At 58.6% G+C, this 115,343-nt stretch carries 100 protein-coding genes, 2 tRNA genes and 4 pseudogenes (1 of these 106 running past the window's edge); 36 read left to right on the top strand and 70 right to left on the bottom strand.

The window, feature by feature from the left end:
- The 16 genes and pseudogenes from JCM17207_RS08440 to JCM17207_RS13735 all read right to left on the bottom strand — a co-directional run.
- Positions 1-107, bottom strand: a pseudogene (locus JCM17207_RS08440) (glycoside hydrolase family 13 protein); it reaches 1,570 nt to the left of the window's first position.
- A gap of 83 nt (positions 108-190) precedes the next feature.
- The gene (locus JCM17207_RS08435) at positions 191-1,021 is read right to left on the bottom strand and encodes a carbohydrate ABC transporter permease (protein ID WP_238317182.1); all 831 of its coding nucleotides are present in this window, start codon (positions 1,019-1,021) and stop codon (positions 191-193) included.
- 12 nt (positions 1,022-1,033) lie between these two features.
- Positions 1,034-1,831, bottom strand: coding sequence for a carbohydrate ABC transporter permease (locus JCM17207_RS08430; protein ID WP_238317180.1), 798 nt, complete (start codon positions 1,829-1,831; stop codon positions 1,034-1,036).
- A complete protein-coding gene (locus JCM17207_RS08425; protein ID WP_238317178.1) occupies positions 1,804-3,108 on the bottom strand; it encodes an MATE family efflux transporter in 1,305 nt (434 codons plus the stop codon). The genes JCM17207_RS08430 and JCM17207_RS08425 overlap by 28 nt, the downstream gene beginning before the upstream one ends.
- Entirely contained in the window at positions 3,101-3,550 is a 450-nt protein-coding gene (locus JCM17207_RS08420; protein WP_238317176.1) for a MarR family winged helix-turn-helix transcriptional regulator, read from the bottom strand. The genes JCM17207_RS08425 and JCM17207_RS08420 overlap by 8 nt, the downstream gene beginning before the upstream one ends.
- A 186-nt stretch (positions 3,551-3,736) precedes the next feature.
- Positions 3,737-5,209, bottom strand: a complete 1,473-nt coding sequence (abc-f, locus tag JCM17207_RS08415; RefSeq protein WP_238317174.1) for a ribosomal protection-like ABC-F family protein — start codon at positions 5,207-5,209, stop codon at positions 3,737-3,739.
- Between the two features lie 490 nt (positions 5,210-5,699).
- Positions 5,700-7,247, bottom strand: coding sequence for a glutamine-hydrolyzing GMP synthase (gene guaA / locus JCM17207_RS08410; protein WP_238317172.1), 1,548 nt, complete (start codon positions 7,245-7,247; stop codon positions 5,700-5,702).
- 193 nt (positions 7,248-7,440) lie between these two features.
- Positions 7,441-8,508: a dTDP-glucose 4,6-dehydratase gene (rfbB, locus tag JCM17207_RS08405; RefSeq protein WP_238317171.1), complete on the bottom strand. Its 1,068-nt coding sequence runs from the start codon at positions 8,506-8,508 to the stop codon at positions 7,441-7,443.
- 21 nt (positions 8,509-8,529) lie between these two features.
- Entirely contained in the window at positions 8,530-9,447 is a 918-nt protein-coding gene (gene rfbD, locus JCM17207_RS08400) for a dTDP-4-dehydrorhamnose reductase (RefSeq protein WP_238317170.1), read from the bottom strand.
- Between the two features lie 13 nt (positions 9,448-9,460).
- Positions 9,461-10,348, bottom strand: a complete 888-nt coding sequence (gene rfbA / locus JCM17207_RS08395; protein ID WP_238317168.1) for a glucose-1-phosphate thymidylyltransferase RfbA — start codon at positions 10,346-10,348, stop codon at positions 9,461-9,463.
- 223 nt (positions 10,349-10,571) lie between these two features.
- Complete coding sequence (locus JCM17207_RS08390) at positions 10,572-11,372, bottom strand: glycosyltransferase family 2 protein (protein ID WP_238317167.1); 801 nt, start codon at positions 11,370-11,372, stop codon at positions 10,572-10,574.
- Between the two features lie 15 nt (positions 11,373-11,387).
- Positions 11,388-13,877, bottom strand: coding sequence for a glycosyltransferase family 2 protein (locus tag JCM17207_RS08385; protein ID WP_282449884.1), 2,490 nt, complete (start codon positions 13,875-13,877; stop codon positions 11,388-11,390).
- 229 nt (positions 13,878-14,106) lie between these two features.
- Entirely contained in the window at positions 14,107-15,249 is a 1,143-nt protein-coding gene (locus JCM17207_RS08380; protein WP_238317166.1) for a sporulation protein SpoIID, read from the bottom strand.
- Positions 15,250-15,457: 208 nt separating this feature from the next.
- Positions 15,458-17,152 (bottom strand): PASTA domain-containing protein, encoded by a 1,695-nt coding sequence (locus JCM17207_RS08375; RefSeq protein WP_238317164.1) that lies wholly within the window; start codon positions 17,150-17,152, stop codon positions 15,458-15,460.
- A gap of 100 nt (positions 17,153-17,252) precedes the next feature.
- A complete protein-coding gene (locus tag JCM17207_RS08370; protein WP_238317163.1) occupies positions 17,253-17,990 on the bottom strand; it encodes a YebC/PmpR family DNA-binding transcriptional regulator in 738 nt (245 codons plus the stop codon).
- A gap of 138 nt (positions 17,991-18,128) precedes the next feature.
- A complete protein-coding gene (locus JCM17207_RS13735) occupies positions 18,129-19,667 on the bottom strand; it encodes an RsmB/NOP family class I SAM-dependent RNA methyltransferase (protein WP_282449883.1) in 1,539 nt (512 codons plus the stop codon).
- A gap of 142 nt (positions 19,668-19,809) precedes the next feature.
- On the opposite strand from JCM17207_RS13735, the gene JCM17207_RS08350 reads away from it, so the two are divergent.
- Entirely contained in the window at positions 19,810-19,995 is a 186-nt protein-coding gene (locus tag JCM17207_RS08350; protein WP_238317162.1) for a hypothetical protein, read from the top strand.
- A gap of 138 nt (positions 19,996-20,133) precedes the next feature.
- Here JCM17207_RS08350 and JCM17207_RS08345 read toward each other — a convergent pair whose 3' ends face one another.
- The 13 genes from JCM17207_RS08345 to JCM17207_RS08285 all read right to left on the bottom strand — a co-directional run bounded on the left by JCM17207_RS08345 (position 20,134) and on the right by JCM17207_RS08285 (position 34,044).
- Positions 20,134-20,544, bottom strand: coding sequence for a Mini-ribonuclease 3 (locus JCM17207_RS08345; RefSeq protein WP_238317161.1), 411 nt, complete (start codon positions 20,542-20,544; stop codon positions 20,134-20,136).
- Positions 20,545-20,559: 15 nt separating this feature from the next.
- On the bottom strand, positions 20,560-21,843 hold the full coding sequence (gene obgE, locus JCM17207_RS08340) for a GTPase ObgE (RefSeq protein WP_238317159.1): 1,284 nt from the start codon (positions 21,841-21,843) through the stop codon (positions 20,560-20,562).
- Between the two features lie 132 nt (positions 21,844-21,975).
- Positions 21,976-22,227, bottom strand: coding sequence for a 50S ribosomal protein L27 (gene rpmA / locus JCM17207_RS08335; RefSeq protein WP_238317157.1), 252 nt, complete (start codon positions 22,225-22,227; stop codon positions 21,976-21,978).
- A 14-nt stretch (positions 22,228-22,241) separates the two neighbouring features.
- The gene (gene rplU / locus JCM17207_RS08330) at positions 22,242-22,553 is read right to left on the bottom strand and encodes a 50S ribosomal protein L21 (RefSeq protein ID WP_238317156.1); all 312 of its coding nucleotides are present in this window, start codon (positions 22,551-22,553) and stop codon (positions 22,242-22,244) included.
- Between the two features lie 207 nt (positions 22,554-22,760).
- Complete coding sequence (gene lgt / locus JCM17207_RS08325; RefSeq protein WP_238317154.1) at positions 22,761-23,813, bottom strand: prolipoprotein diacylglyceryl transferase; 1,053 nt, start codon at positions 23,811-23,813, stop codon at positions 22,761-22,763.
- Entirely contained in the window at positions 23,810-25,123 is a 1,314-nt protein-coding gene (gene yfmH / locus JCM17207_RS08320) for an EF-P 5-aminopentanol modification-associated protein YfmH (protein ID WP_238317152.1), read from the bottom strand. Before yfmH ends, lgt begins: the two co-directional genes overlap by 4 nt.
- Complete coding sequence (locus JCM17207_RS08315) at positions 25,116-26,396, bottom strand: M16 family metallopeptidase (RefSeq protein ID WP_238317150.1); 1,281 nt, start codon at positions 26,394-26,396, stop codon at positions 25,116-25,118. The genes yfmH and JCM17207_RS08315 overlap by 8 nt, the downstream gene beginning before the upstream one ends.
- A 51-nt stretch (positions 26,397-26,447) precedes the next feature.
- Entirely contained in the window at positions 26,448-27,284 is an 837-nt protein-coding gene (locus tag JCM17207_RS08310) for a M15 family metallopeptidase (RefSeq protein ID WP_238317148.1), read from the bottom strand.
- Between the two features lie 196 nt (positions 27,285-27,480).
- Complete coding sequence (locus JCM17207_RS08305) at positions 27,481-28,680, bottom strand: aspartate kinase (RefSeq protein WP_238317147.1); 1,200 nt, start codon at positions 28,678-28,680, stop codon at positions 27,481-27,483.
- A 91-nt stretch (positions 28,681-28,771) separates the two neighbouring features.
- On the bottom strand, positions 28,772-29,677 hold the full coding sequence (gene thrB / locus JCM17207_RS08300) for a homoserine kinase (RefSeq protein WP_238317146.1): 906 nt from the start codon (positions 29,675-29,677) through the stop codon (positions 28,772-28,774).
- 19 nt (positions 29,678-29,696) lie between these two features.
- Positions 29,697-30,932, bottom strand: a complete 1,236-nt coding sequence (locus JCM17207_RS08295) for a homoserine dehydrogenase (RefSeq protein WP_238317145.1) — start codon at positions 30,930-30,932, stop codon at positions 29,697-29,699.
- Between the two features lie 67 nt (positions 30,933-30,999).
- A complete protein-coding gene (locus tag JCM17207_RS08290) occupies positions 31,000-31,440 on the bottom strand; it encodes an ACT domain-containing protein (protein ID WP_238317144.1) in 441 nt (146 codons plus the stop codon).
- A 177-nt stretch (positions 31,441-31,617) separates the two neighbouring features.
- Positions 31,618-34,044 (bottom strand): transglycosylase domain-containing protein, encoded by a 2,427-nt coding sequence (locus JCM17207_RS08285; RefSeq protein ID WP_238317143.1) that lies wholly within the window; start codon positions 34,042-34,044, stop codon positions 31,618-31,620.
- 421 nt (positions 34,045-34,465) lie between these two features.
- On the opposite strand from JCM17207_RS08285, the gene JCM17207_RS08280 reads away from it, so the two are divergent.
- A complete protein-coding gene (locus JCM17207_RS08280; protein ID WP_238317142.1) occupies positions 34,466-34,846 on the top strand; it encodes a hypothetical protein in 381 nt (126 codons plus the stop codon).
- Between the two features lie 76 nt (positions 34,847-34,922).
- On the opposite strand, the gene JCM17207_RS08275 is transcribed toward JCM17207_RS08280, so the two are convergent.
- Both JCM17207_RS08275 and JCM17207_RS08270 read right to left on the bottom strand, forming a co-directional pair.
- Positions 34,923-36,701, bottom strand: coding sequence for a Na/Pi cotransporter family protein (locus JCM17207_RS08275; protein WP_238317141.1), 1,779 nt, complete (start codon positions 36,699-36,701; stop codon positions 34,923-34,925).
- A gap of 250 nt (positions 36,702-36,951) precedes the next feature.
- A complete protein-coding gene (locus JCM17207_RS08270; protein ID WP_238317140.1) occupies positions 36,952-37,425 on the bottom strand; it encodes a CBS domain-containing protein in 474 nt (157 codons plus the stop codon).
- 329 nt (positions 37,426-37,754) lie between these two features.
- On the opposite strand from JCM17207_RS08270, the gene JCM17207_RS08265 reads away from it, so the two are divergent.
- From JCM17207_RS08265 to fakA, 3 genes are read left to right on the top strand one after another with little or no spacing between them, the layout of a single operon-like run.
- Positions 37,755-39,266, top strand: a complete 1,512-nt coding sequence (locus tag JCM17207_RS08265; protein WP_238317139.1) for an ABC transporter substrate-binding protein — start codon at positions 37,755-37,757, stop codon at positions 39,264-39,266.
- Positions 39,267-39,294: 28 nt separating this feature from the next.
- A complete protein-coding gene (locus JCM17207_RS08260; RefSeq protein ID WP_238317138.1) occupies positions 39,295-39,645 on the top strand; it encodes an Asp23/Gls24 family envelope stress response protein in 351 nt (116 codons plus the stop codon).
- A gap of 51 nt (positions 39,646-39,696) precedes the next feature.
- The gene (fakA, locus tag JCM17207_RS08255) at positions 39,697-41,397 is read left to right on the top strand and encodes a DAK2 domain-containing protein (protein WP_238317136.1); all 1,701 of its coding nucleotides are present in this window, start codon (positions 39,697-39,699) and stop codon (positions 41,395-41,397) included.
- 153 nt (positions 41,398-41,550) lie between these two features.
- Here fakA and JCM17207_RS08250 read toward each other — a convergent pair whose 3' ends face one another.
- The 11 genes from JCM17207_RS08250 to JCM17207_RS08200 all read right to left on the bottom strand — a co-directional run bounded on the left by JCM17207_RS08250 (position 41,551) and on the right by JCM17207_RS08200 (position 55,537).
- Entirely contained in the window at positions 41,551-42,231 is a 681-nt protein-coding gene (locus JCM17207_RS08250; protein WP_238317134.1) for a potassium channel family protein, read from the bottom strand.
- An 18-nt stretch (positions 42,232-42,249) separates the two neighbouring features.
- Entirely contained in the window at positions 42,250-43,548 is a 1,299-nt protein-coding gene (locus JCM17207_RS08245; protein ID WP_373871939.1) for a TrkH family potassium uptake protein, read from the bottom strand.
- A gap of 177 nt (positions 43,549-43,725) precedes the next feature.
- Complete coding sequence (locus JCM17207_RS08240) at positions 43,726-47,979, bottom strand: PolC-type DNA polymerase III (RefSeq protein ID WP_373871941.1); 4,254 nt, start codon at positions 47,977-47,979, stop codon at positions 43,726-43,728.
- 148 nt (positions 47,980-48,127) lie between these two features.
- Positions 48,128-49,174 (bottom strand): flavodoxin-dependent (E)-4-hydroxy-3-methylbut-2-enyl-diphosphate synthase, encoded by a 1,047-nt coding sequence (gene ispG / locus JCM17207_RS08235; RefSeq protein ID WP_238317131.1) that lies wholly within the window; start codon positions 49,172-49,174, stop codon positions 48,128-48,130.
- Between the two features lie 23 nt (positions 49,175-49,197).
- Positions 49,198-50,310, bottom strand: a complete 1,113-nt coding sequence (locus JCM17207_RS08230) for a M50 family metallopeptidase (protein ID WP_238317129.1) — start codon at positions 50,308-50,310, stop codon at positions 49,198-49,200.
- A gap of 39 nt (positions 50,311-50,349) precedes the next feature.
- Positions 50,350-51,501 (bottom strand): 1-deoxy-D-xylulose-5-phosphate reductoisomerase, encoded by a 1,152-nt coding sequence (dxr, locus tag JCM17207_RS08225; protein WP_238317127.1) that lies wholly within the window; start codon positions 51,499-51,501, stop codon positions 50,350-50,352.
- Between the two features lie 25 nt (positions 51,502-51,526).
- Positions 51,527-52,387, bottom strand: coding sequence for a phosphatidate cytidylyltransferase (locus JCM17207_RS08220; protein WP_238317125.1), 861 nt, complete (start codon positions 52,385-52,387; stop codon positions 51,527-51,529).
- Positions 52,388-52,469: 82 nt separating this feature from the next.
- Positions 52,470-53,183 (bottom strand): polyprenyl diphosphate synthase, encoded by a 714-nt coding sequence (gene uppS / locus JCM17207_RS08215; RefSeq protein ID WP_238317123.1) that lies wholly within the window; start codon positions 53,181-53,183, stop codon positions 52,470-52,472.
- 100 nt (positions 53,184-53,283) lie between these two features.
- Positions 53,284-53,838: a ribosome recycling factor gene (gene frr, locus JCM17207_RS08210; protein ID WP_238317121.1), complete on the bottom strand. Its 555-nt coding sequence runs from the start codon at positions 53,836-53,838 to the stop codon at positions 53,284-53,286.
- A 116-nt stretch (positions 53,839-53,954) separates the two neighbouring features.
- Complete coding sequence (gene pyrH / locus JCM17207_RS08205) at positions 53,955-54,665, bottom strand: UMP kinase (protein ID WP_238317120.1); 711 nt, start codon at positions 54,663-54,665, stop codon at positions 53,955-53,957.
- A gap of 158 nt (positions 54,666-54,823) precedes the next feature.
- Complete coding sequence (locus tag JCM17207_RS08200) at positions 54,824-55,537, bottom strand: DNA alkylation repair protein (RefSeq protein ID WP_238317118.1); 714 nt, start codon at positions 55,535-55,537, stop codon at positions 54,824-54,826.
- Positions 55,538-55,650: 113 nt separating this feature from the next.
- Here JCM17207_RS08200 and JCM17207_RS08195 point away from each other — a divergent pair.
- Together JCM17207_RS08195 and JCM17207_RS08190 are read left to right on the top strand one after the other, a co-directional pair.
- Positions 55,651-55,725 (top strand) — tRNA-Gly (locus tag JCM17207_RS08195).
- Between the two features lie 237 nt (positions 55,726-55,962).
- Positions 55,963-56,952: a C-GCAxxG-C-C family (seleno)protein gene (locus JCM17207_RS08190; RefSeq protein ID WP_238317117.1), complete on the top strand. Its 990-nt coding sequence runs from the start codon at positions 55,963-55,965 to the stop codon at positions 56,950-56,952.
- A 142-nt stretch (positions 56,953-57,094) separates the two neighbouring features.
- Here the strand turns inward: JCM17207_RS08190 and JCM17207_RS08185 are convergent, their stop codons facing one another.
- A complete protein-coding gene (locus JCM17207_RS08185) occupies positions 57,095-58,705 on the bottom strand; it encodes an MBL fold metallo-hydrolase RNA specificity domain-containing protein (protein WP_238317116.1) in 1,611 nt (536 codons plus the stop codon).
- Between the two features lie 223 nt (positions 58,706-58,928).
- Here JCM17207_RS08185 and typA point away from each other — a divergent pair, with 223 nt between their 5' ends.
- Positions 58,929-60,752 carry a translational GTPase TypA gene (typA, locus tag JCM17207_RS08180; protein WP_238317114.1) on the top strand — a complete coding sequence of 608 codons (1,824 nt, stop codon included), beginning with the start codon at positions 58,929-58,931 and terminating at the stop codon, positions 60,750-60,752.
- Between the two features lie 210 nt (positions 60,753-60,962).
- On the opposite strand, the gene JCM17207_RS08175 is transcribed toward typA, so the two are convergent.
- Positions 60,963-61,940, bottom strand: a complete 978-nt coding sequence (locus tag JCM17207_RS08175; RefSeq protein ID WP_282449882.1) for a GDSL-type esterase/lipase family protein — start codon at positions 61,938-61,940, stop codon at positions 60,963-60,965.
- Between the two features lie 250 nt (positions 61,941-62,190).
- Here JCM17207_RS08175 and JCM17207_RS08170 point away from each other — a divergent pair, with 250 nt between their 5' ends.
- Positions 62,191-63,414: a 6-phosphofructokinase gene (locus tag JCM17207_RS08170; protein WP_238317112.1), complete on the top strand. Its 1,224-nt coding sequence runs from the start codon at positions 62,191-62,193 to the stop codon at positions 63,412-63,414.
- Between the two features lie 126 nt (positions 63,415-63,540).
- Here JCM17207_RS08170 and JCM17207_RS13730 read toward each other — a convergent pair whose 3' ends face one another.
- Positions 63,541-64,878 carry a 2-hydroxyacyl-CoA dehydratase gene (locus JCM17207_RS13730; RefSeq protein ID WP_282449881.1) on the bottom strand — a complete coding sequence of 446 codons (1,338 nt, stop codon included), beginning with the start codon at positions 64,876-64,878 and terminating at the stop codon, positions 63,541-63,543.
- Positions 64,879-64,897: 19 nt separating this feature from the next.
- Entirely contained in the window at positions 64,898-67,849 is a 2,952-nt protein-coding gene (locus JCM17207_RS08165) for an acyl-CoA dehydratase activase (RefSeq protein WP_282449880.1), read from the bottom strand.
- Positions 67,850-68,279: 430 nt separating this feature from the next.
- Here JCM17207_RS08165 and JCM17207_RS08160 point away from each other — a divergent pair, with 430 nt between their 5' ends.
- The 4 genes from JCM17207_RS08160 to JCM17207_RS08145 all read left to right on the top strand — a co-directional run bounded on the left by JCM17207_RS08160 (position 68,280) and on the right by JCM17207_RS08145 (position 70,473).
- Positions 68,280-68,582 carry a hypothetical protein gene (locus JCM17207_RS08160; RefSeq protein ID WP_238317110.1) on the top strand — a complete coding sequence of 101 codons (303 nt, stop codon included), beginning with the start codon at positions 68,280-68,282 and terminating at the stop codon, positions 68,580-68,582.
- Complete coding sequence (locus tag JCM17207_RS08155) at positions 68,572-69,378, top strand: response regulator (RefSeq protein WP_238317108.1); 807 nt, start codon at positions 68,572-68,574, stop codon at positions 69,376-69,378. Before JCM17207_RS08160 ends, JCM17207_RS08155 begins: the two co-directional genes overlap by 11 nt.
- Positions 69,341-70,192: a sensor histidine kinase gene (locus JCM17207_RS08150; protein WP_238317106.1), complete on the top strand. Its 852-nt coding sequence runs from the start codon at positions 69,341-69,343 to the stop codon at positions 70,190-70,192. Before JCM17207_RS08155 ends, JCM17207_RS08150 begins: the two co-directional genes overlap by 38 nt.
- A gap of 205 nt (positions 70,193-70,397) precedes the next feature.
- Positions 70,398-70,473 (top strand) — tRNA-Ala (locus JCM17207_RS08145).
- A 58-nt stretch (positions 70,474-70,531) separates the two neighbouring features.
- On the opposite strand, the gene JCM17207_RS08140 is transcribed toward JCM17207_RS08145, so the two are convergent.
- Positions 70,532-71,560 carry a recombinase zinc ribbon domain-containing protein gene (locus JCM17207_RS08140; RefSeq protein WP_238317104.1) on the bottom strand — a complete coding sequence of 343 codons (1,029 nt, stop codon included), beginning with the start codon at positions 71,558-71,560 and terminating at the stop codon, positions 70,532-70,534.
- 440 nt (positions 71,561-72,000) lie between these two features.
- Here JCM17207_RS08140 and JCM17207_RS08135 point away from each other — a divergent pair, with 440 nt between their 5' ends.
- Complete coding sequence (locus JCM17207_RS08135; RefSeq protein ID WP_238317103.1) at positions 72,001-72,357, top strand: helix-turn-helix domain-containing protein; 357 nt, start codon at positions 72,001-72,003, stop codon at positions 72,355-72,357.
- A gap of 88 nt (positions 72,358-72,445) precedes the next feature.
- Here JCM17207_RS08135 and JCM17207_RS08130 read toward each other — a convergent pair whose 3' ends face one another.
- The 4 genes and pseudogenes from JCM17207_RS08130 to JCM17207_RS08115 form a co-directional block, all read right to left on the bottom strand.
- On the bottom strand, positions 72,446-72,664 hold the full coding sequence (locus tag JCM17207_RS08130; protein WP_238317101.1) for a hypothetical protein: 219 nt from the start codon (positions 72,662-72,664) through the stop codon (positions 72,446-72,448).
- 158 nt (positions 72,665-72,822) lie between these two features.
- Positions 72,823-73,143, bottom strand: a complete 321-nt coding sequence (locus JCM17207_RS08125) for a winged helix-turn-helix domain-containing protein (RefSeq protein WP_373871938.1) — start codon at positions 73,141-73,143, stop codon at positions 72,823-72,825.
- Between the two features lie 35 nt (positions 73,144-73,178).
- Positions 73,179-74,927: an ABC transporter ATP-binding protein gene (locus JCM17207_RS08120; RefSeq protein WP_087368960.1), complete on the bottom strand. Its 1,749-nt coding sequence runs from the start codon at positions 74,925-74,927 to the stop codon at positions 73,179-73,181.
- Positions 74,927-75,196: pseudogene (locus JCM17207_RS08115) on the bottom strand (ABC transporter ATP-binding protein); the annotation flags it as partial. The gene JCM17207_RS08120 and the pseudogene JCM17207_RS08115, both read right to left, overlap by 1 nt.
- Before the next feature lie 201 nt (positions 75,197-75,397).
- On the opposite strand from JCM17207_RS08115, the gene JCM17207_RS08110 reads away from it, so the two are divergent.
- The 11 genes from JCM17207_RS08110 to JCM17207_RS08060 all read left to right on the top strand — a co-directional run bounded on the left by JCM17207_RS08110 (position 75,398) and on the right by JCM17207_RS08060 (position 85,707).
- The gene (locus tag JCM17207_RS08110; protein ID WP_238317213.1) at positions 75,398-76,546 is read left to right on the top strand and encodes a DUF6017 domain-containing protein; all 1,149 of its coding nucleotides are present in this window, start codon (positions 75,398-75,400) and stop codon (positions 76,544-76,546) included.
- Between the two features lie 15 nt (positions 76,547-76,561).
- The gene (locus JCM17207_RS08105; protein WP_196931875.1) at positions 76,562-76,774 is read left to right on the top strand and encodes a DUF5348 domain-containing protein; all 213 of its coding nucleotides are present in this window, start codon (positions 76,562-76,564) and stop codon (positions 76,772-76,774) included.
- A 45-nt stretch (positions 76,775-76,819) separates the two neighbouring features.
- Positions 76,820-77,296, top strand: a complete 477-nt coding sequence (locus tag JCM17207_RS08100; protein ID WP_238317097.1) for a PcfB family protein — start codon at positions 76,820-76,822, stop codon at positions 77,294-77,296.
- Positions 77,293-79,098: a VirD4-like conjugal transfer protein, CD1115 family gene (locus JCM17207_RS08095; RefSeq protein WP_238317095.1), complete on the top strand. Its 1,806-nt coding sequence runs from the start codon at positions 77,293-77,295 to the stop codon at positions 79,096-79,098. Before JCM17207_RS08100 ends, JCM17207_RS08095 begins: the two co-directional genes overlap by 4 nt.
- A gap of 30 nt (positions 79,099-79,128) precedes the next feature.
- Entirely contained in the window at positions 79,129-79,359 is a 231-nt protein-coding gene (locus JCM17207_RS08090) for an antitoxin (protein ID WP_238317093.1), read from the top strand.
- 100 nt (positions 79,360-79,459) lie between these two features.
- Positions 79,460-79,675: a Maff2 family mobile element protein gene (locus JCM17207_RS08085; RefSeq protein ID WP_076778855.1), complete on the top strand. Its 216-nt coding sequence runs from the start codon at positions 79,460-79,462 to the stop codon at positions 79,673-79,675.
- Between the two features lie 109 nt (positions 79,676-79,784).
- Entirely contained in the window at positions 79,785-80,648 is an 864-nt protein-coding gene (locus tag JCM17207_RS08080; protein ID WP_238317092.1) for a VirB6/TrbL-like conjugal transfer protein, CD1112 family, read from the top strand.
- Positions 80,649-80,681: 33 nt separating this feature from the next.
- Positions 80,682-81,224, top strand: a complete 543-nt coding sequence (locus tag JCM17207_RS08075; RefSeq protein WP_238317212.1) for an MT-A70 family methyltransferase — start codon at positions 80,682-80,684, stop codon at positions 81,222-81,224.
- Positions 81,225-81,250: 26 nt separating this feature from the next.
- Positions 81,251-81,700, top strand: a complete 450-nt coding sequence (locus JCM17207_RS08070; RefSeq protein WP_238317090.1) for a PrgI family protein — start codon at positions 81,251-81,253, stop codon at positions 81,698-81,700.
- Positions 81,597-84,008, top strand: coding sequence for a VirB4-like conjugal transfer ATPase, CD1110 family (locus JCM17207_RS08065; RefSeq protein WP_238317089.1), 2,412 nt, complete (start codon positions 81,597-81,599; stop codon positions 84,006-84,008). Before JCM17207_RS08070 ends, JCM17207_RS08065 begins: the two co-directional genes overlap by 104 nt.
- A 31-nt stretch (positions 84,009-84,039) precedes the next feature.
- Positions 84,040-85,707: a CD1108 family mobile element protein gene (locus JCM17207_RS08060; RefSeq protein WP_444979637.1), complete on the top strand. Its 1,668-nt coding sequence runs from the start codon at positions 84,040-84,042 to the stop codon at positions 85,705-85,707.
- 43 nt (positions 85,708-85,750) lie between these two features.
- Here the strand turns inward: JCM17207_RS08060 and JCM17207_RS08055 are convergent, their stop codons facing one another.
- From JCM17207_RS08055 to JCM17207_RS07990, 14 genes are all read right to left on the bottom strand, one after another.
- Positions 85,751-87,337, bottom strand: coding sequence for a recombinase family protein (locus tag JCM17207_RS08055; protein ID WP_238317088.1), 1,587 nt, complete (start codon positions 87,335-87,337; stop codon positions 85,751-85,753).
- A gap of 547 nt (positions 87,338-87,884) precedes the next feature.
- Positions 87,885-88,205 (bottom strand): hypothetical protein, encoded by a 321-nt coding sequence (locus tag JCM17207_RS08050; protein ID WP_238317087.1) that lies wholly within the window; start codon positions 88,203-88,205, stop codon positions 87,885-87,887.
- 43 nt (positions 88,206-88,248) lie between these two features.
- The gene (locus JCM17207_RS08045; protein WP_238317086.1) at positions 88,249-88,521 is read right to left on the bottom strand and encodes a type II toxin-antitoxin system YafQ family toxin; all 273 of its coding nucleotides are present in this window, start codon (positions 88,519-88,521) and stop codon (positions 88,249-88,251) included.
- 2 nt (positions 88,522-88,523) lie between these two features.
- Complete coding sequence (locus JCM17207_RS08040) at positions 88,524-88,733, bottom strand: hypothetical protein (RefSeq protein WP_238317085.1); 210 nt, start codon at positions 88,731-88,733, stop codon at positions 88,524-88,526.
- Between the two features lie 58 nt (positions 88,734-88,791).
- Positions 88,792-89,049 (bottom strand): hypothetical protein, encoded by a 258-nt coding sequence (locus JCM17207_RS08035; RefSeq protein WP_238317084.1) that lies wholly within the window; start codon positions 89,047-89,049, stop codon positions 88,792-88,794.
- Between the two features lie 19 nt (positions 89,050-89,068).
- Positions 89,069-89,275 carry a hypothetical protein gene (locus JCM17207_RS08030; RefSeq protein WP_238317083.1) on the bottom strand — a complete coding sequence of 69 codons (207 nt, stop codon included), beginning with the start codon at positions 89,273-89,275 and terminating at the stop codon, positions 89,069-89,071.
- A 158-nt stretch (positions 89,276-89,433) separates the two neighbouring features.
- Positions 89,434-89,673, bottom strand: a complete 240-nt coding sequence (locus tag JCM17207_RS08025) for a hypothetical protein (protein ID WP_238317082.1) — start codon at positions 89,671-89,673, stop codon at positions 89,434-89,436.
- A gap of 4 nt (positions 89,674-89,677) precedes the next feature.
- The gene (locus JCM17207_RS08020) at positions 89,678-89,980 is read right to left on the bottom strand and encodes a hypothetical protein (protein ID WP_238317081.1); all 303 of its coding nucleotides are present in this window, start codon (positions 89,978-89,980) and stop codon (positions 89,678-89,680) included.
- A 313-nt stretch (positions 89,981-90,293) separates the two neighbouring features.
- Positions 90,294-90,560 carry a hypothetical protein gene (locus JCM17207_RS08015; protein WP_238317080.1) on the bottom strand — a complete coding sequence of 89 codons (267 nt, stop codon included), beginning with the start codon at positions 90,558-90,560 and terminating at the stop codon, positions 90,294-90,296.
- Positions 90,561-91,342: 782 nt separating this feature from the next.
- Positions 91,343-91,672, bottom strand: coding sequence for a hypothetical protein (locus JCM17207_RS08010; protein WP_238317079.1), 330 nt, complete (start codon positions 91,670-91,672; stop codon positions 91,343-91,345).
- On the bottom strand, positions 91,669-92,592 hold the full coding sequence (locus JCM17207_RS08005) for a sigma-70 family RNA polymerase sigma factor (RefSeq protein WP_238317078.1): 924 nt from the start codon (positions 92,590-92,592) through the stop codon (positions 91,669-91,671). Before JCM17207_RS08005 ends, JCM17207_RS08010 begins: the two co-directional genes overlap by 4 nt.
- 158 nt (positions 92,593-92,750) lie before the next feature.
- Positions 92,751-96,626, bottom strand: a complete 3,876-nt coding sequence (locus JCM17207_RS08000; RefSeq protein WP_238317077.1) for a phage tail tape measure protein — start codon at positions 96,624-96,626, stop codon at positions 92,751-92,753.
- A gap of 91 nt (positions 96,627-96,717) precedes the next feature.
- Complete coding sequence (locus JCM17207_RS07995) at positions 96,718-97,086, bottom strand: DUF3599 family protein (RefSeq protein ID WP_238317076.1); 369 nt, start codon at positions 97,084-97,086, stop codon at positions 96,718-96,720.
- A gap of 254 nt (positions 97,087-97,340) precedes the next feature.
- Entirely contained in the window at positions 97,341-98,114 is a 774-nt protein-coding gene (locus JCM17207_RS07990; RefSeq protein WP_238317075.1) for a hypothetical protein, read from the bottom strand.
- A gap of 230 nt (positions 98,115-98,344) precedes the next feature.
- Between JCM17207_RS07990 and JCM17207_RS07985 the strand changes: the two are divergent.
- The 8 genes and pseudogenes from JCM17207_RS07985 to JCM17207_RS07945 all read left to right on the top strand — a co-directional run.
- Positions 98,345-98,665 (top strand): annotated as a pseudogene (locus tag JCM17207_RS07985) (C40 family peptidase); the annotation flags it as partial.
- Between the two features lie 22 nt (positions 98,666-98,687).
- Positions 98,688-98,951, top strand: coding sequence for a DUF4315 family protein (locus tag JCM17207_RS07980; RefSeq protein ID WP_196931885.1), 264 nt, complete (start codon positions 98,688-98,690; stop codon positions 98,949-98,951).
- The gene (locus JCM17207_RS13790; RefSeq protein WP_309295408.1) at positions 98,941-100,212 is read left to right on the top strand and encodes a CD1107 family mobile element protein; all 1,272 of its coding nucleotides are present in this window, start codon (positions 98,941-98,943) and stop codon (positions 100,210-100,212) included. Before JCM17207_RS07980 ends, JCM17207_RS13790 begins: the two co-directional genes overlap by 11 nt.
- Complete coding sequence (locus JCM17207_RS07965; protein ID WP_238317074.1) at positions 100,209-102,299, top strand: DNA topoisomerase 3; 2,091 nt, start codon at positions 100,209-100,211, stop codon at positions 102,297-102,299. Before JCM17207_RS13790 ends, JCM17207_RS07965 begins: the two co-directional genes overlap by 4 nt.
- 200 nt (positions 102,300-102,499) lie before the next feature.
- The gene (locus JCM17207_RS07960) at positions 102,500-102,928 is read left to right on the top strand and encodes a regulatory YrvL family protein (RefSeq protein WP_238317073.1); all 429 of its coding nucleotides are present in this window, start codon (positions 102,500-102,502) and stop codon (positions 102,926-102,928) included.
- Positions 102,929-103,078: 150 nt separating this feature from the next.
- A pseudogene (locus JCM17207_RS07955) lies at positions 103,079-109,117 on the top strand (LPD25 domain-containing protein); the annotation flags it as partial.
- 3 nt (positions 109,118-109,120) lie between these two features.
- Positions 109,121-110,065 carry a hypothetical protein gene (locus JCM17207_RS07950; protein WP_219082596.1) on the top strand — a complete coding sequence of 315 codons (945 nt, stop codon included), beginning with the start codon at positions 109,121-109,123 and terminating at the stop codon, positions 110,063-110,065.
- Positions 110,066-110,067: 2 nt separating this feature from the next.
- Positions 110,068-110,268, top strand: coding sequence for a transposon-transfer assisting family protein (locus JCM17207_RS07945; RefSeq protein ID WP_238317210.1), 201 nt, complete (start codon positions 110,068-110,070; stop codon positions 110,266-110,268).
- A gap of 67 nt (positions 110,269-110,335) precedes the next feature.
- Here the strand turns inward: JCM17207_RS07945 and JCM17207_RS07940 are convergent, their stop codons facing one another.
- On the bottom strand, positions 110,336-110,530 hold the full coding sequence (locus JCM17207_RS07940; protein WP_219082590.1) for a helix-turn-helix domain-containing protein: 195 nt from the start codon (positions 110,528-110,530) through the stop codon (positions 110,336-110,338).
- Positions 110,531-110,840: 310 nt separating this feature from the next.
- On the opposite strand from JCM17207_RS07940, the gene JCM17207_RS07935 reads away from it, so the two are divergent.
- The 3 genes from JCM17207_RS07935 to JCM17207_RS07925 are packed head-to-tail and all read left to right on the top strand — an operon-like array spanning position 110,841 to position 112,698.
- Positions 110,841-111,215 (top strand): GntR family transcriptional regulator, encoded by a 375-nt coding sequence (locus JCM17207_RS07935; RefSeq protein WP_219082647.1) that lies wholly within the window; start codon positions 110,841-110,843, stop codon positions 111,213-111,215.
- Positions 111,216-111,217: 2 nt separating this feature from the next.
- Complete coding sequence (locus JCM17207_RS07930) at positions 111,218-112,069, top strand: ABC transporter ATP-binding protein (protein ID WP_238317071.1); 852 nt, start codon at positions 111,218-111,220, stop codon at positions 112,067-112,069.
- Entirely contained in the window at positions 112,066-112,698 is a 633-nt protein-coding gene (locus JCM17207_RS07925) for an ABC-2 transporter permease (RefSeq protein ID WP_238317070.1), read from the top strand. Before JCM17207_RS07930 ends, JCM17207_RS07925 begins: the two co-directional genes overlap by 4 nt.
- 100 nt (positions 112,699-112,798) lie before the next feature.
- On the opposite strand, the gene JCM17207_RS07920 is transcribed toward JCM17207_RS07925, so the two are convergent.
- The 4 genes from JCM17207_RS07920 to JCM17207_RS07905 form a co-directional block, all read right to left on the bottom strand.
- Positions 112,799-113,167 carry a cysteine-rich VLP domain-containing protein gene (locus JCM17207_RS07920; RefSeq protein WP_238317069.1) on the bottom strand — a complete coding sequence of 123 codons (369 nt, stop codon included), beginning with the start codon at positions 113,165-113,167 and terminating at the stop codon, positions 112,799-112,801.
- Positions 113,164-114,498, bottom strand: coding sequence for a relaxase/mobilization nuclease domain-containing protein (locus tag JCM17207_RS07915; RefSeq protein WP_238317068.1), 1,335 nt, complete (start codon positions 114,496-114,498; stop codon positions 113,164-113,166). The genes JCM17207_RS07920 and JCM17207_RS07915 overlap by 4 nt, the downstream gene beginning before the upstream one ends.
- Positions 114,465-114,788 carry a plasmid mobilization protein gene (locus JCM17207_RS07910; RefSeq protein WP_238317067.1) on the bottom strand — a complete coding sequence of 108 codons (324 nt, stop codon included), beginning with the start codon at positions 114,786-114,788 and terminating at the stop codon, positions 114,465-114,467. The genes JCM17207_RS07915 and JCM17207_RS07910 overlap by 34 nt, the downstream gene beginning before the upstream one ends.
- A 259-nt stretch (positions 114,789-115,047) precedes the next feature.
- Positions 115,048-115,343, bottom strand: a 296-nt coding sequence (locus JCM17207_RS07905) for a helix-turn-helix domain-containing protein (protein WP_238317066.1), incomplete at its 5' end; no start/stop codon positions are given.

Genomic DNA, 115,343 nt, shown 5'->3' with positions numbered 1-115,343 from the left:
CGGCTGAGGATGCCGGGCAGATCGCCCATGCCGTCCCCGTTCGAGTCCTGGAAGCTGCGGGGGTAGATCTGGTAGACAACGCTCTCTTTCCACCATGCCTTTTTCATTTGCGGTCTCCTTTTCCAAAACACACATAAAAAAGGGATCGGCGTCTGGTGGCTGCGCCGCACATACGACCGATCCCTCAGGGTTACTTTTCGCCGTCCATACGGAGGCCAACCATAAAGAATTTGTTAAAGATCAGATAGAGCAGGATGATGGGCAGCACCGAGATGCAGGCTGCGGCCATCACCTGGTTCCACATGGTACCAGCGTTCTGGGACTGGAAGCTCTGGAGGCCCAGAGTCAGGGTGTACTTCGACGCGGTCTTGATGTACAGCATCGGGGCCGTGAAGGCGTTCCAGAAGCCCATAAAGCCGAAGATTGCGGTGGTGGCGATGGTGGGCCGGGCCAGAGGCATGGCGATCCGGAAGAAAACGCCGTACCGGCTCAGGCCGTCGATCTCCGCCGCCTCACAGACGTCCTTCGGGAAGTTGATGAAGAACTGCCGCATGAGGAAGATGTTGCCGATGTTGGCCGCCGAGGGCAGGATCAGCGCGGTGAAGGAGTCCAGCATCCCGAAATCCTTCAGCAGCAGGTAGTTGGGGATCAGCAGCACCTGACCGGGGATCATCATCAAAAGCAGCAGGGCGTGGTAGATCTTGTCCCGGCCGGGGAAAGACAGCCGGCTCAGGGAGTAACCCGCCATGGAGTTGATGAAGACGTTGATCACGGTGCCCACCAGGGCGACAAACAGAGAGTTGAGGAACCACCGGGGAAACAGCGAGCTGTGGCCGAAGATGGTGGTGTAGTTCTCCAGGGTCATATTCTCCGAAATAAGACCCATGTTGCCGCCCACGATCTCCCGCAGAGGCTTAAAGGATGCGGCCACCATCCACAGGAAGGGGTAAAGGGTGACGAACACATACACAAGCAGGACGGCGTACAGCAGCGCGCGGCCGACTGACATTTTAGGTTTCATGATTCCGCCTCCTTAATACCATCTCTCAGAGCTGTTGAGCTTCTCGGCGATCATCGACACGGCCATAATGACCAGCGCCAGGATGATGGCGATGCAGGCCGCATAGCCCATGGCGTTGTTGGTGCCGAAGGCGTAGCGATAGACCATCAGAGAAACGGTCAGGGTGCTGTTGGCCGGGCCGCCCGAGCCGTTGGAGAAGATATACGCCTGGTCGAACATCTGCAAAGTGCCGATGATGCCGGTCAGCAGAACATAGGTGGTGATGGGCTTCAGGTAGGGGATGGTGATGTTGGTGAATTTCTGGAGGGTGTTGGCGCCGTCGATCTCCGCCGCCTCATAGAGGGAGACGGGCAGGTCCTGCAAACTGGCCAGGTACATGGTGGTGTACTGGGGCACGGTGGACCAGATATTCATCACCATAATGACCTTGAGGGCGAAATCCGGATTCTCGAGGAAGTTGATTCCGCCGCCCACCGGCAGAATCCCCGCCCGGATCAGCATCATATTGATCGGGCCGGTGACGCTGAACATGAACATGAAGATGATGGTCAGCGCCGAGCTGGAGGTCAGGGTCGGCAGGAAGTAAACCGCCCGGAAGAAGTATTTGCCCCGGATCTTGCTGTTCAAAACGCTGGCGATGATCAGCGCAATAACGGTCTGGCAGGGCACCACCACCACCGAGAAGGACAGGGTGTTGGTCAGGGCCTTGCGGGCGGTCTCGTCGGTGAACAGCCGCAGATAGTTGTCCAGGCCAACGAAGGTAAAGCTGTTGGTGAAGAGGTTCACCTTGTGGAAGGACAGGTAGACCACATACACTGCGGCGATCCCGATGAAGATGCCCAGGATAATGATGGCGGGCAGCAGGAAGAGATCAGGAAAAAGACCTGCCGGGTCAAAGAGAGCAGAAGCCCCTTCAGCGCCTTGCCGATGGCGGTAAAGAAATTGGAGGAAAGGAGCTGGACGCCGTTGACCAGCACCATAAAGAGGAAGGTCCGCATAAACAGAATGGAGAACTCGAAATACAGCTCATCGCCGCTGCCGAAGATGGAGATGATGGGCCCCGGCAGGAACTGGAACAGAACAAACCCCACCGCAGAGACCGCAAAATTCCATTGAATGGCCAGCAGATAGGCCCGGCGGACCCGATCGTATTTTTTGGCGCCGTAGTTGAACCCGATGCTGGGCTGCACCCCCTGGGAGATCCCCACGATGATGGAGAGGAGGATTGCGTTGGTCTTCATCACAATGCCGCAGGCGGCCAGCGGGATGTCCGTGCCGTAAATGGACGCTGCGCCGTAGTAGGTCAGGGAGTTGTTCAGGACAATCTGAACCAGGGTAATGGCCACCTGGTTGATGCAGCTGCTGATTCCCATATAGAAGGTGCGCAGACTGTCCCGCAGATCCAGAACAAAGCATTGCCGGGTTATGCGAATGGTCTTGAAATGCCACAGATACCGCATCGCCATAAAAAAGGAGAGGAACTGCCCCAGGATGGTGGCCAGTGCGGCGCCGAACACCCCCCATTTCATCCCGAAGATGAACACCGGGTCCAGGATGGTGTTGACGATGGCGCCCGCCAGCATGCAGAGCATGGAATACCGGGGGCTTCCGTCCGCCCGAATCAGGTTGCTGATGCCGTTGGTCAGGATAAGAAAGGGCATGCCCAGCAGCACAATCCCCGCGTATTGCTGGGCGTAGGGCAGAACCTCCTCGGTGGCGCCGAACACCCGCAGAAGGGGCGTGAGGAAGGCCTCCCCGATCACAAGGTAGAGCACGCCCGCCCCGGCCATCAGCAAAACGCCGTTGCCCGCCAGCCGGGCGGCCTTGTCCGGTTCCCCTTTGCCCAGGTAAAGGGAGAACCGCGCGGCGCTGCCGATGCCCAGCAGCAGCGAAATGGCCAGGCAGATGGTGGAGAGCGGATAGGACACATTGGTGGCCGCATTGCCCAGATACCCTACCCCCTGGCCAATAAAAATCTGGTCCACAATATTATAGAGAGAGCTGACCAGCGTCGCCGTGATGCTGGGGATGGCAAAGCCCTTCAGCAATTTGGAAATATCTTCATACGCCAGTGGATTTTCACTCATCAAATTCATCCTCCAATCGTGCAACCCCTTGTTTTGCCGCAATGCTCTTTCCGACCCGGGTCAGCATGCCCTGAAACACCGCCCGCTCCTCTTCGGTGAGCCCCTCCAGAAGAACCGCCTCTGTCTCGGCGCAGATGGCCCGGATTTGTTCCGCGATGGCCAGGGCGCGTTCGGTGGGATAAAGCTGCCAGGTGCGCTTGTCCTGCTGGCAGGGCGTGCGGGTCAAAAAGCCCTTCTTTTCCAGCGCCGCCACCATCCGCACCACATTGCTGGGGTGGACATAGACGGTGTTCAACAGCGAATCCTGGGAAATTCCCGGGTGATCGCACACCTTGAGAAGATACATATGCTGGCTGCTGTTGATCCCCAAAGGAGCCAGCCGCTCGTCCATATAGGATTTTGTAAACCGGTCCGCAACGGACAACCATTTCAACGATTTCAATCTCTTTCGCCTCCTGTCGGCGTCTATTATACATCTTATTGCGTGCGCAATAAGATTTGAGGATTTTTCTTCAAAAAATAAAAGAACTGCCCGGCCCTTTTCAGGCCAGGCAGCTCCTGCAACAATCAATTCAAAGAATGCAAAGCGGCTTTGTATGATACTTCAGCGATTTTTCTTTCTAAGGAATCATTTCTTGATTTCTACTGTCTTTGTTGCAATCGCGTTTCTGAAAGCCAGGTCGTGCTCCACAAAAATCATAGTGGGAGAAAACGTCTGAATCAGCTTTTCTATCTGCATGCGGGAATAAAGATCTATATAGTTGAGCGGCTCATCCCACACATATAAATGCGCCTGCTCACACAGGCTCTTTGCAAGGAGCACTTTTTTCTTTTGTCCGGCCGAGAAATCCTCTATCCTTTTTTCAAACTGGATTCGGGAAAAGTCCATTTTGCGCAGAATCGCTTTGAATAAGCTTTCGTCGATCCGATTGTTTTCTGCGAATTCGGACAACGTACCGTTCAGCTGTGAGGTGTCCTGTGCCACATAAGACAAGACAAGCCCTGAACCCATTGTAATCGTGCCGCAGGATTCCGACCGCTGCCCTGTCAGCAGTTTCAGCAGGCTCGTTTTGCCGGCCCCATTTTTCCCGTCCAGGGCAATGCGATCACCTTGTTTTATTTCAAACGAAAGAGGCTGGCAAATTCTCTTTCCATCAATCACCGGCGCAGCTTCCTTAAATGTGACCAGCGTGTCCGCAAAATAAGGCAGCGGAGAGAGTTTCAGCTCTTCGACGGTTTCCAGATTCTTTAAAAGCCCTGTTTTTTCCTCAATGGCCCGCTGCTGCCGCAGTTCAATGGATTTTGCCCGCTTCATCATTTTAGCTGCTTTGTGCCCGAGATAGCCCCGGTCCACCGGGCCGTTCCCGTATTTGGAGGCTTCTACCCGATTGGACCAGACCGCTGTTCTTTGGGCCGCTTTCTCCATGGACTCAATATCTTTTTTCAGTTTCCTGTTTTGTGCAAGCTCCAATTCCTGCTGACGCCGGAAATTTTCAAACCAGCTGGAAAAATTACCGCTCTGCACTTCGATACTGGCCCGGTTGAGGGACAGGATATGATCCACACAGTCATCCAAAAAGCACCGGTCGTGTGAAACCAGAATAAAACCTTTTTTCTTTTTCAGATAAGCCGAAACCGTCTCTCGGGCTTTGGTGTCCAGGTGGTTGGTGGGCTCGTCAATCAGCAAAAAGTGTCCCTCATTTAAGAACAGCGCCGCCAGCAAAACCTTTGTCTGTTCCCCGTTGGAGAGCGTCGAAAAAGGCCGCCAGAGCGCGTCCTCCCGGACGTCCAGGTACGAAAGCTCTCTTAAAAGTTCCCACTGTTCTGCCAACGGGCAGACCTGGCGGAGGACTTCTTCCGTCCACTGCTCCTTCTGGCCCACATTATAGGGGAAATAATCAAATTGAACCGAGGACAGTATTTTCCCCTCATATTCATATTTGCCCAGCAGGAGATTCAAAAATGTAGTTTTTCCCTTGCCGTTTCTTCCGATAAAGCCCAGTTTCCAATCGGTATCAATCTGGAAATTGACATTTTCAAAAATATTGTCATAGCTGGATGGATAGGCAAAGGTAAGGTTCTCGACCCGAATCATCGACATATCTTTATTCCCCCTTTGTTCTGGAACTAAAGAACAAAAATAAGAGCTGCAAGAAAGCAAATCCTTGCAGCTCGTCAAAACAGAGCGGTATTATCCCAGTAAGAGGACACTCCAACCCTGACTCGAGTGAATAGACTTTTAACTCTCTTGCAACAGGCGCAATAACCCCATGGAACCATAGTGTCACTGCATCATCCAATTTACTTGCAAGAGAAGCTATACATCTTTTCACCTCACCTTATTAATTCGCACATAAGTATAGCATAAGCAGCTCCCGGATGCAAGGCCGGGCAAGAATTCTGCCCCTGAAGATCATTCCAAGGGGAGCACCCTCGTCAGCGACAAGCAAAAGAACTGCCCGGCCCTTTTCAGGCCAGACAGCTCTTTTTTGAATCAAATGTGTATCAAAGTTGTGTTGCCAAATTAGCGCCACAGCGGAGATCACACCGCAAATTCAGACGTTTTTGCGTTTGAATTCAGCCTTGTGCAATTACTCCATCTCAATGGTGGCCGGCGGTTTGCCGGTGCAGTCGTAGAACACGCGGTTGACGTGCTTGACCTCGTTGACGATCCGGCTGGTGACGGTGCCCAGCACATCCCAGGGCATGTTGTAGCTCTCGGCGGTCATGAAGTCGGTGGTGGTCACAGCCCGCAGAGCCACGGCGTAGTCATAGGTGCGCTCGTCGCCCATGACGCCCACGCTGTGCATGTTGGTCAGGGCTGCGTAGTACTGGCTGATCTCCTTGTCCAGACCGGCCTTGGCGATCTCCTCCCGCCAGATGGCGTCGGCATCCTGGACGATGGCCACCTTCTCGGGGGTCACTTCGCCGATGATCCGGATGGCCAGGCCCGGCCCGGGGAAGGGCTGGCGGCTCACCAGATACTCGGGCAGGCCCAGCTCACGGCCGGCCTGACGGACTTCGTCCTTGAACAGGTTGCGCAGAGGCTCCACCAGGCCCTTGAAGTCCACGTGGTCGGGCAGGCCGCCCACGTTGTGGTGGCTCTTGATGACGGTGGACTCGCCGCCCAGGCCGCTCTCCACCACGTCGGGGTAGATGGTGCCCTGTGCCAGGAAATCCACCTGGCCGATCTTTTTGGCCTCTTCCTCAAAGACGCGGATGAACTCCTCGCCGATGATCTTCCGCTTCTTCTCCGGCTCGCTCACCCCGGCCAGCTTGCCGAAGTAGCGGGCGCGGGCGTCCACGCAGATAAAGTTGATGTCAAAGTTGGGGTTGCCCGGGCCAAAGACCGCGCAGACCTCCTCCTTCTCGTTCTTGCGCAGCAGGCCGTGGTCCACAAAGACGCAGGTCAGCTGCTTTCCCACGGCCTTGGCCAGCATGGCCGCCAGGACCGAGGAGTCCACGCCGCCGGACAGGGCGCAGAGCACCTTGCCGTCGCCGATCTGCTCCCGCAGAGCGCGGACGTTGTTCTCCACGAAGGAGTCCATCTTCCAGTCGCCGGTGCAGCCGCAGACATTGTAGACAAAGTTCCGCAGCATGGTCTTGCCCTCGGCGGTGTGGAGCACCTCCGGGTGGAACTGGACGGCGTACAGACCCTTCTCGGCGTTCTCCACTGCGGCCACCGGGCAGTTGGCGGTATGGGCGGTGATCTTAAAGCCGGGGGCCGCCTGCTCGATGTAGTCGTTGTGGCTCATCCAGCAGATGGTGGAGGGCTGGACCCCCGCAAACAGCTTGCTCTCGGTGTCCACAAAAACCTCGGTCTTGCCGTACTCCCGCTCCGGGGCGCGGCTGACCTTGCCGCCCAGCAGGTGCATCATCAGCTGGCTGCCGTAGCAGATGCCCAGCACCGGCACGCCCCAGTTGAAGATCTCGGGGTCGCAGGTGGGCGAATCTTCCAGATAGACGCTGTTGGGGCCACCGGTGAAGATGATGCCCTTGGGGTTCTTGGCCTTAATCTGGGCCAGGTCGGTCTTATAGGAATAAATTTCGCAGTAAACGTTATTTTCACGAACGCGGCGCGCGATCAGCTGATTGTACTGGCCGCCGAAGTCGAGCACAATCACGGTTTCATGCTGCATAGTGTTCTCCTCCCATCTACTCAAGCCATAGGGTTCGCCTATTATGAATGGCCCTAGTATACCACATTTTCCCGCCAAAATCGACTCTTTTTGAATATTTGCATCCCCGCGGGGATAAAAAAGCGCGGCGCCCGGCCGCCGGGGTGTTCCAAGGCCCCCAGCCGCGGGCGCCGCGCCTGGTTTCTCAGCCAGATTAGCGGTTGCGGTACATTTCTTCGTAGTATTTCTGGTAGTTGCCGCTGGTCACGTTGTTCATCCACTCCTCGTGGTTCAGGTACCAGTCGATGGTCAGAACAATGCCCTTCTCAAAGGGAGTCTCGGGGTACCAGCCCAGATCGTTCTTGATCTTGGTGGGGTCGATGCCGTAGCGGCGGTCGTGGCCCAGGCGGTCCTCCACGTGCTTGATCAGGTCCTCGCTGATGCCGTCGTCCTTCAGGCGGTCGTGGAGCTGGGCGATGATGGTCTTGACGATGAAGATATTGGGCCGCTCGTTGTGGCCGCCCACGTTGTACACCTCGCCCACCTTGCCGCCGTTGGCCACCATGTCGATGGCCTTGCAGTGATCCTCAACGTACAGCCAGTCCCGCACCTGCATGCCGTCGCCGTAGACGGGCAGCTGCTTGTGGTGCTTGACGTTGTTGATCATCAGGGGGATCAACTTCTCGGGGAACTGATAGGGGCCGTAGTTGTTGGAGCAGCGGGTGATGTTCACCGGCATGCCGTAGGTATCATGGAACGCCATGACGAACATATCGGCGCTGGCCTTGGAGGAAGAATAGGGGCTGTGGGGGCACAGCGGCGTGGTCTCCATGAAATAGCCCTCAGCGCCCAGAGCGCCGTAGACCTCGTCGGTGGAAACCTGGAGGTACTTCTTGCCCTCTTTCCAGGTCTTGGCGGCGGGGTCATACCAGGCCTCCTTGGCCCGCTGGAGCAGGTTGACGGTGCCCATGACGTTGGTCTGGACGAAGATCTCGGGGTTGGCGATGCTCCGGTCCACGTGGCTCTCGGCGGCGAAGTTGATGACGTAGTCGAAATCGTACTTCGCAAACAGGCTCTCCACCAGCTCCTTGTCGCAGATGTCACCCTGGACAAAGACGTGGCGGGGGTCACCCTCGACGCCCTTCAGGTTCTCGAGGTTGCCCGCGTAGGTCAGCTTGTCCAGGTTGACCAGCAGGATATCCTCGTACTTCTTGAGCATATAATAGACAAAGTTCGAGCCGATGAAGCCCGCGCAGCCGGTAATCAGATAGGTCTTTTTCATAATACGTTCGTTCCTCTTCCCTTAGTTCTTCATCCCGTTATCGCCGTCCCAGTGGGCAAAGAAGCAAGCCAGCGCCTCCTGCCAGGGGCGCACCTGGTTGCCCACGGTGCAGCGGAGCATCCGGTTGTCCAGGGCGCTCCACTTGGGGCGGTCGGCGCTCTCCGGGTGCTTGGCCTTATACTCCTCGCTGGTGCAGGGGGCCACGGTGGCATCCACCCCGGACAGGCGGATGATCTCGCTGGCGAAATCGTACCAGGAGCAGACGCCTTCGCCGGTGCAGTGGTACAGGCCGTATTCATGGGTGACGCAGAGCTGCAAAATCTCGTGGGCCAGGTCCACCGCGTTGGTGGGGTTGCCCCGCTGGTCGTTGACCACTTCCAGCTTGCCGAACTTTTTCCCTGCGTTGACGATGGTTTTGACAAAGTTTTTGCCGTAGTAGCTGTACAGCCAGGCGGTGCGGACGATGAAATGCCGGTGGCAGAACTGCTCCACATACCGCTCGCCCATCAGCTTGGTGGAACCATAGGCGCTGATGGGATCGGGCAGGGTGGCCTCGTCCTGCTCGACGCCGCCGTTCTCCCGGCCGGAGAAGACGTAGTCGGTGGAGACATGGACCAGACGGGCGCCGGTCTTTTCGGCGGCCTGGGCCAGGTTGCGGGGGCCGATGGCGTTGGCCTTGAAGGCCGCGTCGTGGTTCACCTCGCAGCCGTCCACGTTGGTGTAGGCCGCGCAGTTGATGATGACGTCCGGCCGCTGGCGGCGGATGAAGTCGTCCACCATCTTATAGTTGGAGATATCCAGCTCGGGCAGATCCGCCGCGATGACGGTGGCGTTGAGCAGCTTTTCGGGGATGGGGCCGATCTCGCTGCGGCCCTCCCGCAGCTGTTTCATGATCTCGGCGCCCAGCTGGCCTTTGCAGCCTGTAACGATAATTTTCATGCAGTCTTGCCTCTCAATATCTCAGTTTGCCGTCGGCCACATTCTTCAGGTGCTGGCCGTAGGGGGATTTGCCGTACCGCTCGGCGGACTCCAGCAGCTTCTCCCGGGTGATCCAGCCGTACTTGAAGGCGATCTCCTCGGGGGCGCTGATCTTGATGCCCTGGCGCTTCTCCACCATCTGGACAAAGTCGGCGGCCTCCACCAGGCTGTCCATGGTGCCGGTGTCCAGCCAGGCAAAGCCGCGGCCCAGCAGCTGGACGTCCAAAAGACCCTCTTTCAGGTACATATCGTTCAGGGTGGTGATCTCCAGCTCGCCCCGGGCCGAGGGTTTGACCTGCTTGGCCATCTCCACCACCGACTTGTTGTAGAAGTACAGGCCGGTGATGGCGTAGTTGGACTTGGGATGAGCGGGCTTTTCCTCCACGCTGAGCACCTTGCCGGTCTCGTCGAACTCCACCACGCCGAACCGCTCGGGGTCCTGGACGTAGTAGCCGAAGACGGTGCAGCGGCCGTGGTTCTGGGCGTTGGCGGCGGCGTTCTTGAGGATCTTGGAGAAGCCGTTGCCGTAGAAGATGTTATCCCCCAGGATCATGGCGCAGCAGTCGTCCCCGATGAACTCCTCACCCAGGATGAAGGCCTGTGCCAGGCCGTCGGGAGAGGGCTGGACCTTGTACTGCAGGTGAATGCCGTACTGGCTGCCGTCCCCCAGCAGAGCCTCAAAACGGGGGGTGTCGGTGGGGGTAGAGATAATCAGAATGTCCTGAATGCCCGCCAGCATAAGGGTGGACAGCGGATAGTAAATCATCGGCTTGTCGTAGACGGGCAGCAGCTGTTTGCTGGTGACCATCGTCAGCGGATAAAGCCGGGTGCCGGCGCCGCCGGCCAGAATAATACCTTTCATTTTGTGCACTCCTTTTTTATTCCGGAAAAAGTTGTGCAGCTCAATTCAAAGCGGAGCTGCGTCCGCTGTAAACAATTTCAGAGCGCCCCGCCGGGCGCAGACTCCCCTGCCCCGCGCCGGAGCAAAAAGAGAGAATCATACACTTTATTTTACTCTGAATGGAGCAAAAAAGCAACAAAGAAGCGGCGCGGTAGAGAAGTTTTCTGCCCGCGCCGCCTTTGGCTCAAAGCTTAAAGCCCCATTTGGAGAAATACCGGAAGGTGTTGCGCAGCTGCCACCACAAAGGCCGCAGGCTGCGGTGGGCGGCCCGGTGCCACTCGTGCACCGCCTTAAACTGGGGCACAAGGTAGGCTTTGCCCTTTTGGCGCATCTTCTGGGTCAGGTCGGCGTCCTCCACATACATGAAGTAATCCTCATCGAAGCCCCCCACCGCCCGGAACACCGCCGTCCGCACCGCCGAGAAACTGCCGGTGCAGAACTCGATCTCGGTGGGCTGGGTCAGATCCCGGTCGGCCATGGTATAGTCGTCGTTGATCTTTTTCAAAAACCGGAGGGAGGGCAGCTGGCGGTAGACCATGGCCAGCAGCCGGCACCGCCGCAGGGGCAGCACCTGCAATTCCCCGCTGGGGAAATGCAGCTCCGGCCGGGCCATCACCACGTCGGGGTGCTGGTCCATCCAGTCCGCCAGATCCGACAAAGTGTCGGCCCCGAGCAGGATATCCGGGTTTAAGATAAAGTGGTAATCGCTGGTCAGTTCCGGCAATACGGTGTTGTGCCCCGCCCCGAAACCGCCGTTTTCCCTCCGGCAGATGGCCCGGACCGTCTGCCCCTCTGCGGTTTGCAGGCCTTCGGCCCCCCGGGCCAGGGCCTCGCCCGCCCCGTCGGGGCTGGCGTTGTCCACCAGGTAGAGGGTCAGGGGGTGGCGGCGGGTGTATTCCAGCACCGAGGCCGCCGCCCGCAGGGCCTCGGCGGGGTCGCCGTAGTTGACGATGCAGGCCGAGAGGGTGAGCTGTTTTTCTTCCATCGCGCTTTCCCCCGCTTATTCCATGGGCCGGATCTTGAAGGAGAAGTCCTCTTTATCCAGGTCGAAGTTGGGGTTCATGCAGGGGTCGCCGGCGGCCAGCTGGGCCTTCCACCGGGTCTGGAACCGGGTGACCTCCGAGATAAAGCGCTGCCGCTTTTCGGGGCTCTCGTCGGTGCCCCGGCTCTTGCTCTCGTAGTGGTAGAGCTCGGCGAAGGGGGTGAAGATGTTCTGATACCCGGCCTCCCGCACCCGGACGCAGAAGTCCACGTCGTTGAAGGCCACCGCGAAGCTCTCGTCCAGGCCGCCGACCTCCTCGTAGACCTCCTTGCGGATCATCAGGCAGGCCGCCGTCACGCCGTAGACGTCGTGGGCGTACATCAGACGGCCCATATAGCCCGGGTGGGCCACCGGGAAGTTCCGGTGCATATGGCCCGCCAGGGTCAGGAAGCCGAAGCCCAGGCCCGCGTGCTGGATGGTGTCGTCGGGGTAGAGCAGCTTGACGCCCACGCAGCCCACCCGCTTCTGCTGGGCGTACATGACCATTTCTTCCAGCCAGGCGGGGGTGATGACCTCGGTGTCGTTGTTGAGGAGCAGCAGGTATTCGCCCTCGGCGTACTTTGCGCCGAAGTTATTCAGGGCGCTGTAATTGAAGCCCTTGCCCTCCCAGGTGACCACCTTGAGGGTATCGGGGTGTTCCTGCTTGAGCTGCTCGTAGCAGCGGAAGGTCCGCTCCTCCTTGCTGTTGTTCTCGATGAGGATGACCTCGAAATCCGGGTAGGTGGTCTTTTCGTAGATGGACCGGACACAGGTCATCAGATCCCGGGAGTGGTCGCAGGTGGGGATCAGGATGCTGACCTTGCCCGGCTTCTCGATGGTGTAGTCGGTCTTGTAGAAGCCCGGGGCGTGGGGGATCATGGAGACGCGGTCCACCGCGATCCCCTGCCGCTCATAGTGGGCGTACAGGGCCTTGACGGCGGCTTCCAGGCAGTAGAGCTTGGCGGAGATATCGCTGGCCACGCTGGTGGGGCTGGACCGCCAGTAGTAGAGCACATGGGGGATGTGGACGATCTTCTCGGCCTGCTCGGTGAGCCGGAGGTAGAGGTCGTAGTCCTGGCTGCCGTTGTATTCGCTCCGCTCGCCGCCGCCCGCCTTTTCCAGCAGGGAACGCTTGAAAACACTCAGGTGGCAGATATAGTTGTTGGAGCGGAAGTTGTCGATCATATAATCCGGCTTGAAGTGGTAGAGGGTGGTGTTCTCCACCTTGCCCTCAAAGGTCACCTCGTCGGTGTAGATAAAGTCCGCCCCCTGCTGGACGATGGCCTGGGCCACATACCACAGGGCGCTGGGGTGGAGGATATCGTCGTGGTCCAAAAGGGCGATGTACTCCCCTTTTGCCAGGGCAAAGCCCTGGTTGGTGTTGCCCGCGATCCCCTCATTTTTTTCGAGCTTCTGGTAGCGGATCCGCTGGTTCTGGGCGGCCCGGCGGGCCACCGCCTGGCCCACGGCAGCGTCCTGGCCGGCGTCCACCAGGCAGAGCTCCCAGTTCTCATAGGTCTGGTTCTGGACCGAGTCCAGCAGCTCCTCCAAAAAGTTCAGCGGGGTGTTGTACAGGGGCACCACGATGCTGATGCAGGGCCCGGCGGGCTGGTTCTTGGCCTGGCGGACCAGCAGGTCCACCGGGGCCAGGCGGCTGGCCTTGAGGGTCTGGCCGGGGAACCGCTGGTTATAATACCGCTGGTCCTCCATCCGCTGGCGGACCCCCGCCACCCCCTCCCGGCGGACAAAGCCCAGGAACACCAGGGGCGGGAAGTTATGGATCAGCTGTTTCGACTTGCTGAGGAGATACCGCAGGGGCCAGGTGAGTTTCCAGCAGCTGGAACCGGTCACCGCGCCCAGGGTTTCTTCCAGCTGGCGCTCGTGCTCGTGGGCCGCCGAGATCTGGTTGCGCTGGTGTTCGGTGAGTTTCTGGTACTCCCGGCAGCTCTGCTCGGCCTGGGCCAGGCGGCGGCGCAAGCTGTCCATCTGGCGCTCGTAGCCCCCCACCAGGGCCATCTCATCGGGCTGGGCCGGACGGAAGAGGGCCGCGTCCGAGAGGCAGCCCCGCCGCCGCCAATCGAAATCCCGGTAGCAGCCCTGCTCGGCCAGCATCTTTGCCCAGCCCGCCAGGGTCCCGTCGTCCCCCGGGACGCTCAGGGCCAGCACCCGGCTGCCCGCCAGCTGCTGGGGCTCGGCGGCGGCGCCCTGCACCACCACCAGGTCGTATTCCTCCGGCCAGCCGGCGGGCAGAACCGCGTCCTCCCCGCCCCGGGCCAGATATTCCACCGGTTTTTCCGGGGCAATGTCCATCAGGCCGTAGGCCTCCACATGGAGTTCCCGCAGCTCGGCGGCCAAGGTGCCCTCGGCCCCGCCCAGCACCAGGACGGTCCGGGGCGCAAACTCAGCCGAAATCTGGCGGGCCGCCTGGCGCAGCCAGATCTGCTGTTCTTTTTTTATCGTTTCATCCATGACTGATTCTCCATCCGCCCGGAGGCTTTTGCCGGCGGGCCCCATATTCTCTATGCTGCTGCGGGGGGATTTTGCCTCCCGCGCTGAAATTCCACATACCGAAATAGTATACCAAATTTTTACCCGTTTGAGAAGCGTCCCAAACAATTCTTTGGCATTTTAACCGGCCTAAAAAGCCAAAAATGCCGCCCCAGCCGGGGCGGCATCCAAAGGGTCGGTTATTTCACACTCAGAACAGCCAGCCAAAGAGGAAATCGAAGAGATTCCAGCCGCTGCCCGAGCCGGAGCCGCTGGGCAGGCTGCCCGCCAGCTGGATGATCTCGCCGGATTCCTGGTTCATCAGGGCGGCGCCGGTATAGTAGGTCTGGAGAATCTGGCGGTAGCTGTATCCCCGCTCCACCGCGAAGCCCACCGCGCCGCACTGGCTCATGCCCACGCCGTGGCCAAAGCCGTAGTAGGTCATCACCGGGGTGCCGTTTTCATCGGCGCCGAAGTCGAAGCAGTACCGGGAGCTGACGAACTGGCCGATGTAACGGTAGCTGCGGCCGTTGGAGACAAGGGTGTTGTACTGGACAAAGCCGCCCAGGCTCTTGTGGCTGGTGTCGGCGCTGACGTAGGGTTCCTCGGGGTGGCGGCTGTCGTTGTATTCCAGGTGGATGTAGTCCTTGCCGATGCTGCGGCGGAGCAGGTTGTGGTACTGCTCCTCATAGGGGCTCTCCACGCTCTGGAGGTAGGGCACGTCGGTGCCCCAGGCGTCCAGGGCCGAGCAGGTGCCGTAGACGCCGGTCTGGGTGTTGTAGCCCGCGCTGCAAGAGAACACCGCGTTGCAGACCGAGTACCCCGACCCGGCGTTATACACCAGCAGCTCCTGGGCCACCGGCTCGATGGCGGCCTCCATGGCCTTGCGGGTGGACGAGGGGATCTGATCCACCGGGGTATAGGTCAGGGCGTTGGCCGAGGAACCATACTGGTCCTGGTACTCCAGATAGGAGTGGATGGCCACCGCCTGGGCCCGCCAGGCCTCGGCGGCCTGGGCCGAGTTGACCTCGGCGTAGCTGCTGATGGAACCCAGCTCGGTATAGGTGATGCCCACCAGGCAGTCCACCAGGTTCAGCCGGACGTTCTGTTTCAGCCCCTGGCCCTTGACGTTCAGGTATTTGACGGTGATCTTGCTCTTATCGCTCAGGCCCAAAAGATCCCACAGCCAGTCGAGGCAGTTTTCCTCTTCCAGCTCCTGAGAAACCGGGATCTGGGCGGTGTCCGCCCCGCCGATGGTGGCGGGGGCCGCCAGAGCCGCCGGGGCCCCCAGGGCCACCGCCGCTGCCAGAGCCAGGGCCGTCAGGGCCTGGGCCGCCTTGTGTTTGATCTTCATCCTTCGTCCCTCCCAAAATAAATTCCCCCGCCGGGCGCGGGGCCGCCAAATTTGGAAATCGATTGTTAACAGTGTAGCATAAAGGAAAAGGCGGGACAAGAAACTTTCCCCTCTTAAAAAAATTATCACATTTTGGCGTTTCTCTCCCCCGGCGCAAAAAGACCCGGCCAAGCGGGGCGGCCCCCCTCGGTCGGGTCTCGGGTTTTTCTCAGGTTTCGGGTTCTTCGGCGGGGTCAGCCCCCTCCACCGGTTCGGCCCCGGCGGGCTGTTCCGCCCCGGTCTCGGGGGTGGCGGTGATCCGCACATCCCGGTCGGCGGCAATATAGACGATGATGGTGGAACCGGCCTCCACCATGGTGCCGGGGGCCACATTGCACTCCACCACGCAGCCCGAAGCGTAGGAGCCGTCGTTCACCACCATAAAGCAGCTGGGCACCAGGCCCCGGCTCTCCAATTCACGGATGGCCCCTTCCTGGGTGAAACCGATGGTGTTGGGCATCTCCACCATCTGGGGGCCTTTACTGACCACCAGGCGGATGGTCTCGCCGTCCCCGTCCAGGGCGGTGCCTGCGGCGGGTTCCTGGCGGATGATGGTGCCCTGGGGGGCGCTGTCGTGGTATTCCTCGGTGACGTAGAAGAGATACATCCCGGTGTAATCCCGGTTATTCTGGATCTGGGAGTAGAGCATCCCCACAAAGTCCGGCACATAGTTGACGGTGACGCTGCTGGCGATGCTCTCCGGCTCCGAGGGGGCGGCGGGCGGGTCGCTCCGGCCGGTGCCCGAGAGGAGGCTCCAGAGGGTTAATAAGGTCAGCAGGGCCAGCAGGATCAAAATGCCGGTGAGGATGGCCGTCAGGCTGAGGCCCCGGTTCTGGGGCTGGGCCTGTTCCCGGGCGGGGCGGCGGGCAGCCTGCTCCTCCATGGCGTGGGCCAGCTCGGCGGCGGCCTCCGGGGAGGCCAGGGCCCGCATCAGCTGGGGTACCGTCTGGATCCGCTCGGCGGGCTTGAGCCGCAGGCCCAGTTCCAGCACGCTGGAGACATGGGCCGGCACCGAGGGGGCCACCGTCTTGGCCCGGGGGTTGGAGTCGGACACCAGCCGCTGGGCGGCGGGCACCGGGCTCTGGCCGCAGACCATCCGGTAAAAGACCGCCGCCAGGCTGTATTCGTCGGTGTAACGGCCCTCAAATTCCACGGTGGAATACTGTTCGGGGGCCGAGTAGCCCTCGTAGAGCTGTTCGTGGAGGCCGCTGCCTGCGGTGCGCAGGCCGATGGTGGCGTAGCCGGTGAGCCGGGCCCGGCCGTTGTCCAGCACCCGGATGTTGTCGGGGCAGATGCCCCGGTGGACCAGCCCCGCCTGGTGCATGGCCGCCACCCCATTAAAGACGGGCTGAAGCATGGTGCAGGCGTCCGCCGGGGAGATCAGCCCCTTCTGCTCTTCCAGCCACTGGGGCAGAGGTTTGCCGCCGGGGTTTTCCAGCACCGCATAGACGGTGTTGTTGGCCTCCACCACGTCCAGCACCGCCTCCAGGCCGGTGGCCGGGGTGATCCGCTGAATGGCCCGGTACAGGTCGGCAAAATCCATCCGGGTGGTTTTAAACAAAACCTCGCTGCCCTGCTTTGGGTTCAGGCTCAGGTCTTTGCCCCGCTCGGCCGCCAGAGTGATGGGCAGATATTCCTTGATGGTCACCCGGAACCGGCCTTTGTTCTCCACGCCCCGGTAGAGCGCCCCTTCGCCGTCCACGCTGAGCATCTCGCCCACCGTGTACCGCCCGTTCAGGAGGGTGCCCACCGGCAGGGTGCCCAGAGGGTTGCGCCCCTGAAAGTTCCGTTTGCAGTGAGGGCAGCTGGCCGCCCCCGCCGTGATTTCGCCCATGCAGTATGGGCAGAGTATCCGCTGTTCCATCGTTTCCCCTCCGTTTTTGGTAACAGAAAAGCCGGACCGAAGCTTCGGCCCGGCTGTGCTTATTGTATCATACCCCGTGGGGGAAAACCAGTCTCCGCCCTTATTCCGGCAGATCCTCCTCGTTTTCGAGGCTGTGCCAGACGTTCTGGACGTCGTCGTTGTCCTCCAGAGCCTCCAGCAGCTTGCCCATCTGCTTGAGCTGATCGGGATCGGTCAGGGTGGTGGTGGTCATGGGCACCATGGCCAGGTCGGCCGAGATGAACTCATAACCCTTGTCCTCCAGCGCCTTGCAGACGGCAGAGTAGTTCTCGGGATCGGTGGTGATCTCGGCGGCGTCCTCGCCTGCGTCGAAGTCCTCGGCGCCGGCGTCCAGAGCGTCCATCATGGCCTCGTCGGGGTCCTTGTCCTCCAGAGAGATAACGATGACGCCCTTCTGGGTGAACATGAAGCCCACGCAGCCCATGGTGCCCAGGTTGCCGCCGTTCTTGTCGAAGTAGTGGCGCAGGTCGGCTGCGGTGCGGTTGCGGTTGTCGGTCAGGGTCTCGACCATGACCGCCACGCCGCCGGGGCCGTAGCCCTCGTAGGTCATTGCCTCGTACTCGGTCTTGTCGCCGCCCTCGGCCTTCTTGATGATGCGCTGGATGTTGTCGTTGGGCACGTTCATCCGCTTGGCCTTGGAGATCAGGTCAGCCAGCTTGCTGTTCGAGACGGGGTCCGGGCCGCCGGCGCGGACCGCGACGCTGATCTCACGGCCGATCTTGGTGAAGACCTTGGCGCGGGCGCCGTCGGTCTTTTCCTTCTTGCGTTTGATGTTGTTCCATTTGCTGTGTCCAGACATGGGTAAAGAGCCTCCTACCTGTTATCCGTCATTCCCGCGGCGGCCGGGCAGGCCCCCTGCGGCAGTATACATATCGTAACTATATAAGTTTAGCACAAGTCGCCCCGCCGTGCAAGGCCCGGGGCGCAGTTTTCGGCCTCAACCCAGGTTCCGCAGGGCTTTGGGGTAATGGTTTTTCACTCGTCCGGCCGAGACTTTGCCCCCGCCCAGGGGCCAGCCGTCCACTGTGACGCAGCACCAGCCCTCCCGGGCGGTGCAGGCCTCGATCTCCTGCCCCGCCAGATAGGCGGCGCAGCGGGGGTCGCCGAGGGTCAGTTCCTCGCGGTTGGCGCACCCGGCCCCGAAGGCGGTGAAGAGATGGTGTTCCGGGACGAACCGCCCCTTCTGGACGCTCCCCGCGAACACCCCCGCCCGGAGAATGTGGAGCGATACCGGCGGGAAGACCGCCGGCAGCAGTACCCCACCCCCGTGGAGGACGGCGGGCCGGTCCACAAGATCGGGGAAGTACGCCGCGGCGAACTCCTTCCAGGCCGCCAGGCTCTGGGCCGGGGCGGTGTTCTCGGCCGCAGGCGCCCCCCGGCGGACCCGGCGCTCGGGCTCGGCGCGGCAGGCGCGGCTGTTCTCCCGCCGGGCGGCCCGGGGGTCCTCCCGGGCGGGTTTCTGGTTTTTGCCTTTCCCGGCGGGGGCCTGGCGGGCCGCCTGGGCCAGCCAGAGGGTTTCCTCCGGGGTCCGCTCCCCTTCCGGCGGCAGGGTGCGGGGGGTCCCCTCCTTCACCAGCCGGGCCAGGAAATGCCCCTCGCCCCCCTGGCAGGGCCAGATCCGCCGCACCAGAGAGACATCCAGGGGCAGGCCGCCGGTGCGGTTTTCCTCCCCCGGGCTGCCGAAGGGCCGGGCGGCCCGCTCCATCACGTCCGCCAGCCGGAACTCCGGGTGACGGGCCAGGAAGGCCGCCACCTGACCCTCGTCCTCCTCGGGGGCGAAGGTGCAGGTGGAATAGACCAGCTCGCCCCCGGGGGCCAGGGCCGCCGCGGCGCAGTCGAGAATCTCCGAACCCAGGGCGGCGCACTGCTTCACCAGGGCTTCGTTGTGCTGGGCCAGGGCTGCGGGCTCCTTGCGGAACATCCCTTCCCCCGAGCAGGGGGCGTCCACCAGCACCCGGTCGAAAAACTCGGGCAGGGCGTCGGCGATTCGGGCGGGGGTCTCGTTGAGGATGACCGCGTTGGACACCCCCATCCGCTCCAGGTTGGATTTCAGAATCTCAGCCCGGGCGGCCACATATTCGTTGCTCACCAAAAGGCCCTGGCCCCCCAGGGCGGCGGCCAGCTGGCTGCTCTTGCCGCCGGGGGCGGCGCAGAGGTCCAGCACCCGCATCCCGGGCCGGACCCCCAGCAGGGGCGCCGCCGAAGAGGCCGAGGGCTCCTGGGAATAGAACACCCCCGCGTGGTGGTAGGGGTGGCGCCCGGGTTTAAAGCCGGGTTCCTTCACCACAAAGCCCGCCCCGCAAAAAGGCGACGGCTCCAGGGCGAAATCCGCCCGGGCCGCCAGCTGGTCCGGCCCAGCCCGCAGGGCCGAAACGGTGATCCCCCGGGCAGCCTCGGCCTCCGGCGGGGTGTAGAGCGTGTCGTACCGCTCCCCCAGCAGGGCCCGCTCCCGGGCTTCAAAGTATTCGATCGACATTCTGTCGCCCTCCTTTTGGCATTTCTGCCTTTCTGCCCCTCGTGCATAAAGCCGCCCCCAGCGGCCAAACTAACCACTGTGAGGGCGGCCCCGCCGCACCGGCGGCAGCGCCCCCACCGCGAAACGAAAGGAGCAACGAACTATGGAAAACCGTACCAACAACAAGACCACCAATAAGGCCAGCAACCAGACCACCAGCAAGACCACCAACAGCAGCCGCACCGCCGCCCGCACCACCAACTCCACCGGCGAGCACAAGCACCCCAACCAGTACACCAAGGGTGCCGACGACGAGGGCGCCAAGAACTCCACCCGCAACTGCCGCTAACGTTCCCGCGCGCTGCGTCTGACCGGACCAAAGGCGCAGCCTCTGCCTGATCCTTAACCTTAACCCCGCAGAAAGCCCGTTGCTTTCCCCCTGCACGAAGTTCCGTGCGGAAAGCAGCGGGCTTTCCTTTTGTTTTATTTAGGCCGGGGCGTTGGGGTCGAAGTCCTGCCAGAGGGCCTCGAACAGCGCCTGGACCCGGGGCAGCTCTCCCCGCAGGTAGAGCCAGCCCAAAAGGCACTCGAACCCGGTGGAGGTGCGGTACTCCTCGGGGGAGGCGTGTTTGGAGACGCTGGCCTTGGTGGCGTTGCGCCCCCGCTTAAAGACCGCCAGCTCCTCCTCGGTGAAGAGGGGTTCCAGCAGTTTTTCCTCCCGGAACTGGGCCCGGGCCGAGACGTATTTGACCTTTTCGGCGTTGAGGCGGCCGGGGCTGAGGCGGTGGTGTTCCACCAGCCGCTGCCGGACCAGAAGCTCCAGCACGCTGTCCCCCACAAAGGCCAGCGCCAGGGGGCTCAGCTCCCGGGGGTCGATTTTTTCAGGCTGCTTGTCCATGGTATGGCCGCTCCCTTAGAAGATATAGTCGAACTGGTAGTCGCCGATCAGGATGGTGTCGTTCTCCGAGACGCCTTTTTCCACCAGGGCGTCCAGGATGCCGCTCTCCCCCAGCTGGCGCTGGAAGTACTGCAGGCTCTCGTAGTCGTCCACGTTGCTGCCGGCCAGAATCCGCTCCAGCCAGGGGGCGTCGATGGACCAGGTGTGAGCATCCATCCGCATAATGGAGAAGCTCCGGCTGCCGGGCTTCTCCTCGGCCTTCTTGAACTCGGCCGCAAAGACGGGCACCGGCGGGATATCCTTCAGCCGGTTGTACACCAGGCCGGGCAGGGCCTTGACCCCCTGCATGGTGGCGGCGGAGATGGGCACAAAGGTCAGGCCCTTCTCCTCCACATAGCGGCGGAACTCCTCGATCTGCTCCTCGGTGGCCAGGTCGCACTTGTTGCCCACCACGATCTGGGGCCGCTCGGCCAGCACCGGGCTGAACTGGGCCAGCTCGGCGTTGATCTTCTCGAAATCGTCCTTGGGGTCGCGGCACTCGCTGCCCGACACGTCCACCACATGGAGCAGCAGACGGCAGCGCTCCACATGGCGCAAAAAGTCATGGCCCAGGCCCACGCCCTCGCTGGCGCCCTCGATCAGGCCGGGGATATCGGCGCAGACAAAGCTGGCCCCCTCGGCCACCGAGACGACGCCCAGAGTGGGCACCAGGGTGGTAAAGTGGTAGTTGGCGATCTTGGGCCGGGCCGCGCTGATGGTGGAGATCAGGGTGGATTTGCCCACGTTGGGGAAACCGATCAGGCCCACGTCGGCGATCAATTTCAGCTCCAGGGTCACCTGGATATCCTCGCCGGGCATGCCGGGCTTGGCGAACTTGGGGATCTGGCGGGTGGGGGTGGCAAAATGGGCGTTGCCATAGCCGCCCCGGCCGCCCTTGGCCACGGTGACCGGCTCGTGGTCGGACAGGTCGGCGATGACCAGACCGCTGGCCGCGTCCTTGATGACGGTGCCCAGGGGCACCTTGATGATCAGGTTCTCGGCGTTTTTGCCGTGGCAGTTGCAGGCGCCGCCCTTGCCGCCCTCGGGGGCGGTGTACTTGCGCTTATAGCGGAAGTCCATCAGGGTGGACAGATGGTCGTCGGCCACAAAGATGATGTCGCCGCCCCGGCCGCCGTCGCCGCCGTCCGGGCCGCCCGCGGCCACGAATTTTTCCCGGTGGAAGCTGACGGCGCCGTCGCCGCCCTTGCCCGCGTGGAGCCAGATGGTGGCGATGTCGATGAAGTTGGTTTGTGCTGCCATTTGGGTCCCTCCGTTTTGGCTGCGCGCAAAGGCCAGCAGCCCCGGCGCGCCGAAATTTATTCACTCACAGAATCACAGAAAAGAGCCGGGCCAAAATGGTCCGGCTCTTTGGTTTGCAGTTTTGAAAAGAAGTTACTGCTTGACGCTGCACTTCTTGCCAGTCTTGCCCACCCGCTCAAAACGGACGGTGCCGTCCACCAGAGCAAACAGGGTGTCATCGCTGCCAATGCCAACGTTCTCACCCGGCTGAATGTGGGTGCCGCGCTGACGAACCAGGATGTTGCCGGCCAGGACCTTCTGGCCATCGGCACGCTTCACGCCCAGACGCTGAGCCATGGAATCGCGGCCGTTCTTAGTGCTGCCTACGCCCTTTTTATGTGCCATTGTAAACTTCCTCCTTAGCCGTTGATCGCAGTGATCTCAACCTTGGTGTAGGGCTGACGATGGCCCATACGGCGAGCACTGTGCTTCTTTGCGCGATAGGTGATGATGTTCAGCTTCTTGCCCTTGCCATTCTTGATGACCTTGGCAGTGACGGAAGCACCCTCAACAACGGGAGCGCCAACCTTGACCGAACCCTCCTCGCCCAGAGCGAGGACCTGATCGAACTTCACTTCGGAGTCAGCTTCAACGTCCAGCTTCTCGATGTAGACGATGTCGCCCTGCTCCACGCGGTACTGCTTACCGCCGGTAACGATGATTGCGTACATGTGATTCATTCCTTTTCCTTGTACTCGCTGGTCATAAAGGCAGGCCCATTCATCGGGGCCATTTAGCGGCCTACACCAAGCGGCTGAATTATTATAGCAGAAATTTCGTCGGATTGCAAGAGGGAATTTGCGCTGTTTGGCGAAATTTCTCCCACAAAAACCGGCCCGGGCCATGGGCGGCCGGGCCGGTTTCCAACGTTGCTTCGATCAGCCCGCCTGGGCCAGCTCAGCCTCCAGCCGGGTCTTGAGGGAGGCGTTGTATTCCGCCGTCTGTTCGAGGAATTTTGCCCGGGGCTGGGTTGCCTCCAGCACGGCGTCCGGCTCTTCCACCGGGACGGGTTTGCCGGTTTTCTGCTCCAGCTTTTTCTGGAGGGCGCGGTTCTCGGCGCTGACGGCCAGTTTGACCATCAGGGGTTTGCCGGCGGTGCGGCGGCGGAAGAAAATCTCCAGCGCGATGCCGCCCACCACGGCCAGGGCCGCCACCAGCTGGGAGGCCCGCAGCCCGATGGAGGGCACCAAGAGCAGGCTGTCGGTCCGCAGGCCCTCGATCCAGAACCGGCCCAGGCCGTACCAGATCAGATACCGCAGGGCGATGTCGCCGTGGAACCGGCGCTTTTTCATATAGCGCCAGAGCATCACAAACCCGGCCAGGCACCAGATGCTCTCGTACAAAAAGGTGGGGTGCACCGGCAGATTGGGGTCAATCGTCATCCCGGCGGGCAGAGTCACGGCGCCGTTCATCAGATAGGCCCGGGTAGCCTCGCTGTACATTCCCCAGGGCAGGGTGGTGTTGTAGCCGAAAGCCTCCTGGTTGACGAAGTTGCCCCAGCGGCCGATCCCCTGCCCGATCAGAAAGCACATGCAGGTCAGGTCGTACATGGGCAGCACCGGAAGCTTGCGCCATTTGCAGGCCAGGGCCCCAAAGCCCAGACCGCCGATGATGCCGCCGTAGATGGCCAGGCCCCCGCCCCGAATGTTCACCACATCCCACAGGCTGTCGAAGCCGTAAGGCGACATCAAAACATAATAAATCCGGGCGCAGATGACGCCCAGCACCGCCCCGATGAAGGCCACATCCACCATGGCGTCCCCGTCCACGCCGAACTCGGTGCAGTGCCGGAAGGCAAAGGCCAGCGCCAGCAGCAGCCCGCAGGCGATCAGGACGCCGTACCAATAAACATTAAACCCTCCAATGCTGAAGGCCACCCGGTCGATCTCGAACTCCAGCCCGAGCCCCGGGAAAGTAACCGTTGTGCTCATTCTTCTACCTCCATTTGGTCCGCATCTTCTGCACAGGCGCTGCCGTCCGGCAGAATCTTGATAAAAGCCATCCGCTCGGGGCGGAAGATGGTTTCCAGCGCCCGATTGGCGTCTGCCGCCGTCAGGCCGGCCAGCATCCCGATCTGCTGGGCCACCGTCTGCCCCGCCAGGGCGAAGTCCGCCATCTGGCTGGCGGAGTCCTCCACGTTTTCCAGATTTTCGATCAGCTGGCCGTACTTTTCGTTTTTGCAGAGGGTGAAAATTTCCTCGTCCACCCCGGCGGCCCGCACCCGCTCAATCTCCGCCAGCAGCAGATCCCGCACCTGGTCGGGGTGCTCGCTCTCGCCGGTGAAGAGGAAGCAGCAGCAGCCGTCCACCCGGAGCACCGCGCCCCCAAAGTCAGGGTTGACCAGTCCGGCGTCGTACAATCGCCGGTAGAGGGGGGACATTCCCCCGCAGATGCAGCTGCACACCAGGTCGTAGAGGGCCTCGGTGCGCAGATCCCCCGAGGGGAGGGGTTCTTCTTTGAAGCCGATGCCGAAACAGGGCTTGGACACCGCCATGGTGAGGGTCTGTTCCGGCTGGGCCAGGGTCAGGGGTTCCTCGTCCCAGAGGCGGCGGGGGGTCTCGGCGGGGCGGGGCTCGGCCAGCCCGCTCCGTCCGCAGGCCGCCAGCACCTGGTCCATGGTCACGTTGCCCGCCACCGCCAGCACCAGATTCCCCGGCGCATAGAAGGCCCGGCAGCAGTCATAGAGCATCTCGGGGGTGATTTCGGCGATGCTCTCACAGGTGCCCGCGATGTCGCTGCGGATGGGGTGGCTGTGATACATCCCCTCAAACAGGCCGGTCATCAGCCGCCAGTCGGGGCTGTCGTCGTACATCTTGATCTCCTGCCCGATGATCCCCTGTTCCTTGGCGATGGTCTCGGGGGTGAAATAGGGGTGGGCGATCATCCCCAGCAGCACATCCAGGCTCTCGTCCACCTGCTCGGTGGCGGTGAAGAGATAACAGGTGCGGTCGAAGCTGGTGAAGGCGTTGGCGTTGGCCCCGGTCCGGGCAAACTTGGCGAAGGCGTCGCCGTCCTCGTCCTCAAACATCTTGTGCTCCAAAAAGTGCGCCACCCCGGCGGGCAGGCGGATCTCCTTCTCCCCCACCCGGAAATACCGGTCGATGGAGCCGAACCGGGTGGCCAGAATGGCGTGGGTGCAGGAGTAGCCCGGCATGGGCCGGACAATCACCGTCAGCCCCGAGGGCAGGGTGTGCCACTGGTCGGCGGCACATGCTTCAATGGCAGAGCGTTTCTCAGACATCGGCGTCCTCCTTCCGGGTCAGCAGGTAGCTGACCGACAGACTGAACCGGCGCAGAACCTCCCGCACCTGGTCCTTGGTCACGGCGCACTGGGCCGCCCGGGCCTCGGCCGGGGTGAGGAGCTCCTCGCCCCGGGCAATCTCGCTGTAATACCAGTTCTCGATTCCGCCCAGGGTGTCCTCCACCCCCTGCATGGCGCTGAGGATGCCCCGGCGGCAGTCCTCCAGCTCGTCGTCCTGGATGGGCCCGTCGCACAGGTCGGCCAGCTCCTGCAAAACCGCCTGCTCGGCCCGGGCCGCGTCGGCGTGCTCCACCCCGCTGTTGACCACCATGCTCCCCGTATAACTCTGGAAGGAAGAAGAGCAGTAATAGCACAGGTGCATCTTCTCCCGCACGTTCAAGAACAGGCGGCTGGTGGCGCTGCCCCCGTAGAGGGCCATGGCCAGCCGGACCGCCGGGATCTCCCGCAGATCCAGGGGCCGGCCCAGGGTGAACACCATGCAGAGCTTGGCCTGCACCAGGTCGAAGGTCTCGACTTTCCGCAGGGGGGCCTGGCGGGGCATGGCCATAAATCCCGGCTGGGGCACCGGCGCCCGGTCCACCCGGGCCAGCTCGGCCAGCAGGGCGTCCCGCACGGCGGCGGTCTGCTCGGGGGTGCAGCCCAGCACCATCAATTCGATGGAGGCGGTGCGGAGCATCTCCTGGTAGGCCGCCATCAGGTCGGCGGGAGTCAGGCCCTCCACCTCTTCCAGATAGCCCTCCTGCCGGATGCCCGCCGGGCTGTCCCCGAAGAACTCCCGCACCGCCTGGCGCATGCAGTAGAGCCGCTTGTCGTTCAGCTCGTCCTCCAGCGCCTGCTTGAGCATCTGTTTTTCGATGGCCACGGCCTCGGGGTCAAAGCTCCCCTCCACCAGATAGGGGTGGAAGGCCACGCCCAAGGCCAGCCGGGCGTATTCCTCGGTCAGCCGCTCCCCCGCCAGGGCGAACCGGTCCTTGATGCCGGTGACGCTGATGCAGAGGTTGTGGCTGCACCCCATGGGCCGGGCGTCCACCGTCAGGTCTGCGCCGTAGAGGCGGGCCAGCTCCTTGGTCAGCTGGGTCATGTCCGGGCAGCCCGCCCAGCCCCGTTCCAGCACCAGCGCCAGCAGCGCGTGGGCGGTGGCGGTCTCGCGCCGGGCCGGGAACAGGAAATGGATGCTCACCCGGCAGCGGTTGAATTTTTCGGCCGGGTCACAGGAAAGGTGTACCCCCGGCGCGATCTGTATACGTTCCAATGTTTGTCCTCCCGGGCCCGGGCACTCGGCGCGGGCCCTTTTTTATGTCAGTCAGGCTTGGTTTTGCTGGTACAGCGCCAAAAACTCCTCCAGCGAAAGGCCGCTGGCCCGGATGGCCCGGGCGTTCTCGGCCCCCACATACCGCCAGCGCCAGGGCTGGTAGACCATGCCGGTGGCCAGCTGGCGGTCGGCGGGCCACCGCAGGATAAACCCGTATTCGGCGGCGTAGGCCGTCAGCCAGCGGTAGGCCTCGGTGTTGTCAAAGCCGGTGTCCAGGCTGTCGTAGCCGTCCGAGAGGAGCTCCAGCGAAAGGCCGGTGCCGCTCTCGTTGCCCTCGGGGGCCGGGGTGACGGTTTTGGCCCGCTGGGCGGCTTCCTCCTCCGAGAGGCCCTCTTCCAGATAGCTCTCCACCCGGGCGTCATAGGCCGCCTGGCGGGTCTCGGCGTCCTGATACCCGGACACCAGAATCAGCTCCACCCCGTCGGCCTGGGCGGCGGCGTCCATGGCCTGCCAGGCAGCGGCGGCCTCAGCTTCCAGCTGGATGCCCGGGGCGGCTTCGGCCAGGGTGGGCTGGGTCTCGGCGTCCAGGGGCAGGTTGTTGTTGACCAATACAAGGTAGGGATCGTCCCCGTTGAAAATATATTCCGACAAATCATAGGCCACCGGCTGGTAGTCCTCCGGCCCGGCCAAGAGGGTCCGGGCCTGGCCCAGCACCCACAGCAGCCCCGAAGTCATCAGGGCCACCAGTGCCCCGCAGGCCGCCAGAAAGAGGACCCAGTTGCGCACCCGGCGCAGAATCCGCCGGCGGCGCCGGGCCTGCCACTGGGCTTTGGTCAGCCGGGGCCGGGGGCGGCCGGCAGGCGTGGTGTTTTGTTTGTTTTGCTCCATTCTTTTCCCCTTATTGCAGGATTGCGGGCCCTTTTGCAGGGGGATCTGGCCGGAACCGGCCCGCAGAATTACGGCATTTTATTATTATAGCGCGTTTTCCGCCCTCTGTAAATGGAAAACCCGCCGCCCCGCCGGTTCCGCCCCCGCAAAAACAAAAAACCGCTGTGCGGAACACAGCGGTTGGATGGACTCGGGATCAGCGGAACAGCATATCGTGGATGGCGACAACGGCGCGGTCGGCCTCGTCGCGGTCGATGATGCAGGAGATCTTGATCTCACTGGTGGAAATCATATGGATGTTGATGTTGTTGTTGGACAGAGCCTCGAACATGCTGGCAGCCACGCCGCTGTGGCTCTGCATGCCGGCGCCCACGATGGACACCTTGGCGCAGGTGCGGTCGCAGCTGACTTCGGTGAACCGTGCGCCCTCCTTCAGGGTGCGGACGGCCAGCTCGGCGTCGCCCTCGGAGCAGGTGAAGATGACGTCCTTCTTGCCCTCGCGGCCGGTGGACTGGAGAATGATGTCCACGTTGATGTTCTTCTGGGCCATCAGGCCGAAGATCTTAAAGCTCATGCCCGGCTCATCGGGAACATTGAGGATCGAGACAACAGCGACGTCCGTATCTTTTGCGACGCCTTTAATCAGCATACCTTCCATATCGTTTGCAACCTCCTTAACCACGGTACCCGGCACCGGATTCAGGCTGGAGAGCACCTCCAGCTCCACATTGTATTTTTTGGCCAGCTCGACGCTGCGGTTGTTCAGCACCTGTGCGCCCAGGGACGCCAGCTCCAGCATCTCGTCAAAGGTGATCTCCTGGAGCTTGCGGGTGTTGCGCACCTTCCGAGGGTCCGCGGTGTAGACGCCCTCCACGTCGGTGAAGATCTGGCAGCGGTCGGCGTGCAGCGCCGCCGCAATGGCCACCGCACTGGTGTCGCTGCCGCCGCGGCCCAGGGTGGTGATGTCGTCGGACTTGTTCAGGCCCTGGAAGCCCGCCACCACGACCACGCGGTTGCGCTCCAGCTCGGAGGAAATGCGCTCGGTCTCCAGCCGGGTGATCCGCGCCTTGGTGTAGGCCCGGTCGGTCCGGAAACCCGCCTGCCAGCCCGTCAGGCTGATGGCATTGCAGCCCAGCTCGTTGAGGGCCATGGTCAGCAGCGCGATGCTGATCTGCTCGCCGGTGGCCAGCAGCATATCCATCTCGCGGGCGGAGGGATTGTGGGTAATTTCCTTTGCTTTTTCAATCAGGTCATCGGTGGTGTCGCCCTGTGCCGAGACAACCACCACCACGTCGTTCCCCGCTTTGCGTGTGTTGGACACGATGCGGGCCACGTTGAAAATACGGTCACGGTCTCGGACAGACGAACCGCCGAACTTTTGTACGATCAACGCCATACTTGTCACTCTCCTCTTTTTCTCCCTTGTACCAAGGGGTTCCACCAGGGACCGAAGCGCCAAACGTCCGCCTGGACTTCCTGTTCCCTATTCATTCAACCGTCGCGCCCACGTTGTCCGCGTCCAGGCGCAGCAGTGTAAATGCTTCACATCCATCCAGCCCTTCCAGCCCCTCGAGGCCCTGCTGGAGCCCGGCGTAAAACGCCTCGGCATCGGCCCGTTCGGCCACCGCCATCACGGTGCTGCCGGCGCCCGAGACATAAACCGCCTTGGCGCCGCAGTCCTTCGCCAGGGCGAAGACCTCTTTGGCGCCGGGCATCAGCGGCAGCCGGTAGGGCTGGTGCAGCCGGTCCTCGGTGGCGATGGCCAGCAGATCGTGCCGCCCCTCGCAGAAGGCCGCGGGCACCAGCGCCGCCCGGGACAGGTTATACACCGCGTCCTTGTGGGGCACCTGGGCGGGCAGCGCCGCCCGGGCCGCCTCGGTGAGCAGCTTGTAGTCGGGCACCACCGCTGCAAAGCAGAGGCTCTGGTCCACATCCCGTTTCACCGAGTAGACTTGGCCGTCCTCAAAGACGCTGGAGGTCAGACCGCCCAGCAGAGCCGGGGCCACGTTGTCGGGGTGCCCCTCGATGCCGGTGGCCAGGGTCAAAAGTTCCTGGGTGTTGAGGATCTCCCCCAGCATCCGGTTGGCCCCCAGCAGGCCCGCGATGATGCAGGCCGAGGAGGAACCCAGCCCCCGGGCCATGGGGATGGGGTTGGTCTGGACGATCTTGAGGGGGGGCATCTTTTTGCCCACCCGGTCGAACAGGACCCGCGCCGAGCGGTAGACCAGATTCGACTCGTTGCGGGGGATTCGGGTACCGTCCGCCGACGAGATATCCAGTTTATCGCTCTCCTCAAAGGTTACGGTGTTGTAAAGGGTCACGGCCAGGCCCAGCGCGTCGAAGCCGGAGCCCACGTTGGCGCTGGTGGCCGGAACGGATACCTTAATTTTCATCGTCTCGTCTCCCCTGATGTCAGCCCTCTTCGGGCAGGCGGCGGAGCACCAGCTTGACGGCGCCGCCCATGGCCTCGACCTTCTTGGCCGCTGCTGCCAGGGCTTTCTCGTCCGCCCGCTCCACAAAGTAGGAGCAGCCGTCGTACCGCTCGGCCACCAGACGGCCGTAGCCGTAGATGGCCTCGATCACCGCCGGGGCAACCCCCGCCACACGCACATAGTATGCCGCCGGCGTGGGATCGGTGAGCATTCCGTCCACCGGTTCAGCCGGTTTCCAGAACAAACTGTCGTGAATCTTGACGCCGTGTTTCAAAGCGTCCACCACGTCGGCCACCACGGCGCTGGCGGTGGGCAGCTTGCCCGCGCCCTTGCCGTAGAAGACCACATCCCCCAGCATATCGCCCCGGACCATGACGGCGTTAAAGACGTCGTCCACGCCGGCCAGCTGGTTGGACTTGGGCACCAGGCAGGGCTCCACCCCGGCGGCCACGCTGCCGTCCGGGCGGTGTTTCATCCAGGCGATCAGCTTGATGACGCAGCCCAGCTTGCGGGCGGCCTCCACATCCGCCACCGAGATATCCCGGATGCCCCGGGTGGGAATGTTCTGGGGGTAGATGTGGTGCCCGCAAACCATGGAGGACAGAATGGCGATCTTGCGGCAGGCGTCCCGGCCGTCCACGTCGTCGCCGGGGTCCTTGGTCTCGGCGTAGCCCAGCTCCTGGGCGATCTTGAGGGCCTCGTCGAAGCTCATATTCTCCCGCACCATCTTGGTGAGCATAAAGTTGGTGGTGCCGTTGACGATGCCCTGCACCTCGCTGATGACGTTGGCCGACAGGCACTGGTGCATGGGGGTGATGATGGGGGTGCCGCCGCCCACCGACGCCTCAAAGAGGAAGGCGCAGTTGTGGGCTTTGGCCAGGGCCAGCAGCTCGGCGCCGTAGGTGGCCACCATCTCCTTATTAGAGGTACAGACGCTGCGGCCGCTCTCCAGGCAGCTCTTGACGTAGGGGTAGGCAAAGCGGGTGCCGCCGATGGTCTCCACCACCACACGCACCTCCGGATCGGAGAGGATCACCCCGATGTCCCGGACAAAGAGGTGGGCGTCCGGCCGGTCGGAAAAGTCCCGCACATCCAGGATATACTTGACCTCCACCGGTTCGCCGGCCCGGCGGGAGACCCCTGCTGCGTTGCGGCAGAGAACCTCATAGACGCCGCTGCCCACCGTGCCGAAGCCTAAAATTGCGATCTTAGCCATTCTCGTTCCCTCTCTCCTGATAAAATCCAATCTCAAAACCGAGGCCCGCCGCGGGGGTGCTGGGGCCTCACAGGTCGTACCCGCACCGGACGCTGACCACGGTGCGCTGGCGGGAAAGTTTCTCCGTCAGTTCGTCGGGGGTCATCTGCATGGTGTCGGTGCGGATGGTGACCGCCACCAGAGCCGCGCCGTTCTCGGGCGTGGACTGGTTGATGGTGACGATGCTGGCCCCCGCCGCGCTGATGGCGGCCAGCAGGCTCTGAAGCGCGCCGGTCTCGTCCCGCAAAGTCGCCATGACGGTAATCAGCTCCCGGCCATTCTCTGAATCAAAAATACAATCCTTATATTTATAAAATGCGCTGCGTGACAGCCCTACGCTGCGGGTGGCGGCCGAAATATTCCGCGCCTCGCCGCTGGCCAGCAGCTCCTTGGCCCGCACCACCTTCAAAAAGACTTCCGGCAGCACCTGGGCGTCTACAAGATAGAAACGGCGGTCCAATCTGTTCACCTCTCAAGCACAAGTGTTCTCGTGGTGAATATAATAGCATCCGGCCCCCTGTAATGCAAGAGGCCGGATGCGTTTTTGGCAGATTTGCCAGTTTTCACTTGAGTGAAGCGGGGGTTCCTCGCCGGAATTGAGACATTTCGACGAAAAACTCATACTTTTCCCCGCCGCCGGCCGGTGTCAGTCGGTGTCGATGCCGGTGGTATCCGGCTCCTGGCTGGAGATAATGCCGCCGCTGTGATTGTAGTTGCAGACAGCGGGCAGATCATCGGCCTTGTAGTAACCCACAGCCGTGCTGGGGCAGGCGCCGCTGGCCAGCAGACCGCTCTCGGTGCAGTAGCTGCGCTGGACCACGCCCTCCGCCATGGGGAACTCCTTATACTCGTAGCCCTGCTGGACGGTGTTCATCAGAGCTTTCCAGGCTTCCACGCAGGTGCGGGTCTTGGCCTGGCTGCCCAGCGTCTTGGTCATGTCATAGGGCGCGTCGTAGCCCCACCACACGGCGGTGACATAGTAGGGGGTGCCGCCCACAAACCACAGGTCTTTTTCGTCGCTGGCGGTACCGGTCTTACCGAAGGAGCGCATCCCGCCGGTGGTGGGATAGCGGCCGGCTGCGGTACCCACGCTGCTGTACAGAACGTTCTGGAGCAGCTGGTTCATGATGGTGGCGGTCTGGGGGGTCAGAGCCTGGTAGCTGGTGGCGTTGCTCTCCAGATAGATGTTGCCGTCCCGGTCCAGCACCCGGGTGTAGAGCTGGGGGGTGGTGTACTGGCCGTCATAGAAGATCTGGAACGCCGCGGCCAGGGCCAGGGGGGTGACGCCGTGGGTCTGGCTGCCCATGACCATGGGGGCCAGGCCTACGTCGTTGACCGGGTCCAGGGTATCCAGCTGGAGGGTGTTGTAGACAAAGTTGAAGATGGTGCTTGCCCCCACCAGGTCGCCCACCCGGACGGCGATGGTGTTCAGGGAGCGGGCCAGGCCGTTCCACAGGGGGACATCCTTGTTGTCGCCGTAGTTGCCGCCGTAGTTCTGGGGCCAGCTGCGCCAGGCGTTGGGATAAGCTTTCAGCGCCTGGTCGGACAGGCCGGACAGGCCGTTGCGGCGGCAGTAGTCGTCGTCCCGGATGATCATATCGCTCTTGAGGTAGAGGGGCGAGTTGTTGAGCATGGTGGACCAGTTGACCAGGCCGTACTCAATGCCCAGGGCATAGGCGCCGATGGGCTTGATGGTGGAGCCGGTCTGCCGGGTCACATCGTAGGCACGGTTGAGGGTCAGGTCCTTTGTCTTTTCGCCCAGGCCGCCCACCATGGCCACCACGTTGCCGTCGTAATCCAGCATCACCATGGCCGCCTGGGTGCGGACGTTCCGGTAATAGGTCACGGTGCCGTCCTCCGCCACGGTGGTCTTGGGGGTGCCGTCCGCGTTGAGCACGGGCACGTCGTCATCCGACAGGGAGGAGACTGCCTCCTCGTGCCAGCCCGCGGGGAAATACTGGTCGCCGGTGTTGAGCATCAGCTGCTCCATCTGGCTCTGGATCTTGGGGTTCACCGTTGCCTCGATGGTGTAGCCGCCGGTATAGAGCATATTCTGGGCGGTGGCCTCGCTGACCCCCTCCTTCTCCTGGATGGCCTTGACCACTTCCTGGAACAAAGCGTCGGTGAAGTAGGAGTTGTTGGAGGTGGTGGTGGAGACGGTGTTCTCGTCCTCCTCCGCCAGCACCAGGGGCTGGGCCGCCGCGTTGCGGTACTCTTCCTCGGTGATGATGCCCTGATCCCACATATTGTACAGCAGGAAATTCCGCCGGTTGATCAGGTTTTCGGGGTTGGTGCGGGGGTTATAGTTGGTGGGGTTCTTGGTGATGGAGGCGATGGTGGCGCACTCCCAGAGGGTCAGCTCGCTGACGTCCTTGTTGAAATACTCAATGGACGCCGTCTGAACGCCCTGGATGGTGCCGGTAAAGCTGATGGTGTTGAGATAGGCCTCCAGAATGGTGGATTTGGAATAATTGCGGTAGAGGTTGAAGGCGCGGTAGATCTCGCGCAGTTTGCGCAGAGCGCCCTCGATGCCGCTGGCGCTGTCGTCATCGGTCAGGTTTTTGATCAGCTGCTGCTCGATGGTGGACGCGCCCTGTTTGGAGCTGTAAATGGGGAGAATATACTCGTTGATCATCGCGCCGATGGTTCGCTTGAGGTTGAAGCCCGGCTCGTTGTAAAAATCTTTGTCCTCGGTGCAGATGAATGCATATTGAAGGTAAACGGGGATATTCTCCAGGTCGGTCCACATCCGGTGGCTGTTGCTGGATTTCAGCACCGCATACTCCACCTGCACCCCGGTGTCCGGGTCGGTGCAGACCACTACGCTGGACTGGCTCAGCTCGATGTTGTCCAGATCCAGCAGATCGCCGTCGTTGGCGGTGGCCTGGACCACATAGTAGACGGCGCCCACCGTCAGGGCGCTGCCCGCCATAATGCCGATGCAGAGCATCACCGCGATAAACTTGAAAAACCCGCTGAGGATGGGGTGTTTCTTCTTGGGTTTTTGGGGTTTCTGGGGCCTTGGGGGCTGGCCGCCGGATGGGCCCGAGGTATCCCGTCTGCTGTGGCTCACATTGACTCTCCGCCCAGCGGACGCGGCCGGCTGGCGGGCGCGTCCGTCATCGTCGCTGCGGTGGATCTTGCGTGTTTCATTGGTTGCGATACAAACCGCCTCCTACTCTTTTCCTTTTCCTTGTGCGGGCCGGGCCCGCTTTATCCGCAACTGTTCCTCTTTGTTATTCCCAATTGCACCCACACCATTCCGGCGGGCCGTCTGCCGCCGGAATGGCCGCGGGGCCTTCCCCCCACAGCCGGGCGGAGGGCCTGCGGCGCGGCAGGCTCTCCATTTATTATAGCACACTCGCCCGGGGAAAGTACAGCTCCCCGCTGTGAAATTTGCCTTCCCCTGTCTGAAAGAGGGTATTTTTGCCCATCCTGACCTTGCAGCCCTGTTTGTTTTTTGGAATTCTTTCGGCGAAAGGAGTCCCCGCCTTATGAAAAAGCTCTGGTACTGCCTGTTTTACGGCCTGTGCACCTTCACCCTGGTATTCAGCTTTGCCTGGATGCTCTCCACCCAGACCACCCCGCCCGGCTCTGCCCCGGCGGAGAGCGCCTCCTCGGCGCCCCCCAACGTTCTGGCCCAGGCCCCGGCCTCGGGGGTCGCCCTGCCCCAGGGGGGATACTATCTCTGCGACGAGGGCGGGCGGCTGGCGGTCTACCGCTGCGGCGCCGACGGCAAACCCACCCAGCGGCTGGAACTGACCGAGATCTATGTGAACCTGCTGCCCGAGCCCGACGCGCTGCGGATCAAGCAGGGTCTGGTGGTCTGGGGGGACCAGGAGCTGGCCTCCCTGCTGGAGGATCTGGGCAACTGACCTTCTGTAAATACAACGAATCCGGCAGCAGAAAAGCCGCAGCGGCCCGACCGGGTGCTGCGGCTTTTTTGGTTTTTTATGCTTCCAGCCCTTCCAGCGGCACAAGGTATTCCTTGCGGCAGCTCTCAAAGGCCAGGGTGTAGTCCTTGCTGGGGTTATGGTGCATCATGGTTTTGAGGGTGTGGGAGTCGTACTCCAGCCCGTTCTCCATCCCGATGATCCGGGCCGCCACGTTGGAACAGTGGTCCGAAATGCGCTCCACGTTGTTCAAAACGTCCAGGAAGATGACGCCCGCGTCGATGGAGCAGACCCCCTCTTTCAGTCGGAAGATGTGCTGGTCCCGCAGCTTTTCCACCATGATGTCGATGGTCTCCTCCAGGGGTTCCACCTGGGCAGCCACCTTGGTGTTGGCGTTGCAGAAAGCCTCGTCGGTCAGGGTCAGAATCCGCTCCAGAGCGCTGTCCAGCAATTTCAGCTCCCGCTGGGCGCTCTCGCTGAAGGAGACCTCCTTGTCTTCCAGCTCCTGGGCCTTTTCCATGATGTTTACGGCGTAGTCGCCGATCCGCTCGTATTCGGTGACAAAGTTCAACAGGTCGCTGACGGTGTGGCTCTCGTCGTCCCCCAGCTCCTGGTCGTTCAGGTGGATCAGATAGTTGGTGATGTCCACCTCCATCCGGTCGATGAGGTTTTCCCGCACCCGGATGGCGCTGACCACATCCTCGTCCATCTTCACCAGCAGGGGCATGGCCAGCGCCACGTTCCGGGCGGAGCGGCGGGCCATCTTGGCCATGGCGTTCTTGACCTGCTGGAGCGCCACCGCCGGGCTCTTGTAGAGACGTTCGTCCAGCACCGGCATGCTCAGCTCCTGCTCTTCCTCCTTGCTGTCGGGCACCGTCATCACCGCCAGACGGGACAGCCCGGCGCTGAAGGGCAGGAACATCAGCATGGCAAAGATGCTGGACAGGGTGTGGATGTTGGCGATGGCGCCCTTGTTGAGCACGTCGTCCCACATGGGGATGCCCACCACAAACTTAACCAGATAAATCAGGATCAGCAGAATGATACTGCCGATGACGTTGAAGTACAGGTGAACCAGCGCGGCCCGCTTGCCGTCCTTGGAGGAGCCGCCGATGGTCAAAAGCGGGGTGAAGGCGGTGCCGATGTGGGCGCCCAGAATCACCGGAATGGCCGACCCGAAGGTCACAAGGCCGGTGCTGGACAGCGCCTGAAGGATGCCCACCGACGCCGAGGAGGACTGGATCAGCACGGTGACCACCAGGCCCACCAGGACGCCCAGGATGGGGTTGGTCATGCTGACAAAGAGGTTCTGGAAGAAGGGGCTCTCCTTGAGGGGGGAGACACCGGTGTCCATCAGGCTCATGCCGGTGAACAGGATGCCGAAGCCCAGCAGAATCTGGCCGATGTTCTTTTTCTTCGCGTTTTTGACGAACACATAGAGAATGCAGCCAATGAAGGCCACCACCGGCGAAAAGGTCTTGGGCTGCACCAGGGTCAAAAGCAGGCTTTCGCCCGAGATGTCGGCCAGCCGGATCAGCTGGCCGGTGACGGTGGTGCCGATGTTGGCGCCCATGATGACGCCCACCGACTGGGTCAGGGTCATGATGCCGGAGTTGACAAGGCCGACGCAGATGACGACCGTGCCCGCGGAGGATTGGATCACCCCGGTGATCAGGGTGCCCAGCAAAACGCCTTTTAATGTATTGGAAGTCAACCGCTGAAGCACGCTCTGCATCTTGCCGCCTGCCAGCTTTTCCAGGCCCGCCCCCATGATCGACATGCCGTACAAAAACAGCGCAATGCCGCCCAGAAGGGAGGTGATGTGTGTGATATCCATAACGACTCTCCTCTTATGGCTTCCTTTTATTTACATAGTTTTCCGCGATATCCCAAAATTCGCGTACAATTCTATTATACCATCTCCCCCGCGGGCGCAACAAGTGTTTTTTACACAAAATTGACCTTTTCCTTACTTGGATTTTTCCATCCTCCTGCACGGTTTTGGCCGCTTTTGCCGCCTGGACGCAAAAAAACACGGCAGCCGAAGCCGCCGTGAAAAGAGAATTTTTATAAAAATCCGATCCGGTTCAGACGCCGGGCCGGGCGCCGGCCGCCGGGGAGGATACGGGCAGAGTTTTGTTCCGGGCGTCGCTCTCCTTGGCCCGGCTCTTGTCGTAGCAGTAGCGGATGATGGCCTGGCGGCGGACGATCCCGATAAAGATGCCCCGGTCATCCACCACCGGGACAAAGTTCTGGCTCATGGCCGCCTCGATCAGCTGGTCCATACTGGTGGTGACGGTAACGGGCAGATAGTCCCGCTTGTGGGGGAAGGAGGCGATGGGCACATCCTCGGCCGCCTCGATGTCCAGCCCGTGGAGGTTCTTGAGCCCCCAAAGGATATCGCCCTCGGTCAGGGTGCCCACATACTCCCCCTGGCGATTCAGCACCGGAATGGACGCGTAGCGGTTGTTCTCCCATTTTTCCAGCGTCTGGCGCAGCGTGAAATCGTCGTAGACATACATCAGGTCCTGCTTGGGTGAAAGAAAGAACAAAATATTCATAACTGGTACTCCTACTGTTGATCTGTGCCCCACAGGGGAACACACCCCCGAAAGGCCCCTTAGCCCGCAGAGAGCGGGCGGTTCCGCATCTCCATATTAGCACTTCTGCACATGAAAAGAAACACTTTCTCAGGATTTTTAGATTTTCTTCACAAACAGGATTTTACTGCCATCAAAAAATCCCGCCAAAGCGATGCACAGTTTTCTTTTTTGTGCTATACTGTTTATACAGGCTTATCCGTCCTGATTTTAGTATAATGGATGCATATGTCTAAACTATGAAAAAAGCGGCCGAATTTTTCCCCGGTCAGAAAGAACTGTATTTGTTTATGGTATCCAAGCACACCCTGCTCCGGGCCGCGGCTGCGGCTCTGAGCCTCGCCCTGCTGGCCGGCTGCGCCCGGCCGGCGGTCATCGCCCCGGCCTCCTCCGAGACGGCGGACTCCCAGGCGGCCGCCCAGCCTGCGCCCCAGGTGCTGGCCATCGCCGCCAACGCCGGGCAATTCAACCCCTATCTCACCCCCAACAGCCTGACGGTCCAGTGCGCGGACCTTCTGTTTGAAAAGCTGGTGCGTCTCTCCCCTGCCATGGATCTGGAGTTCCGGCTGGCCCAGAGCATCGAGTCCAGCGGGCTGACGGTCACCATCCTGCTGCAAAGCGGCTGCACCTTTGCCGACGGCACCCCCCTCACCGGGGAGGACGTGGCGGCCAGCCTGACGGCGGCCAAAAACAGCGCCCTTTACGGGGCCCGGCTGACCAATATGACCGAGATCGCGGCCGAGGGCAATCGGGTGACCATCACCCTGGCCGAGCCGGACAGTCTGTTCGCCTATCTGCTGGACCTGCCCATCCTCAAGGCCGGGGAGGTCGCCTCCCCCCAGCCCACCGCCAGCGGCCGCTACACCTACGACGGGGCCGACGCCCTGGTGCCCAACCCCCGGGCGCCCTTCCCCGTGGAGGGCGGGCCGGAGCGGGTCCAGCTGACCGATGTGGCCAACTACGACGAGATCGTCTCGGGGCTGGCCCTGGGCACCGTCAACTTTTACCAGGCCGAGGCCAGCACCTCCTCCACCGTGGCCTCCAATGAGAACTATTTCCGCACCAACATCCTGATGTTTTTGGGGGTCAACGCCAGGGCGGACAATCCCCTTTGCAGCACCGCCGGCGGCCGGGCTCTGCTGAGCCAGATCCTCTCCCGCCGGGAGCTGGCGGACCAATACATCAGCGCCACCCCCGCCACCGGCGCCCTGAACAGCCTCTACGACTGCATCCAGGGCAGCCAGCCCATCGGCACCGAGGCCGACCTCTCCCAGCTGGAAACGGTCATGGCCCAGTTGGGCTATGCCTGGAACGACCAGACCGGCCGGTACGAAACCCCGGAGGGCGAGCCCGCCGCCGTGGAGGTACTGGTGTATACCGGCTCGGCAGACAAGGTCTACGCGGCCACCCAGCTCCAAAAAGAATGGTCGGAACTGGGCATCCAGGTCACCCTGACCACCGCCGAGGATTTTAATGTCTATCTGGAACAAATCCAGCGGCAACAATTTGAACTGTACATCGGCGAATTGAAGTTGTATAATAATATGGATCTCATGCCGTTTTGGACCGGCAACGCCCGCTACGGTCTGGCACCCAGCCAAACGCTGCTGGACGCCTACGCGCTGTTCCGGGCAGACGCCAGCCAGGCCGGCGCGTTTGAAGAGGTCTTTGCCGCCGAAATGCCCTATATTCCCCTGCTGTGGCGCAGCAGCGTGACGGTGGCCAACCGCAGCGTCAGCGGGGTCGTCTCCAGTGTGAGCGACCTGTTCTATTCGCTGGAGCAATTTACAGTCAAGAATTAAATTTTATAAACAAAGGAGCAGAGCGACTATGATCACTTCCCACTTTCCCCTGGGTGATGTCCGCTTCTCGGCCGAGTACTTTTCGGCGCTGGTCGGCGAAGCGGCCAAGAACTGCTACGGCGTGGCCGCAATGACCCCCCGCAGCATTTCGGACACCGTGAAAGGCCTTGTGCTCGGCACGGATTTCTCCGCCAAGGGCGTCCGTGTCACCCAGCAAGATGGCCGGCTGGTCATCGAGCTTCACATCGCGGTCAGCTATGGGCTGAATATCTCCACCGCTGCACAGAGCATCACGCATCGGGTGCGGGATGAGGTGGAGCAGGCCACCGGGCTGAAAGTTGCCCGGGTGGTGGTCTCTGTGGACGACGTAATCGCCTAAACAGACTGGGCAGCTCTGGCAGCCCGCATGGAATACAAGGAGTGAAAACAAATGATTAGCGGTAAAATTTTGCGCGACGCCATTATTTCCGGCGCCAACAATATCAACAACCAGCGTTCCCGTGTCGATGAGCTCAACGTCTTCCCCGTGCCGGACGGCGACACCGGCACCAACATGGGCATGACCGTGGGCGCCGCCGTCCGGGAGCTGGAGACCCTGGCCGACGACTGCACCGTGGGCGAGGCCGCCAAGGTGGCTGCTTCCGCCATGCTGCGGGGCGCCCGCGGCAACTCGGGCGTCATCACCAGCCTTCTGTTCCGGGGCTTCTCCAAGGCTCTGGAGGGCAAGAAGGAAGCTGACGCCGAGGATCTGGTCTGCGCCCTGGAGAAGGGCGTCCAGGCCGCCTACAAGGCCGTCATGAAGCCCACCGAGGGCACCATCCTGACGGTGGCCCGCGTCGCCTCGGAGGAGGCCCGGGCCAGCGGCATCGCCGATGTGGACGAGCTGTGGAATCTGGTTCTGGCCGCCGGCCAGCGCGCCCTGGACGACACCCCCAACCTGCTGCCCGTTCTGAAAAAGGCCGGCGTCGTGGACGCCGGGGGCCAGGGCATCCTGATCGTGTTCGAGGGCATGGGCAAGGTCTTCCACGGCGAGCCCATGATCGCCAGCTCCGATCTGACCCAGAACAAAGCCAAGCTCTCCACCGCCAACGCCGGCAAGGGCGTCTACACCGACGATCTGATGAAGGTGGAGGACATCACCAACGGCTACTGCACCCAGTTCCTGATCAACAAGAACGAGGGCGCCAGCGCCGCCAAGATGCGCGCCTTCGCCGAGTCCAACGGCGACAGCGTGGTCTGCATCGAGGACGACGACGTCATCAACCTGCACGTTCACACCGCCGACCCCGGCAAGATCCTGAGCGAGGCCATCAAATACGGCTACCTGACCAACTTCAAGATCGAGAACATGCACGAGCAGTTCCTGGCCCGCCAGAAGCAGGGCAAGAGCCTGGAAAAGCAGGCCAAGGCCGAGCAGAACCAGCGGGATTCCATCGCCAGCGAGTTTGTCTACGCCGCCGTGGACCCCAGCCGTGACTATGGCTTTGTGGCCGTGGCCGCCGGCGAGGGCCTGAAGGCCGTCTTTACCGATCTGGCCGTGGATGCCGTTGTCTCCGGCGGCCAGACCATGAACCCCGCCACCGAGGACATCCTGGCTGCCGTCCAGAGCGTGCCCGCCAAGACCGTCTTTGTGCTGCCCAACAACAAGAACATCATCATGGCCGCCGAGCAGGCCGAGAAGCTGGCCGACCGCAAGGTGATCGTCCTGCCCACCCGCACCATCCCCATGGGCATCACCGCCATGCTGAACTTTGACCCCACCGCCACCCCCGAGGCCAACACCATCGGGATGATGAAGGCCGCCGACGGCGTTTCCACCGGCCTGATCACCTACGCCGCCCGGGACAGCGAGTACGACGGCAAGCGGATCAAGAAGGGCGAGATCATGGCGCTGGAGAACGGCAAGATCGTCTCCACCTCCAACGACCTGACCAAGGCCACCTATCGCCTGGCCCGCAGCATGTGCAAGAAGGATTCCAGCTTTGTGACCATCATCTCGGGCTGCGACGTCAGCGACGAGGAAGCCGAGAAGGTCACCGAGATCGTCAAGGCCAAGTGCCCCGGCCATGTGGAAGTCAGCCACATCCGCGGCGGCCAGCCCGTATACTACTATATGATCAGCGTGGAGTAATCAAGACCCGCGCCTGAACGTTGCAACAGCCAGGCAGCCGCCTCTCCCCGATCGGGGAGGGGCGGCTGCCTTTTTTATTATTGCCTATCCCAAAGGAAAAGCGCCTCCCCGCCGGCAGAACCGGCAGAGAGGCGCTTTAATGTACCCAGTGAATTACTTATTTTCCATCCAGTCCAGCATCCGGTTCAGCCCGGCCTTTGCGCCAGAGACAAAGAGGATATCCCCCGCCCGGAACTGGAGGCTCGGCGAGATGTTCTCGGTGACGTTGCCGCCGTTCTCGATGGCGATGATGTTCAGCCCGAACTGGCCGCGGAGGTTGACGTCCAACACCGTGCGGCCGATCATCTTTTCGGGGATGGCCAGCTTGGAGATGTTCACCTGCTCCGACAGCTGGACGAAATCCAGCATATGGCCGGCCTCCAGCCGGTGGGCCAGACGGATGGCCATGTCGTGCTCGGGGTAGACCACCTGGGCCCCCAGCTTCTCCAGGATCTCGCCGTGCTCCTCGCTGGTGGCCTTGGACACCACCGTGCCGATGCCCAGGCTCACCAGGTGCAGGGTGGTCAGGATGGAGGCGTCCATCTTCTCACCGATGCAGACCACCGCCACATCGCAGTTCTGGATGCCCGTCTCGGACAGGGTCTTTTTGTCCAGGCTCTTGACCACATAGGCGTTCTCGGTCAGCTCCCGGATCTCCCGCACCTTTTCTTCGTCCTGGTCCAGCACCACAAGCTCTGCGCCCGAGGCCGCCAGCTCCACGGCCAGCGCGTAGCCAAACCGGCCCAGGCCCACAATGCCGTAGGAAATCTTCTCTTTTTTGGGTTTGCCAAACATAAGTATTCCTCCTGTGCGTCAACCAATCGAAATATTGCCCTCCGGGTAGCGGGTGCGCTCCCCGTTGCTGAAGTACCACAGCGAGGCAATAGTCAGCGGGCCCAGACGCCCAATGTACATAATCAAAATTGCAACCAGCTTGCTCCCCACGGTCAGCCCCGGGGTGATGCCGGTGGAAAGACCCACCGTGCCGAAGGCGCTGACCATCTCGAACAAGACATCCAGGAAAGGCAGCTCCGGCTCAAAGAGGATCACCAGATAGGTGCCGGTGAGGACCACCCCCAGGGCGATCAGGGTGATGACCGCCGCTTTGCGGAACGCGTCTGCGGGCACCGAGTAGCGGAAAGCCTTCTCCCCCCGGTTGGTGGCCGAGGAATGGATGCCCTGGATCAGCACAAAGAAGGTGCTGGTCTTGATGCCGCCGCCGGTGGATCCGGGGGACGCGCCGATGAACATCAGCACGATCAGCACCAACAGCCCCGCCTGGGAAAATTCCGACAGCGGATAGGTGGAGAAACCAGCCGTACGGGCCGACACGCTGTGGAAGAAGGCCGCCATCCAGCCGATGGGCTCAGTCAGCCGCAGCAGCACTGTACCCACCAGGATCAGCGCGGCACTGACGCTCAGCACCACTTTGGCGTGCATGGAGAACTTCCGCCAGCAGAACCGCTTGGCCAGCATCTCCTGAATCACCAGAAAGCCGATGCCGCCGAAGAAGATCAGCCCGCAGGTGACCAGGTTGAGCATCACACTATCCCGATAAGGGATCAGGTTCTGGAAATTGCCCAGGATATCAAACCCCGAGTTGTTGAAAGCGGCCACCGAGTGGAACAGGCTGATGCCCACCGCTTTCAGGAAAGGATAATCCCGGATGAACACGGTAAAGCTCAGCGCCGCCCCCAGCCCCTCGAAAAAGACGGTGGTCCAGAAGACTTTCTTGATGAAGCGGACAACCCCCTGGGCCGAGTTGAGGTTCATGGCCTCATAGACCAGGCGGCGCTCCTTCATCCGCATCTTTTTGCCCATAGCCAGGATCACCCCGGCGCCCACCGACGTCACACCCAGGCCGCCGATCTGGATCAGGCCGCCGAGGAAGAACTGCCCCAGGGGCGTGAAGGTGTCTCCCGCATCCACCGCCACAAGGCCGGTGACGCAGACGGCGCTGGTGGAGGTGTAGAGTGCGTCAATGTACTGCACCGTCACCCCGTCCTGGACGCTGCAGGGCAGCATCAGCAGCACCGAGCCCACCAGGATAACCAGGGCAAAGCCCAGCGCGATGATCCGCGCCGGGGATTGCCGTTTGATAAAGTCCAACATAACTTCTCCTGTTTTTATTCCGACGTATTCTCCAGCGGGCGCCCAGCCCGCCGGAATCCTACCTGTGCCGGGGCTGTTGCAGCCCGAAACACGGGATTATTATAGCACAAATCGACCGGAAGGAACAGAATCTTTTTTACTTTACGTTTCTTTTACATTGGGCCGCGCAGGCCCTTCTCAGAAGAAGCTCACCTGGCTGCTCTCGGGCAGATCCCCCAGGGCGCCCGCCTGGCGCAGCCGGTCGATCACCGCGCTGCTGACCCCGGCGGCCTGCTGCAGCTCCTCGATGGAGATATACTCCTGGCCGTCGATGGTGGCCTTTTCCAGAGCTTCGGCCGCCGCGCCGCCCAGGCCCTTCAGGGCCGAGAAGGGCAGCCGCACCTTACCGTCCTCGAGGATATAGCGGGTGCCTCGGCTCTTGCCCAGCTCAATGGGCAAAAACTCGTATCCCCGCACCAGCATCTCGTTGACCAGCTGGAGGGAGACCAGAATGTCCTCGTCCTTGGCGTTCTTCTCTTCTTTCAGCCGGCGGGTCACCTCGTTGATGTGGGCCCGGGCCACCGCCGGGCCGCCCACCGCCGCCTCGTAGTCGATGTCGTCGCCCCGGACGGTGAAGTACACCGCATAGAAGGCCTGGGGCCGGTAGAGCTTGAACCACATCAACCGGATAGCACTCATCAGGTAGGCCACCGCATGGGCCTTGGGGAACATATACTTGATCTTGCGGCAGGATTCAATATACCAGTCGGGCACATCGTGCTCCCGCATGGCCTCCTCCCAGCCGGGGGCAAAGCCGCCCTTGGCCACCTTGCCTTTTCGGACGGCCTCCATGATGTCGAAGGCCATCTTGGGTTCCAGGCCCTTGCGCAGCAGGTAGAGCATGATGCTGTCACGGCAGCCGATGACCTCCGCGATGGTGCAGGTGCCGCTGCGGATCAGCTCGTCGGCGTTGTTGGTCCAGACGTCCGTCCCATGAGACAGGCCCGAAATCTGGATCAGCTCGGAGAAGTTCTTGGGCCGGGCCTCCACCAGCATCTGACGGACAAAGTTTGTGCCCATCTCGGGGATGCCGAAGGTGCCGGTCTGGCTGTCGATCTGCTCGGGGGTCACCCCCAGGGCCTCGGGGCTGGTGAGCAGGCTGTACACCTTGGGGTCGTTCATGGGGATGGAGTCCACCGGGATGCCGGTATACTCCTCGAAATACTTATAGAAGGTGGGCATATCGTGGCCCAGCTCGTCCAGTTTCAGCAGGGTGTCGTGGAGGTACTTGAATTCGAAGTGGGTGGTCAAAAGGCCCCCCGCCACGTCGTCCGCCGGGTGCTGGATGGGGCAGAAATCGTAGATTTCGTAGGTGTCGGGCACGACCACCATGCCGCCGGGGTGCTGGCCGGTGGTCCGCTTGACGCCGGTGCAGCCCAGGGTCAGCCGGTTTTCCTCGGCGTGGTTGACGGTGCGTCCCCGCTCCTCCAGGTACTTTTTCACATAGCCGTAGGCGGTTTTGTCCTGGATTCCCGAGACGGTGCCCGCCTTAAAGACGTTGGCCTTGCCGAAGAGTTCCTCGGTGTAGCGGTGGACGCTGCTCTGGTATTCGCCCGAGAAGTTCAGGTCGATATCCGGCTCCTTGTCGCCGTAGAAGCCCAGGAAGGTCTCGAAGGGGATGTCGTGGCCGTCCACGATCATCCGGGTGCCGCAGACCGGGCAGTCCTTGTCCGGCAGGTCGAAGCCGTCGTCCACGCTGCCGTCGGTGATGAACTCGCTGTGTTTGCACTTGGGGCAGCGGTAGTGGGGCGGCAGGCTGTTGACCTCCGAGATGCCCGAGAAGTGGGCCACGGCGGAGGAGCCGACCGAGCCACGGCTGCCCACCTGGTAGCCGCCGGCGTTGGAGTAGGCCACCAGCTTGACCGCGATGACGTACAGAACCGCGTAGCCGTGGCCGCAGATGGAGTCCAGCTCCTTTTGCAGCCGCTCCCGGACGATGTCCGGCAAGGGGTCGCCGTAATCCTCTTTGGCCCGCTTCCAGGTGGCCTCCCGCAGCTGCTGCTCGGCGCCCTCGATGCTGGGCGGATAGGTCCCCCGGGGGATGGCCCGGACGGTGCCGTCGATGGCCGCCGCGATCTTGTTGGGGTTTTTCACCACAATTTCGTAGGCTTTTTCCTTGGGCAGGTAGCTGAACTGGGCCAGCATGTCCTCGGTGGTGCGATAGTAGAGGGGCGGCTGGAGATCGGCGTCCTTGAAGCCGTTGCCCGCCTGGAGCACCGAGCGGTAGATGGCGTCCTCCGGCTCCTGGAAGTGGACGTCCCCGGTGGCGATGACCGGCTTGTGCAGGTCCTCTCCCAGCCGGATCACCGTCCGGTTGAACTCTTTGATGGTTTCGTCGCTGGGGACCCGGCCCTCCCGGACCATATACTCGTTGTTGCCTAGGGGCTGGACTTCCAAAATGTCGTAATAGGAGGCGATCTTCTTGAGCTCCTCATAAGAGCGCCCCTCCACAATGGCCCGGTAGAGCTCCCCTGCCTCGCAGGCCGAGGTCAGCAACAGGCCCTCCCGGTATTTGTTCAAGAGGCTCCGGGGCACCCGGGGCTTTTTGAAGAAGTAGGTCACATGGGCCTCGCTGACGATCTTATAGAGGTTTTTCAGGCCCATCTGGTTTTGCACCAGGATGATGAGGTGGTAATATTTCTTTTTCAGCACTTCCCGGTTGCCGCCAAGGCCGGTGTTGATCTCGCCGGTGCGGGTGATCTGCTTTTCTTCCAGGTCCTTGAGCATGACGCAGAAGATCCGTCCCAGGGCCCCCGCGTCCTCGCAGGCCCGGTGGGCCTCGTAGTCGGGCAGTTCCAGGTGCTTGTTGATGGTCCCCTGCTTATAGTTGGAAAGCCCCGGGTACATGGTCTGGGCCATGGTCAGGGTGTCGATATAGCTCAGGTTCAGCTCGATGCCGCTGCGGCGGGCCGCCGCCTTTAAAAAGCGAATGTCGAAGGAGTTGGCGTTGTGAGCCACCAGGGTCCGCCCGCCCGCGAAATCCAAAAACATCTGCAAAGCCTCGGCCTCGCTGGGGGCGTCGGCCACCATCTCGTTGGTGATGCCGGTGAGGGCGGTGATCTTTTCGGTGATGGGCTTGCCGGGTTTGACGAAGGTGTCGAACTCCTGTACCACCTCGCCGTTCCGAATCAGCACCGCGCCGATCTCGGTGAGGTACTCCACCCCGGGGTCCAGACCGGTGGTCTCGGTGTCAAAGACGCAGAACTCCCCATCCAGGGGCACATCCTGGACACCGTAGACACAGGGGACCATGTCATCCACAAAATAGGCCTCGCAGCCGTAGATCAGCTTGAAGTCGGGGTCCTTTTTGTGGATGTCGTCGGCGGCCAGCATGGCCTCGGGGTAACCCTGGCAGACGCCGTGGTCGGTGATGGCGATGGCCGGGTGACCCATGCTGTGGGCCAGACGGACGATCCCGCCCGGGTCACAGAAGCCGTCCATGCTGGAGAGCTTGGTGTGCAGGTGGAGCTCCACCCGCTTTTCAGGGGCGTGGTCCTCCCGGCGGCGGCGCTCCACGCAGAGGACGTCGTAGGGGTAGACGATATAGTCGTGCTCGTATTTGTCGTAGGAGCAGTCGCCCCGGATCAGGAGGGTAGTCCCCTTCTTGAGGCCCTCCCACTTGGAGCAGTCCTCCCCTTCCTGGGCGCGGATCTTCAGGTTGATGGAGCCCGCATAGTCGGTGATGGAAACGGTGTAGATCTTGCGGAAGTTGCCCTTGACCTCGGTGGCGAAGACATCGCCCCAGATCATGCACTTGCCGCCCTCGCCCCCCAGATCCTTGAGGGGAGTGAGGTTCTTGGGTTTGAACATCTTGCCGTGGAAGATGGTCACCGGCTTGTCGGTCAGGTCCAGCCCCTCCACCTGGATGGCCGGGGCGCTGGCCTTGGCCTCGAACTTCACCACCGGGGGCGCGGCCTTCCGTTCCAGTTTTTCCATCAGCTGTTGCTGCTCGCCGGCGTCCGCCGCCAGGATCAGGTGAACGGCGGGTTTTACGCCGGTGTGGTCCTCGATCTTCTGGGCCAGGAGTTTGTCGAACTCCAGCTCGGTGAGGAACTTGGTGCCGGTGTGCACCCCGATGGTGATCTCCTGGCCCTCGATTTTGACGCTGCACCGGTCCAAAAACCCGTTGATGGGCACGCCGTCCCGCTTCATTTCCTCGAAAATATCCCGCAGGGCAGCTTCGTCCAGCATGGGATACCCGAAACAGTTGTGGATGCGCAGCTCGTAGCCCTCATAGTCGGGCTGCAAAGACGCCAAAAGCCGCGCACACAGGCCCTTGTCCAGCGGCGCGGCACTCTCCAATGTAAATATGACCCTCTGCTCCTGCCGCAGCATACAGGCGTGGGCCACCAGCACGCGGCCAAAACAGGCCGCAAAATCCGGGTCCGCCATGAACTGGGGCCAGAGCTGGGATACAAGTGGTTTCACAGATTGTCTCCTTTAATGCAAACCGGAGCGGACGGCAGAGCCGCCGCCCCGGCAGGTTCCTTTTTTCTCTCGCTTGATCCGGTTTTGCAGGGGTTCGGCCCCGTGCACCGTATCAGAGTTTATAGATCTCCTCCATAAACTGATCGAGGATGTTCTCCCCGGTCAGTTTGCGGACCGGCTGGCCGTGGACAAAGAGCAGGGCCTCGCCCTTGCCCCCCGCGATGCCGATGTCGGCTTCCCGGGCCTCGCCGGGGCCGTTGACCACGCAGCCCATGACGGCCACCTTGATGGATTTCTTATAGCCCCGCAGCCGCTTTTCCACCTCGTTGGCGATCTCGGTGCAGGGGTACTGGGTCCGGCCGCAGGTGGGGCAGGTGATGACCTCCGGCCCGCCCACCGGGAAGCCCACGGCCCGCAGGATGTTGAAGCCGGCTTCCACTTCTTTTTCCGGCTCGGCCGCCAGGGAGACCCGGATGGTGTCGCCGATGCCCTCCAGCAGCATCCCGCCGATGCCCATGCCGGATTTCAAAAGGCCCATCTGATAGGTGCCCGCCTCGGTGACCCCCACGTGGAGGGGGTAGTCGGTCTTTTCGCTCAGCTGGCGGTAGGCCTCCATCATCCGGGGGACGTTGGAGCTCTTGATGGAGATGACGGTATCGTAGAAATCGAACTTTTCCAGCAGCCGGACGTGGTAGAGGGCGCTCTCCACCATGGCCTCGGGCACCGCGGCGCCGTACTTGGCCAGGATGTGCTTTTCCAGGCTGCCGCCGTTGACCCCGATCCGGATGGGGATGTTATGGGCCCGGCAGGCCTCCACCACTTCTTTCACCCGGCTGTCATCCCCGATGTTGCCGGGGTTGATCCGGATCTTATCCACCCCCACGGCGGCGCAGGCCAGGGCGGCCCGGTAGTCGAAGTGGATGTCCGCCACAATGGGGATGTTCACCGCGTTTTTCACCGCCTCGATGCACTTGGCGTCCTCGGCGGTGGGGCAGGTCACCCGCAGAATCTGGCAGCCCGCGGCCTCGCACCGCTGGGCCTGGGCCACATTCCCGGCGATGTCCTCCACCGGCACGTTGAGCATGGTCTGGACGGCGATGGGGTGGTTGCCGCCGATGGTCAGGTTGCCGATTTTCACTTCCCGCTTGATTTGTCTCATGGTATTGCCCTCCTTTGGGCCTGTCAGAACCCGCCGCCAAACAGCCGCAGGATATCGTTATAGGTGGCAAAGATCATCAGCCCGAACAACAGCGCAAAGGTGGCCAGGGTCAGCGCCCCCTGCAATTTTTCGGGCACCGGGCGGCCGGTGATCCCCTGGATCAGCAAAAACACCAGCTTGCCGCCGTCCAGGGCCGGCACCGGCAGCAGATTGAAGATGCCCAGGTTGATGGTCAAAAGGGCCAGCAGTTCCAGCACATCCCCCAGCCCATAGCTGGCCGCCTGGCCGATGGCCGAGACGATGCCCACCGGGCCGGACAGGTCGTTGATGCTCTGCCGCCCCCGGGCCAGGTCGATGAGGGAGGTAAAGACGATCCGCCCATAGTACAGCTCGCTGTTCCAGGCTTCTTTCAATACGTTGAGGGGGGTCTTTTCGATGCCGTAGACCACAAAGCCGATGTCCATATAGGCCCCGTTCTCGGTCTCGCGGACGTCGAACTGCACCGCCGGCAGCTCCACCAGCGCGCCGTCCCGCCGGACGGTGATCTCCGCCTGGTGGGACTCGGTGCGGGCCAGCTCGTAGAGGATGTCGTTGGCCACAAAGCACCGCCGCCCGTTGACGGCGACGATCTCGTCCCCCGCCTCAAGGCCGGTCTGGCCGCAGAGGGCCCCCTCGTCGATGCTGTAAATCACCCGGCTGGTGATTACCTCCTGCTGGGTGGCCACCACCAGCACCAGCACCACAAAGCCCAGCACAAAGTTCATGATGGCGCCCGCCGCCATAATGGCCATCTGCTTCCAGACCGCCACCTGGTTCAGGGGAACGCCGGTGCGCAGCTCGGGGGGGATGGGGTTTTCCTCTTCTTCCTCCTCGTCCGGGTCCCCGGCGCTCTGGGCCTGCTGGCTCTCGGGGCTCACCTCGCCCTCCAGGGCCACATAGCCGCCCACCGGCAAAAGCCGGAGGCTGTACTGGGTGCCGCCCACAATCTTGCGGAACAAAAGCGGGCCCATACCGATGGCGAACTCGTTCACCTGCACCCCGCTGAGCTTCGCCACAAAGAAATGGCCGAACTCGTGGATCGCAATCACCGCGCCGAACACCAGCACCGCCGCGATCAAGGTAATCAAAACTGACATAAACTCTCCCGGTTTCTATCTGGATTTTTGGGATTTTATTTAGAGGTGGCTGCGGACGTACTCCCGGGCCATCCGGTCGCAGGCGTAGACGTCCGCCAGGGTGTAGTCCCCGCCGAAACGGTCGCTGTCCACCACCGCTTCCACCAGGCGGCCAATGTCCAAAAAGCCGATCTTATCCTGGAGGAAGAGTTTCACCGCCTCCTCGTTGGCGCCGTTGGCCGCACAGGGCCCAAGGCCCCCCTTGGCGATGGCCTTCTTGCAGGCCGCCAGGCAGCGGAAGGTCTCCTCGTCCGCCACGTCGAAGGTCAGGACTTTCAATGCGGCAAAGTCCAGCTCGGGGGCCACAGGGCCGCCCCGCTCGGGCCAGGTCAGGGCGTACTGGATGGGGATCCGCATATCGGGCACCCCCAGTTGGGCCAGGACCGAGTTGTCGCTGAACTGCACCGCCGAGTGGATGACGCTCTGGCGCTGGACCACGATCTGGATCTTCTCGGGGGGCAGCCCGAAGAGCCAGACCGCCTCGATGAGCTCCAGGCCCTTGTTCATCAGGGTAGCGCTGTCGATGGTGATCTTGGCCCCCATGTTCCAGTTGGGGTGGCGGAGGGCGTCCTCCTTCTTTTTGCCCGCCAGCTCGGGGGCCTTCATCCCAAAGAAAGGCCCGCCCGAGGCGGTCAGCAGGATCTTTTTGAGAGTTTTGGCGCTGTGGGCGTCCTGCAAACACTGGAAGATGGCCGAGTGTTCGCTGTCCACCGGCAGCAGATGGACCCCATGCCGGGCCACCGCCTGGGTCACCAGGTGGCCGCCGGTGACCAGGCTCTCCTTGTTGGCCAGGGCCAGGTCGTGGCCGCTCTCGATGGCCGCCAGGCTGGCCCCCAGCCCCGCGATGCCCACCACGCTGTTCAGGACCACGTCCGGCCCATCCAGCCCGGCCAGGGTCACCAGGCCCTCGGGGCCCCGGAGCAGCCGGGGAGCATCCGCCCGGCCCGCCAGAGCGGCGTCCACCGCTTCGGCGGCCGCCGGGTCGGTGACGCAGACGTATTTCGGGTGGAATTCCTCGATCTGCTGCAAGAGAGATTCCACCCGGCTGTGGGCCGAAAGGCCGAACACCTCATACCCCTGGGCCCGGATCACGTCCAGGCTCTGGGTGCCGATGGAACCGGTGGAACCCAGCAGGGTGATTTTCTTTGCCATAGTCCTTCCCCTTCCTGCTTTTTTCTCAGCGGTAGAACACCGCAGTAATCACCATGGTTACAAAAGGAGCGATGAACATTACACTGTCGAACCGGTCCAGGATGCCGCCATGCCCCGGGAAAATGGTGCCATAGTCCTTGATGCCGCACTGGCGCTTGACCACGCTGGCGAACAGATCGCCGTAGATGCCCAGCACTGCCGCCACAATGCCCAAAAGGGCGATGATGACGAACATGGAGACGCCGATGTTGGACTGGGTGAAGATATCCATCCGGTCCGCCGCCACCGAGTAGATAATGGTGGCCGCCACCCCAAAGACCATGGTGCCCAGCACGCCGCCGATGGCGCCTTCCACCGTCTTTTTAGGGCTGACCACCGGGCAGAGCTTGTGTTTGCCGAAGGCCCGGCCCGCAAAATAGGCGCAGGTGTCCCCGCCCCAGGCGAAACAGAGGATCAGCAGGATGAAGAAGATGGCGTCGTAGCCGTACTCCTCCACCGGCAGCAGCATCTTGAGGAAGATTAGGGAGTAAAAGCAGAACATGATGATGCCGGAAAAAAGCGCCAGGCCGCTGACTTTCTGGTAGCTGACCACGCCGTTGCGCACCACCAGGTAAATGCTGTAAAACAGCACCAGCGCAAAGGTGCCCACCATCACCAGGCCCCGGGCGTGCTCATAGTTGGAGAGCATGATCAACAGGGTGTAGGGGATCAGCACCACATAGAGGGGCCAGTCGGCTTTTTCAAACCCGAGGGCGTTGTAGACCTCGTGCATCGCCAGCAGCGAGATGCCCGCCACCACCAGATTGAACACCAGGGTGTCAAAGGTGAACAGCACCAGCACCAGGACGACGATGCCCACCAGGGCAGTAATAATTCGTGTTTTCATCGTATCTTTGTTCCCTTCTTGATGTCCCCGGCCCACAAGACCGGCCGGGGCTGACCCCGCCGCACAGAAAGCGGGGCCGCTGTCAGATGCCGCCGAACCGGCGGGACCGGCGGTTAAACTCCTCGATGGCCGCGTCCAGATCGGCCCGGGTGAAGTCGGGCCAGAGGACGTCCATCTCCACCAGCTCGGAATAAGCCGCCTGCCAGAGCATGAAGTTGGACAGCCGCTTCTCCCCGCTGGGGCGGAGGATAAAGTCCGGGTCCTTCTGGCCGCGGGTGTACATCTCGCCGGCCATCATTTCCTCGGTGATGGCCTCGGGCGCGATCTCCCCTGCGGCAGCCCGGGCCGCCAGCTTCTGGGCCGCCCGGACAATCTCCTGCCGGCCGCCGTAGTTGATGGCGATGTTCAGCACCATGCCGGTTTTGTGGGCGGTGTTCTGCTCGATCTCGTCCATCAGCTGGCGGTGACGGGGCTCCAGCTCAGAGCGGTCCCCCAGAAAGACGATCCGGTTGTTCCGGTTTTTGTAGTCGAAGGCTTTGATCAGGTATTCCCCAAACAGCCGCATGATGGCCCCCACCTCCTCGGCGGGGCGCTTCCAGTTCTCGGTGGAAAATGCGTAGAAATAGACCGACGATACCCCCAGCTCATCGCAGTAGTCGGCGATGTCCTGAAAAACGGCGGCGCCTTTTTTGTGCCCGGCGGTGCGGGGCAGGCCCCGGCGCTTGGCCCAGCGGCCGTTGCCGTCCATGATGATGCCGATGGACAGCCCCCGGGCAAAGTCATTGGTGTGTGACATGGCGGTTCTCCTCTGGTGTATATGTACAAAACTCCGGCCTTGAAAAAAATGCCGCGCACCTTTCCTTAGCGCACGGCACTTTGTCTGTTGGCGCGGGGGATCAGACGGACATGATCTCCTTCTGCTTCTCCTCGACGGTCTTATCCACCAGCTTGATATACTTGTCGGTCAGCTTCTGGACATCCTCTTCCATGGTCTTCTGGGTGTCCTCGGTCAGCTCGCCGGCCTTCTTCATGGCCTTGGCCTTATCCATCGCGTCGCGGCGGATGTTGCGGATGGCCACCTTGGCCTCCTCGCCCATCTTGGAGACGTCCTTGGCCAGCTGCTTGCGGCGCTCCTCGTTGGGGGCCGGGAAGTTCAGCCGGATGGTCTGGCCGTCGTCGATGGGGTTGATGCCGATGTCGCTGGCCTGGATGGCCTTGCTGATCGGGCGCAGCAGCGAGCGGTCCCACGGGGTAATGGTCAGCACCCGGGCCTCGGACACGGCCACCGATGCCACCTGCTGGACGGGGGTGGGGGCGCCGTAGTAGTCCACCACAACCTTATCCAGAACGGCGGGGTTGGCGCGGCCTGCGCGCACAGCGGCCAGCTCGCGGTCCAGGTGGTCCACCGCACCCTTCATCTTGTCTTCAAAAACCTTAGTGTTGCTGCTCATTGTCCTGTCTCCTGTTCTTTTATTGAAATCTTATCGGCGCACAGGCGCGGCGGCCTGTGTCATTTGCGCAGGATGTTCTATTATATACGGGCCGGGGGGCCCTTTATACCGGGGGCTCAGCCCTCGTAGACCAGAGTGCCCACAGCCTCGCCCTGGACTGCGCGGGGAATGTTGTCCGGGTCGGCCAGGTCAAACACCAGGATGGGGAGCTTGTTCTCCCGGCAGAGGGTGGCGGCGGTGCCGTCCATCACCCCCAGCTGGTCCTCCAGCACCTTGGTGAAGGTCAGGGTCTCGTACTTCTTGGCGTCGGGGTACTTGTGGGGGTCCTTGTCGTAGACGCCGTCCACCATGGTCGCCTTGAACATGATATCCGCCGAAACTTCCACAGCGCGCAGGGCGGTGGCGGTGTCGGTGGAGAAGAAGGGGTTGCCGGTGCCGCCGCCAAAGATGGCGATCTTGCCGGCAGCCATGGCCTCCAGGGCGCCGTTCCGGGTAAAGGGCTGGGCCACCTGGGGCATGGTGATGGAGGTGAACACCTCGGTGGGCACCTCCAGCTGATTCAGCTTGTCCGAGACAGCCAGCGCGTTCATGACGGTCGCCAGCATGCCGATCTTATCGGCCAGGGTGCGCTCCATCTTGCCGCTGGAACGGCCGCGCCAGAAGTTGCCGCCGCCCACCACAATGCCGATCTCTGCGCCGAGATCGTGGGCTTTCTTCACGCCGAGGCAGATTGCCTCCATGGTCGGGTCATCAAAACCGGTGCCCTTCTCGCCGCCCAGCGCCTCGCCGCTGATCTTGAGCAGGATACGGTTATATTTCAGTCCCATCTATCAATACACCACCTGTTATAAAATCTGTTGGGCTTATTGTACAATAAAACGCCCCCAAAGTAAACAGGCAAAGCGCCGCCCGGCGGCGGGGAATGGCCCTTTGCCCGGGGAAATTTCTCTTGCGGCGAGCCAGCCCGGAAGGTTTCGGGGGGCGGTTATCGGGCGGCGTCTCCCCTGCCCGGCCGGCGCAGCGCCCGCAGGGCGGCTTTCTGCCCGGGGGTGATCCGGCGGCTCTCGCAGGCTTTCTGGATGGTTTTGTTGTGGACCCAGGGGCTCAGCCGCCCCTCAGCCAGGTAGGGCCAGACGGCTTCGGGCTGTTTGGCCAGGGCGGTGGCGAAATACCAAGCGATCATCATCTGGATATAGTATTCCTCCGACTGGACCGCCGCAACCAGCGCCGGATACTCGGGGCAAAAATCCTCGTCCAGAAAGTGCTGCATCAGCATCCCGATGCCATAGCGGACGGTGTAGGTCTGGTCCGAGGCCAGCCACCGGCGGATGGCGGGCAGCAGCCGGGCTTTCTCCCGCCGGAACACCGGCGGGGACATGCTGTCGCAGGTGGCCCAGTTGTCCACATAGGGCAGAAAGGCCTCCACCCCCGCCAGGGCGGCATCGAAATCCTTCTCCCGCTCCAGCAGAAAGGCGTGGAGGTTATTCTCTTCATAGTATGTATGGGGCAGCGCCCGGCAGAATTCCTCTGCCTCGGGGCTGCCCGCCAGGCTGCGGGCCAGCTGCCGCAGGATCGGCGTGCGCACCCCGATCACCCGCTGGGGCGGGAGGGTGGGGATCAATTTGCTCTGGAAGGCCTGATAGCCCGGGTCTTGCAGCGCCAGCAGCCGGGCGGTGATGGGGCTTTGATCTTGGGTCATGGGGTCGGCTCCTTTCTTATGGTAAGCGGGGCGCCAAAAGGCTCTTGGACAAAAAGCGCCCGTTTTCCCTCTGGACATTCCGCCGGGGGTGTGGTATAATATCTTTCGCAAATGCGGGTATAGTACATCGGCTAGTATAACAGCCTTCCAAGCTGTGGAGGTCGGTTCGATTCCGATTACCCGCTCCAAACATAAGCCGCCTGAAGACGTAGGTTTTCAGGCGGCTTTCTTTTTGCCATGCCGCATTTTGTAACCCACTTGTAACGGATCGGATTTTCGTATGCAAGATCGTTATTTTTTCTCCAAACCCTCCTCAAAATGTCTTTTAAATGCGTACAGCGCGCAAAAAATCAATTGATTTTTTAATCCAGAAGTGTAGAATATGGCCAGTTTGACTTTTTTATAACTAAGAAGGACATCTCGTTATGTCTAATTTTGAATCCCGCAGAAAGTTCCTGAAGCAGACCGGTCTGTCCCTGAGCGGCCTGGCCCTTTTCGGCCTGGCCGGCTGTTCTCAGTCTGCGGCCAGTTCCACCGCCGCCTCGGTTGCAGCATCCTCTGAGGCTGCTGCCTCTGCTGCTCCTGTGGAAGCTGAGATCCCGGCTCATCCCTATCCGTCCTGTGAGTTCGACCTGGACCGCGTGGAGCAGCTGGGCTATGAGAGCTTCCAGCAGAACGGCTGCTGCTTCGGCGTGGCCAACGCTCTGCTGACCGAGCTGAAGGAGAAGGTCGGCTTCCCCTACACCGCCATCCCCGCCGAGATGTTCATCAACGGCAAGGCCGGTTACGGTGCCGGCACCCTCTGCGGCTCTCTGGGCGGTGCATCGGCCATCATCGGCCTGATGTGCGAGCCCGCGGATGCTTCTGCCATCACCAAGGAGCTGTTCAGCTGGTACACCTCCACCAACCTGCCCATCTACCAGCCCGAGATCCAGACCGACGTCTCCACCGTCGCCAAGACCGTGAACTGCGCTGACAGCGTCACCGCCTTTATGACGGCTGCCGGCATCGCCGAGATGAGCGATCCCCGCCGTCTGGCCCGCTGCGGCGGTGTCACCGCCGACGTGGCCAAGAAAACCGCCGAGCTGCTGAACATCCACTTCGGCTACATGGAGGCCGCCCCGGTTGAGAACACCGTCGAGGAGACTCTGGCCGACAACGAGTACATCGGCGAGGGCAACGGCTTTGGCGGCCCCATCAAGGTCAAGGTCACCATGGACGGCGACAAGATCAGCAAGATCGAGGTTCTGTCCCACAGCGAGACCGCCGGTGTCTGCGATCCCGCCTTTGAGACCATTCCCGATGCCATCATCAAGGCCCAGTCCACCGAGGTGGATGCAGCCGCTGGCGCAACCTTCTCCAGCAAGGGCATCATCGAGGCTGTGAACGACGCCCTCTCCAAGGTGGTCAAGTAATCGCCCGCCCCTTTTCTCCCAAGAAAGAACAATCCGCATCTCTCCTGAGCCGTCCGGCCGGAGGGATGCGGATTTTTTTGATAAAACCGGCCGGCTTTTCTTTATAGGTATAAAAAGGCAAAACCGGCCGTTCGCTGGTAACTCAGCGGTCCCACTTCTCGCACAGGGCGGTGATCTGGTCGGCGAACTTGGCCAGGTCCTTGTTGGCGCCGCCCCGGTTGTGCTCGATGACCTGCATCAGGCGGCGGCCCGCGTTGACCAGCCGCTGGAACACCGTCTCGGACCGGGTGAGGGGCACCGACGGAGCACGGTGGGTGATCCGGGTGCGGTTGCCCTCTTCCAGGCAGACCTCACCGTCTGCACCCAGAGCCCACTCGGCGCCGTTGTAGGGCGCGCAGGCCGTGAAGCCCCGCTGCTGCAAGGTCTCGACGAAATTGTTCTCCACCTCGTCGTCGCCGTGGACCACAAACACCCGCCGGGGCTTGGGGTCGAAGGATTCCACCCACCGCAGCAGGCCGTTGACGTCGGCGTGGCCGGACAGGCCGGTCATCTGGCAGATCTCGGCCTGGACGTCGATCTCCTCCCCGAACAGCTTGACCTGGGCGGCCCCTTCCAGCAGGGTACGGCCCAGAGAACCCACCGCCTGGTAGCCCACAAAGAGGATGGAGCACTCCTTCCGCCAGAGGTTATGCTTCAGGTGGTGGCGGATGCGGCCCGCGTCGCACATGCCGCTGGCCGAAAGGATCACCTTGGGGGTCATATCGCTGTTGATGATCCGGGACTCCTCGCTGGTCACGCTGACCCGCAGCCCCGGGAAGCTGATGGGGTCGTCCCCCGAATCCAGAACCGCCCGGGTCTCGGCGTCGAAGCAGTCCTCGGAGCAGTTGCGGAAGATGTGGGTGGCCTCAATGGCCAGGGGGCTGTCGATGTACACCGGGAAATTGTGGTGGCCCTTGACCAGGCCCTTTTCCTTGATTTCCCGGATGAAATAGAGCAGCTCCTGGGTGCGGCCCACGGCGAAGCTGGGGATCACCACGTTGCCGCCCCGGTCAAAGGTGCGCTGCAAGACCGCCGTCAGCTCGGCGATGTAATCCGGCCGGGGCGGATGCTCCCGGTCGCCGTAGGTGGACTCCATCACCACATAGTCGGCCTCGGAGAGATAGGTGGGGTCCTTGAGGATGGGCTGGTTCAAGTTGCCGATATCTCCTGAAAAGACCAGCTTGGTGGTCTGGCCCCTCTCGGTGACCCAGACCTCGATGCTGGCCGAACCCAGCAGGTGGCCCACGTCGGTGAACCGCACTTCCAGCCCCGGGGCGATCTCCCGCCGCTGGTTGTACTCCACCCCCACGAACAATTCCATGGCGGCCTCGGCGTCGGCGATGGTGTAATCCGGCTCGATCAGGGGCGCACCGGCCCGGCGGGCCTTGCGGTTTTTCCACTCGGCCTCGCTCTCCTGGATGTGGGCCGAGTCCCGCAGCATGATGCTGCACAGCTGACGGGTGGGCCGGGTGGCATAGATCCTGCCGTGGAAACCCTGCTTCACCAGCAGGGGCAGATGGCCGGTGTGATCGATGTGGGCGTGGGTGACCAGTACGCCGTCGATTTCCCCCGGGGCCACCGGCAGGGGCTGGTTTTCGTAGTTGTCCTTGCCCTGCTCCATGCCGCAGTCGATCAAAAAGCGCAGGCCCGCGGTTTCCAGCAGGGTACAGCTGCCGGTGACCTCGTGGTTGGCGCCTAAAAAGGTCAGCTTCATAATCTGTTGCACCTCCATCTGCCGCCCGGCGGCGCCAAAGGGCCCGCCGGGGGAATTTCTGACCCCAGTATATCATACTTTCAGGCGGTCAAATCGCCGAAAGAGCGGAAAAATTTTTATACAATCTTGACAAACCCCCAGGGAATGATTTAAACTAAATCAGTTGTTATACAGTTCTATTCTCAGCCGACGAATAGATGGGAAAATAGAAAGGTTGAATTTTATGGTTCGTAACGATTTGCGCAACGTAGCCATCATCGCCCACGTTGACCACGGCAAGACCACCCTGGTGGACGCGATGCTCCGCCAGAGCGGCGCGTTCCGTGATAACCAGGTGGTGGCTGAGCGCGTCATGGATAGCGGCGATATCGAGCGTGAGCGCGGCATCACCATTCTGGCCAAGAACTGCTCCTGCACCTACAAGGGCGTCAAGATCAACATCGTGGACACCCCGGGCCACGCCGACTTTGGCGGCGAGGTGGAGCGTGTTCTGAAGATGGTCAACGGCGTTCTGCTGCTGGTGGACGCCGCCGAGGGTTGCATGCCCCAGACCCGTTTCGTGCTCCAGAAAGCCCTCCAGCAGAATCTGAGCCTGGTGGTGGCCATCAACAAGATCGACCGCCCCGACGCCCGGATCAAAGAGGTCATCGACGAGGTTCTCTATCTGCTGATGGACCTGGGCGCCTCGAACGAGCAGCTGGACTGCCCCATGCTGTTCTGCTGCGGCCGCGCCGGCACCGCCAGCCTGGACCCCGATGTGCCCGGCACTGACCTGGCCCCCCTGTTTGACACCCTGCTGAGCGCCGTCCGTCCCCCCGAGGGCGACCCCGACGCACCTTTCCAGATGCTCTGCTCCTCGGTGGACTACAACGACTTTGTGGGCCGCATCGGCATTGGCCGGATTCAGAACGGCACCTGCAAGGTGGGCGACGAGGTGCAGGTCTGCGACTGGCACAACCCCGATCTGAAGATGAAGGGCCGCCTGACCAAGCTCTACGACTTCCAGGCCAACGGCCGCGTCCCCTGCGACAGCATTACTGCCGGCGACATCGTGGCCTTCTCGGGCCTGCCCGATGTGACCATCGGCAACACCCTCTGCTCCCCCGCCAAGGTGGAGCCTCTGCCCTTCCTGAAGATCAACGACCCCACCGTCGAGATGACCTTCTCGGTCAACGACAGCCCCCTGGCCGGCCGTGAGGGCAAGTACGTCACCAGCCGCCAGATTCGCGACCGGCTCCAGAAGGAGCTGCTGAAGGACGTGGCGCTGAAGGTGGAGGACTCCGCCACCACCGATTCTTTCCGGGTCATGGGCCGCGGCGAGATGCACCTGTCTATCCTGATCGAGACCATGCGCCGCGAAGGCTACGAGCTGCAGGTTTCTCCCCCCCACGTCCTGACCAAGGTCATCGACGGCAAGACCTACGAGCCCATGGAGCAGGTGGTCATCGACGTGCCCACCCAGTACCAGGGCGCGGTCATGACCGGTCTGGGCCAGCGCAAGGCCATCCTCCAGCAGATGGACGCTCTGGGCGATACCCGGGTCCGTCTGGTGTTCCGGATGCCCAGCCGCGGCCTGTTCGGCTACCGCAACCAGTTCCTGACCGACACCCACGGCGAGGGCGTCATCAACCAGATCTTTGACGGTTACGACGTCTGGGCCGGCATGATCGCCAACCGCTCCACCGGTTCTCTGGTGAGCTTCGAGACCGGCGAGTCGGTCACCTACGGCCTGTTCAACGCCCAGCAGCGCGGTACCCTGCTGATCGGCCCCGGCGAGAAGGTCTACGAGGGCATGGTCATCGGCTACACCCCCACCGGTGAGGATGTGGACGTCAACATCTGCAAGACCAAGCACCTGACCAACACCCGCGCTTCCGGCTCGGACGATGCGCTCCACCTGGTGCCCATCAGCCGGCTGAGCCTGGAGGGGTGCCTTGAGTTCCTGGCCCCGGACGAGCTGCTGGAGGTCACCCCCAAGAGCCTGCGCATCCGCAAGCAGATCCTGAACCACGAGCAGCGGATGAAGGCCCGCAGCAAGAACAAGTAAAAAGATTCCATATACAAAGAGCCGCCAGGTTCCCCGCAGAAGGGAGCCCGGCGGCTTTTCTTTTTGTACAGCAGCCGAAAACAGCTCTATCTAACGCCACCCCCGGTCATCCCCCCGTGGACAGAAAGCAGAGCCTAAAGGCTAGAATGGGGGGTATGGGGGCGATAGCCCCCATACATCTAAGAGGGCGGGTGGGTGGGTTTTAAATAATCATTTTGCGTAGTCGCTGCCCGCGGTCCAAGGACTATCGGCCGAATAGAGGGTATGGCTCCGCAGATAGTTGACCCAGGCGCCGTAGCCGTTGCCCGCCGACAGGTGAACCCCATCCGGCGCGGCGCAGACCTCTTTCAGGTTGCCCTGGGCGTCGGCCAGGGTCTCCCACAGGTCGAGATAGACACAGCCCTTGGAGTCGGCCAGCTGGGCCAGCTGCTCATTCACCGCCCGCAGGCGGTCGCTGGCCAGGCCCGGCTTCTCGGCGGCAGCCTCCGGCCGCACCGGCGGGATGGACTGGACGTAGATCACACAGTCTTCCCCCAGGGCCGCCCGCAGTTCGTCCAGCATCATGCCGTAGTAGGCCAGGAACTTTTCCTCCGCGCCCACGGTGGTCAGGGTGTTGGTGCCCAGCAGGATATACAGCTTTTTGGGCTGGGCGGCGGCCAGCACATCCAGCGCCACCTCCTGCCCCCGGGTGGGATGGGTAACGGCGCTCCGGTTGGCGATGGCATCCGGCCCGACGCCGATGTAGCCGCAGATCAGCGCCCCCGAGAGGTTGATGCTGTAATCCTCAAAGCCCACCGTCAGACTGTCGCCCAAAAAGGCCGCGTCGGCAAAATAGCTCAGATCCACCTGGCCGCAGGCGGGCTGGCGAATCACGCTGCTGTCATAGGCCAGCACACTGTATCCCCCGGCGGTCTGCTGCACCGGCCCAAAGACCCCGGCCTCCACGCCGCTGCCCGAGGACGACCCGCCGCCCTGCATGGGCAGCGGCGCCAGGATGCCCTCCACCACCCCGCTGGGGGTGTAAACCGGGGGCGCGGCCTCCTGGGCCTGGCCCCCCTCCAGAATGGCCGTAATGGCCAGGGATACCACCAGGATGCCGGCGATGCAGCCCGCCACCCGCAGTTTTTTATAAATGCTCCCCTGCCGCGGCCGGCGGCGGGAGGAGCGGTAATCCTGAGAAATGCCCATTGTCTGTTTAAAATCTCCCTGTGTTCAGTCTCCGGCCCGCCCCGCAAACGCCGCCGGACGGGTGTACCCCGATTCTATCATATTTTCCCCCCTGCTGCAACCGATTGGGGGTTGCATACAAGGGCCGAAACAGGTACAATAAATTTGGTATGGCTTTTTACAGTGTTCCCTGAAATTCAGCGGTTTTCGATTCGGTTTTTCCCCGGCCGTGCCGGTATGTTTTTTCAGGATGAGAAGGAGGTTTTTTCCCATGGCGAAAAATGTAATTGTCGGCCAGAGCGGCGGCCCCACTGCGGTGATCAACTCGAGTCTTGCCGGCGTCTACAAGACGGCCCGCAGCCTGGGGGCCGATACGGTCTACGGCATGAAATACGGCATCGAGGGTCTGCTCAAAGAAGAGATGGTGGACCTGGATGAGCTTCTGGACGACCGGATGAGCATTGAACTGCTCAAGCGCACCCCCTCCAGCTATCTGGGCAGCTGCCGCTACAAGCTGCCCGACCCCGACACCGACAGCGCCCCCTTTGTCAAGCTGTTCAACCTGTTTGACAAATACGACATCTGCGCCGTGTTCTACATCGGCGGCAACGACTCCATGGATACCATCGCCAAGCTCAGCCGCTATGCGGCCCGGGTGGGCAGCAGCGTCCGGTTCATCGGCGTGCCCAAGACCATCGACAACGACCTCTGCCTGACCGACCACACCCCCGGTTACGGCTCGGCGGCCAAATATATCGCCACCATCCTGAAAGAGGTCATCCGGGATTCCTCGGTCTACAACCTGCGGAGCGTCACGGTGGCCGAGATCATGGGCCGCCACGCGGGCTGGCTGGCAGGCGCCGCCTGCCTGGCGGCGGGCGAGGACTGCGAGGGCCCCGACCTGATCCTGCTGCCCGAGGTGCCCTTTGACGAAGAGAAATTCCTGGCCCGGGTGGACGAGCTGCAGCAGCGCAAGCCCAATGTGATTATTGCCGCCAGCGAGGGCGTCAAAACCGCCGGCGGAGTCTACCTCTGCGACCTGGTCTCCACCGCAGGCCAGCTGGACGCTTTCGGCCACAAAGCCGTCCTCAGCGGCACCAGCCGGTATCTCTCCGAGCTGATCCACAAGCGGCTGAACTGCAAGAGCCGGGCCATTGAGTTCTCCACCCTCCAGCGGTGCGCCAGCCACCTGGCCAGCCGCACCGACGTCACCGAGGCTTACGCCGCCGGCGGCGCAGCCGCTGCGGCAGCCTTCGCGGGGGAGACCGGCCGGATGATCGCCCTCAAGCGGATCGGCAACACCCCCTATCAGTGCATCACCGAGTCGGTGGACGTCCAGCAGGTGGCCAACCTGGAAAAGAAGGTCCCCCTGGATTGGATCGCCCCCGACGGGATGCACGTCACTGCCGCCTTTGAGGAGTACGCCCGTCCCCTGATCCTGGACGAGCTGACCCCCATCTACGTCAACGGCACCCCCCGGCACGTCCATCTGTAAGTTTGTGATGTTCTCTCCCCTGCCCTTTCCGGGCGGGGGATTTTTGTTTGTGCTGAAACATAAAATCCCCTGGCAGAGTTGCGCTTGTGCGGCTCCGTCAGGGGGTTGAGGCTGTAAGATGTTTTATTATACGGTCATGGGCTCCCGGCCGGCCTGGTGGTCCAGCTGGGGTGCGCCGCCCGCGATCTGCTCCGCCGTCAGGGGGGCAGCCTCGGCCGGATTGGTCAGCCGCTCTTTGGCCACCGCCAGCATCAGCTTGATCCGGTTTTCCTGGTTGACCTTGGTGGCGCTGGGGTCGTAGTCGATGGGGGTGATGTTGGCCGCCGGGTACATGGCCCGGATCTTGTTGATCATCCCCTTGCCCACGATGTGGTTGGGCAGGCAGCCAAAGGGCTGGGCGCAGACGATGTTGCCGTAGCCGCCCTGGACCAGCTCGATCATCTCGGCGGTCAAAAGCCAGCCCTCGCCCATCTTGGCGCCCAGAGAGATCACACCTTTGGGCTTTTCGATCAGCTCCTTAAAGGGCCCCGGGGCGTAGAAGCCCGCGTCGGCGGTGGCTTTCAGCATGGCCCGCTCGATGCCGTCCAGGTAGTTCAGCAGCTGGTCGGTCACCAGCTTGGTGGTCAGCTTGCCGCCGTAGAGGGTGTGGTCCTCGCCCATGTTGAAGATGCAGTACTGGCAGAAGCCCATCAGACCGGGGAAGTTGACCTCGCAGTCCTGGCTCTCCAAAAACTTCTGCAAATCGTTGTTGCCCAGGGGGCTGTATTTGACGTAGATCTCGCCCACGACGCCCACCTTGACCTTGGGCACCCGGGTTACCGGAATGGTGGCGAATTCCTTGGCGATCAGGGGGAAGGTGTGCTTCATCTCCCGGGCGGTATAGCCCTTGTCGGCCAGGATCACCCGGCCCAGCCGCTCCACCCAGCGGTCCACCATCCGGTCAGCCGCACCGGGCTCGTTCTCGTAAGGGGCGATCTGGTTGCGCAGGGCCGACAGCATATCCCCGTAGAAGATGCAGGCCACCGCACGGCGGGCCAGGGGCAGGGTCATCTGGAAACCGCTGTCCTTTTCCAGGCCCGAGAAGTTCAGGCTGGCCACCGGGATCTGGGGGTAGCCCGCCTTGACCAGGGCCTTGCGCAGCAGGTGGATGTAGTTGGAAGCCCGGCAGCCGCCGCCCGTCTGGGTGATCAGCAGGGCGGTGTGGTCCAGGTCGTATTTGCCGCTGTTCAGGGCGTCCAAAAACTGGCCGATGACCAGCAGCGCCGGGTAACAGGTGTCGTTGTGGACGTATTTCAGCCCCAGCTGGGCCACGGCGCTGCCGCAGTTGCCCAGGATCTCGCACTTATAGCCGTCGAACTCCAGCGCGTACTTCAAAAGCCGGAACTGGGTCACCGCCATGTTGGGGATCAGAATGGTGTGGGTGCGCTTCATCTCCGGGGTAAATTTGGGATATTGGTATTCCACGGTTTGCCTCCTATGTATCTCAGGCGTTGGTTGCCTGGCCCGCCTGCTCCCGCTTGAGCTCGTCCTTCTCGTCCAGGGCTGCGAACAGGCTGCGCAGGCGGATGTTCACCGCGCCCAGGTTGGTGATCTCGTCGATCTTGAGCTGGGTGTAGAGCTTGCCGCCCTCCTGCAGGATCTCCCGGGTCTCGTCGGTGGTGATGGCGTCCACGCCGCAGCCGAAGGACACCAGCTGCACCAGGTCCATATCCGGCTGGGTGGTGCAGTACTTGGCCGCCGCATACAGGCGGCTGTGGTAGGTCCACTGGTTCAGCACGCTGGTGGGGAACTTCTCCACCCGGTCGGAGATGCTGTCCTCGGTGACGACGGCTGCCCCGTGGCGGGTGATCAGCCGGTCGATGCCGTGGTTGACCTCCGGGTCCACATGGTAGGGCCGGCCCGCCAGGACGATGATCCGCTTGCCCTGCCGCCGGGCCTCGTCGATGATCTCGGCGCCCTTGGCCCGGATCTGGGCCATATGCCGGGCGTGCTCGGCGTAAGCGGCGTCGGCGGCCGCCTGCACTTCCTTCTGGCTGATGCCGCCGAAGTACTTGGGCAGGATCTCCTTGGCCATCTTATGCACAAAGTCCTTGGGCCGATGCACGCCCACATAGTCGCAGATGAACTTTTTGCCCGCCAGCTCGGGGCAGTTGCCCGCCAGAACCTCGGGATAATAGGCCACCACCGGGCAGTTGTAGTGGTTGTCCCCCAGCCCCTCGTCGAAGTTGTAGGTCAGGCAGGGGTAGAAGATGGCGTCCAGCTGCATCTCGCTCAGGGCCTTGATGTGGCCGTGGCTGAGCTTTGCCGGGAAACAGGCGGTGTCGCTGGGGATGGTGGCCTGGCCCGCCAGATAGAGCCCCCGGCTGGACACCGGGCTGACGTGGACCGCAAAGCCCAGGCTGGTCCAGAAGGCGTGCCAGAAGGGCAGCATCTCGTAGAAGTTGAGGCAGAGGGGGATGCCGATGGACCCCCGCTTGCCCGGCACCGGCTTATAGCTGGCCAGCAGCTCCTGCTTGTAGGCGTAGAGGTTGAGGGAGTTGTCCTCCCCCTTGCCGGTGACGGGCTTGTCGCACCGGTTGCCCGAAATGTACTTGCGCCCGTCGGCGAAGGTGCTGACGGTCAGCTGGCAGTGGTTGCCGCAGCCGCCGCACTTGACGCTGACCACCTTCTGCTCAAAGTCCTTGAGCTCCTGTTCGGTCATGATGGAGGAGGGTTTGCCGGTCAGGCGGCTCTGGCGCTGGCCGTAGAGGGCCGCGCCATAGGCGCCCATCAGGCCCGCGATGTCCGGGCGGATGACCTCCACCCCCATCTCCTTCTCGAAAGCGCGAAGGACGGCCTCGTTGTAGAAGGTGCCGCCCTGGACCACGATCCGGCGGCCCAGCTCCTCGGGGCTGGAAGCACGGATGACCTTGTACAGGGCGTTTTTCACTACGCTGATGGACAGGCCGGCGCTGATGTTCTCGATGCTGGCGCCGTCCTTCTGGGCCTGCTTGACCGAGCTGTTCATAAAGACGGTGCACCGGCTGCCCAGATCCACCGGGCGGTCGGCGAAGAGACCCAGGGCCGCAAACTCCTTGACGTCATAGCCCAGCGCCTGGGCGAAGGTCTGCAAAAAGCTGCCGCAGCCCGAAGAACAGGCCTCGTTCAGGAAGATGTTGCTGATGGCGCCGTCCTCGATCTTGAAGCACTTCATATCCTGGCCGCCGATGTCGATGATGAAATCCACATCCGGCATGAAGTATTTGGCCGCAGTAAAGTGGGCCACCGTCTCCACCAGGCCGTAGTCGCAGCGGAAGGCGTTCTTCACCAGATCCTCGCCGTAGCCGGTGGTGGTGACGCTGGCAATCTGCAAATTGGGGTGGCGGCTGTAAATCTTGAGCAGCTGCTCCCGGATCAGGGGCAGCGGGTTGCCCAGGTTGGGCTGGTAGTTGGTGTAGAGGATCCGGCTCTCCTCGTCCACCACCACCAGCTTAACGGTGGTGGAACCCGAGTCGATGCCGATGTGCACCGGGCCGCAGTGGGCGCCGAAGGGCACGCAGGGCACGCTGTGGGCCAGGTGCCGGGCGTGGAACGCCTCGTACTCCTCCTTGTTGGCGAAGAGGGGCGGCTCGCTGGCATAGGTGGCGGTGGCGGCGTAGCGGTCCAGGGCGGCGGCCACCTCCGAGAGGTTAAACGCCTTGTCCGCATAGAGGGCCGCGCCCAGCGCCACATAGAGTAGGCTGTTCTCGGGGCAGGTGCCCGTCACCCCCAGCGCCTCGTCGAAGCTCTTGCGGAGCACCGAGCTGAAGGTCAGCGGCCCGCCCAGATACAGGATGTTGCCCTGGATGGGGCGGCCCTGGGCCAGGCCCGCGATGGTCTGGCTGACCACCGCTTTATAAATACTGGCGGCGATGTCCTCGGCCCGGGCGCCCTGGTTGATCAGGGGCTGGACGTCGCTCTTGGCGAACACGCCGCACCGGGAGGCGATGGTGTAGGTCCGCTGGGCTTTTTCGGCGGCGGCGTTCATCTCGTCGGCCCCCATCTTGAGCAGGGTGGCCATCTGGTCGATGAAGGCGCCGGTGCCGCCGGCACAGCTGCCGTTCATCCGCACCTCGGTGCCGTTTGTCAAAAAGAGGATCTTGGCGTCCTCGCCGCCCAGCTCGATGACGCAGTCGGTCTGGGGCACAAACCGCTTGACCGCCACCCGGGTGGAGAACACCTCCTGCACAAAGGGCACGCCGCAGCTGTCCGCCAGGCCCATGCCCGCCGAGCCCGAAATGCTCAGCAGCGCCTCCTGGCCGTGGAGCTGCTCGGCGTCGATCCGGCGCAGAAGCTCCTGCGCCTTTTCCAGAATATGGCTGTAATGCCGCTCGTAGGTCGAGTATATAAGGCTGTCGTGTTCATCCAGCACGGCGCATTTGATGGTCGTGCTGCCGATATCAAGACCAACTCTCAATGTTTTGTCCTCCTGATTCGACTTGCGCTTGGGGTACGCTCCGATTAATTTTTATGCGGTTTTAATTTGTTAGATAACAAACAGGTTAGTCCTTCCATAGACGGTTTAATTATACTTCAATTTGATGAAAGATTCAATCCGACGCCCCGAATTTGCTCGAAAGAGATAAGAATTTGCCCCAGGCGAGAAAAATATTTTGTGCAGAAAGCTAGACGCAGCATCGTGATTCTTTTTCCCGCCGCGCCATCAGCCGCTCCGGGCCCAGGCGTTGCGGCGGCCGCAAAGAAGCCCAAAACCGGGCCAGCGACACATTTTGACGCATTTTTGGCATTGCATCCGACCGTATTTCACTTTAAAATAGAACAAGCAGAATGTGAAAAAAAGTGCAATGGCGGATTTCTATAAATATTTGGTGGGAGGAGACCGAAACATGACAGAAATATTTGCACCTTTGTTCCGACATTTTTCAGCGATCGAAGAACTACAAAAGCCCTATACTCTGATCTATGCCATGGAGCCCGGCGACAAGGCCTGTCAGCTGACGGTCTGCCGCACCGGCTGCAATGGGTGCTGTGACAGCCTGCTGCTGGGCCAGCCGCCCCAACGCTGTTACTCTCTGCTGCGGTATCTGTACGAAAACGGCGTCCAGCCCGAAGTCTGGCGGGACATCATCACTGAATTTTATACCCCGGAGGACGAAAACGGGAAAGGCGGCGTTATATGTGAAAGGTAATCAACATGAGCCCGGGCTGCGGATCGCCATGGCCAGCTACGATATCCGTGAACTCCGGGTTCATCTGAACTACCTTGCCCAGCAAGACGGCTTCGCTCTGTGCCAGAGCTACCGATGCGGCAGTGAGCTCCTGGAGGCACTGGAGGCGGGCCGGGCCTACGACATCATTTTGTTGGACGAACAGCTGGCCGATATGACCGCCTCGGATTTCGTGGTATTGCTCAACCGCTGCCGGCTGCCCTGTACCCCGCTGGTGGTCCTGCTTTCCAGCTGGGGCCAGACGGAAAATTCCGGTGCGGGGTTGCATCCGGCGGCAAACTATTGTATTATGAACCCATACAGTCTGAGTTCTTTGTCCCACGGGCTGCGGATGCTCTACGGCCTGACTGCCGGGCAGACGGCGCTGCTGTGTGCCAAACTGTACAACATCTGGGGCGCCCGGACGGGGGATGTCAGCTGTGACTACCTGACCGAAGCGGTGAAGATCGTCCTGAAATCGGAGCGCAAAATGGCGATCCGCAAGGAGATTCTGCAGCAGGTCGGCGAGCGGCACAATGTCTCGATCTCTGCGGTGGACAGCGGCATCCGCCGGATGATCGAATGGCTGGACGAACAAAACACGCCGGAGTGGCAGGCCTTTAAGGCGGCCCACGGCTTTACCCATAAAAAGCTCACCACAGGCAAATTCATCTATGCAGTCAAAGCGCAACTGCTCCAGCAGCGGGCCGGAGCGGCGGCGGAAGGAGGGTCGTGCAGGGATGAGCAGTCTTCCGAATCCGTATACAGCAGCCTCTGAGGTGTTGTGGGAGGATTTCCCCCGCAAACAGTTCTCAGAGGAGTGTTTTCGCGCCCTGAACCTGATCGACCGGAACCGGGAATACCTGGAGAGCCTGCCCCAGGCGAACGGCGAGGATGAACGCGCCGCCCAGGCCCTTTCGGACATTGCGGTGGCCTCGGGCCGGCTGGAGCGCACCCTCACCGACATGATGGCCCTGATCCGCTGTATCCAGGGCAACGAGCCCCCCATTTGGGAGCTGGTGGATTTGTGCGCCCTCCTGCGGGGTCTGTGCGCCGGTCAGGAACAGATCCGCCGGGCCATTGGCGTCACCCTGACCCTCGAATGTGACGCGGACGGCTGCTGTGTCTACGGAGACCGGGGCTTTTTGGAGCAAATTTGTCTGCACCTGCTCTCCAACGCGCTGCGCGCCTGCCGGGAGGGCGGGCACGTTTGGGTTGTGCTGGAGCCGGGCCGCTCCCAGGACGATTGTCCTGTGCTGCGGGTTCTGGACGACGGCTGCGGTCTGCCGGACGAGGAACGGGACAACCTGCGGGAGAACCGCACCCATTTTCTGGGCGGGACCCAGAGCGGGCTTTTGCTCTGCCGGGAATACTGCCGGCTGCTGGGCTGGGAGCTGGAGCTGAACGCCCGGCCCGAGGGCGGCACCGAAGCGGTGGTAAAGATGCTGCCGGGCAAACGTCCCCTGGGCAGTACCATCCTGCGCTCGGAGAACACCTGGGACAAATTGCAGCAGGAGTACCGGCTGCAGCGCCTGGTGGCCCGCGAGCTGAACTGCATCCCCGGCCTCGAGACCGTAGATTTTGAGCGTTGAGCCGCCGCAGGGGCCGTTTTTTCCGCCCCTATCCCCTTTAAGAAAGCACTTGACAAACGCCCCAAAACGCGGTATATTGGTTGAGTCGCAAGGCGAAATATGGGCCTGTAGCTCAGTTGGGAGTGCATTCGATCCTTGAATCAGCCCCCTGCCCTTGTGGCCTGTATCTCAATTCCTCAAGCATTTGTCAAAATGTCATTTTTATGGGCCTATAGCTCAGCTGGGAGAGCGTACGGTTCGCATCCGTAAGGTCGTCGGTTCGATCCCGATTAGGTCCACCAAACTGCCGCAGCGTTTTTTGGCGCTGCGGCTTATTTTTTTGCGTTTTTCAGGAACAAATTAGTTACTGTATGTCACTGAAGCGCGAACGAGGTTCCTCGGCAAAATGTTCAAAGGTTGATCTGCATTTTCGTCTATTACGACGATGCTGGCATTCGAGCTACCGGACAAATTTTCAGGGGCTGGTTTAAGGTCCATCTGCCCCGTTTTTTTCGTGCTTCCGGCCATCGAATGAGCCTTATATTCCTCGAGTTCTTCCAGCGACACATTCAGGACGATATCAACTTCATAATTTCGCCCCACCCGGACTTCTTTGATGAACTGATGCAGGATCGCCTGCCGTTCATTGAAGTCCGCATTGTCATAAACATTTGCCCAGGTGAAAAGGTCGCTGCATTCCCGCTGCATTTTTTTGGCAGCTTCCTCCACCTCCTTCTGTTCCTGTGTTGCTTTCTGGAGTGCATCTCCAGCCCGGAGGACCGCTTCCTTGTTTTCAGCGACCAGATCAGCCAGCATATCACGGTCAAGGCCGCTCTTGCCCTGGATCACGCGAAGGGTTTCTTCTTTCAGAACATCCTGTTCCTGCCGCTTTGTCTCAAGCTCCCTTTCAAGCTGTTGGATCTGCTTTTGGATTCGATTCAGCTCTTTGCTTCGCATTTCTTCCAGGAGCTTTTGCTTGGAACACTCCCGAATCTCTGCGAACTTCATCCGAACAACGCTCTCTACGATGTTGTCCACGGTGATCACACCATAGCCAGACTGACCGTCGCACTGGCCAGGATGGCGGACATTGTAATTGCAGCTGTACCGGATGCGCTTTTCCCTCGTCACAGTACCATCGGCGCGGATGCGCTTCCGGACACCGCTGGCAAGACTCAACCGGTTTCCGCAGTGAGCGCAGAAGACAATACCACACAAAAGTGCCTGGGAACTGTAGCTGAGGGGATTTGCGCCTCTTTCCCGCTTCCGGGCATGACGCGCTTCCTGCGCCCGCTCGAACAGATCAGGATCAATGATTTGCAGTTCTGGGCAATGGGTTTCTACGTTTCCATTGATGAGGTATCCGGTGTAGCTCTTGTTCTTGATCATCCGAACATAATTCTCCCGTTATTTTTGTAATGCAGATACTCGACTTCGAAACACTGGGCGGTCCACGGCACTTTAACTTTAAAAGCACGAAAGCGCCAATCTCCCAAAACGGGAAACTGGCGCAGCATAAGATATCAGCATTATAAAAGACATTAAACCAGAACGATTGTGCCGGTCCAACTACAGTCTGCTCTGCATTGAAAGCCAGGCTTTTTTTGATGCATTACCAAAACAAAAAATCACAGTTATCCCTCCAGAGACGGAAACTGTGATCCAAACAGCGCATGAATACTCCTCGGTCAAGTAACCGTTTTTTTATAACCTGACCGAGTTAGAATATAAAATTATCAAAATCGGCACAATCCGACCTTTTTTCTGAACCAATAAGGTTATACCAGGAATCAAACAAGAACGATACAATACAATTGAGGTGAACAATCATGCCGAATTCCGATATAGCCGCTTTGGGAAAACAGATTTGTACTGCACGCAAGAAAGCCGATTTAACGCAAGAGCAGCTTTCTGCCCTTTGTCATGTATCAACAAAGCATCTTGCTAATATTGAGAAAGGAATCATGAATCCGTCCTATGAGATACTTTTGGCAATTTTTCGTGTTTTGCCAGTTTCTTTGGATGCTCTGATTCTACCTCGAACAGCCGAATCTGAATGTGAACCGAAAGAACTGGACCAAATATACTTATCTTGTCCAGAACCAGTAAGGAAAGCCCTGCTGGATTCTACCCGTTCACTTGCAATGAATCTCACAGAATTTTATAACAAAATCGAATTATCATAATATTCTTTTCCTTGCTGTACAGTATAGAATAGATTGCCAAGCTTCTATGCCAAAGCCAAGCTAAAATCAAACCATTTCAATACCAATTTCAGTTATCCATTCTTCTTACATCCAGTTCTGTCTCCAAATCATTGGTCAACACCTGATAAAGTTCTTCTGGCTTCTGGCAGAGAACCGCACTAAAATTAATAGGCTCACCTTCGTTGAATAGTCTTACATATCCCCAGCGGCAAGGAACCACTTCCAAATAAGAGGACTCTTCTAAAAAAACTCGAAAACAGTTTAAAACATCATTAAATGTTTGCATAGGCCAATCTCCTTATAATAATTTTTCTCTATTGTAAAGTGTTCCATATTCATATTGCAAGGATATGACGTCTTTTTTCATTTTATTCATTTGTCAAAATACAGCAAAAGCCATCCCAACGAATCTAGGGCCTAAATTCGTTGAGATGGCTTTCCTTATTATGGATTTCTTATAGAATGTGTAATATCTTCAGGTCTCGGCATGAACTGGTAACCACGATTTGAAACGGTTCTAATGTATTGCGGATGATCTTTGTCATCCTCAATTTTCTGTCGAATTCGTCCAATTGTACTGGATACAGCTCGCAGATAGCTGTCGCTGTCCTTGTGCCAAACTGCTTCAAAAATTTGCTCTTTTGTAAACAGTTTGCCAGGATGCCGTGCCAAAAGGCTTAAAACGCCATATTCATAACGGCTCATATAAATTTCTGATCCATTGTAAATCGGACCACGATCTCTATTTTTTCCATATGAATTCAAAAAATGTTATTTTTTAAGTTTTGACGGCAGCCGATTTATGCCTGCTTTAGATTCCATTGAGCGCTCTCGCTCTGAAGCTCTACCATCCGCCGGTAAAGACCGCCTTGCGCCATCAACTCCTGCGGGGTACCCTGCTGGGCCACCCGCCCTTCTTTTAGCACCACAATGTGATCCGCGCCGGCCACTGTGCGCATCCGGTGAGCGATGACTAACACTGTTTTGCCCGCCAAAAGCCGGGAGAGGGCGTCTTGTACTTTAGTTTCATTTTCCACATCTAGAGAGGCAGTGGCCTCGTCCAGCAACACAATAGGAGCATTTTTCAGTAGTGCGCGGGCAATTGAGATCCGCTGGCGCTCGCCGCCCGAAAGTTTAGTTCCATTTTCGCCGATGGATGTATGGTACCCTTGCGGCAGCTTTTTGATAAACTCCTCGCAGTTGGCAGCTTTAGCCGCTGCCATCACCTCTGCATCCGAAGCTCCTCGTTTACCCAGTCGGATATTTTCCATCACTGTATCGTCAAACAACACTACATCCTGAAAGACCATGGAATAATCGGTTAATAATGCCTCCGGGTCCACCGTAGAAATATCTATCTCCCCCACTTTGATCGTCCCTCTGGTAACATCCCACAACCGTGCTGCAAGCCGGGCACAGGTGCTTTTGCCAGAGCCGGAAGGCCCTACTAGCGCAGTGATCTCGCCCTCCTTTGCGGTAAAGGTGATATCACTCAGGACAACCTTTTCATCATAAGCAAAGCCCACATGGTCGAACACAATATCATGCCCTTTGGGACAGAACTTCTCTGTTCCTTCTGCAATCGGGGTATCAAATAGTCTATTCATCCGATCTGCCGAAACCTGAGAAACAAACAGCTCGGCGATTAGTGCCAGACTCTGGTCAAAAGGCGCATAGATTCGGGTGATGACCATCAGGAACAAAAATAGCAGCATAAAGTCTATCTGCCCAGCCAGAATCAATTGGGCCCCCACGAGGATTGTGGTCGCTACTCCCAGCCGCATAATAACACTAGCCCCATTGACGAACAAACCAGTGACCAGCTCGCCGTGAATCATGACCCGCTCATGGTCGTTGATCTTTTGATACAATCCGACAAGATACCGCTCTTCCTGATTGGCAGCCCGAATTTCTCGAACATTTTCCAGGGCTTCCTGCATCCCGTCCGAGACCCGAACAGCGGCCTCCTTGGTCTGCCCGGCCTGGCGCTCTGCCATCTTTCTGCTCCCAAACAGGAGGCCAAAAGCCACTGGTACTCCCCAAAGACAAGCAATGGCCAACCGCCAGTCGTACCAGAACAGGCAGGCCGTGATCACAGCCGTAGAGATATAGGAACCATACAGGTAGCCCAACACATGGCTCCAAACATGTTCCATACGGTTGACATCTCCCATTAGAGTTTCTGTTAAGTCAGCCAGATCATGTTTTCCAAAAAAACCAAGGGGCAGTTTTCGCAATTGTTCCGCCAAACGCAGGCGAGAGGCCTTCACTTCGCCGTACACAAGGCCGTAGGTGGTTTTGTATTGCTGGAGATGGGTCAAAAACGACAGAAGAGCAAACACTACAAGACCCGCCAGCACCTGGAGAGCACCGGGCAGAGGAGTACCTTCAGTCAGAGTTGCCATTAGTCCGGACATCACAAAATGCAAGATACCGACGCCACCCATCACCACCAGATTGACAATCACCGTCCAGAAGACGCCCTTTTTGACGTTCTCTACCCCCTGGTCGGTCAGGGCGTACTTCCGCTGAAACTTTGTTCCAAACATTACCTTTCCTCCTTGCCACTCTCCATTTTCCACCGGATTGCCTGGTTGTAATCCGTCCACATTTGGGTGTACAACCCGCCCGCCACGATCAATTCTTTGTGAGTGCCCTGCTCTATCAGCTGACCGTTGTCCAATACCAAGATTTTGTCCGCTCCCACTACCGTAGAGAGTCGGTGGGCGATCATGATGACAGTGCGGCCTTTCGTCAGCCGGGCAAAGGCTTTCTGGATCAAAGCCTCATTTTCCGGATCAGCAAAAGCAGTGGCCTCATGTTTATATACACAAATCCCTGAAAGCCGCATAAACACTGAACTTTTTAACCATCATCAAAAAACAGAATATCCCTATAACCACACTGAAAACGCCTTTTGACGGCTTCCCAGCCGATCACGGGGCGTTTTCTGGTGTCCGGCGTATCGTTTCCACGGTACGCCATTTTTTATGCCCAAAACCAGAAAGGAGGCGACGCCATGTATTTCACATCCGGCGGCGACCGCGCCTTTGAAAGCCTCATGCAAGGCAAGCCCGGCTTCGATCACTACGACAGCGGCGACGCCGGAGCGCCGGAGGATTGCGGCGACTGCCGTTTTTACCGCCCCGACTGGAAATACCAGTTTTGCGTGTATGCAGAGTGCCCTTACCAGCCGGGCAAGCTCACCGCCTATGACGCGGTTCTATTCCAAGTGAAAGGAGTTGACGACGAGATGGCAGTTTTTCGTGTGGAGAAAAACCGGGGCTACACGGTGATGTCCAACCACCACCTGCGGAATAAAGACCTGTCCCTGAAAGCCAAGGGCCTGCTTTCGCAAATGCTGTCCCTGCCCGAAAACTGGGATTATACCTTGAAAGGCTTGTCCCTTATCAACCGGGAAAGCATCGACGCCATACGGACGGCGGTGTGGGAACTGGAAAAGGCCGGGTATATTACCCGCCAGCAGAACCGGGACGGCAAAGGCAAGATGGCCGACATGGTTTATACCATCTACGAGCAGCCGCAGCCCCGGCCAGAGGCTACGGAGAAAGAACAGCCGGGATTGGAAAACCCGGTGTTGGAAAATCCAACATCGGATAATCCAACGTCGGAAAACCCGGTATCGGGAAATCCAATGCAATTAAATAAAGATATACCAAGTAAAGAAAAATCAAATACTGATCTATCAAGTACCCAATCCATTCCTATCCATTCCCCAACCCCCTCTCCTGCGGAGGGCAAGGCGGCACAGCCGCCGGAACGGAAGCGAAAGGATGCGAGTGAGGCATACCGGGTGTATGAGGAAATCATCAAGGACAATATCAGCTATGACATTCTGAAAGCCGATCTGCCCTATGACGGCGACCGTCTGGACGAGATTGTAGACTTGATCCTTGAAACCGTCTGCACCCGGCGCAAGACCATCCGTGTTGCCGGTGACGACTATCCGGCGGAGCTGGTGAAATCCAAGTTTATGAAGCTGGACAGCGAACACATCCGCTTTGTGCTGGATTGCCTGAACAAGAACACCACGGAAATCCGAAACATCAAGCAGTATCTACGGGCGGCGCTGTTCAATGCCCCGTCCACGATTGGGAATTACTATTCTTCCCTTGTGGCCCATGATATGGCGACCGGGAAAATCTGAAAGGAGGACGGCCCTATGAAACAGGGTGCATTGATCTTTGATGAGCAGGCAGACCGCTACGACATCCGCTTTGATCTGGCAGACTACTACGGCGGGCTGCACTGTGGAGAAACCTTTGACGTGATGGTGGGCGGCAGGTGGAAGCCCACTCGCATTGAAATGGCCGAGGACTGGTATCTGGTGGGCATCCGCGCCGACGACCTTTCCGGCCTGCGGGTGCGGATTTAAGCCATCCCGCCGCCTGCCTGCTGGACTTCCAAGGAGGGATAGCAGTTGCAGGAAGAAGTAGACCAGAAAACCATAGCGTTAGCGATGAAAACCGGGAAGCTGACCGGCCAAGTGTTGCAGGCGGCCATGAAGAAATTTCTGGCCGCCCGGCAAAAGGGCAAAACCAAGCTGCACCACGGCAAACAAAGCCTGCGGCAGCTCAAAAAGGACGGTTCGGCACTCTCTAACATCGAAATCACCGACGCGAATATTGGCCTGTTCCGCCCCTGCGCCAAGAAATACGATATTGACTACACGCTGCGGAAAGACAGTTCCACCCACCCGCCGCGCTATATCGTGATTTTCAAGACCAAGCAGGCCGACAATCTGGAACAGGCGTTCAAGGAGTTCACCGCCAAGAAGCTGAACCGGGAGGAACGGCCCTCTATCCGAAAGGCCCTGTCTGCCCTGAAACAAAAAGCTGCGGCCAAGACCCAGCAGCGGGCCAAGGAGAAAGTCAAGGAAAGGGGGCTGTCGCTATGAAGCCAGAAGTAAAGAAGCTGATCCTGTCCAATCTCCCGTACCTGATTTTCGTTTACCTGTTCGGGAAGCTGGGGCAGGCATACCGGCTGGCGGCAGGCGTGGACTTGTCGGAAAAGCTGCTGCATTTCATGGACGGCTGTTCGGCGGCCTTTGCCAATGCTGCCCCCAGCATCCACCCCTTTGACCTGCTGATCGGCGTTGCCGGTGCCGCTGCCCTGCGGCTGATGGTGTATTTCAAGGGGAAAAATGCCAAGAAATACCGCAAAGGCGCGGAATATGGCAGCGCCCGTTGGGGAACGGCCAAGGACATTGCGCCGTACATCGACCCCAACTTTGACAATAACATTTTGCTGACGCAGACGGAACGGCTGACGATGAATAACCGTCCGAAAGACCCGAAAACGGCGAGAAATAAAAATGTGCTGGTAATCGGCGGTTCCGGCTCCGGCAAGACGAGATTTTTTGTAAAACCCAACCTCATGCAATGCGTGTCCAAGGACTACCCGACCTCATTTGTGATAACCGACCCCAAGGGCAGCCTGATCGGTGAGGTGGGCCAGCTTCTTGTCCGCAGCGGCTACCGGGTGAAAGTGCTGAATACCATTAACTTTTCCAAGAGTATGCGGTATAACCCGTTCCGCTACATCCACAGCGAGAAAGACATTTTGAAGCTGGTAAACACGCTGATCTGCAACACCAAGGGCGAGGGCGAAAAAAGCGCCGAGGATTTTTGGGTCAAATCGGAACGGCTTTTGTATTCGGCCCTGATCGGCTATATCTGGTACGAAGCGCCGGACGAGGAAATGAACTTCACGACGCTGCTTGAAATGATAAATGCCAGTGAAGCCCGCGAGGACGACCCGGAATTTCAGTCGCCGGTAGACCAGATGTTTGAACGGCTGGAAGCAAAAGACCCGGATCACTTCGCTGTGCGCCAGTATCGCAAATTCCTCTTATCCGCTGGCAAGACCCGTTCCTCTATCCTGATTAGCTGCGGCGCACGTTTAGCGCCCTTTGACATCCGCGAGGTGCGGGAGCTGATGGAGGACGACGAGCTGGAACTTGACACCATCGGGGACGAGAAAACGGCGCTGTTCCTCATAATGAGCGACACAGACACCACGTTTAATTTCATTCTGGCAATGGTACAGAGCCAGCTTATCAACCTGCTTTGTGACCGGGCCGATGATAAATACGGCGGGCGGCTGCCCGTCCATGTTCGGATGATTTTAGACGAGTTTGCCAATATAGGGCAAATCCCCAACTTTGACAAGCTCATTGCCACCATCCGAAGCCGGGAAATCTCGGCTTCTATTATTTTGCAAAGCCAATCGCAGCTAAAGGCAATTTACAAGGACGCTGCGGAAATCATTTCCGACAACTGCGATTGTACGCTTTTCCTTAGTGGGCGGGGCAAGAACGCCAAGGAGATCGCTGACGTGCTGGGCAAAGAAACCATCGACAGCTACAATCAGAGCGAGAACCGGGGCGCACAGACTTCCCACGGACTGAACTATCAAAAATTGGGAAAGGAGCTGATGAGCCAAGACGAAATCGCAACAATGGACGGAGGCAAGTGTATTTTGCAGGTGCGCGGAGTAAGGCCGTTTTTCAGTGACAAATACGACATTACCCGCCATCCCCGGTATAAATACCTCTCGGATGCCGATAAAAAGAACACGTTTGATGTGGACAGATATTTGTCGTCCATGCGCCGGAAGAAAAAGCGCGTGGTATCAGAGGCGGAAACCTTTGAGCTGTACGACATTGATCTGTCGGATGAAGATATGGCCGCTGAATAAGGCGGCTGGCATAGAAAGGAGCCTGACCCTATGGAACACTCGGACGAACTGACATTTGCGGAATACTTCAAATCCAGATATGACCTATTCCGGGGATTGATTTCTTTTGTTGTCGCTATGCAATGGTTGATCGACCATGATTTTGCAGAACCGACAGACAGAGATGCCCGGCTGATGGACATTGAGGTGTCCAGACAAATGTGTGACGTGTGGGGAGAGCTTTATGTTCTTACCCTGCGGGAATGGCTGGACGGCCAATAACTCCGGGCCGTCTGCGGATTGTGACGCTGCTGCTGGAAATGACCGGCAGCTTTTTTGTACCCAAAACAACATCACAATCTGAATTTATGGAGGTAAATGTATGGAATTTTTCAATAGCGCAGTTGATACTTTGCAGACTATCGTGATCGGCCTCGGCGGTGCCCTCTGTGTGTGGGGCGGCGTGAACCTGCTGGAAGGTTACGGGCAGGATAACCCGGCCAGCAAGAGCCAAGGTGTTAAGCAGCTTGTCGCGGGCGGTGGTGTCGCCCTGATCGGCCTGACCCTCGTTCCCCTGCTTTCCGGGCTGCTGGGCTGATGGCCCCGGCCTTGTCCGAACCGTAACCACTGACACGACATGAAACCTGAAATAATCCCCGCCGCGCCCTCTCGGAACCGGGAGGGCGCGGGAAAGGAGGTGTACCCGCATGATAGGCGATCTCATTGGGGAATGGATCAAAGGCATTTTAATTGACGGCATTATGGGCAACCTCTCCGGCCTGTTCAACACGGTCAATACGAAAGTCGGCGAAATCGCTTCCGACGTGGGGGCGACGCCGCAGGACTGGAACGGAGGCATTTTTAGTATGCTGCAATCCCTGTCCGAAACGGTGATTGTCCCCATTGCTGCGGCCATCCTTGCCCTTGTCATGTGTTATGAGCTAATCGAAATGATCGTCGAGAAAAACAATATGCACGACTTCGACAGCTCCATGTTCTTCCGCTGGATGTTCAAATCTGCTTTTGCCATCCTCATTGTGACAAACACATGGAATATCGTCATGGGCGTATTTGACGCCACCCAAGCCGTCGTCAACCAGAGCGCCGGGGTAATCATCGGGGAAACCAGCATCGACTTTGACACGCTGCTGCCCGATCTGGAAAGCCGCCTTGAAGCAATGGACATCGGGCCATTGCTGGGCTTATGGTTCCAGACCCTTGTTGTGGGGCTGACGATGAACATTCTATCCATCTGCATTTTCCTTGTGACCTACGGGAGAATGATTGAAATATATACCGTGACCGCGCTGGGGCCGATCCCCCTTGCTACGCTGGGTAATGCCGAATGGCGCGGCATGGGCCAAAACTATCTGAAATCCCTGCTGGCGCTGGGCTTCCAAGCGTTCCTGATTATGGTTGTCGTCGGCATCTATGCGGTGCTGATACAGGACATCGGGACAGCGGAGGACATTTCCGGCGCGATTTGGGGCTGCATGGGCTACACAGTGCTTTTGTGCTTCTGTCTGTTTAAGACTGGCAGCATATCCAAAGCAGTTTTCACAGCCCATTGACCTTACAATTCTTACACAGGAGGAAAAAGACTTATCGAGGAACCGCAGAAATATCACATCATATACGCCGATCCGCCGTGGCGGTATGAATGTAAACGAACAGGGGCGGCGGAGCATCACTATCCCACCATGAGCATTGACGAGCTGTGCGCCCTGCCGGTTAAGCGGCTGGCAGAAGAAGACTGCCTGCTGTTTTTGTGGGCCACGTTCCCGCAGCTCCCGGAGGCATTGCAGCTTATTAAGGCATGGGGCTTCCAGTTTAAGACCGTGGCCTTTGTCTGGCTGAAACGGAACAAGAAAAGCCCCACATGGTTTTACGGGCTGGGCTACTGGACGCGGGGCAATGCGGAAATCTGCCTGCTTGCCAAACGCGGCAAGCCCAAACGCCACAGCGCCGGTGTCCACCAGTTCATTATCTCCCCGGTGGAGGAACACAGCAAAAAGCCGGACGTGACCCGTGACAAGATCGTGGAGCTGGCGGGCGACCTCTCCCGCGTGGAGCTGTTTGCCCGGCAGAAAACGCTGGGCTGGGATGTGTGGGGCAACGAGGTAACAAGCGACCTGACCCTGACCTGATTTTTGAAAGAAACGAGGTGATTTGATTGGCTTATGTGACTGTACCCAAGGATTTAACCCGTGTGAAATCCAAGGTGGTACTGGGACTGACGAAACGACAACTGATCTGTTTTGGCGGTGCGCTTCTTGTTGGCGTCCCGCTTTTTTTATTGATCCGGGGCCGCGTCCCCACCAGCGCCGCCGCGCTGATTATGGTATTCGCCATGCTCCCCGGCTTCCTGCTGGCCCTGTACGAACGCCACGGCCAGCCCCTTGAAGTGGTGGTATGGCAAATTATCCAGTGCAGCTTCATCCAGCCAAAGGAACGGCCCTACCAGACCAACAACGCTTACTCTGCCCTTGTGCGGCAGCATCAAATGGAAAAGGAGGTAAATGCCATTGTCCAAAAAGCAAAAGCAAGAGGCGCAGGCAAAGACGCCGGTAAAGCTCACCCGCGCCGAAAAGAAAGAGATACAGGCCATCATCCGAAAGTATAAGGGCGACGGCAAGCCTCATTCGGCGCAGGACAGCATCCCTTATGAGGCTATGTATCAGGACGGTGTTTGCCGGGTGACGGCAAACACGTTTTCCAAGTGCATTGAATTTATGGACATCAGCTATCAGTTGGCGCAGGCAGACACGAAAACCGCTGTCTTTGAAAACCTGTGCGACCTCTACAACTATCTGGACGCTTCCATCCACGTCCAGTTTTCTTTTGTCAACCGCAAGATCGACCCCAAGCAGTACGCCAAGAGCTTTGAGATCAAGGCGCAGGGGGACGACTTCGACGACATCCGGGCCGAGTACACCGGCATCCTGCAAGACCAGCTTGTGAAAGGCAACAACGGCCTGCAAAAGCGCAAGTTCCTGACGTTCACCATTGAGGCCGACAACCTGAAAATGGCCCGCGCAAGGCTTCGCCGCATTGAAACCGACCTCTTAGGCTATTTCAAGAGCATGAGCGCCGTTGCATGGGTGTTGGACGCAAAAGAACGGCTGGAAGTCATGCACAGCATCTTCCACCCGGACGGGGAACCGTTTCATTTTGATTGGAAGTGGCTTGCCCCGTCGGGGCTTTCCACCAAGGATTTCATTGCCCCGTCCTCGTTCCGCTTTGGCAATGCCCGGATGTTCGGGCTGGGCGGCAAGTACGGGGCCGTGAGCTTCCTGCAAATCCTTTCCCCGGAGCTGTCGGACGAAATGCTGGCCGACTTCCTGAACACGGAAAACGGCATCGTCGTCAATCTCCATGTGCAGGCCATCGACCAAGGCGAGGCCATTAAAACCGTCAAGCGGAAAATCACTGACCTTGACGCCATGAAGATACAGGAACAGAAACGGGCCGTCCGCAGCGGTTATGACATGGACATACTTCCCAGCGACCTTGCCACCTACGGACAGGACGCGAAAGAGCTTTTGAAAACCCTGCAAAGCCGGAATGAACGGATGTTCCAGATCACCTTTCTGGTTTTGAACACCGCCGACACCCGGCAGAAGTTGGAGAACGAAATCTTCTGGGCCTCTGGCGTGGCGCAGAAATACAACAATTCCCTTGTCCGGCTGGACTACCAGCAGGAACAGGGCCTTATGAGCAGCCTGCCGCTGGGGGCCAGCCACATCAAAATCGAGCGTTCTTTGACGACTTCCAGCGTGGCCGTGTTCGTCCCGTTCGTGACGCAGGAGCTTTTTCAGGGCGGCAACGCCATGTATTACGGCATCAACGCCAAGACCGGCAACATGATTATGCTGGACAGAAAACGGGCGCGCTGCCCCAACGGTTTGAAGCTGGGGACGCCCGGCAGCGGCAAGTCCATGAGCTGCAAATCCGAGATTTTGAGCGTGTTCCTCTGTACGCAGGACGACGTGTATATCTGTGACCCGGAGGCCGAGTATTACCCCCTTGTGCAGCGGCTTCACGGGCAGGTGGTGAAGCTGTCGCCCACCAGCAAATCCTATGTGAACCCGCTGGACATCAACCTGAATTATTCGGAGGATGAAAGCCCGCTGGCCTTAAAATCCGACTTCGTGCTGTCGTTCTGTGAGCTTGTCATGGGCGGCAAGAACGGGCTGGAAGCCATCGAAAAGACGGTGATTGACCGGGCGGTACAGGTAATCTACCGGCCCTATCTGGCAGACCCCCGCCCGGAAAATATGCCGATCCTGTCCGATCTCCATGCGGCGCTTGTAGCGCAGCATATCCCGGAGGCCGACCGGGTGGCGCAGGCCCTTGATTTGTATGTGAACGGCAGCCTGAACGTGTTTAACCACCGCACCAACGTCAACATCGAAAACCGCATTGTGGCCTTTGACATCAAGGAGTTAGGCAAGCAGCTCAAAAAGCTGGGGATGCTCATTGTCCAAGACCAGATTTGGGGCCGCGTGACCCAAAACCGCAGCCAAGGCAAGGCGACGTGGTATTTCTGCGACGAGTTCCACTTGCTTTTGCGGGAGGAACAGACGGCGGCCTTTTCCTGCGAGATTTGGAAGCGGTTTAGAAAATGGGGCGGCGTCCCGACAGGTGCCACGCAGAACGTGAAAGACCTGCTTTCTTCCCCGGAGATTGAGAACATTTTGGAGAACAGCGACTTTATCTGCCTGTTAAATCAGGCGTCCGGCGACCGAAAAATCCTTGCGGAACGGCTGAACATTTCCCCGCAGCAGCTACGGTATGTGGACAATTCGGAACCCGGCGAGGGGCTTTTGATTTACGAAAACGTGATCCTGCCCTTTAAGAACCCCATCCCGCAGAACACCCAGCTTTACAGGATTATGACGACCCGGTTAGGCGAGGGGGCCACGGTATGAGGCACAGAGCCGCCAAAGGAGGTGAACCGCCATGAAGCCCTTAAAACCCCGTGACAAGGTGACGCAGCGCATGACCCGCGACGGGCTGACGCTGGATAACCAGACCACCGGCGAGAGCATCAACGTGTCCAGCCGGGAGGCCGAGCAGGAATATACCGCCGAGCCGGGCGGCGCTGCGGAAAAGGTACTGGAACGGGCCGGGGACATCCGCGACCGCCACAAGGCGAAACAGGCGGCCAAGGACGCCGGAGACGTGGTGACGGAGGCAGGCGAAGCCCTGCACCGGCCATCTTCCCGGCTGCAATTTACCGCCGCAGAACGGGCCGACCCCCGGCTTTCCAAGTACGTCCGCAAGGCAGAAAAACAGGCGGATAAGCTGGACGCCGCCAAAGACGCGCTGCCGAAAAAGCGCGTCGTCACCAAGGAAACCGTCTACGACGAGGCATCCGGCAGGGCCAAGACCAAGCTGCGCTTTGATAAGGTGGAGAAGCCCGCGCCCCAGCTAAAGCCCAATCCCATGAGCCGCCCGGTTCAGGAAGCCGGGCTGTTCGTCCACGGCAAAATCCACGAAGTCGAGGGCGAAAATGTGGGCGTGGAGGGCGGCCACAAGGGGGAGGAACTTGCAGAACGGCAGGCGGGCAAGGCCATCCGCAGCGGCATCCGCCACCATAAGCTCAAACCCTACCGGGCCGCAGCCAAGGCGGAACGGAAATCCATTGCCGCCAACGCCGAATACATCTACCAGAAATCTTTGCGGGATAACCCGGAGCTGGCGCAGGCGGTGAGCAACCCTGTGTCCCGGTTCTGGCAGAAACAGAAAATCAAGCGGGACTACGCCAAGGCAGCGAGGGCCGCAGGCCAGACGGCACAGGGCGCGGCGGGAGCCGCCGCCAAGACCGCGCAGGCCAGCGCCGCAGCCGCGAAAAAAGCCGCAAAGAAAAGTGAAAAGGCCGCGACCTTTGTGGCCCGCCACTGGAAAGGGGCGCTGGTGATCGGCGGCGTGGGCCTTTTACTGCTGATGATTATGGGCGGCCTGCAATCCTGCACCGCCATGTTTGGCGGCACCGGGACGGGGCTTGCGGCCACGTCCTATCTGTCCGAGGACGCGGATATGCTGGGGGCCGAAGCCGCCTACGCGGAGTTGGAGGCCGACTTGCAGCATGAGCTTGACAACTACGAAAGCCTGCACCCCGGCTATGACGAGTACCGCTATGATCTGGACGACATCGGCCATGACCCCTATGTGCTGACCTCTATCCTGTCGGCGCTTCACGGCGGGGCCTACACGCTGGATGAAGTACAGGGCGACCTTGACCGGCTGTTTGGGCTGCAATACACCCTGACGCAGACCATTGAAACGGAAACCCGCTACCGCACCGAAACGAGGACGGACAGCGAGGGCAACACCTACACCGTGGAAGTGCCGTACACCTACTACATCTGCAACGTGAAGCTGGTAAACAACGACCTGTCCCACCTGCCTGTTTCCATTATGAATGAGGAACAGTTGAGCTTCTACGCCGCCTATATGCAGACGTTAGGCAACCGGCCCGACCTGTTCCCCTCTGGCAGCTATCCCAACGCTTCCACCGTCAAAGAGCCGACCTACTATGAAATCCCCCCGGAGGCTTTGGAGGATGAAACCTTTGCGGCCATGATTGCGGAGGCGGATAAATATGTGGGCTATCCCTATGTATAGGGTTTCGGACGATGTTTATTATAGCACAATAAAGACGGGGTTTCTACTCCTCGGATGATGGCAATTTGGGATATAGGGTAATTTCAAAATCATCTTTCGGGCCTGTGCGTTTATCCCGCCTGTATGTTATTTTCTCCAAAATGGATTTGAGCATTTCATTTTTTGCGGCTGCGCTCGGTAAAGTCTCATAGACTTCAAGTAACTTTTTTACTTTGGGGATAAGGTTCTTCCTGCTTTCTGCCGCCCGTTCTGCGCTGGAAAGTGCAGAGGCAGCAGCCACCTTGTTCTCTTTGGCCTCTGCTATCTGTTCTGCCAAAACGCGGGAACGATCAAGAAACGTGTCCACGTCGTAAATATCAAGCTCCAAAAGCTCGTGCGCTCGTGCAAGCTGTCTTTCTCGGTTCTCAAGCTCCTTACTGGCCTGATTATACGCACGTTTGGCAAGGCCGACCAGTTCATCATTCTTGGCCGGGGCTTCCTCCCATTTCAACTCGTATCCGGCAAGCCACCCGGAAAGGGCTTCGAGAACACGGGCCTCAAAAATTTCGTAACTGCAGCCAACATTATCGCAAAAGCGGTTTCTGCATTTCAGCATGGAGTAGCCTTTTGAATTGTTCCACAATGCCAGAACGCGACCACATTTCTCACATACCGCAACACCCGAAAATGGATTTTTGAGTTCTCCGTTCAGATGGACGGGAGCAGGGCCGCGCTTTGCCAATTTATCTGCGGCCAGTTGGAAAGTGTCTGTGTCTATAATGGCTTCGTGCAGACCGTCAGCAAGAATCCAGTTTTCAGGTTTTGATACATACCGCTCTGGTGTTACCTTACCGTCCTCCACCTTGCGCTTTGTTTTCCGTCGATTCCAGCGCACCTTGCCTATGTAAACAGGATTTTGCAGAATCTGCTCTATTGTTCGTGTGCGCCAGTCCCTCCCGCCCGATGGAGCCGGGACATTCATGTGTTCAAGCCTCCGGCAGATGGGGTGTGGGCCTATATCCCTTTTGGAACCATCTGGAAGAGGCTCCCCTTTGGTATAAAGCTGAAATATCAGTTTAACGATTTCTGCCTCCTCCGGGATAACCTCAAGCGTCCAGCCCTTGCCATTTTCAATCCTTACCCGCTTGTAGCCATAGGGACAGGAGCCGCTGACCCATTTTCCCTCCTTGCTGGCTGCCTCGCGCCCTCTCATAAGCCTCCGCTTAATAGTCTTGTATTCCCGGCGGGACATAAAAAGCCCAAACTCAAAATATTCTTCGTCGTATTCGTTTGTTGGGTCATAGGTTTTGAGTGGAGTTACGATCTTGGTTTCGGAGTATTGGAATGTCTGCGCAACAATGCCTTGGTCTATGGTTTCGCCTCTGGCAAGGCGTTCTACCTCAACGACAAGCACTCCGGCCCAGCGTCCGGCCTGCACTTCTTGTAAGAGCTGCTGCATAACAGGCCGGGCGGCTATGGTATCGCCGGAAACAATCTCTCTGTATATTTCCGTGACGTTCAGCTTGTCCCGCTTAGCCAGTTCCAGCAAAATTCTTTCGTGCCTCGCAAGGGTTTCCCCCTCACCGTGGGCCTCTGCGTCTAAATCCGCTCTTGATTTTCGCAAATATATGCAATATTCTTCTCGTGCCATAGCATGCCTTTCCCCCTTGCGGTTCTAAAAACGGCATGATATAATGACCATACCGTAAAAATGCTTATAGCAAATAGCACGCGCTTGTCTCTGTGGTGGGGAGAGTGGGTGCTATTTGCTTTTTGTATCGTATCATGGCTTATGCCTTTTTGTCGAGTTGCGGCTATGCTGCTTTTGGCGGCAGCAGGGGGAGAATGAAAAAGTTTTCCCCGTACCCCTTTCAAAAGGGGTATGTACTCCAATTCTTAGTTTTTATTAAGTCCAATTCTTAGTTTAATATCCAATTCTTAAATAGTGGTCGCATTTCGGCCTCTGTATGTGGTCGTATTTTGACTTTTGATACAGTGGTCGCATTTCGACTTTTGATATTCGCTGTTTGAATAGCAAAAACCGGGGAGTAAATACCATACATTCGGCGTTTTCTCCCCGGAAATCCTGTCATAACATTGGTTTTCGTTTCTGAAACACATTTCGAGCGGGTTTTCCGTGAAGTTTTCGAGCCGGAAATCTCCGTATAAATCTGAAAATCTTTTTTTCTCCACGGAAACTAATTTATTCGGTAATAGGTTATGTGTTTTCTTGATAGCTTCCCGTCTGCCTCAAAATGACCTTGCCATGTTTCTATAAGCCCGCTTTCCCTGAGTTCCTTTTTAGCTTCTTTCAAGGCAGTTCTTTTTATCCCGCTAACCTCCGATAAATCCTTATCGCTCTGAAAAAAAGAACTATCTTTTCCTCTGCCTGTAAGCCTGTGTTCCAGCTCTTTCAGCACAGCGTAAAGCCATTTGGCATTGGTTGACAAGCCTTTGTAATCATCTGTAAATATCTTTCTCGGAAGCTCCAAATAAAAGCTATTCCCATGCTTCGCCATGCCTCGTACTCACTCCTTTGCTCCGGCTTACAGTTTTTGACCGTCACATACCAAACAAATCGGCGTGCGTACCTGTGCGGTAGAGCAGCAGTTCTTCCGCCTCCTGTCGGTAAATAAGCAACCAGTCAGGCTCTACATGGCATTCCCGGTAGCCCGAATAATTTCCGCTCAAATTGTGGTCGGAGTTTTTCGGCGGCAGAGGCTCCGGTATTCGGAGCGTGTCAATGACCTGCTGCAGCCGTTCCATGCGGTAGTGACGTTTTACACAGGTCTTAAAATCCTTTTTGAATTTGGTGGAGTACCTTACTTCCAGCATGTTCAGCCCTCCATCAGCTCTGCGAAAAGCTGTTCTGTGGAGCCACTGAATCTATGCCCGCCGCCGTTTTCAAGCTCTGCGAATGCTTCCAGCGTTTCAGCATTTGGCGTTTCGTCCGGCACTGCTGCGCCCTGCAAATACGAAATGACATAGTAAAGGCGGCTGTCAGGTATCTGGTCTATAAGGCTTTTTGCAAAATCCCGATTACTCATGTGCGCACTTCCTTTCATGGTTAGTGTATGCGGTTTCGTAGGGCTTTATCTACAACGATTATTTGAGCTTAACCGCTGTGCCCGTCCCTCTGGCAAATCCTTTTTCAAAGTCTACACGCAGGCCGATAATAGCGTCTGCTCCAACTTCCTCTCCGGCGGCCTGCAGAGCTTCTTTCAATGGCTCCATCGTCTTTGCCATGAGCTTGTTTCCTGTTTTTCCAATTCCCCCGGTAACGTCCTGACTGATACCGTAAACAAGTCCGATATATTCTTTGATTTCAACTCCCTGTAGCGTATCTGTGGTCGTAATAAGCATTGTGATTTCCTCCCCGTGTTTACTCTGTGAAAATCCATCCGCCGCGCCGCATGGCTTCCTCAATGGCCCGGCTTATAAAAGCATTGGCGCTTTCTCCCTGTGAAGCCGCAAACGCTTTTATCTCCTCTCTGCGGCCTTTTGGTAACGCAATGGACATCCTATCGAGGTTTGCTGCGTCCCATTTTCTATTCCCGTTCTTTCGGGCTTCTGTGTATTTCTGCGGCATTCCCGTCACCTCCTGCTCAATCTTAGTATATCACAGCCTCTTTCACTTATCAAGTGTTATCCGTAAACAATTTTGTTGCCCGGTTTTGGTGATAAGCGGTAGGGCAGGAGAAAACGGGGAGGAAAAGAGGGGAGGAAAAGAGGGGAGGAATCGGACGGCTATTGCCGTCCTCTTTCCTGCTGAAATAAAGCTGATTGTACGTTGAGGCCGAACAAAAAGCCTCTCTTTTCATAGGCCACAATCAGCTTTCCGGCCAGTATGTCGAGTTCAAACATCGTCTCTTTCGGGAGCTGGTGTAAAAGCTCGGTAAATTCCCGCTCCGCCTTTTCTACCTCTGGTGTCTCTGTATGTAATTCGGCGTTTTCCTCGTATGCGTCGTAAAGTTCAGTATAGCTCATTCTCTTATTCCCCCTCTGGTGATCTATCTGGCTCAATGCTCCGGCTTATTCCCATTTCCCACAAGCGGCCTACAATCGCATAAGCCAGTGTTTCGTACAGCGGGTCGTTACAAATGGCCTTGCATAGCTCGAATGGCTTGCGCTCTGTGTGGGTAGTGGTCGGCAGCAGGTTTTCAAAGCGGTAATTTATGACCGAAAATAATTTAGAAAGCTGGTCGCCCGTAAGCGGCGTATCTCCGAGGCCATAGATTTCCAGCGGCTCCTCTGTGGTAAGTTCGGAAAAAGTCTTTGCAAAAATCTCGTTCATGCTATCGCCGCCCCTTTCGCTGTGTGGTTGATTGTGCAGGCAGAGGCTTCGCAGCCCCGGCTGTGCCCTATGTCAAGAATATAATGGCAAGCCCATAAGCGGCTCGTACTCGTTTTTGTTGAGAGCGGGCGGAAATGAACGCAGCCCGCGCAGTGGTCTTTAATCTGATTTTCTTTCATGGCTTTTCTCCTAAATCTCTTGCTTTTGTGGAGGGGAGCGGCTATAATAAAATTACCGCTCCCCGTTTCGGGGTGTTGGGTGGAGGCTCTATACAGCGTTCCTTTGGTCGGGGGCTGCTGTATGGGGCTTTTCTTTATGCCGTGATGGTGAAGCGGCGGCTTGCGCTCTCCTTGCAAAACTGGCCGTACACATCCGGCAGCGCGGCTTTCAGTGCCTTGCTATCCAGCCGGGAGGAAATAATCTCTTTCCAGCGAAGAATAAAATTCTTGGTTTTCAGCTCGTCCACGCCTTTTTCCTCAAGGTCGGCTTTCAGCTCCGCCCGGATTGCGTCGGCGGCGGCCTCAAGCTCTTTCTGCTGTGCCTCGATTTCCTGTAATTTTTTCACTCTGTTTTCAATCATTCTTTCCGTCATGGCGGTATCTCCTTTCTTGGTGGGCGGGCAAGCCCCGGCAGGCTTTAAACATCTAGCGGCTTCTGCGGCATCTCAATCTCTCTTATCCTGTTTCCCGGTGTTGCGTCGCGTTCTTGCTTTCCCTTTCGGTACTCCCGTCCGCTTTCGCTTACCCTTGTCTTAACTTCTGACTTAATTATACTTCACTTATTAAGTGAAGTCAAGCGATTTTGGAAAGTTTTTTCAGAAAATTATGTATTTATTGGCTCCGCTGTATCTCAAGGCAGAGTATTGTGGACTTTGCCCCATTGGGCGGATAGGAGCGGAGCTGCGTTTCGTAGGAAACAACGGCTGGTAAATCCCCGAAAAATAAAAAATGCGGGAATATCCGGCTTTTTTCTCCCCGGAAATCCCCGTTTATTATCGTTTCTTCCTCGAAAATAGCAAGAGCGGGCCTACTTGTTGCCCCTGTCGGGGGCTGTATTGTGTGCAGCAGAAGCCATCGGAGCAAAACCGTTCTCGTATTTGTATAGTTTCCGGGAATTTTCTCCCCGGATATTCCCGGATAATTATTATATGCTGTCACTCTGCCGCGTCTGCGCTCCTGCGTCTCCCGGCCAGCCGTTCCGCAATAGCTTCCCGCTGTTCGTCTGTGTACATCCGGCGTATATTGGGATTGTGGCCCATGTGGAAAGGGTAGAGCGGGCAGCCATACACCGGGCATAGCCTGACTTCTTTCGCGCTGCCGCAGCAGCAGTCAAGGCATTTCGCCCGTATTGCTTTTACTGGTGTCATGTGTTCCCCTCCTCGTTCCAGTCTATCCCGTTCACTCCAAATGCCAGCACTAAAAGCCTGTCTATGGCGTGTTCCGTGACAGCTTCATAGCCCTGTCGCCCAATGTGTAAAAGATTGCAGACCCGCTGTTTCGGCGGCCTTGTGGCTGTGATATACCGCAAAACGACAAGGTTATGCAGCCGCTTTTCCTCTGCGCTGCCTGCTGCCCGTCGGCTTCTGTCTATGAGCCTGTCAATAAATTCCCGCTCCGGCTTTCCCAGCGGTGTACTGTGGTAAGTTTCAAGGGTATGTAAAAGCCAGTATTTCCCCATTTCATAGCGTGTCATAATGCCAAAAGCCCCCTTTCATCGTCGGTAAGCCGCAGACGCTCCACAGCCTCGCGTTCCTGCTTTATGAGCCTTTCGGCCCGCTCCCTGCTGCTTTGCGTCGGGCAGAACTCGGACAGCTCCGCGCTGTATCGCCCGGCCCGTATGGTTTGAAAAGCCTTTTGCTCCCGCTCGTGGGCGGTCTGCTTTGTTATGCCGCTCTCTCTTGCAATACACGACAGGGATAAACCCGTAAAATAGTGCTGGACGACTACCCGGCGCAGCTCCTCCGGCACTTCCCGTAATGCCCGGAACAAGAGTTCGTGTAGCTCCTGCTGCCAGACCTCGCCTATTACGTCCGTTTCCACGTCTGCATTATCGGCCAGCCTATCCAGCAAAGAAACGCTGTCGCCCTCGCTGCTGCCGTATGCCTCTGCCTCAAGGCTTGCCGCCTCCATTTTTCGGTATGCTTCCAACGTGGAGGCTATGGCAGCAGGGGATAGGCAGAGAGATTTCAAGGCGGTTTCCATTGTCGCCGCTGCGCCCGTTTCTGCCTCAATCTGCCGCCGCTTCTTTTCCCCGTCTCTAATCCTCTGCCGCATAAAAGCGGGTATGCGCACCGTGTAGCCGTTATTCTCATAGTATCGGCATAATTCCCATTTTATACGGTTTGTGACGTAGGTAGAGAAGCGCAGCCCCTCTGCCGGGGAGTAGTGAAAAGCCGCCGCATGAAAGCCAAAATACGCCTGCTGCTCCATATCCTCAAATCCCGTCTCTGAATAGTCCATGCCTGTAAGCCTGTGGACAGTCAGCCTCACCAGATTGATATTCCGCTCCCATAGCTCCGCCATAATGCCCGCCGCCTCCGGCGTTCCCTGCCCGGCGGCCTGCAGGAGTTCTACCAGTTCTTCATTCGTGGTGCTTTCCGTCTTATTTTCCATTTCTGCCTCCTGCATATATTATTTTTGGCGAGCGGGAGCGGGCCTGTTCGCCATAGGTAAAAAAGAGAGGCCGGGCAGCTCCTGTTCAGTGCTTCGCCCGGCCCCCTCTTTTATTTTACTTAGCTCCTATCCGCAGAAGCGGGAGAGGGGAGGTGGGTTTAATAATCATACGATAGATCGCCCTCCTCATAAATTTCGCTCTGGATAATGTTCATCAGTACGGGCTTGAGGTAATTCGTAAGGACTTCCAACATAGTCTCTTTGCTCGCGCCGTTTCCCTCAACCTTTATCGGGTCACTGCCTCCGATACGCACAAAGATATTTTTGTCCTGTGCCGCCTGTCCGCTGTTGTGCGAAGCAGAGGAAGATGTGGCGGAACCGTCAAGGGGCAGAGGAATATATAAAGGCTTTCTTTCCTCGGCCAGTGCCGCTATATCTCTTGTCGGGAATACAGGGGCTTCCTCTGCCTCTGTCAAAGCGGATATGAGCCTGTCTGTCTCCTCAGTCGGGAATACGGTGCTGCCTTGCTCCCCGATGATAAGCTCCGGCCCGTTCTCTCCGGCGATAAAGTAGTCTGTACTGTCTGTCGTGCCGTTGGCGTAGGCCGCTGCAGGCCGGGCCACCAGCTCCGGCCCCTCCTCGCCAGCAAGGAACATACTCTCTGCGTTGGTTGTTCCGTTGGCGTGGCCGGGAATACTTCCGCTCGTAGCAACATTTACGTGGATTGTCGGGCTTACGCTTGACAGGGCAGCAGAGACGGAGTTCGCTACCTCCTTTGCTGCGGCAACCGCACCACTCTTTCCAGCACGGATATTGGCGGCATACTCGCTCACTGCCGCTTTTGCTTTTTCCTGTGCCTCCGGGGTTATATCCATTTCCTGCACAATGGCGAGCATATCCGTTTCAAAGCCCTGCATTTGCTCGCTGAACTGGGTCTGCCAATCCGCCGTAGCAGCCGCAACTTCCTCCTGCTTTGCTGATACCTGCCCCATTGTTTCGGATAGCTGGCTTATTGCTTCATCGTTGCCGCTGTTGATGGCCTCCGCCATGCTTGCGGCAAGCCCTGCGGCCTCCTCGTTTCCAGATTGGGCGAAAGACAGTAGCTCCTCATAATTTTCCCGCGCCTCCCCGGTAAGCGTTTCTCCATAGGCGGTAAGCGTTTCGAGGTTGGTGCTGTAATTTTCCCAATACGCAAGTTGGCTGTCGAGGGCCGCCTGTGCATTTGCGACAGTGGCCTCCATGTCTGCCTCTACCTCGTCAAATAGGCCAAACTGTCCCTCGAAGCTCTCAAGAGCTGATTGGTAGGCCTCGTCATAGGCTGCACAAAGGGCCTCTATATCAGCTCGTACACTTTCGTAAGCTGTTGCAGCGGCAGCTCTGTAGTCGTCGTTAAGGGTGATTGCGTCCTCGGTCGCTTGTGCTGTGTTTTCCCATTCCTGCCTGATTTCGGCAAGCGTGGCCTCATTTTCTGCCTGCGCCGCGTTTAATTCGTCAAGAGCGTCATTGTACTCGTCGAGGTCGGTCGTCCAGCTCGCCCACAAACTATCCTCTGTGTAGCCGCCGTTTGTCCACTGTTTCATTTGCTCGTCATAATACATGCCACGGGCTTCCCGCTCGGCGTTCAGGTTGGCCTCTGCCTTTGCGATTTCATCTTCCAGTTGCGCTTGCTTTTGCAGGGCTTCTGTATAGGTTTCTTGCAGCTCCGCCTGCCGTTGCTGTTCGGCTTGAGCTTCACAGGCCCGCTCCATAGCGGCGACATATTCCTCCGCGCTCATGGTTGTGCTGTCAAATTGTTCAGCTAATTCCGGGTAGGTTTCGGACAGCTTTTGAGTGATGGCCGCCAGTTCTTCCTCCTGCGCTCTCGTAATATTTGCCTGTGTTGACAACTCCTCGTACCTCTGCACAAGAGCGAGGACACCTGTTTCTTGGGAAGTAATTTCGCCCATAGCAGTGTCAAAATCATCCGATAGCTGCAAAGTGCTTTCGCAAAGCGCGTCTACCTCTGCGGTAAATTCCTCTACGGTCTGTCTGTTAGCCTCGAAAGATTCCGACAGTGTATCGACCTGATATTTGAGCTCAAGAGCTTCGTCTGAATATTCTCCGCTTTCTGCACAGGCGCGTTCATATTCCGCCGTAAGGTCTTGTAGTTCGTAATACTGGTCGCGGGTAGTGGCCGTCATACCTGCTGTTTCGTCGCTTGCGTCCGAAAGCATGGTTATGAGGGCTGTGCCTGCTGCTGTAAGAGCCGTAAGGCCTAGGGCTACCCATCCAATCGGCCCCAAAGCTGCATTAAATGCCGTTCCAAACGAAACTACCGCTGGGATTGCAACCTTTGTCGCAAAGGCAACTCCTGTAATACCGACAGCGACAACGCCCACGCCTACACCGAGAGCCGTGATTCCTTTTGTGACCGCCGGATTTTCGTTAAGGAAATCCCCTATGCTGCTGACAATATCGGCCATCCCGTCTGAAAAATCCTCAATGGTAGGCTGAACCGCTGTTGCGAAAGCGGTTTGAATGGAATTGCCTGCCTGCTGCCACTTGTCTCCGAGCGACTGGGCCTCTGTCGCCATTGTGCTTAGTGCATTGCTCGTGTCAATAGAGCCGCCCTCAATTCCAGCGAGTACCGGGAGAATACCTGCTTCCAAGTCCTCGTACATGGTTCCGAAAAGGTTGACCGCTGCTGCATTCTTTTCCATCGGATCTGTCATGCTGTCCAGCGCATTGACGACCTCGAAGAACGCTGTCCGGGCCGTCTCTCCGCCTGCCGCAAATCTGGCCGCCATTGTATCGGCGTTCATTCCAAGCATTTCAAAGGCTTCCGTAGTTGTGTCGCTGCCGTCCTTTACACGGATATTAAACTCCTTGACTGCGTCGCCTACCTTGTCCACAGAGAACACTCCTGCATCTGCACCGTCAACAAGGCTTGATATAAACTCCTCTGCCGAAAGTCCGAGGGCTGCATACTGCGCTGAATACTCGTTCAGTACGTCCAACAGGTCTCCGTTCTGGTTTGCTCCCTGCTGCGCTCCGGCGGCGATGATGTTATATGCCTCCTCTGCGTTGAGGCCAAAGTTCTTCATCAGTGCGCTTGCTGCTCTGGTGCTTTCTGATACCTCAAAGCCAAGAGCATTTTCGAGAGTGAGGGCTGCGTTGGTCGCATTTTCCAGTGCGTCCCCGGCCAGCCCTGTCGCGGTCTGAACCGCTGTCATGCTGGCAGCAACATCGTTTAGGTTATCTGCACTCGATGAAGCAAATACATCGAGCGAGCTTTCCATGAGTTTATCCAGTTCCTGCCCGGTCGCCCCGGTCTGTGCGATTACGGTCTTTTCTGCCTCTGAAAAGCTGTCGGCAAGGTCGTAAACTGCTAATCCAATATCCTTGATTTTGTCTACGATTCCTGCTGTGGCAAGGGCTGTCGCCATTCCCTGTATAGATTTTTCTATGCTTGAACCGCTCTGTTGCGTTTCGGCACCTGCATTTTGTGTCGCCTGCGAAAGCGCGTCTGCACTGTCGGAGGCAACATTATTTGCCTCCGAAAATTCTTCTGCGGCCTGTCTTGCCCGGTCAGTTGCAGCTTCGAGTTGGTCAAGCTCGGTTGTTCCAGATGATACCGAGCGTTCAAATTCTTCGGCGGCATTTTCGGCTTCTCTTTGTGCCTTTTCAAATTCATTCAGAGCCTTTTCTGCTTCCCCCGAAGCATCGCTGTACTCGTCAATCGTATCAGACAGCGAGGCAGCAGAGGTAGAAAAATCAATAATACCAGCTCGCGCCTTATTAGAAGCGTCCAGCTCTTTCTCCCAGCCGTCTCCCATTGCGTCCAGCTCTTTTCTGATGTCCTCAATGGAGTAAGCGACACCATCTACCGCCGAAACTGCTTGTGCGGAGCTGCCTGAAATATCGTCAAAGGCCGTCTGTATTGTTGCCCCTGCTTTTTCCCACTTGGAAAGCATATCCTGTCCGCGCTCCGCTATGTCAGCAAGCCGACTGCTCATTTCGTCGATTAAACTGAAACGGGCTATCAATCCGGCCATGAATCTCACCTCCTGTTTTCCTGTGTATTTCCGCTATTTCTGCATAACCAAAGTACAACCTTTTTACCACCGTTTTTGTCCCAATATGGGGCTATAAAGCGGTATTATTAAGGCTCCCTTTGCGCTGTATTGTCACGGTCACATGGTGGCCCCGTATGTCCTGCGGCTCCTGTGCTGTAAAATCAAGCCCGCTCGCCTCGTTCACGATTTTGTCATTTATTCGCACGTCCGTACCGGCCGGAAGATTGAGCTTTCCCGTGTAGAGGTACGTTGTGAATGGGGATTCCTGCGCCAGTTCCGTACTCGCGCCCACGTTGAAGTGACAGGGAACGCCGGATAAGTCTGGGGTATCGGGATAACTGTATTCTGTCTGTCCGGGAAGTCCCCAGCCGGGGCTTGTGGTTTCTTCCCGTAGGTGGTAGATACTGCACCTGTGGTTAAATAAATCCTCTATCGCCATTCCTGCGCCTCCTTTCCGCCCAACGGTTGACACACTTTTGCATTACCCTCTGAAAACGCCTCTGACGGCCTCTGATGGCCTGTTTCCATCTGGCCTATAATTTCCCCTATTCGCGTCGCTCACGGCGTTCTGCGGGGCGTTCTGACGCGAACCGGGGCATTTCTGGCCGTAGCTCTCCCGCTCCCCTGTGAAAGATAGCATTTCTCTGTGGAGCAGGAGGGCAGCAGGGCAGAGGGACCCGCCGGGGCGGTCTTTTATAGTGCCCTGCCGGAAATTGGGCTTGTAAGCCCTCCCAAACGGATATAGTCGCTCTTTTCGACCATCAGCTTTTTAGCGTCCAGCCCTACCGTAAATACCGGGGCAAACACCGGGGGCCATATTCCCTCTGCCTCCGCCATGCTCTGAATTTCCTTTTGGGCGTTTTTCAAGGTGTCGTGCATTGCCAGCAGGCCAGCGCAAGCCGCTTTATACTCCGCTGCCAGCGTCTCCACCTGTAAAACCTGCTTTTCCCAGTCCGGCATTGCCTTTTCGCAGATGGCCGCCCATGTTTTCTCAAAAGCCCCGTCCGGGAATACCGGGAGAGCTTCGACGCGCTCCCGCATTTCGTCCAGATATTTCAGCTTGCTTTGAAGCTCTCCGCGTCTTTCTGCCAGTTCGACGGTCTTTACCGCGTCGCAGTCGGCGGCGGCCTGCTGCAAGGCGTTTTCAATCTCCCGTAGCTCCTGCCGGACGGCTTCGACGGCCTCCCGTGCTTTCAGCTCCTTTTCGGCCTTGTCGTCCATGTAGTCCTGTAAGCCTGCCAAGAGTTCCGCGCAGTCTGTAGGCTCCGGCGGCTTGTATGTGGCGGCAGCCTTTGCCTGCTCCAATGCGGCCAGCGTTCCGGCTATGCGCCGTTCCTGCTTCTCTGCGAGTACCAGACGTTCCGGGTTGCCCGCTGCCTCTTTCTTTTCCTGACGTATGGCGTCCAGCTCCGCTCTGGTGTCACTGATTGCCCTGTCAAGTTCCATGATTTTGTCTTTTCCTGCCATGTCCTTTTCCTCCGTTTCGTGTTGGTGTGGGTTGATGCCATATTTTAAAATGCCTCTGTGGGCTTCTGTGCGCCCCGTAGAGGCGTTTTAGTGCGCTTGGTAGTATACAAATCCTTACCTGACACTTTTGACGCTTTCTGAGGCTATTATGTGCGTCAAAAATGATATTGCTCCAAAATGCGTCAATACGCTGCTTTGCATAGCTCAATTTTAGGGTTCATCCGAAGCTCTATGTGTGGGGCGGCAGCTCACCCAGCACCAGCTTTGATTGCAGCGGGTTTATTTCATGGGTAATCAATCATTCCGGCTGGAACGTGGGCCGCCTGACGGCGCAGGGCCTTTACAACATCTGCACCCCTGTCACGGCGGATCAGGCCAAGCCCGGCGACCTTGTATTTTTTGTCGGCACCTACGACACCCCCGGCGTGTCCCATGTGGGGCTGTATGTGGGCAATTCCGTGATGTTGCATTGCGGCGATCCCATTTCCTACACGAACTTAAATTCAAGCTATTGGCAACAGCATTTTTACTGCTACGGGCGTCTGCCTTGACGCCAGAAAGGAGCGTTTTTCTATGGCAACCAACAAACTTGACCGTATCGAACGGGATATTCAGAAAACCAAGACCAAGATCGCGGAGCTGCAAAAGCAGCTTCGGGAACTGGAAGCGGCAAAGACCGAACAGGAAAATTTGCAGATCGTCCAGCTTGTGCGGGGCCTGAACATGACGCCGGAGGAATTTGCCGCCTTTGTGCGCGGCGGCGCATTGCAGGCACCCCCGGCCCCGCAGCCGGATTTTGAACAGGACGAACAGGAGGACAACGCCGATGAAGAATAAGTTTTTCCGTACCTTTGCCGTGACGCTGGCCGCTGTGCTGTGCCTCACGGCCTTTTCCACTACCGCCTTTGCCGGGGGCGCTGACCCTGACCCGGCACCTCTCCCGGAGGAAACGGGAACCCCCACCACCGGCGGCATTGAGTTGGACGCCGAGGACACCGAGGGCGGCAACGATACGTCCGGCAGCACCGAGGAAACCAAAAATACCGAGGACAAGGAAAGCACCGGCGCGGCGGAAACCATGACCGACGAGGAAATGGCCGCCCTGCTTTCTTCCCTGCTGGGATCGCAGGTGGATGTTACCGTCACCGACGAGGGCATCCGGCTCACCAACAAAGACGATGGCACCCTCAACCAGACCGGCACTGTCGTCACGAATGGAGGTAATCTCAACGTCCGTACCGGCGCGGGGACAGACAACCAAGCCTTTACCCAGCTTCCCAACGGGACGCAGGTGGAAGTGATCGGCACCGAGGATAACGGCTGGGTGAAAATTCTCCTGCCGGAGCGCGAGGGCTACGTCTGCGGCGACTATCTGACGGTAAGCGACGCCGCCACCGGCGACGGGGATTTTTCCCTTACCCTGAATGGGGACGAACTTTCCGCCCTGCTGGAACAGTTTGGCGGATCGGCAGGCGGCAGCGCCGCCCTGACCCCGGACGGGAACCTGTCGCTGATTGACGACATCGGCACCACCGGCGGCAAGCAGTTTATCACGCTGCAAACCAAGGCGGGAAACACCTTCTATTTGATTATCGACCGGGACGACGAGGGCGAGGAAACCGTGCATTTCCTGAACCAAGTGGATGAAGCCGACCTGATGGCCTTGACCGAGGACGGCGAAACCGCCCCGGCGACCTGTACCTGTACGGAGAAGTGCGAGGCCGGGGCTGTCAACACCGCCTGCCCGGTATGCAAGGACAATCTCACCGCCTGCGTGGGCGCAGCGCCGGAAGCCGAGGAACCGGCAGAACCCACCGAGCCGGAGGAAGAAGCCGGAAACAGCATGGGCGGCCTGATTGTGTTCCTTGTGGTGCTGCTCATTGGCGGCGGCGCGGCCCTTTACTTCTTCAAGTTTAAGAAGCCGAAAGCCGATACCAAGGGCAATGACGATCTGGACGAATACGACTTCGGGGAGGACGAGGACGACGAGGACGAACCGGCCCCGGAGGTTGAGGACGACACCGACGAGGTGGAAGCCAGACCGTTAGACGACTATCTGCTGGATGAAGATGAACCGAAAAAGGAGGATGAAGTATGAGTTATCAGCTTGTAATTGCAGAGAAACCGAGCGTCGCCCGCAGCATTGCGGGCGTGATCGGAGCCAACAAGAAACAGGACGGCTACATGGAGGGAAACGGCTATCTGGTGAGCTGGTGCATCGGCCACCTTGTTTCCCTTGCCGACGCCGGGGCCTATGACCCCCGCTATAAGAAATGGGCCTATGACGACCTGCCGATTTTGCCGCAGGAATGGCAGTATATCATCCCGGACGAGAAGAAAAAGCAGTTTGACATCCTGCGTTCCCTGATGGAGCGCCCCGACGTGGACGGCCTTGTGTGCGCCACCGACGCCGGGCGCGAGGGAGAATTGATTTTCCGTTTCGTCTACCAGATGGCGGGCTGCAAAAAGCCGTTCAAGCGGCTGTGGGTTTCCAGCATGGAGGACGCCGCCATCAAGGAGGGCTTTGCCCACCTGAAACCGGGGGCCGACTACGACAACCTGTATCAATCGGCCCTGTGCCGGGCGCAGGCCGATTGGCTGGTGGGGATCAACGCCACAAGGCTTTTCTCCATCCTCTACCACAAGACCCTGACCGTGGGCCGGGTGCAGACGCCAACCTTAAAAATGCTGGTTGACCGGGAGGCCAAGATCAGCGATTTCAAGAAAGAAAAATATCACATCGTCCATATCGCGGCGGGCGGCATGGAGGCGGCCAGCGACCGCGTTTCCAGTGCTGCCGACGCTGACGCCATCAAGACGGCCTGTGCAGGAGCGCAGGCCGTTTGTGTATCGGTGAAGCGTGAGAAAAAAACAGAGCAGCCGCCCCGCATCTACGACCTTACAACCTTGCAGCGGGAGGCCAACCGTCTGTTTGGATTTACCGCCAAGCAGAGCCTTGATTATGCCCAGCAGCTTTATGAAAAGAAGCTGCTGACCTATCCGCGAACCGACAGCCAGTACCTTACCGACGATATGCAGCCCACAGCGGAAAGCATTGTGTCCGGCCTGTGGCCTCTGCTCCCCTTTGCGGCGGGGATAGACATTTCCCCGCAGTTTGGCCGGGTGCTGAACAGCAAAAAGGTGAGCGACCACCACGCCATTATCCCCACGATGGAGTTTGTGCAGAAAGGCTTTGACGGGCTGACCGAGGGCGAAAAGAAACTGCTGTCCCTTGTCTGCTGCAAGCTGCTGTGTGCCGTGGCTGCGCCCCATGTGTTTGAGGCTGTCACCGCCACTTTCACCTGTGCCGGGAAAGAGTTTACCGCCAAGGGCAAAACCATCCTGACGCCGGGCTGGAAAGAGATTGACCGCCGTTTCCGCGCTTCCTTTAAGGCCGACGCCGACGAGGACGCGCCGGAGCTGGCGCGGGAACTGTCGGAGCTGGCCGAGGGGCAGACTTTTGACAAGGTGGAGGCTTCCGTCACCGAACATTTCACCACGCCCCCGAAGCCCTACACCGAAGATACGCTTCTGTCGGCTATGGAACGGGCCGGGGCCGAGGATATGCCGGAGGACGCCGAGCGCCAAGGTTTGGGAACCCCGGCCACCCGCGCTTCCATTCTGGAAAAGCTGGTACAGATGGGCTTTGTGGAACGGAAAGGCAAGCAGCTTCTTCCCACCAAGGACGGCCACAACCTTGCCTGCGTCCTGCCGGATGTGCTGACTTCTCCCCAGCTCACCGCTGAATGGGAAAATACGCTGACGGCCATTGCCAAGGGCGAGGCTGACCCGGACGGCTTCATGGCTGGCATTGAGGAAATGACGCGGGGCCTGATTTCCGGCTATTCGCAGATCAGCGAGGACGCACAGAAATTGTTTCAGAAAGAGCGCGTGGCGATTGGCAAGTGTCCCCGCTGCGGCGAAGCCATCTACGAGGGCAAGAAGAACTACTACTGCGGAAACCGGGCCTGCCAGTTTGTCATGTGGAAGAATGACCGATTTTTTGAGGAACGGGGCAAGGCGCTCACGCCGAAAATCGCCGCCGCGCTGCTCAAAGACGGAAAGGCAAAGGTAAAGGGCCTGCGCTCCATGAAAACCGGGAAAACCTACGACGGGACGGTGCTTCTGGCTGATACGGGCGGGAAATACGTCAACTATCGCATTGAACGGAGGGACAAAAACTAAAAAACAGCAAGCATAGGAAGTGTAGCCACACTTCCGGCAAATCCCTGACCCGGCTGCCCTGCCGGGCCGGGGATTTTGCTTTTTGGGGCATATCCCCAAACCCCTGCCTCTGTTCAGCAAGTTTACAAATCATCTATTCCCAAAAGCGGATGGACATTGTATAATGGAACCAGTAATTTCTTTTAGGGAGTACAGAACAGATGAAAAGAAATTTTGACAGACATAAAGAAAAAGTAATAACACTACTATCATGTGGACTTTTGATTACTATTGTACTTTCCGTATTGGCGCTGTTAAGTGGTGCTGTAATGAAGCTGTTTGGATTTGAATATAAATCGGTAGGAAGTGTTATTTTATTTTTCATTGTGGCTGCAATTCTTTCTTATCCGCTTAGCTTGATTGCCAGTGCATTACCAAAAGCGTTGCTTTCTCTAAACAAATTATCTATACAGGAAGCAAAATTGCTTTATGTATTTTTGGATACATTTGCAACTTATTGGGGATTAAGGATTACAGACTATTTTATGCCGTCTGTTTCTGTAAAAGATATTTCTATTGTTGTTGTAGCCTTGATATTTGCATTACTGGGTATGAGTGATATTGAAAAACGGTCTAAAGATGATGAATGATAATTTATTTATCAGCCAATCTGTCCAAACTTTCTAAACTAAATACCAGCCGCCCACCGGCGGCACCACCGAGCAGGAAATCTTTGAAAGGTTTCCTGCTTTTCTTATGCCATTTTTCAGAAAGGAGGGCTGCCGATGGCAAGTCTTAGGGACATCGTATCAGAGTATCAAGACGACCTGCGAAACGGCATTGCATGGCTGGCATTCTGGCGCGAGGGCCGGAGCTGGCAGGCGGAGGCGTTTCACCTTGATCTGGACGACACCCTTTATCCAGAGGACAGGGCGCGGCTTGCAGAGATACAGGCCGCCGACCCACAGGCCGTTGTGGTGAACGGCTACTATTCCGGCTATCTGTCCGAGGAAATGGGCGTGACGGAGCTGGCTACCGGTGTGCGGCACCACTACGACAACGGCCTGAACAACATTTCCCCATTCATAGAGGCCCACAGCGACGAACTGCCGCCGGATGTGTTGGAGGCGGCGCGGGAAAAAGCCCATGCTGCCGGACTGCCGTTCTATGAGCGCCCCTACCGTGGGGACGACATCGACCCGTACACCTATGACGGCCACATGAGCATTGAGAACTACGAGTTGATGCAGAAATTGATGGAGCAAGACCAAGAAAGGAGGGAACCCGTGAGCGAAGTATTTTCTATTCTTCTTCACAACCGCCAGCGTTATGAACAGGGCAAAGAGGGCCTTTGGCTTTCCCTGCCGACCACAACCGAAAAGCTGCAAGAAGCCCTGCGGGAAATCGGCATCAGCGCCGACAATCCGCAGGACTTTTTCTTGTACGACTATCGAAGCCCACAGGAGCATCCTGTCAAGTTGCCCCGCGATCTGGTGCTGTCCGCCGACGTGGACGAACTGAACTTCCTTGCCGCAAGACTGGAAAAGCTGGACGCCACCGAGCTTGCGGAGCTGAACGCCGCCCTGACAAGCCCGCAGAGCGACTTCCACAGCATCGGCCAGATCATCGACTACCCCGACAACGTGGATTTCTATGTACATCTGCCGGATGTCACCGGCACCGGCCAGTTGGGGGACTACTACCTGAACCGTTCCGGCATGGTGGATATGCCGGAGGAATGGAAAGCCGGGATTTTCCTACCCCGCTTTGGCCTGCATATTGCCAATACGGAGCATGGTGTTTTCACCGACTATGGCTATCTGGTGAAAAGCGGCGACGAATGGCAGCGTGTCTATGAGGGACAGCCAGTGCCGGAGGAATACCGGGTGATGGCCTATCCCCAGCCGGAGGCCGACCGAGAAGCCTTTCGCACCGAACCGGCGGCCCCCGCCGCTGTTCTGCCGGAGGCAGGCCCGATTATCATAAAAGGCATGACTAAAGACGAATACATGAAAGAGATCACCGACAGGCTGGAAGCCGGGGTGCGGGGTGTTCTGGACAGTGAGAATTATAAAGCCTACCTCACCTCAATGTCCAAGTTCCACACATACAGTTTCCGAAATACCATGCTGATTTTCCTGCAAAAGCCGGACGCTTCTCTGGTAGCTGGTTTAGGGAAATGGCAATCGGAATTTGAACGCACCCGAAAACAGGGCGAAGCCGGGCTGAAAATCATAGCCCCTAAATTCTACACAGTCAAAAAGCGCGTTGCCAAGAAAGACCCTGACACCGGCGAACCCATCAAGGACAAAAACGGCAAGCCGGTGATGGAGGAACAGGAAATCACGGTGCCGGACTATCGTGTGGTATCGGTGTATGACGTAAGCCAGACCGAGGGCAAGGAGCTTCCAAAGACCCATGTGGATATGCTGTCCGGCGACGTGGAGCAGTTTCAGGATTTGCAGGCGGCTTTGGAAAGATCGTCCCCCTATGTTATTTCCATTGAGCCGGTTTTGGACGGAACCAAGGGCCGCTGCTTCTATCTGGAACAGCGGATCGCCGTCAATGCGGGCATGAGCGAATTGCAGACCCTAAAGACTGCCATCCATGAAGTCGCCCACGCCCGCCTGTATGAGAAAAACAGCCATCTTGCGGAGGATAAGCAGCCAGACAAGGCCACCCGCGAGGTGCAGGCCGAGAGCGTAGCCTATGCGGTATGCCAGTATTGGGGGCTGGACACGTCGGACTATTCTTTCGGGTACATTGCAAATTGGAGTTCCGGCAGGGATTTGAAAGAATTGCAGGCGTCCCTTGAAACGATCCGGGCCGCTGCCAATGACCTTATCAATGAAATGGAAATCCACCTGTTAGAGCTTCAGCAGGAACGGCAGGCCCAGCAGGAACACGCGGCCCCGGAACAGGCCGCCGAGCAGCCAGCGCCGGACAGTGTGTTTACCAAACTACCCCCGGAACAGCAACAGGAAATGACCGACAGCGTGAAAGCCATGCTGCAAACCCTGATTGACGCCGATGTGAAAGCCACCGGCGAGGTGACGCAAGGCACGTTGGACGCCATTCAGACACAGGGCTTTGTCCTTTCAGACGACGGGACGCTGCAACGGGCCGAACCCCGGCAGGAGCCGCAGGCGTGGAATGGAATTGACGGCCTTTTGAATGAAAAGCCGTTGATGCCGGAGGCGTCCCCTACGGAACGAGCCGCCGCGCTGGTGGCGCTGGCCGAAAAGGACGGCCCGCGTTTGGGCGACGGGGAACGCCGCCTGATTATGGAGTATGCCGAGGCCGTGGGCGATACCGATAAGGTGATTGAGCTTATCAACCGTCTGTGCAAACAGGGCTTTGAACTGCAACACGGTTACATGGACGACTTTGTGAAAAGCCAGATAGAAAGTGAGATTGCTGTCGCAAGGGCGGAACAGACCATAGCCAACGACCCGGCAGCGGAGCCGATTGTCACGATTATTTGGAGTGAAAGCCCCCACCTAAAAGACGGCCAGCAAATGCCGCTGCATGAGGCTGACGCCATTTTCCGGGCGCTGGACAGTTCCAAACGGCTGGAACGGGAACAGCCAGACCATGCGGGGAGCTGGTACGATAAAACCAAGTTCCGCATTGACTTCTCGTTTCAGGGGCAGCCGGACAACTACGAGGGGCGGCAGGATTTTGGCGACGGGGACGGTTCCCTGATCGAGCATATCCAAGGCTATCACGAATACTACGCGCAGGATGAAAGCTGGAAAAACCATGTGCTGAAACATGAGGGGCCGGAGGCATGGGAGGCAGACAAGGCCCAGCGGGATATGCTTCTAACTGAATTTGTCCCCTATATGGAGCTGCATTGTAACCTGTCCCGGCTGGAACAGGAGGCGCAAACCCGGCTGGCGTCCGGCGAAACCCTGACGCCGGAGGAAACAGCCTACTATGGGGCGCTGGAAAACTACGTCAAGGAGTGCCGCCCGCTTCTCAATCAGGGACAGTATCAGTTGCCGGAGCCGCCGAAACTTTCTGACTTCGACCGGAGCTTGCAGGATTACAAAGCGCAGGTACAGGCCGAGATCGCACAGGAAGCCGCTGACGCCGGTATGACCGTGGAGGAATACGCGGCGGCTGGCTATGAGGCCCCGGCAGCACCAGAGCCGGAGCTTGCCCCGGAGGAAGCCCAAGAGCCGCCACAACAGGAAGCCCCGGAACAGCCGACAAAGGAGCCTGCGGCGTCCGACTACTATTATTCCATCAATGAGGGGGCGGCCCGCCGCGCCAAGGAGATGAGCAGCTATTCCGATTACAAGCCCGGCAGCGCCACGGCGGAGTACCGGCATTATGTGGATAATGCCTTTGAAATCGCGCAGGCACAGAAAAAGCGCGTTGATCCCATGTACCATGAGAAAATCGACAGCCTGCTTGACACCTACGCCCGGAAGCTGGCCGCCAACATGAACCACAGCTATGCTATTGACGCCCGTGTTCCTTCCATCCTGATTGCCGGTGGTTCCAATTTCCCGGTACGCCAGAAAGAAAAACAAAACGCAGCCCGCGACAGCAAAATGCAGGAATGGCAGTACATCCAAGGGCTGCTTGATAAAATCCGCAGTACCGGCATGGGCGGCATCCGGCAGGACGACCCGCAGGCCATCCCCAAGCTGGAAAAGAAGCTGGCCGGTCTGGAAAAGGCGCAGGAAACCATGAAAGCCGTGAACGCTTACTACCGCAAACACGGTACGCTGGACGGCTGCCCGCACCTTTCCCCTGAAAATCTTGAAAAGCTGAAAGCGGCTATGGTGTCCGGCTGGCATTATGAAAAGAAACCCTTTCAGAGCTGGGAGCTGTCTAACAACAACGCGGAAATCCGCCGCATCCGGCAGCGGATCGACAGCCTGACCCGCGCCAGAGAAACCGTCTATGTGGGCTGGGAGTTTGAGGGCGGCCATGTGGAGGCCAACCGGGAACAGAGCCGTTTGCAGGTGTTCTTTGAAGATAAGCCGGACGCTGACGCCCGCCAGCAGCTAAAAGAACACGGCTTCCGATGGGCGCCAAGCGTCGGGGCATGGCAGCGGCTTTTGAATGGGAACGCCTATTACGCCGCCGACCGCATTTCAAGTATTCAGCCCCTTACCGGCGAGAAACCCACGGAGCTGCAACGCAGCAGCATCCGGCAGCAGGCGCAGATGGCACAGGCCCAAGCCGAGCCGGAGGAATGTGTCTACCGGGTACACGCCGCCACCCGCAGCGACAGCCCGGAAAACCTGTACTTGCTGCAAGCCTATGTCCCGCAGGCGGACGGCACCATAAAAATCGGGGCGGTTCTTTATGGGGGGACGGAAGAAAAATGCCGGGAATTGCTGGATCAGCTCAACACCGGGGAGCTGACGCAGGAGGCCGTCAAGGAGCTGTACGCCAAGGAACAGGAGCAGCCACAGGAACCGGCCCCCGAACAGGAGGCAGCACCAGAGCCGGAGCCTGCCCCGGAACAGGAAGCCGGGCCGCAGGCCAAGCCCATGACCGACTTGCAGAAAAAGGCGGTGGAAATCGCTGGCCGCTACAAAGACCTGCCCCTACAAGGCAAGATTGATATAATCGCGCAGGCGTTTGGCTGCAAGACCGGCGAAATCCGCACGTCCCCCTGTACCGGCAAATGGCGCGGCACCAGTGATATGTCCATCCACTTTGACAACGGCGCGTCCCTGTTCATCGGCAACCACCTGACGCCAAAGGCCAAAACCGTAAAGGTACAGACAGAATGTGTCAATAGTGCATTGGTGCATTTTAACCCGGAGATCGTGCAGGCCACCAAGGAAGCCGCCCTGCCTGTTCTGTTGCAGCGGGAGGCCAAGGACAACGAGATCGCCGCCCAAAAGGGCCTAAAGCCCTACACGCTGCTGAATGTGGAGTTTAACGACGGGGCCGACGAGCAGACCGGCGGCTATATCGGCTGGTACTATGTGACGCTGGCCGTGGACGGAAAAATCTGCACCCATCTGGAAACGGGATTGAGCCATGATATTGCAGACGGCAAGGTGAGCGACACCCCCACGCGGGCAGACTACTTCACAGCGGGAGCTTTGAAAGAAACCGATGTGGACTATGTGTTCAACAACGTGGGCTTTTCCTCTGCGTCCACCCTCTATACGCTGCCGCTGCGGGAGGATGTACGGGAACGGGCGGAACAAACGCTGGCCCAGCGCAGCGCCGACCAGCCGGAACGGGACACCTTTTCCATCTATCAAGTGCCTGCTGGCCCACAGGGGCGCGACTTCCGTTATCGGCCCTATGAGGAATTGCAGGCCGCAGGGCTTACTGTGGACAGGAAAAACTATGCGCTTGTCTACACGGCCCCGCTGGACAAAAAGACCACATTGGAGGATATTTACCGCACGTTCAACGCCGACGACCGGCCCGCCGGTTTCCGGGGACACAGCCTGTCCGTTTCGGACGTTGTTGTGGTAAATCGCGGTGGCAAGGAGGAAGCCCATTACTGTGACAGCATCGGGTTTACCCCTGTGCCGGAGTTTATGCAGGAAAGCCCCATCAAGACCGCTGAAATGTCCACCGAGCAAAATTACAACATGATTGACGGCGTATTGAACAATGCCCCGTCGATGGGGGAACTGGAAGCCAGAGCAAAGGCCGGGGAACAGATTTCCCTTTTCGATGTGGCCGAGGCAGCCAAGGCGGAGGACAAGAAGCCGAAGCAGACCCGCCCGGCGTCCAAGAGCGCCCAGCGCCAGAAAAAGCCGTCCATCCGGGCGCAGCTTAAAGCCGCCAAGGAGGAACAGGCCAAAAAGCCGCCGCAGCGGGAAAAATCAAAAGAATTGGAGGTGTAGGCCGTGAACAGATTTGAAAATGTGGATGTGCTGGCCGCGCTGGAACAGCTTATGCGCCAGAACACCGCCTTTTACCGCAACGATTTTGAAATTGACAAAGAAATCATCCGGCAGGCCGCCGCCAGTGACAGGGCCGAGGACAAAACGCTGCTGTGGATGTCCCGCCCGTCCGGGACGTACTGTTTCCGAGAGCGCGACGTTTTCCTGCAAGATACCCGGCAGCACAACACATGGCGTTTTTATGGGGAGCAGACCCGCGACCGTATTCTGGCCTACGCCGTGGAGCTGACCGGCAAGGTGGGCGGAAAGATACGGGGCAATCTCTATGAGCTGGACTATCCCCAGCATTTCCGGCACGTCGCAGCCGAGGCGGTACAGGCCGACACCATCATCCTACACTATGAAAAGGGCAACCGGGAACAGCCCGCCAGCCTGTATTTTGACGGACGGCCTGACCCCAAGCTGGGGGCGTTCCTGCGGTATGAGGCAAAACCCAATGAGCCGGAAAACCTGCGGGAAGTGCGGCGGCAGGAGCAGAAAGGCCGGGAGCAGCTTGCTTCCGGCGACTTCAAAGCCCACGTCACGGCGCTGCATGACCGCCTGATCCGGGATGAGGCCCAGCGCATTGTTGCGGAAATGAAAGGTCTTTCTGCCCCCAACAGCCCCAACAAGACGCATTTCATGGTGGAACTGTCCCCCTATTTTACGCAGATCGCGTCCAGCAGGGACACCGACCGCCTCTTTTCCATGCTGCCCTACAAATCGCTGGTGTTTACCGGCATGAAAGACCGGCATGGGATATATGCCATGATAGGCAAAGACGAGAGCCGGGACAAGGAAGTGCGGCGGCCCCGCGCTTCCATCCGAAAGCAGCTATCCGAAACCAAACAGGCCCAAGCCCCGAAAAAGGCCCCGGCCCGCACCAAGAAAAACGAATTGGAGGTATGACAATGCAGTCTAATGTGGAGGAAGAAAACCTGATTTGTCTGTATCACAATGCCGACCGGCGCAGGACGATGGCGAAGCTCCATGCCGCGCAGCCGGATATGGACGGGGAAATGGCGGCACTGGCCCGCCAGACCCTTACCAAGCTGGACACCATGACCGACGCCGACTTTGAGGCGTACCAGTTCCATTTCACAGACGAGTAAATAAAACATAACGAAGCGCCGGGCGCGGGGCTGTATGGCCTCTGCGTCCGGCGCTGTTTTTTTGCCTTTATGCCTGCTCCATCGGGAAATTCGGCAGGGCTTCCAACAGTTTCATAATCAAGTGTTGTTTCATATCCTCGTCTACGGCCAGCTCGTCGATCATGGGGGTATAGTGTTCAATCACTTTTTCCGTAGCCCACTTCTCGCCTGCGACGGCTGCCTTGATCGTGGCGCTGTCCAGCAACATTTCCTGTTCGGGCATCCTATACACTCCTGTCTTTTTTATGCTTGTATCAGCATAACACAGAACCGGGAGAAATACCAGCGGCGGAAACATTTTCCTACGCATTTAGAAGCCCTCTCTGGTGGGGATTGGATAATCTGTCCTGCCTGCCCGCCGACCATGCCGGAAAAGCCTTGCTGCGGCTGGCTTATTACCACCCTAAATGCGTAGACAGGAGGCGATTTGTTAAATTTCCATGAAATTGTCTTGCCCTATTGACAACCGACTTGTTACGTATTATACTGTACTTGTCAATGTGATACAGTACAGAACGGAAGGCGGTGAGATTTTGGAGATTGTTGTAAGCAACAAGACAAGTCGGCCACTTTATGAACAGATTGCAACGCAAATTAAAACCCAAATTATGAGTGGCGACCTGAAAGCTGGTGAAGCACTTCCCTCTATTCGTGCATTGGCTAAATCATTGCACATCAGTGTGTTGACAGTGCAGAAAGCATACGATCTCCTTCAAACAGACGGTTTCATAGAAACGACGGCAGGAAAGGGATGCTATGTTTCTGTCCAAAACCAAGATTTTTATTTGGAGGAACAGCAGAAGAAAATAGAGGAACATTTCAGCGAGGCAATCGAAATAGCGCGTACAAGCGGAATTTCACTGAATAAGTTGGTTGATCTACTAACACTTTTGTATGAGGAGGATTGAATATGAACAATGCTTTGACGATTTCAGAGCTTACCAAAACATATAAGGATTTTGTTTTGGATAAAGTTTCTTTTTCTGTTCCAGAAGGTTCCATCGTAGGGCTGATTGGCGAAAATGGCGCTGGGAAAAGCACGACAATTAACGCAGCTTTGGGGCTTATTCAAAAGGACGCAGGGTATATTTCTATTATGGGGAAAGAAGAATTGGACAACGATACCAAAGAACAGATTGGCGTTGTTTTTGACGGCAGCAATTACCCGGAAATCCTATCCCCCAAAAGGCTCAACCGAGTAATGAAGAATATCTATCATTCATGGGACGAACACACCTATATGTCCCTTTTGCAAAAATTCTCATTGCCCGCTGATAAACAAATTAGCCAGTTTTCAAAAGGGATGAAAATGAAGCTGGCAATCTCCGTCGCATTGTCCCACAATTCTAAACTGCTGATTTTGGACGAAGCGACCAGTGGCCTTGACCCTGTAATCCGGGACGATATTTTGGATATGCTGTTAGATTTCGTGCAGGATGAAGAACACTCCATACTGGTTTCTTCCCATATCACCAGTGACTTAGAAAAAATTGCCGATTACATCGTGTTTATCCATGAAGGGCAAGTGGTCTTTTTCAAGCCGAAAGATGAATTAACAGAGCAATACGGCATCATCAAATGCGGGGCTGCCCAGTTTGATGCCTTAGACAAAAGCGATATTATTGTGTATCGAAAAATGGACTACGAGTGGCAGATTTTGGTTTCAGACAGGGAGGAAATGCAGAGGAAATACCCGAAAGCAATGGTGGTTCCGGCAACGATTGACGAAATTATGCTTCTCTATGTAAAGGGGGAAAGATGATGAAAGGACTTTTATTGAAAGACTTGTATATTGCCAAAAGCAATATCCTTGTAATAATCGGTAGTTTAATCGTTTTGGGGTTTGGCCTTTCGGTTTTGATAGAAGCAAGTGCGCTTTTGGTTTTGGCTCCCCCATGTGCCACGACAGCAGTTTTTATCAGTATCACAAGCGATGCAAACTCGAAATGGAATAAGAACGTAATTACCATGCCAGTGTCAAGAAGCCAAATTATTGGAGAAAAATTCATTCTCTTTATTATTCTTTCTGTGTTAGGGATCATGGCAGCCCTTATTCCCTGTGGTGTGCTTGCAATCTTTGGCGCTGAAATGTCATTGGCTTCTTTGTTGCTGTATGGCTCCATAGGGGTAAGTGCTGCTTTGTTTGCTGGCTGCTTTAGCCTTCCATGTGCATACTTTTTTGACCCCGATAAATCGCAGATTGTTTTTTTGATGTCATTTTTGGCTTCGACGGGCATTATCGTTGCGCTGGTACTTCTTATCAACCTGTTTATTCCAGTGAAAGGAAATATCCTTTTGCCATTCAATATTGTACTCATTATAGCTGCCATTTTCTTTTTCATATCACACAAAATTGCAGTTATGGCCTATCAGGAAAAAGATATTACTTGATAAAAGTCAATACAGAAGTAAAAGCGCCGGACGCGGCGGCCTGCGGGCCTCGCGCCCGGCACTTTTTTCAACCGGGCCACACCCGGCTACCACAATAAAATTATTTCCTTACAGACAAAGACAGGTATCTATTCCGCTGCCGTTCAGCCTCTTTCTTCCGGCGCACTCGCGCCGCGCAATCCGGGCAGTATTTGGCCCGGTTGGACTTCGGCGTGAACACGGCCCCGCACTCGACGCAGCGTTTCACCTCGTCCCGGCTCTTGCTGATCTCGGCACACAGGGCCGCGTCCAGCGGGAGGACGGCGGCCTTAAACCACCGGCACAGCAGCGAATAGGAAATGCTCTGGACGCACACACATTCCTCTCCATCGTCCAAAAGCAGGCAGTTCCCGTCACAGTAATTGCAGCACTCATGCGTCAGCTTCCGGGCCTTGCGGTACTGCCGGTAATTCATTCTCGGTATGCTCATAGCTCTTGTGTCCTTTCTTGATGGGGCGTCACCCGCAAAATGCTGTCCACATTCTGCTTGATGATGCCGTAGTCGGCCAGTTCCTTTTTCACTTCGCCGTACTTCTGGTACAGCCATTCCTTTTCCTCGTCCAGTTTTCGGTATTCGGCTTTCAGGGCGGCCAGATTGGGGAGCTTTGTCACGCCTGCGTCCTTGATGGCTTTTGCCGCTGCCTCGTACAAGATAAGCTGACTTTCATGTTCGCGCCGGTACGCGGCCTTGTCTTTGGCCTTTTTGTATTCCAGCGCCACGGGCCGGGTTTGCCGGTAGGTGGAGATATTCTTTATCAGCACCGCCATATCGGACAGGCGGCGTTCCACCGTTTTCAGGGCTGCGGCGGCTGCATCGTTGGCCGCGCTGATCTCTGCCACCTTGCTTTCCAACGCCGCATAGTCGTCTATGCCGTGTTCGGTCAGGAAATTCAGCGTCCGGGCGGCCTGCTTCAAGTTGTGGACTTTCGCCCACTTTGCATAGCCCGCGCTCTGCTGGGCCTTGATGCTGTTCTCCAAATCAATCCGCAGGGTGATTTCCTTTGTGGCTTTCCGTTTCGGGCCTCTGTCCACGGCCAGCCCCTTGATCCGGCGGGTAATGGCTTCTTCCGTGTAGTCCTCACCCAAGGTCTTACAGCGGGTGAAGCGTTCCTGACCGGGGGCGCGGAAAGAAACGAATTTGCCCGGTTTGATTTCATAGCCCTGCGCCTGCATGAGCCGCAGGAAGTCGTCAAAGTCTTTGGCCTGCGGGATGGCCGCGTCGATGGCGATTTTCAGTTTGGCTTTCCAGCTCTTTCCCTTGCGCTGGGCGTCCCATTCGGCGTAGGACTTGCCCTTGTCCTTGCCCGGCTTTACCACGGACAGGCCGTTTCCCCTGCAAAGCCGGTCACTGGTTCGCCGGATGTAGGCGTAGCTGCGCCGGTTGGAAATGTACTTGCGCTGCTGTACCATATCCACGGCACAAAAAATGATGTGGTTATGCAGATGGCCCTTGTCTATATGGGTAGTCAGCACATAGGGGTATTTGCCTTGCAGCACTTCGTCGGCAAGCTGCCGCCCGATCTCGTGGGCCTGCTCCGGCGTGGTTTCGCCCGGCTCAAAGGCTTGTATCAGGTGATGGGCCAGATTGTTGCCTTTCTTGAACGCCTGATCTAACAGCATTTGAAATTCAATATCCGCCGTTTCGTAGGAACAGCCAAAGGACGATACCAGCATTTTATCGTCCGTCTTGTCCGGGTTTTCGATGTAGTCAAGGGCCGCTTTCAGATTTACCTTGATAGGATGGATCTTTGTAATTGCCATATCTGTACCAGCGCCCCCTTGATGTCCTCAACGTCCTGCGCGTACACAGCCCCGGTACTGTTGATACGCCGCGCAATCTGATTGACGTTGACGCCGATTTTTTGCAGCTCCGCAGTCTGCGCCCGGATGTCGCTGGTGTCCATGTGGATGATATACCCGTCAATCAGCATTTTCCGGGCATAGGCCGAGAAATTCTTTGTGCCGAGCTGGGCCATTTTCTGCTGGATGATGGCCCGTTCTTCCGGCGTCACCGGGACGCGCAGCACGATTTGACGCTTTCGGTTTGCCATTGCGTTTCACGCTCCTTTCCGGCAAAGGGGTTTGGGGATTTCCCCAACAAGCAAAACGGACGGCCCGCAGGGGCGGGACGGGCGTTTTTCGGAAGTGTGGCTACACTTCCTATGCTTGCTGTTTTTGTTCTTCTCCGCTATAAGTACCTTCGCAAGCCCTCAAACTACCCGCAAAACAGGAACTTTCCAGAAAAAAAGCGTAAAAAAATAAAGGGCGCTTTTGCACCCCTCGCAAACAAAAGAAAACAGAGGATGGTTTTCAGGCATCCCCCGTTTCTTTCTTCTTTGGCTTTTCAATTTGAATGGCCCCGTCAATCGCGCCCTCGATGATCGGCAGGTATTCTTCGGGACAGAGTTTCAGCTTGTGGCCGACCCGCTGGCGCTGCTCACTTTCCGAGCGCAGCATTTCGGGATTGAAATACCGTTCCACAGGAAGCCCGCAGGTCTTGATAAGCTGGATCACGACCGGGAGGCTGGGGATCGTCCCTTTATTCTCAATGTTGGCGAGATACCGCCACTCAATACCTACCATTTCCGCCAGCGCCTTACGCGCCA

This window comes from Faecalibacterium gallinarum (genome assembly GCF_022180365.1).
Lineage (GTDB): Bacteria > Bacillota > Clostridia > Oscillospirales > Ruminococcaceae > Faecalibacterium > Faecalibacterium gallinarum.
Note: the sequence above shows the minus strand (reverse complement) of the source record. Positions and strands in the feature narration are given on the sequence as shown.

Bases quoted from the DNA above. Each gene is read 5' to 3' on its own strand.
- guaA (WP_238317172.1), bottom strand. From the start codon at position 7,247: ATGCAGCATGAAACCGTGATTGTGCTCGACTTCGGCGGCCAGTACAAT.
- JCM17207_RS08200 (WP_238317118.1), bottom strand. From the start codon at position 55,537: ATGACCCAAGATCAAAGCCCCATCACCGCCCGGCTGCTGGCGCTGCAA.
- JCM17207_RS08170 (WP_238317112.1), top strand. From the start codon at position 62,191: ATGGCGAAAAATGTAATTGTCGGCCAGAGCGGCGGCCCCACTGCGGTG.
- fakA (WP_238317136.1), top strand. From the start codon at position 39,697: ATGATTAGCGGTAAAATTTTGCGCGACGCCATTATTTCCGGCGCCAAC.
- rfbA (WP_238317168.1), bottom strand. From the start codon at position 10,348: ATGAAAGGTATTATTCTGGCCGGCGGCGCCGGCACCCGGCTTTATCCG.
- JCM17207_RS08250 (WP_238317134.1), bottom strand. From the start codon at position 42,231: ATGTTTGGCAAACCCAAAAAAGAGAAGATTTCCTACGGCATTGTGGGC.
- JCM17207_RS08135 (WP_238317103.1), top strand. From the start codon at position 72,001: ATGCCGAATTCCGATATAGCCGCTTTGGGAAAACAGATTTGTACTGCA.
- dxr (WP_238317127.1), bottom strand. From the start codon at position 51,501: ATGGCAAAGAAAATCACCCTGCTGGGTTCCACCGGTTCCATCGGCACC.
- JCM17207_RS08190 (WP_238317117.1), top strand. From the start codon at position 55,963: ATGTCTAATTTTGAATCCCGCAGAAAGTTCCTGAAGCAGACCGGTCTG.
- JCM17207_RS08090 (WP_238317093.1), top strand. From the start codon at position 79,129: ATGGAACACTCGGACGAACTGACATTTGCGGAATACTTCAAATCCAGA.
- JCM17207_RS07980 (WP_196931885.1), top strand. From the start codon at position 98,688: ATGGCAACCAACAAACTTGACCGTATCGAACGGGATATTCAGAAAACC.
- JCM17207_RS08140 (WP_238317104.1), bottom strand. From the start codon at position 71,560: ATGATCAAGAACAAGAGCTACACCGGATACCTCATCAATGGAAACGTA.
- JCM17207_RS08020 (WP_238317081.1), bottom strand. From the start codon at position 89,980: ATGAACGAGATTTTTGCAAAGACTTTTTCCGAACTTACCACAGAGGAG.
- yfmH (WP_238317152.1), bottom strand. From the start codon at position 25,123: ATGTCTGAGAAACGCTCTGCCATTGAAGCATGTGCCGCCGACCAGTGG.
- JCM17207_RS08130 (WP_238317101.1), bottom strand. From the start codon at position 72,664: ATGCAAACATTTAATGATGTTTTAAACTGTTTTCGAGTTTTTTTAGAA.
- JCM17207_RS08065 (WP_238317089.1), top strand. From the start codon at position 81,597: ATGCCATTGTCCAAAAAGCAAAAGCAAGAGGCGCAGGCAAAGACGCCG.
- rplU (WP_238317156.1), bottom strand. From the start codon at position 22,553: ATGTACGCAATCATCGTTACCGGCGGTAAGCAGTACCGCGTGGAGCAG.
- JCM17207_RS08345 (WP_238317161.1), bottom strand. From the start codon at position 20,544: ATGGACAAGCAGCCTGAAAAAATCGACCCCCGGGAGCTGAGCCCCCTG.
- JCM17207_RS08035 (WP_238317084.1), bottom strand. From the start codon at position 89,049: ATGCTTATTACGACCACAGATACGCTACAGGGAGTTGAAATCAAAGAA.
- JCM17207_RS08060 (WP_444979637.1), top strand. From the start codon at position 84,040: ATGAAGCCCTTAAAACCCCGTGACAAGGTGACGCAGCGCATGACCCGC.
- uppS (WP_238317123.1), bottom strand. From the start codon at position 53,183: ATGTCACACACCAATGACTTTGCCCGGGGGCTGTCCATCGGCATCATC.
- JCM17207_RS08120 (WP_087368960.1), bottom strand. From the start codon at position 74,927: ATGTTTGGAACAAAGTTTCAGCGGAAGTACGCCCTGACCGACCAGGGG.
- ispG (WP_238317131.1), bottom strand. From the start codon at position 49,174: ATGAGACAAATCAAGCGGGAAGTGAAAATCGGCAACCTGACCATCGGC.
- JCM17207_RS08030 (WP_238317083.1), bottom strand. From the start codon at position 89,275: ATGCCGCAGAAATACACAGAAGCCCGAAAGAACGGGAATAGAAAATGG.
- JCM17207_RS07915 (WP_238317068.1), bottom strand. From the start codon at position 114,498: ATGGCAATTACAAAGATCCATCCTATCAAGGTAAATCTGAAAGCGGCC.
- JCM17207_RS08025 (WP_238317082.1), bottom strand. From the start codon at position 89,673: ATGAGCTATACTGAACTTTACGACGCATACGAGGAAAACGCCGAATTA.
- JCM17207_RS08275 (WP_238317141.1), bottom strand. From the start codon at position 36,701: ATGGATATCACACACATCACCTCCCTTCTGGGCGGCATTGCGCTGTTT.
- JCM17207_RS07920 (WP_238317069.1), bottom strand. From the start codon at position 113,167: ATGAGCATACCGAGAATGAATTACCGGCAGTACCGCAAGGCCCGGAAG.
- JCM17207_RS08045 (WP_238317086.1), bottom strand. From the start codon at position 88,521: ATGCTGGAAGTAAGGTACTCCACCAAATTCAAAAAGGATTTTAAGACC.
- lgt (WP_238317154.1), bottom strand. From the start codon at position 23,813: ATGAGCACAACGGTTACTTTCCCGGGGCTCGGGCTGGAGTTCGAGATC.
- JCM17207_RS08175 (WP_282449882.1), bottom strand. From the start codon at position 61,940: ATGGGCATTTCTCAGGATTACCGCTCCTCCCGCCGCCGGCCGCGGCAG.
- JCM17207_RS08160 (WP_238317110.1), top strand. From the start codon at position 68,280: ATGACAGAAATATTTGCACCTTTGTTCCGACATTTTTCAGCGATCGAA.
- JCM17207_RS08425 (WP_238317178.1), bottom strand. From the start codon at position 3,108: ATGAGTGAAAATCCACTGGCGTATGAAGATATTTCCAAATTGCTGAAG.
- JCM17207_RS08240 (WP_373871941.1), bottom strand. From the start codon at position 47,979: ATGGCGGACCCGGATTTTGCGGCCTGTTTTGGCCGCGTGCTGGTGGCC.
- JCM17207_RS07965 (WP_238317074.1), top strand. From the start codon at position 100,209: ATGAGTTATCAGCTTGTAATTGCAGAGAAACCGAGCGTCGCCCGCAGC.
- JCM17207_RS13735 (WP_282449883.1), bottom strand. From the start codon at position 19,667: ATGTCGATCGAATACTTTGAAGCCCGGGAGCGGGCCCTGCTGGGGGAG.
- JCM17207_RS08050 (WP_238317087.1), bottom strand. From the start codon at position 88,205: ATGGCGAAGCATGGGAATAGCTTTTATTTGGAGCTTCCGAGAAAGATA.
- frr (WP_238317121.1), bottom strand. From the start codon at position 53,838: ATGAGCAGCAACACTAAGGTTTTTGAAGACAAGATGAAGGGTGCGGTG.
- JCM17207_RS08085 (WP_076778855.1), top strand. From the start codon at position 79,460: ATGGAATTTTTCAATAGCGCAGTTGATACTTTGCAGACTATCGTGATC.
- pyrH (WP_238317120.1), bottom strand. From the start codon at position 54,665: ATGGGACTGAAATATAACCGTATCCTGCTCAAGATCAGCGGCGAGGCG.
- thrB (WP_238317146.1), bottom strand. From the start codon at position 29,677: ATGAAAATTAAGGTATCCGTTCCGGCCACCAGCGCCAACGTGGGCTCC.
- JCM17207_RS07925 (WP_238317070.1), top strand. From the start codon at position 112,066: ATGATGAAAGGACTTTTATTGAAAGACTTGTATATTGCCAAAAGCAAT.
- JCM17207_RS08095 (WP_238317095.1), top strand. From the start codon at position 77,293: ATGAAGCCAGAAGTAAAGAAGCTGATCCTGTCCAATCTCCCGTACCTG.
- JCM17207_RS07940 (WP_219082590.1), bottom strand. From the start codon at position 110,530: ATGCCCGAACAGGAAATGTTGCTGGACAGCGCCACGATCAAGGCAGCC.
- JCM17207_RS08375 (WP_238317164.1), bottom strand. From the start codon at position 17,152: ATGGAACAGCGGATACTCTGCCCATACTGCATGGGCGAAATCACGGCG.
- JCM17207_RS08150 (WP_238317106.1), top strand. From the start codon at position 69,341: ATGAGCAGTCTTCCGAATCCGTATACAGCAGCCTCTGAGGTGTTGTGG.
- JCM17207_RS07995 (WP_238317076.1), bottom strand. From the start codon at position 97,086: ATGGCGATAGAGGATTTATTTAACCACAGGTGCAGTATCTACCACCTA.
- obgE (WP_238317159.1), bottom strand. From the start codon at position 21,843: ATGGCAGCACAAACCAACTTCATCGACATCGCCACCATCTGGCTCCAC.
- abc-f (WP_238317174.1), bottom strand. From the start codon at position 5,209: ATGTCGATGATTCGGGTCGAGAACCTTACCTTTGCCTATCCATCCAGC.
- JCM17207_RS08390 (WP_238317167.1), bottom strand. From the start codon at position 11,372: ATGGAAGAAAAACAGCTCACCCTCTCGGCCTGCATCGTCAACTACGGC.
- JCM17207_RS07990 (WP_238317075.1), bottom strand. From the start codon at position 98,114: ATGGCAGGAAAAGACAAAATCATGGAACTTGACAGGGCAATCAGTGAC.
- rpmA (WP_238317157.1), bottom strand. From the start codon at position 22,227: ATGGCACATAAAAAGGGCGTAGGCAGCACTAAGAACGGCCGCGATTCC.
- JCM17207_RS08105 (WP_196931875.1), top strand. From the start codon at position 76,562: ATGAAACAGGGTGCATTGATCTTTGATGAGCAGGCAGACCGCTACGAC.
- JCM17207_RS08010 (WP_238317079.1), bottom strand. From the start codon at position 91,672: ATGACACGCTATGAAATGGGGAAATACTGGCTTTTACATACCCTTGAA.
- JCM17207_RS08305 (WP_238317147.1), bottom strand. From the start codon at position 28,680: ATGGCGTTGATCGTACAAAAGTTCGGCGGTTCGTCTGTCCGAGACCGT.
- JCM17207_RS08260 (WP_238317138.1), top strand. From the start codon at position 39,295: ATGATCACTTCCCACTTTCCCCTGGGTGATGTCCGCTTCTCGGCCGAG.
- JCM17207_RS07930 (WP_238317071.1), top strand. From the start codon at position 111,218: ATGAACAATGCTTTGACGATTTCAGAGCTTACCAAAACATATAAGGAT.
- JCM17207_RS08230 (WP_238317129.1), bottom strand. From the start codon at position 50,310: ATGTCAGTTTTGATTACCTTGATCGCGGCGGTGCTGGTGTTCGGCGCG.
- JCM17207_RS13790 (WP_309295408.1), top strand. From the start codon at position 98,941: ATGAAGAATAAGTTTTTCCGTACCTTTGCCGTGACGCTGGCCGCTGTG.
- JCM17207_RS08265 (WP_238317139.1), top strand. From the start codon at position 37,755: ATGGTATCCAAGCACACCCTGCTCCGGGCCGCGGCTGCGGCTCTGAGC.
- JCM17207_RS08245 (WP_373871939.1), bottom strand. From the start codon at position 43,548: ATGTTGGACTTTATCAAACGGCAATCCCCGGCGCGGATCATCGCGCTG.
- JCM17207_RS08000 (WP_238317077.1), bottom strand. From the start codon at position 96,626: ATGGCCGGATTGATAGCCCGTTTCAGTTTAATCGACGAAATGAGCAGT.
- JCM17207_RS07910 (WP_238317067.1), bottom strand. From the start codon at position 114,788: ATGGCAAACCGAAAGCGTCAAATCGTGCTGCGCGTCCCGGTGACGCCG.
- JCM17207_RS08040 (WP_238317085.1), bottom strand. From the start codon at position 88,733: ATGAGTAATCGGGATTTTGCAAAAAGCCTTATAGACCAGATACCTGAC.
- JCM17207_RS08055 (WP_238317088.1), bottom strand. From the start codon at position 87,337: ATGGCACGAGAAGAATATTGCATATATTTGCGAAAATCAAGAGCGGAT.
- JCM17207_RS08270 (WP_238317140.1), bottom strand. From the start codon at position 37,425: ATGAATATTTTGTTCTTTCTTTCACCCAAGCAGGACCTGATGTATGTC.
- rfbB (WP_238317171.1), bottom strand. From the start codon at position 8,508: ATGAAAAAGACCTATCTGATTACCGGCTGCGCGGGCTTCATCGGCTCG.
- JCM17207_RS08350 (WP_238317162.1), top strand. From the start codon at position 19,810: ATGGAAAACCGTACCAACAACAAGACCACCAATAAGGCCAGCAACCAG.
- JCM17207_RS08435 (WP_238317182.1), bottom strand. From the start codon at position 1,021: ATGAAACCTAAAATGTCAGTCGGCCGCGCGCTGCTGTACGCCGTCCTG.
- JCM17207_RS07945 (WP_238317210.1), top strand. From the start codon at position 110,068: ATGCAGTCTAATGTGGAGGAAGAAAACCTGATTTGTCTGTATCACAAT.
- JCM17207_RS08015 (WP_238317080.1), bottom strand. From the start codon at position 90,560: ATGATTGAAAACAGAGTGAAAAAATTACAGGAAATCGAGGCACAGCAG.
- JCM17207_RS08005 (WP_238317078.1), bottom strand. From the start codon at position 92,592: ATGGAAAATAAGACGGAAAGCACCACGAATGAAGAACTGGTAGAACTC.
- JCM17207_RS08385 (WP_282449884.1), bottom strand. From the start codon at position 13,877: ATGGATGAAACGATAAAAAAAGAACAGCAGATCTGGCTGCGCCAGGCG.
- JCM17207_RS08280 (WP_238317142.1), top strand. From the start codon at position 34,466: ATGAAAAAGCTCTGGTACTGCCTGTTTTACGGCCTGTGCACCTTCACC.
- JCM17207_RS07960 (WP_238317073.1), top strand. From the start codon at position 102,500: ATGAAAAGAAATTTTGACAGACATAAAGAAAAAGTAATAACACTACTA.
- typA (WP_238317114.1), top strand. From the start codon at position 58,929: ATGGTTCGTAACGATTTGCGCAACGTAGCCATCATCGCCCACGTTGAC.
- JCM17207_RS08295 (WP_238317145.1), bottom strand. From the start codon at position 30,932: ATGGCTAAGATCGCAATTTTAGGCTTCGGCACGGTGGGCAGCGGCGTC.
- JCM17207_RS08185 (WP_238317116.1), bottom strand. From the start codon at position 58,705: ATGAAGCTGACCTTTTTAGGCGCCAACCACGAGGTCACCGGCAGCTGT.
- JCM17207_RS08380 (WP_238317166.1), bottom strand. From the start codon at position 15,249: ATGAAGATCAAACACAAGGCGGCCCAGGCCCTGACGGCCCTGGCTCTG.
- JCM17207_RS08110 (WP_238317213.1), top strand. From the start codon at position 75,398: ATGTATTTCACATCCGGCGGCGACCGCGCCTTTGAAAGCCTCATGCAA.
- JCM17207_RS08080 (WP_238317092.1), top strand. From the start codon at position 79,785: ATGATAGGCGATCTCATTGGGGAATGGATCAAAGGCATTTTAATTGAC.
- JCM17207_RS08310 (WP_238317148.1), bottom strand. From the start codon at position 27,284: ATGGAGCAAAACAAACAAAACACCACGCCTGCCGGCCGCCCCCGGCCC.
- JCM17207_RS08370 (WP_238317163.1), bottom strand. From the start codon at position 17,990: ATGTCTGGACACAGCAAATGGAACAACATCAAACGCAAGAAGGAAAAG.
- JCM17207_RS08220 (WP_238317125.1), bottom strand. From the start codon at position 52,387: ATGAAAACACGAATTATTACTGCCCTGGTGGGCATCGTCGTCCTGGTG.
- rfbD (WP_238317170.1), bottom strand. From the start codon at position 9,447: ATGAAAATTATCGTTACAGGCTGCAAAGGCCAGCTGGGCGCCGAGATC.